The sequence below is a fragment of the Flavobacterium sp. FlaQc-49 genome, assembly GCF_044005985.1.
Taxonomy (GTDB): domain Bacteria; phylum Bacteroidota; class Bacteroidia; order Flavobacteriales; family Flavobacteriaceae; genus Flavobacterium; species Flavobacterium cupriresistens.
This window is the reverse complement of the sequence record NZ_JBIPCS010000003.1, coordinates 57,672-173,014: the sequence shown is the minus strand read 5'-3', so window position 1 is coordinate 173,014 and position 115,343 is coordinate 57,672. Positions and strand designations below refer to the sequence as shown.

Annotated in this window: 83 protein-coding genes, 2 pseudogenes and 1 riboswitch (1 of these 86 only partly in view); of the genes and pseudogenes, 37 read left to right on the top strand and 48 right to left on the bottom strand. The window is 35.7% G+C overall.

From position 1 onward, the window contains the following. The 10 genes and pseudogenes from ahcY to ACHRV3_RS07050 form a co-directional block, all read left to right on the top strand. A protein-coding gene (ahcY, locus tag ACHRV3_RS07095; protein WP_047773007.1) for an adenosylhomocysteinase crosses the window boundary here: on the top strand, positions 1 to 425 show its final stretch. It extends 892 nt beyond the left edge of the window; the window shows 425 of its 1,317 coding nt (coding positions 893-1,317); its start codon lies off the left edge, out of view; it ends in the stop codon at positions 423 to 425. A gap of 311 nt (positions 426 to 736) precedes the next feature. Continuing rightward, a complete protein-coding gene (locus ACHRV3_RS07090; RefSeq protein ID WP_395433790.1) occupies positions 737 to 1,324 on the top strand; it encodes a hypothetical protein in 588 nt (195 codons plus the stop codon). 408 nt (positions 1,325 to 1,732) lie between these two features. Beyond that, positions 1,733 to 4,051: a patatin-like phospholipase family protein gene (locus ACHRV3_RS07085; protein WP_395433789.1), complete on the top strand. Its 2,319-nt coding sequence runs from the start codon at positions 1,733 to 1,735 to the stop codon at positions 4,049 to 4,051. Positions 4,052 to 4,128: 77 nt separating this feature from the next. Next, a complete protein-coding gene (locus ACHRV3_RS07080; RefSeq protein WP_047773003.1) occupies positions 4,129 to 4,461 on the top strand; it encodes a multidrug efflux SMR transporter in 333 nt (110 codons plus the stop codon). A gap of 52 nt (positions 4,462 to 4,513) precedes the next feature. After that, positions 4,514 to 4,978: a GNAT family N-acetyltransferase gene (locus tag ACHRV3_RS07075; RefSeq protein WP_395433788.1), complete on the top strand. Its 465-nt coding sequence runs from the start codon at positions 4,514 to 4,516 to the stop codon at positions 4,976 to 4,978. A gap of 173 nt (positions 4,979 to 5,151) precedes the next feature. Continuing rightward, positions 5,152 to 6,018 (top strand): methylated-DNA--[protein]-cysteine S-methyltransferase, encoded by an 867-nt coding sequence (locus ACHRV3_RS07070; RefSeq protein ID WP_395433787.1) that lies wholly within the window; start codon positions 5,152 to 5,154, stop codon positions 6,016 to 6,018. Positions 6,019 to 6,056: 38 nt separating this feature from the next. Next, a pseudogene (locus ACHRV3_RS07065) lies at positions 6,057 to 6,209 on the top strand (MGMT family protein); the annotation flags it as partial. A 45-nt stretch (positions 6,210 to 6,254) separates the two neighbouring features. Further along, the gene (locus ACHRV3_RS07060; RefSeq protein WP_395433786.1) at positions 6,255 to 6,968 is read left to right on the top strand and encodes a 2OG-Fe(II) oxygenase; all 714 of its coding nucleotides are present in this window, start codon (positions 6,255 to 6,257) and stop codon (positions 6,966 to 6,968) included. 48 nt (positions 6,969 to 7,016) lie between these two features. Further along, a complete protein-coding gene (locus ACHRV3_RS07055) occupies positions 7,017 to 7,262 on the top strand; it encodes an Ada metal-binding domain-containing protein (protein WP_395433785.1) in 246 nt (81 codons plus the stop codon). After that, on the top strand, positions 7,249 to 7,857 hold the full coding sequence (locus tag ACHRV3_RS07050; protein WP_047772995.1) for an alpha-ketoglutarate-dependent dioxygenase AlkB: 609 nt from the start codon (positions 7,249 to 7,251) through the stop codon (positions 7,855 to 7,857). The genes ACHRV3_RS07055 and ACHRV3_RS07050 overlap by 14 nt, the downstream gene beginning before the upstream one ends. A 628-nt stretch (positions 7,858 to 8,485) precedes the next feature. On the opposite strand, the gene ACHRV3_RS07045 is transcribed toward ACHRV3_RS07050, so the two are convergent. After that, positions 8,486 to 8,806 (bottom strand): MmcQ/YjbR family DNA-binding protein, encoded by a 321-nt coding sequence (locus tag ACHRV3_RS07045; protein ID WP_047772993.1) that lies wholly within the window; start codon positions 8,804 to 8,806, stop codon positions 8,486 to 8,488. 31 nt (positions 8,807 to 8,837) lie between these two features. After that, positions 8,838 to 9,593 carry an NrtR DNA-binding winged helix domain-containing protein gene (locus ACHRV3_RS07040; protein WP_395434066.1) on the bottom strand — a complete coding sequence of 252 codons (756 nt, stop codon included), beginning with the start codon at positions 9,591 to 9,593 and terminating at the stop codon, positions 8,838 to 8,840. 311 nt (positions 9,594 to 9,904) lie between these two features. Here ACHRV3_RS07040 and ACHRV3_RS07035 point away from each other — a divergent pair, with 311 nt between their 5' ends. Then, on the top strand, positions 9,905 to 10,162 hold the full coding sequence (locus ACHRV3_RS07035) for a hypothetical protein (protein WP_047773272.1): 258 nt from the start codon (positions 9,905 to 9,907) through the stop codon (positions 10,160 to 10,162). 45 nt (positions 10,163 to 10,207) lie between these two features. On the opposite strand, the gene bglX is transcribed toward ACHRV3_RS07035, so the two are convergent. From bglX to ACHRV3_RS07005, 6 genes are all read right to left on the bottom strand, one after another. Further along, positions 10,208 to 12,436 (bottom strand): beta-glucosidase BglX, encoded by a 2,229-nt coding sequence (bglX, locus tag ACHRV3_RS07030; protein WP_395433783.1) that lies wholly within the window; start codon positions 12,434 to 12,436, stop codon positions 10,208 to 10,210. Between the two features lie 269 nt (positions 12,437 to 12,705). Then, positions 12,706 to 14,463, bottom strand: coding sequence for a cellulase family glycosylhydrolase (locus tag ACHRV3_RS07025; protein WP_395433782.1), 1,758 nt, complete (start codon positions 14,461 to 14,463; stop codon positions 12,706 to 12,708). An 89-nt stretch (positions 14,464 to 14,552) separates the two neighbouring features. Then, a complete protein-coding gene (locus tag ACHRV3_RS07020) occupies positions 14,553 to 16,817 on the bottom strand; it encodes a glycoside hydrolase family 3 N-terminal domain-containing protein (RefSeq protein ID WP_395433781.1) in 2,265 nt (754 codons plus the stop codon). An 83-nt stretch (positions 16,818 to 16,900) separates the two neighbouring features. Continuing rightward, positions 16,901 to 18,361 (bottom strand): glycoside hydrolase family 30 beta sandwich domain-containing protein, encoded by a 1,461-nt coding sequence (locus ACHRV3_RS07015; protein WP_395433780.1) that lies wholly within the window; start codon positions 18,359 to 18,361, stop codon positions 16,901 to 16,903. A 193-nt stretch (positions 18,362 to 18,554) separates the two neighbouring features. Next, positions 18,555 to 20,096, bottom strand: a complete 1,542-nt coding sequence (locus ACHRV3_RS07010; RefSeq protein WP_047772984.1) for a RagB/SusD family nutrient uptake outer membrane protein — start codon at positions 20,094 to 20,096, stop codon at positions 18,555 to 18,557. Between the two features lie 17 nt (positions 20,097 to 20,113). Then, positions 20,114 to 23,281 carry a TonB-dependent receptor gene (locus tag ACHRV3_RS07005; RefSeq protein WP_047772983.1) on the bottom strand — a complete coding sequence of 1,056 codons (3,168 nt, stop codon included), beginning with the start codon at positions 23,279 to 23,281 and terminating at the stop codon, positions 20,114 to 20,116. 344 nt (positions 23,282 to 23,625) lie between these two features. On the opposite strand from ACHRV3_RS07005, the gene ACHRV3_RS07000 reads away from it, so the two are divergent. Next, on the top strand, positions 23,626 to 26,505 hold the full coding sequence (locus tag ACHRV3_RS07000) for a triple tyrosine motif-containing protein (protein WP_395433778.1): 2,880 nt from the start codon (positions 23,626 to 23,628) through the stop codon (positions 26,503 to 26,505). Between the two features lie 243 nt (positions 26,506 to 26,748). Here the strand turns inward: ACHRV3_RS07000 and ACHRV3_RS06995 are convergent, their stop codons facing one another. The 5 genes from ACHRV3_RS06995 to ACHRV3_RS06975 form a co-directional block, all read right to left on the bottom strand. Further along, positions 26,749 to 28,899 carry a peptidase domain-containing ABC transporter gene (locus ACHRV3_RS06995; protein ID WP_395433777.1) on the bottom strand — a complete coding sequence of 717 codons (2,151 nt, stop codon included), beginning with the start codon at positions 28,897 to 28,899 and terminating at the stop codon, positions 26,749 to 26,751. Positions 28,900 to 29,043: 144 nt separating this feature from the next. After that, the gene (locus tag ACHRV3_RS06990; protein WP_082210570.1) at positions 29,044 to 29,562 is read right to left on the bottom strand and encodes a redoxin domain-containing protein; all 519 of its coding nucleotides are present in this window, start codon (positions 29,560 to 29,562) and stop codon (positions 29,044 to 29,046) included. 7 nt (positions 29,563 to 29,569) lie between these two features. Beyond that, on the bottom strand, positions 29,570 to 30,199 hold the full coding sequence (locus ACHRV3_RS06985; RefSeq protein ID WP_395433776.1) for a hypothetical protein: 630 nt from the start codon (positions 30,197 to 30,199) through the stop codon (positions 29,570 to 29,572). Continuing rightward, positions 30,199 to 31,089, bottom strand: coding sequence for a hypothetical protein (locus tag ACHRV3_RS06980; RefSeq protein ID WP_395433775.1), 891 nt, complete (start codon positions 31,087 to 31,089; stop codon positions 30,199 to 30,201). Before ACHRV3_RS06980 ends, ACHRV3_RS06985 begins: the two co-directional genes overlap by 1 nt. Before the next feature lie 102 nt (positions 31,090 to 31,191). Next, positions 31,192 to 31,362 carry a hypothetical protein gene (locus ACHRV3_RS06975; protein ID WP_165579337.1) on the bottom strand — a complete coding sequence of 57 codons (171 nt, stop codon included), beginning with the start codon at positions 31,360 to 31,362 and terminating at the stop codon, positions 31,192 to 31,194. A 492-nt stretch (positions 31,363 to 31,854) separates the two neighbouring features. Here ACHRV3_RS06975 and ACHRV3_RS06970 point away from each other — a divergent pair, with 492 nt between their 5' ends. The 3 genes from ACHRV3_RS06970 to ACHRV3_RS06960 all read left to right on the top strand — a co-directional run bounded on the left by ACHRV3_RS06970 (position 31,855) and on the right by ACHRV3_RS06960 (position 35,545). Continuing rightward, positions 31,855 to 33,558: a helix-turn-helix domain-containing protein gene (locus ACHRV3_RS06970; protein ID WP_047772972.1), complete on the top strand. Its 1,704-nt coding sequence runs from the start codon at positions 31,855 to 31,857 to the stop codon at positions 33,556 to 33,558. A 100-nt stretch (positions 33,559 to 33,658) separates the two neighbouring features. Beyond that, complete coding sequence (locus tag ACHRV3_RS06965) at positions 33,659 to 33,829, top strand: ComC/BlpC family leader-containing pheromone/bacteriocin (protein WP_165579336.1); 171 nt, start codon at positions 33,659 to 33,661, stop codon at positions 33,827 to 33,829. Positions 33,830 to 33,883: 54 nt separating this feature from the next. Beyond that, positions 33,884 to 35,545, top strand: coding sequence for a S8 family serine peptidase (locus ACHRV3_RS06960; protein WP_053004167.1), 1,662 nt, complete (start codon positions 33,884 to 33,886; stop codon positions 35,543 to 35,545). A gap of 164 nt (positions 35,546 to 35,709) precedes the next feature. Here ACHRV3_RS06960 and murF read toward each other — a convergent pair whose 3' ends face one another. Both murF and gldJ read right to left on the bottom strand, forming a co-directional pair. Continuing rightward, positions 35,710 to 36,993 carry a UDP-N-acetylmuramoyl-tripeptide--D-alanyl-D-alanine ligase gene (murF, locus tag ACHRV3_RS06955; protein WP_395433772.1) on the bottom strand — a complete coding sequence of 428 codons (1,284 nt, stop codon included), beginning with the start codon at positions 36,991 to 36,993 and terminating at the stop codon, positions 35,710 to 35,712. Positions 36,994 to 37,108: 115 nt separating this feature from the next. Next, positions 37,109 to 38,794 carry a gliding motility lipoprotein GldJ gene (gene gldJ / locus ACHRV3_RS06950; protein WP_230005143.1) on the bottom strand — a complete coding sequence of 562 codons (1,686 nt, stop codon included), beginning with the start codon at positions 38,792 to 38,794 and terminating at the stop codon, positions 37,109 to 37,111. Positions 38,795 to 39,007: 213 nt separating this feature from the next. On the opposite strand from gldJ, the gene porU reads away from it, so the two are divergent. The 9 genes from porU to ACHRV3_RS06905 all read left to right on the top strand — a co-directional run bounded on the left by porU (position 39,008) and on the right by ACHRV3_RS06905 (position 51,521). Further along, a complete protein-coding gene (porU, locus tag ACHRV3_RS06945; RefSeq protein ID WP_395433771.1) occupies positions 39,008 to 42,844 on the top strand; it encodes a type IX secretion system sortase PorU in 3,837 nt (1,278 codons plus the stop codon). A gap of 42 nt (positions 42,845 to 42,886) precedes the next feature. Beyond that, positions 42,887 to 44,086 (top strand): type IX secretion system outer membrane channel protein PorV, encoded by a 1,200-nt coding sequence (porV, locus tag ACHRV3_RS06940; protein ID WP_047772965.1) that lies wholly within the window; start codon positions 42,887 to 42,889, stop codon positions 44,084 to 44,086. 77 nt (positions 44,087 to 44,163) lie between these two features. Continuing rightward, positions 44,164 to 44,646: a cytidine deaminase gene (gene cdd / locus ACHRV3_RS06935; RefSeq protein ID WP_395433770.1), complete on the top strand. Its 483-nt coding sequence runs from the start codon at positions 44,164 to 44,166 to the stop codon at positions 44,644 to 44,646. Between the two features lie 157 nt (positions 44,647 to 44,803). Then, positions 44,804 to 45,802, top strand: a complete 999-nt coding sequence (pdhA, locus tag ACHRV3_RS06930) for a pyruvate dehydrogenase (acetyl-transferring) E1 component subunit alpha (protein WP_047773266.1) — start codon at positions 44,804 to 44,806, stop codon at positions 45,800 to 45,802. Positions 45,803 to 45,808: 6 nt separating this feature from the next. After that, positions 45,809 to 47,437, top strand: a complete 1,629-nt coding sequence (locus ACHRV3_RS06925; RefSeq protein ID WP_395433769.1) for a 2-oxo acid dehydrogenase subunit E2 — start codon at positions 45,809 to 45,811, stop codon at positions 47,435 to 47,437. A gap of 108 nt (positions 47,438 to 47,545) precedes the next feature. Then, positions 47,546 to 49,405 (top strand): leukotriene A4 hydrolase C-terminal domain-containing protein, encoded by a 1,860-nt coding sequence (locus ACHRV3_RS06920; RefSeq protein WP_395433768.1) that lies wholly within the window; start codon positions 47,546 to 47,548, stop codon positions 49,403 to 49,405. A 191-nt stretch (positions 49,406 to 49,596) separates the two neighbouring features. Further along, positions 49,597 to 50,148: a carboxymuconolactone decarboxylase family protein gene (locus ACHRV3_RS06915; RefSeq protein WP_047772953.1), complete on the top strand. Its 552-nt coding sequence runs from the start codon at positions 49,597 to 49,599 to the stop codon at positions 50,146 to 50,148. A gap of 71 nt (positions 50,149 to 50,219) precedes the next feature. After that, a complete protein-coding gene (locus ACHRV3_RS06910) occupies positions 50,220 to 50,633 on the top strand; it encodes a DUF1348 family protein (protein WP_395433767.1) in 414 nt (137 codons plus the stop codon). A gap of 12 nt (positions 50,634 to 50,645) precedes the next feature. Continuing rightward, positions 50,646 to 51,521 carry a helix-turn-helix domain-containing protein gene (locus ACHRV3_RS06905; RefSeq protein WP_395433766.1) on the top strand — a complete coding sequence of 292 codons (876 nt, stop codon included), beginning with the start codon at positions 50,646 to 50,648 and terminating at the stop codon, positions 51,519 to 51,521. On the opposite strand, the gene ACHRV3_RS06900 is transcribed toward ACHRV3_RS06905, so the two are convergent. Further along, positions 51,518 to 52,762, bottom strand: coding sequence for a glycosyltransferase family 4 protein (locus tag ACHRV3_RS06900; protein ID WP_395433764.1), 1,245 nt, complete (start codon positions 52,760 to 52,762; stop codon positions 51,518 to 51,520). The two genes, ACHRV3_RS06905 and ACHRV3_RS06900, sit on opposite strands and share 4 nt — an antisense overlap. Positions 52,763 to 52,874: 112 nt before the next feature. Between ACHRV3_RS06900 and ACHRV3_RS06895 the strand changes: the two genes are divergently transcribed. Both ACHRV3_RS06895 and ACHRV3_RS06890 read left to right on the top strand, forming a co-directional pair. Beyond that, the gene (locus tag ACHRV3_RS06895) at positions 52,875 to 53,456 is read left to right on the top strand and encodes a tRNA-(ms[2]io[6]A)-hydroxylase (protein ID WP_047772945.1); all 582 of its coding nucleotides are present in this window, start codon (positions 52,875 to 52,877) and stop codon (positions 53,454 to 53,456) included. 64 nt (positions 53,457 to 53,520) lie between these two features. Continuing rightward, positions 53,521 to 56,277, top strand: a complete 2,757-nt coding sequence (locus tag ACHRV3_RS06890; RefSeq protein ID WP_395433762.1) for an AsmA-like C-terminal region-containing protein — start codon at positions 53,521 to 53,523, stop codon at positions 56,275 to 56,277. 827 nt (positions 56,278 to 57,104) lie between these two features. Here ACHRV3_RS06890 and rpmA read toward each other — a convergent pair. Together rpmA and rplU are read right to left on the bottom strand one after the other, a co-directional pair. After that, positions 57,105 to 57,365, bottom strand: a complete 261-nt coding sequence (rpmA, locus tag ACHRV3_RS06885) for a 50S ribosomal protein L27 (protein ID WP_035685981.1) — start codon at positions 57,363 to 57,365, stop codon at positions 57,105 to 57,107. A 24-nt stretch (positions 57,366 to 57,389) separates the two neighbouring features. After that, positions 57,390 to 57,827 carry a 50S ribosomal protein L21 gene (gene rplU, locus ACHRV3_RS06880; protein ID WP_047772939.1) on the bottom strand — a complete coding sequence of 146 codons (438 nt, stop codon included), beginning with the start codon at positions 57,825 to 57,827 and terminating at the stop codon, positions 57,390 to 57,392. Between the two features lie 254 nt (positions 57,828 to 58,081). Between rplU and ACHRV3_RS06875 the strand changes: the two genes are divergently transcribed. Together ACHRV3_RS06875 and ACHRV3_RS06870 are read left to right on the top strand one after the other, a co-directional pair. Then, a complete protein-coding gene (locus tag ACHRV3_RS06875; protein WP_395433761.1) occupies positions 58,082 to 59,404 on the top strand; it encodes a M16 family metallopeptidase in 1,323 nt (440 codons plus the stop codon). Positions 59,405 to 59,414: 10 nt separating this feature from the next. Beyond that, positions 59,415 to 61,463: an insulinase family protein gene (locus ACHRV3_RS06870; RefSeq protein WP_395433759.1), complete on the top strand. Its 2,049-nt coding sequence runs from the start codon at positions 59,415 to 59,417 to the stop codon at positions 61,461 to 61,463. A 214-nt stretch (positions 61,464 to 61,677) separates the two neighbouring features. On the opposite strand, the gene ACHRV3_RS06865 is transcribed toward ACHRV3_RS06870, so the two are convergent. After that, positions 61,678 to 62,544, bottom strand: coding sequence for a DMT family transporter (locus ACHRV3_RS06865; RefSeq protein ID WP_047772936.1), 867 nt, complete (start codon positions 62,542 to 62,544; stop codon positions 61,678 to 61,680). A gap of 104 nt (positions 62,545 to 62,648) precedes the next feature. On the opposite strand from ACHRV3_RS06865, the gene ACHRV3_RS06860 reads away from it, so the two are divergent. Further along, entirely contained in the window at positions 62,649 to 63,029 is a 381-nt protein-coding gene (locus ACHRV3_RS06860; protein WP_047772933.1) for a heavy-metal-associated domain-containing protein, read from the top strand. Between the two features lie 90 nt (positions 63,030 to 63,119). On the opposite strand, the gene gldD is transcribed toward ACHRV3_RS06860, so the two are convergent. From gldD to mutY, 4 genes are read right to left on the bottom strand one after another with little or no spacing between them, the layout of a single operon-like run. Further along, positions 63,120 to 63,680 carry a gliding motility lipoprotein GldD gene (gene gldD / locus ACHRV3_RS06855; protein ID WP_395433757.1) on the bottom strand — a complete coding sequence of 187 codons (561 nt, stop codon included), beginning with the start codon at positions 63,678 to 63,680 and terminating at the stop codon, positions 63,120 to 63,122. 1 nt (position 63,681) lies between these two features. Then, complete coding sequence (locus ACHRV3_RS06850) at positions 63,682 to 64,977, bottom strand: gliding motility-associated protein GldE (RefSeq protein ID WP_047772929.1); 1,296 nt, start codon at positions 64,975 to 64,977, stop codon at positions 63,682 to 63,684. Between the two features lie 23 nt (positions 64,978 to 65,000). After that, positions 65,001 to 65,441 (bottom strand): single-stranded DNA-binding protein, encoded by a 441-nt coding sequence (locus ACHRV3_RS06845; protein WP_047772927.1) that lies wholly within the window; start codon positions 65,439 to 65,441, stop codon positions 65,001 to 65,003. Between the two features lie 37 nt (positions 65,442 to 65,478). Further along, positions 65,479 to 66,525: an A/G-specific adenine glycosylase gene (gene mutY / locus ACHRV3_RS06840; RefSeq protein ID WP_395433755.1), complete on the bottom strand. Its 1,047-nt coding sequence runs from the start codon at positions 66,523 to 66,525 to the stop codon at positions 65,479 to 65,481. A gap of 139 nt (positions 66,526 to 66,664) precedes the next feature. Between mutY and ACHRV3_RS06835 the strand changes: the two genes are divergently transcribed. Both ACHRV3_RS06835 and ACHRV3_RS06830 read left to right on the top strand, forming a co-directional pair. Beyond that, positions 66,665 to 66,955 carry an HU family DNA-binding protein gene (locus ACHRV3_RS06835; RefSeq protein ID WP_007805026.1) on the top strand — a complete coding sequence of 97 codons (291 nt, stop codon included), beginning with the start codon at positions 66,665 to 66,667 and terminating at the stop codon, positions 66,953 to 66,955. Between the two features lie 427 nt (positions 66,956 to 67,382). Then, on the top strand, positions 67,383 to 68,927 hold the full coding sequence (locus ACHRV3_RS06830; protein WP_047772924.1) for a ribonuclease E/G: 1,545 nt from the start codon (positions 67,383 to 67,385) through the stop codon (positions 68,925 to 68,927). A gap of 615 nt (positions 68,928 to 69,542) precedes the next feature. Here ACHRV3_RS06830 and pbpC read toward each other — a convergent pair. The 5 genes from pbpC to ACHRV3_RS06805 all read right to left on the bottom strand — a co-directional run bounded on the left by pbpC (position 69,543) and on the right by ACHRV3_RS06805 (position 79,394). Beyond that, positions 69,543 to 71,918 (bottom strand): penicillin-binding protein 1C, encoded by a 2,376-nt coding sequence (gene pbpC / locus ACHRV3_RS06825; RefSeq protein ID WP_395433753.1) that lies wholly within the window; start codon positions 71,916 to 71,918, stop codon positions 69,543 to 69,545. Between the two features lie 80 nt (positions 71,919 to 71,998). Then, positions 71,999 to 77,683, bottom strand: coding sequence for an alpha-2-macroglobulin family protein (locus tag ACHRV3_RS06820; RefSeq protein WP_395433751.1), 5,685 nt, complete (start codon positions 77,681 to 77,683; stop codon positions 71,999 to 72,001). Between the two features lie 695 nt (positions 77,684 to 78,378). Continuing rightward, positions 78,379 to 78,822 carry a nucleoside deaminase gene (locus tag ACHRV3_RS06815; RefSeq protein ID WP_047772918.1) on the bottom strand — a complete coding sequence of 148 codons (444 nt, stop codon included), beginning with the start codon at positions 78,820 to 78,822 and terminating at the stop codon, positions 78,379 to 78,381. 42 nt (positions 78,823 to 78,864) lie between these two features. Beyond that, positions 78,865 to 79,158, bottom strand: a complete 294-nt coding sequence (locus tag ACHRV3_RS06810; RefSeq protein ID WP_395426597.1) for a type II toxin-antitoxin system RelE/ParE family toxin — start codon at positions 79,156 to 79,158, stop codon at positions 78,865 to 78,867. Then, on the bottom strand, positions 79,155 to 79,394 hold the full coding sequence (locus tag ACHRV3_RS06805; protein ID WP_395433750.1) for a hypothetical protein: 240 nt from the start codon (positions 79,392 to 79,394) through the stop codon (positions 79,155 to 79,157). Before ACHRV3_RS06805 ends, ACHRV3_RS06810 begins: the two co-directional genes overlap by 4 nt. Before the next feature lie 162 nt (positions 79,395 to 79,556). Between ACHRV3_RS06805 and ACHRV3_RS06800 the strand changes: the two genes are divergently transcribed. The 3 genes from ACHRV3_RS06800 to ACHRV3_RS06790 all read left to right on the top strand — a co-directional run bounded on the left by ACHRV3_RS06800 (position 79,557) and on the right by ACHRV3_RS06790 (position 83,347). Continuing rightward, the gene (locus ACHRV3_RS06800) at positions 79,557 to 80,426 is read left to right on the top strand and encodes a hypothetical protein (RefSeq protein WP_395433749.1); all 870 of its coding nucleotides are present in this window, start codon (positions 79,557 to 79,559) and stop codon (positions 80,424 to 80,426) included. Between the two features lie 90 nt (positions 80,427 to 80,516). Beyond that, positions 80,517 to 82,298, top strand: a complete 1,782-nt coding sequence (locus tag ACHRV3_RS06795) for a 1-deoxy-D-xylulose-5-phosphate synthase (RefSeq protein WP_395433747.1) — start codon at positions 80,517 to 80,519, stop codon at positions 82,296 to 82,298. A 44-nt stretch (positions 82,299 to 82,342) separates the two neighbouring features. Next, positions 82,343 to 83,347, top strand: a complete 1,005-nt coding sequence (locus ACHRV3_RS06790) for a DUF3078 domain-containing protein (protein WP_230004451.1) — start codon at positions 82,343 to 82,345, stop codon at positions 83,345 to 83,347. Here the strand turns inward: ACHRV3_RS06790 and ACHRV3_RS06785 are convergent, their stop codons facing one another. The 3 genes and pseudogenes from ACHRV3_RS06785 to ACHRV3_RS06775 form a co-directional block, all read right to left on the bottom strand. After that, positions 83,348 to 84,694: a deoxyguanosinetriphosphate triphosphohydrolase gene (locus ACHRV3_RS06785; protein ID WP_230004450.1), complete on the bottom strand. Its 1,347-nt coding sequence runs from the start codon at positions 84,692 to 84,694 to the stop codon at positions 83,348 to 83,350. Positions 84,695 to 84,781: 87 nt separating this feature from the next. Then, a pseudogene (locus ACHRV3_RS06780) lies at positions 84,782 to 85,244 on the bottom strand (Lrp/AsnC family transcriptional regulator). 132 nt (positions 85,245 to 85,376) lie between these two features. Further along, positions 85,377 to 85,964, bottom strand: a complete 588-nt coding sequence (locus ACHRV3_RS06775; RefSeq protein ID WP_395433745.1) for an outer membrane beta-barrel protein — start codon at positions 85,962 to 85,964, stop codon at positions 85,377 to 85,379. A 148-nt stretch (positions 85,965 to 86,112) separates the two neighbouring features. Between ACHRV3_RS06775 and gldA the strand changes: the two genes are divergently transcribed. Beyond that, the gene (gene gldA / locus ACHRV3_RS06770) at positions 86,113 to 87,009 is read left to right on the top strand and encodes a gliding motility-associated ABC transporter ATP-binding subunit GldA (protein ID WP_395433743.1); all 897 of its coding nucleotides are present in this window, start codon (positions 86,113 to 86,115) and stop codon (positions 87,007 to 87,009) included. 448 nt (positions 87,010 to 87,457) lie between these two features. Next, on the top strand, positions 87,458 to 89,581 hold the full coding sequence (locus tag ACHRV3_RS06765) for a TonB-dependent receptor domain-containing protein (protein WP_395433741.1): 2,124 nt from the start codon (positions 87,458 to 87,460) through the stop codon (positions 89,579 to 89,581). 240 nt (positions 89,582 to 89,821) lie between these two features. Here ACHRV3_RS06765 and ACHRV3_RS06760 read toward each other — a convergent pair whose 3' ends face one another. The 17 genes from ACHRV3_RS06760 to ACHRV3_RS06680 all read right to left on the bottom strand — a co-directional run bounded on the left by ACHRV3_RS06760 (position 89,822) and on the right by ACHRV3_RS06680 (position 114,226). Continuing rightward, positions 89,822 to 90,994, bottom strand: a complete 1,173-nt coding sequence (locus tag ACHRV3_RS06760; RefSeq protein WP_395433739.1) for a PepSY-associated TM helix domain-containing protein — start codon at positions 90,992 to 90,994, stop codon at positions 89,822 to 89,824. A gap of 109 nt (positions 90,995 to 91,103) precedes the next feature. Further along, the gene (locus tag ACHRV3_RS06755) at positions 91,104 to 92,381 is read right to left on the bottom strand and encodes a DUF4374 domain-containing protein (RefSeq protein ID WP_047772897.1); all 1,278 of its coding nucleotides are present in this window, start codon (positions 92,379 to 92,381) and stop codon (positions 91,104 to 91,106) included. Positions 92,382 to 92,466: 85 nt separating this feature from the next. Next, positions 92,467 to 94,830 (bottom strand): TonB-dependent receptor, encoded by a 2,364-nt coding sequence (locus ACHRV3_RS06750; RefSeq protein ID WP_395433737.1) that lies wholly within the window; start codon positions 94,828 to 94,830, stop codon positions 92,467 to 92,469. 301 nt (positions 94,831 to 95,131) lie between these two features. Beyond that, positions 95,132 to 96,535, bottom strand: coding sequence for a pyridoxal phosphate-dependent decarboxylase family protein (locus ACHRV3_RS06745; protein ID WP_395433735.1), 1,404 nt, complete (start codon positions 96,533 to 96,535; stop codon positions 95,132 to 95,134). Between the two features lie 94 nt (positions 96,536 to 96,629). Continuing rightward, a complete protein-coding gene (locus ACHRV3_RS06740) occupies positions 96,630 to 97,853 on the bottom strand; it encodes a dicarboxylate/amino acid:cation symporter (protein WP_047772892.1) in 1,224 nt (407 codons plus the stop codon). A gap of 101 nt (positions 97,854 to 97,954) precedes the next feature. Then, positions 97,955 to 98,608, bottom strand: a complete 654-nt coding sequence (locus tag ACHRV3_RS06735) for a class I SAM-dependent methyltransferase (protein WP_047773260.1) — start codon at positions 98,606 to 98,608, stop codon at positions 97,955 to 97,957. A 167-nt stretch (positions 98,609 to 98,775) separates the two neighbouring features. After that, complete coding sequence (gene metF / locus ACHRV3_RS06730; RefSeq protein WP_047772889.1) at positions 98,776 to 99,732, bottom strand: methylenetetrahydrofolate reductase [NAD(P)H]; 957 nt, start codon at positions 99,730 to 99,732, stop codon at positions 98,776 to 98,778. A 171-nt stretch (positions 99,733 to 99,903) separates the two neighbouring features. Next, positions 99,904 to 102,579, bottom strand: coding sequence for a methionine synthase (gene metH, locus ACHRV3_RS06725; RefSeq protein WP_053004165.1), 2,676 nt, complete (start codon positions 102,577 to 102,579; stop codon positions 99,904 to 99,906). A 577-nt stretch (positions 102,580 to 103,156) separates the two neighbouring features. Continuing rightward, complete coding sequence (locus ACHRV3_RS06720; protein WP_395433732.1) at positions 103,157 to 104,158, bottom strand: homocysteine S-methyltransferase family protein; 1,002 nt, start codon at positions 104,156 to 104,158, stop codon at positions 103,157 to 103,159. A gap of 272 nt (positions 104,159 to 104,430) precedes the next feature. Then, positions 104,431 to 104,547: riboswitch (SAM riboswitch) on the bottom strand. Between the two features lie 793 nt (positions 104,548 to 105,340). Then, complete coding sequence (locus ACHRV3_RS06715) at positions 105,341 to 106,393, bottom strand: NAD(P)/FAD-dependent oxidoreductase (protein ID WP_047773255.1); 1,053 nt, start codon at positions 106,391 to 106,393, stop codon at positions 105,341 to 105,343. A gap of 94 nt (positions 106,394 to 106,487) precedes the next feature. Then, a complete protein-coding gene (locus tag ACHRV3_RS06710) occupies positions 106,488 to 107,069 on the bottom strand; it encodes a bifunctional precorrin-2 dehydrogenase/sirohydrochlorin ferrochelatase (RefSeq protein ID WP_047773254.1) in 582 nt (193 codons plus the stop codon). A gap of 208 nt (positions 107,070 to 107,277) precedes the next feature. Further along, complete coding sequence (gene cobA / locus ACHRV3_RS06705; RefSeq protein ID WP_395433730.1) at positions 107,278 to 108,054, bottom strand: uroporphyrinogen-III C-methyltransferase; 777 nt, start codon at positions 108,052 to 108,054, stop codon at positions 107,278 to 107,280. After that, a complete protein-coding gene (locus ACHRV3_RS06700) occupies positions 108,047 to 110,137 on the bottom strand; it encodes a nitrite reductase (RefSeq protein WP_395433728.1) in 2,091 nt (696 codons plus the stop codon). The genes cobA and ACHRV3_RS06700 overlap by 8 nt, the downstream gene beginning before the upstream one ends. A 93-nt stretch (positions 110,138 to 110,230) precedes the next feature. Further along, the gene (locus ACHRV3_RS06695; RefSeq protein ID WP_395426581.1) at positions 110,231 to 111,475 is read right to left on the bottom strand and encodes a sulfate adenylyltransferase subunit 1; all 1,245 of its coding nucleotides are present in this window, start codon (positions 111,473 to 111,475) and stop codon (positions 110,231 to 110,233) included. A 107-nt stretch (positions 111,476 to 111,582) separates the two neighbouring features. Continuing rightward, a complete protein-coding gene (gene cysD, locus ACHRV3_RS06690) occupies positions 111,583 to 112,482 on the bottom strand; it encodes a sulfate adenylyltransferase subunit CysD (protein WP_047772880.1) in 900 nt (299 codons plus the stop codon). A 105-nt stretch (positions 112,483 to 112,587) separates the two neighbouring features. Then, entirely contained in the window at positions 112,588 to 113,298 is a 711-nt protein-coding gene (locus ACHRV3_RS06685; RefSeq protein ID WP_395433726.1) for a phosphoadenylyl-sulfate reductase, read from the bottom strand. A 25-nt stretch (positions 113,299 to 113,323) separates the two neighbouring features. Further along, positions 113,324 to 114,226 (bottom strand): sulfite exporter TauE/SafE family protein, encoded by a 903-nt coding sequence (locus ACHRV3_RS06680; protein WP_395433725.1) that lies wholly within the window; start codon positions 114,224 to 114,226, stop codon positions 113,324 to 113,326. 289 nt (positions 114,227 to 114,515) lie between these two features. On the opposite strand from ACHRV3_RS06680, the gene ACHRV3_RS06675 reads away from it, so the two are divergent. Then, on the top strand, positions 114,516 to 115,298 hold the full coding sequence (locus tag ACHRV3_RS06675; protein ID WP_047772875.1) for a sulfite exporter TauE/SafE family protein: 783 nt from the start codon (positions 114,516 to 114,518) through the stop codon (positions 115,296 to 115,298). Positions 115,299 to 115,343 lie beyond the last annotated feature (45 nt).

The following is a 115,343-nucleotide window of genomic DNA, read 5'->3' as shown; positions in this document are numbered from 1 at the left end:
ACAAAACTGTTGTTTGTAACATTGGACACTTTGATAACGAAATTGACATGGCTTGGTTGAACAAAAACCACGGTGCTTCTAAAATCGAAATCAAACCACAAGTTGACAAATATACTATCGCAGGAAAAGATATCATCATCCTTGCTGAAGGTCGTTTAGTTAACCTTGGTTGTGCTACAGGTCACCCAAGTTTTGTAATGAGTAACTCATTCACAAACCAAACTTTGGCACAAATCGAATTATGGAAAAACAGCGCTGCTTACAACAATGACGTTTATATGTTACCAAAACATTTAGATGAAAAAGTAGCTGCCTTACACTTAGCTAAATTAGGAGTTGAATTGGAAGTTTTACGTGACGACCAAGCGGCTTACATCGGTGTTGAAGTTCAAGGTCCATTCAAACCGGAATACTACAGATACTAGATAATTTTAGATTTCTGAATTTAGATTTCTTTAAATCCTATTTCAAACCCGACAGATTTTAAAAACCTGTTGGGTTTTGTTTTTCAATCTAAAATAATCTGGGCGTGCCACCATTTAAAAAAAGGCCTAAATAAGATCGCGCTTATTAGGCCTTTTCTTAAATGCTGTCGGGCTATTCGGGCTACTTCGGTAGCTTCCTTCTATCCCTCACGCAGGCGGAAATTAAGAGTCGTAACATTAATCAGATATTTAGTATTATTTTAAATTATAAGTATACTTTTGGGAATCTAAACAAACCAAAAAACTAATCTATGAGAACACGCTTGATTATAATGTTAATCTTGATTTTATCTTTTTCTATGAATGCGCAAAGCAACTCTAATATGCAAGCAATGCAGCAAAATAGACAGATGCACCAACAAATAAACGCACAAAATCAAAAGTGGGCAAATGAACGAGCAACTGCAGATCGACAATGGCAGATGAGAACAATGATGAATCAATCAATGAATCAGGCCAGGAAAACAGAAAAAAAAATTGCGAATGAAGAAAAAAATAAAAAGAAATTGGAAGAAAAAACGGCAAAACTAAATTCTGATTTAAAAAAACAGCAAGACCAATTGGCTGCACTTCAAAATTCCGAAAACAGTTCAAATAATGATACTCGAAAAGAAGTAGAAAAAAAGAAAGAACAAATAACAAAATTGGAAGAAAAACTAAATAAATCAAAAAGTGAACTTGAGGAAAGTTCTAAAAAACTTGAAGATTTAAATAAAGAAAAAGAAATTTCTCTGACAGCAACAATAGATCAAAGAAAAAAGGAGCAGGAAGACAAAGAAAGAAAACAAAAACAGGATGAAATAAACCAAGCACTTTTAAAAAATATAAAATCTAACTGATTTAGAAATTCATCTTATAAAAATAAACGGTAGTGTCTCACTAACTGTGTAAGTTAAAAAATGATGGGGTTTTAAAGATTGCTTTACTTCTTCTATAAGTAATGTCGTAAATCATATCTTTTTCTTCTTTACTAAGTTGTTTTTTTTGGGAAAACATAGAAAGGCTAAGACTCATCAAAATCAATACAATTCTGTTCATGCTTTTTTTGGGAAAGTACAATTTTTTCGCACAAAAACTTTCAGAAACCTTACAACAATCCAAAGTTTTATGGTTTAGCCATAAACACCTAACGATCAATCAATGCCTATTGAACATTTCTTCCAAAAAAATTGTCCTTTAACAAATAACTGCTTACTTTTAAGAATCAAAATAAGTTTCTATTTATCAAAGTATCAAACACTATAACCTTGAAAAAAACATCTTATTTATTTGTCTTCTTATTGTTACTAACGCTTCCGCACGTTATTTTTTCTCAGGAGAAGAAACCTAAAGTCGTATTAGTTTTAAGTGGTGGCGGCGCAAAAGGAATTGCACATATTCCGCTTTTGCAAAAACTCGATTCTTTGCACATTGTTCCCGATCTGATTGTCGGAAATAGTATGGGAAGCATCATCGGAGGTTTATATGCAATGGGATATTCGGGAGATAGTATTGAAAAAATCACCAAAAATATTTATTGGGATAAATTACTTGGCGGAGGTCAGTCCTTAAGAACCGCAAGTGCAGAAGAAAAAAGAGAATTTCAGAGGTATTTAGTTGGAATAGGAATCAAAGAGGGAAAACTAAACAGGGTTGGCTCACTCTTAAACGATCAAAATCTACGAGAATACCTTTCCGAGTTGACCTTTCCTGTTTATAATGTCAAAAATTTCGACAGTTTACCGATTCCCTTTAGAGCCATGGCTACTGATTTGGTCGAGGGAAAAGAAGTCATCTTAAGCAAAGGCAGTTTAGCCTATGCTATGAGAGCCAGTATGTCGTTGCCGGCTATCTTTAAGCCAATGGTTTACGAAAAAACAGTATTAGTTGATGGAGGGGTTTTGAATAATTTTCCAACAGACGTTGCGAAACAAATGGGTGCCGACATCATTATTGGCAGCGATGTAGGGGGAGGAATGCAACCCATTGACAAATTAAATAGTCTTGTGACTATATTGATGCAAACCAGTATGTTTCCAAGTAATATTAAAAATCCGGCAAATAGAGCCCTCTGTACGATCTTAGTTGATCATCCGCCAAACTTACGTTTTTCTACCGCTGATTTTGGAAAAAGTAACGAAATCTACAAAGATGGAAAAATTGCAACCGAACAAAACCTACCTGCTTTAATTGCTCTTGCAGATCAATTAAAAGGATATCCTCAACGCATTCACGAGCTGCCGAAAATGCCCCGGGAATTTATTCTTGATACCATTGTTTATAAAAAAATAAGTGCCGAAAACCTTCCTTTAGTGATGGCCCGAGCAAACCTCAAAACACATGTAAAATATACCACCGAAGATTTAATGGCAGGGGTCAACAGAGCCATGGGTACCAATCTTTTTGACGAAATAACGTATCACTACTTCATAAAAAATAAAGACAAACTGGGAATTACAATAATTGGATTTGAACGTGCCAAGAACCAAATCAACATGTCATTACATTATGACACTTATAGAGGTGTCGGGCTTATTTTTAATTACACCGCCAGAAATGTCATTGCTGAATCCTCTCGTCTTCTTGTAACATTAGATATTGCCGAGCAACCCAAAGCGAGAGTCAATTTTCAGAAAAATTTTGGAAAAAACAAAGACTGGTGGTGGGCAACTGAACTTTATACCTCGTTTTTAAACCAGGAAATTTTTATAGATGGAAAATCCGCAGACAATGTGCTTTTTAATACTTTCGAGTTTAAAAATGAAGCCAATAAAAATTTAAATTCCCTTAAGAGTTACGTCGGTTTTGGTTTAAATTACCAGTACGTACTATTAAAACCAAAATACAATACCGACTATAATCCTAGTATAACGTCTATTGATAATTACAATTTTAATACGATAGAGTTAAACATGCATTATTCTTACAATGACATGGACAAAGTTTTTTTTGCAAACAACGGCACTATAATAAAAGCCAATCTAAGCAGATCGCTACTTTCAGATATCGATGTTTCCTTCAGCGACTCAAACATAACAGCTGTTTCCGGTCCAACAAATGCTTATACCAGATTTGGATTGGGGTTTGAAAAAAGAATATTTTTAACAAAAAGAATAACAGGGATAATAGGGCTTGATGCAAATTTTACATTCCTGGACAAACTTAAAAGCAATCAAGAATCCTTTACTGATTTAGGTTATGCCGTAAAGTATTTTTTAGGAGGTGTCACCCCTTCTTCCGGTAGTAATCGTTTTTGCTTTCCGGGACTCCATGAAGACGAAGTCAATCTTACGCAATTTATAGGAATGAATCTTGGTGCTCAAGTAAACCTAATGGGAAAAATATACCTGACGCCTCACTTTAATGTTGCCACTATTGGTTTTGAAGATTTTAACAATTACATCGATAAAGCCTTGACTCCAAAAGGAAATTGGGCTCTAAATGAGGAACCTAGTCTTGTCCTTTCCGGAGGAGCCACTATCTCCTACCAATCCATTTTAGGCCCTATTCATCTTGATACTTCGTGGATAAATAACATCGACAAAGTGAGGTTGTTTTTTAGTGTTGGCTTGTCACTCAATCCGTAAAATTTACAAATCCAACAATAAATCCGATAGATTCTAAAAGCTGTCGGGTTTTCTTAACTTTGTAAAAAACAGGAATTATGAAAAACTTTTTATTTTTAGGCATTGCTATTATCTTCGAAATCATTGCAACTTCTGCATTAAAAAAATCGGAAGAATTCAGCAAATTAATACCGAGTATCATTACGGTTATGGGGTATTGTGGTGCCTTTTATTTTTTGAGTTTTGCCATTAGAACTATCCCTGTCGGAATTGCTTATGCCATCTGGTCCGGAGTCGGAATTGTTTTAATCACGATTATCGGAGCTGTTTTTTTCAAACAAATACCAGATTTACCTGCGATTATTGGCTTACTGTTGATCCTTATCGGAGTCCTTGTAATTAATGTTTTTTCTAAAACTGTGGCGCATTAATTAAAATTTTTACTGTGAAAAAACCGCAACAAAGTATGCTTAAATACCATCCATGAATTTCAGAAAAGCAACGCTCGCAGACTTAAAAGAAATGCAGGAACTATTTGTTGCTACCATTAAATCTGTCTGTCAAAAAGAATATAACGAACAACAAATCGAGGTCTGGACTTCAGGAGTGAACAACACAGAGCGTTGGATTGAAGTTATTGAAAAGCAATTTGTTTTATTAGCCCTTATCGAAAATAAAATAGTCGGCTACGGAACGCTGAAAGACACCAATTATATAGATTTCTTTTACATCCATAAAGATTTCCAAAGACAAGGAATCGCTAATAACCTCTTAACCCGTTTAGAACTCGAAGCCAAAAAAAGAAGTTCAAAAACCATAACCTCCGATATCAGTATAACCGCAAAACCTTTTTTCGAAAAGAAAGGATTTGTAGTAAAAGCCAAACGAAAAAACATCAGATCAGGAGTTGAACTTATCAACTACAAGATGGAAAAGAGCCTCGAGTAGAGAAAAGTTGTTTCAGGTTTCAAGTTTCAAGTTTCAAGTTACGCAAAACCTGAAACTTGAAACTTGAAACTTGAAACAAAAAGAACAAACCAATAAATCGAGAAAACTTGCGCAAGTTTCGGATTTTATAACCGCAAAACCCGACCGATATTTGTATTATAAAATTGAACAAGATGAACACACAGGAAAACATCAATTATAATCGCATTGCAGAAGCAATAGACTATATCAAAACCAACTTTCGGGAGCAACCGAATCTTGATGTCGTTGCCGAAAAAGTACATTTAAGTCCGTTTCATTTTCAGCGTTTGTTTACCGAATGGGCAGGAACAAGTCCGAAGAAATTTTTACAATATATAAGTCTCGAACACGCCAAGAAAATCCTGAAAGAAGACAATCAGGCCACACTATTTGATACTGCTTACGACACAGGGCTTTCGGGCACCAGTCGTTTGCACGATTTATTTGTAAACATCGAAGGAATGACTCCGGCAGAATACAAAAACGGTGGAAAAAATCTCTTTATAAACTACAGTTTTGCCGAAAGCCCGTTTGGGAATATCATGGTCGCTTCGACTCCAAAAGGGGTTTGTTTTATGGCTTTCGCCGAAAGTGAAACAATGGGTTTTGAAGATTTAAAACACAAATTCCCCAATGCAACATTCTCCCGAAAACTAGATTTAGCACAGCAAAATGCTTTGTTTATTTTTCAAAATGACTGGAGTAAACTATCTGAAATAAAACTGCATTTAAAAGGTACCGATTTCCAGTTAAAAGTTTGGGAAACACTGCTAAAAATTCCAATGGGGCAACTTTCAACGTATGGTTCGATTGCAAAACAAATCGAAAAACCAAATGCCTCACGAGCTGTTGGAACTGCAATTGGTCATAATCCTGTGGCCTTTTTAATTCCTTGTCACCGCGTGATTCAATCTACAGGAACATTTGGTGGTTATATGTGGGGAAATACCCGAAAAACGGCCATTATTGGCTGGGAAGGTGTGCAAACCAATCCGGATCTTAACCAAAACACACCGTAGAGACGCACTGCTGTGCGTCTTTACATATGCGTCTTTACTTTTTAATTCCTTGTCACCGCGTGATTCAATCTACAGGAACATTTGGTGGTTATATGTGGGGGAATACCCGAAAAACGGCCATTATTGGCTGGGAAGGTGTACAATCCAATCCGGATCTTATCAGGACGCACAATAAAAACACACAACCGTAGAGACGCACAGCAGTGCGTCTCTACTACAATATAAAAATCATTTCCATGAAAAATTTACATTCCAAAATTGCATCTCTTAACTGGGACAGCATCACCGAATCTATGCATGAAAGAGGCTTTGCTTTAATTCCAAAGCTTCTTGAAGACGAACAATGCGAAACTTTAAAAACCGCTTATTCCAACCCTGCTTTGTATCGCAAAACAGTTGTGATGGAGCGCTATCGGTTTGGTTTGGGTGAATACAAATATTTCAATTATCCGCTTCCGGAATTAATTCAAACGATTCGAACTTCTGTTTATCCGAAACTGGCCCCAATTGCAAATGCCTGGATGAAAGCACTAAATATCGATACCGTCTTCCCCAAAACACATGAAGAACTTTTAGAACAATGTCATCAAAACGAACAACTAAAAGCTACGGTTCTAATCTTAAAATACGGAAAAGGCGGACACAATACTTTGCATCAGGATTTATATGGCGATGTCTATTTTCCGATTCAGACGGTGCTTTTCCTAAACGAACCCGACGAAGATTTTAAGGGAGGCGAATTTGTTCTCACACAACAAACGCCAAGAGCACAATCTAAAGCAATTGTTCTTCAACCCAGAAAAGGCGACATGCTTGTTTTTACAACCAATTTCCGTCCAATAAAAGGGACAAAAGGATATTATCGGGTAAATATGAAACATGGTGTAAGCGAGATTCATGAAGGGGAGCGACATACCTTGGGGATTATTTTTCATGATGCATTGTCGTAAATTTAAAATTGTGGTTGTAAAAACATAATTAACCCAAAACACACAATCATGACACAACACCATAAAATTTCCGATCGCGATCTGCGGAATAAAATTAAAAATGGCGAAATTTGCTTTGGTGGGAACCAAAAACTAAAAATTTACGGAACGCTGAAATGTTCTTCCGGTAAACGAATGAAACGCGAAAATCGGGTTTTCTTCCTTTCCGAAAAAGAAGCCATACAAAAGGGTTTCAGACCTTGTGGACATTGCATGAAAACCGAATATCAAAAATGGAAAAATGGACTTATTTAATCCCGAAACAGACGAAAAAACCAATTTATTACCTAAAGATGGTACTGTAAATTATTACGGAAGATTGTTTTTAAGAGAAAAAGCCAACTTCTATCGTGACAATCTCCTGGAAACCATCGAATGGAAAAATGATCAGGCCATTATCTTCGGAAAATTGATTTTAACCAAACGAAAGGTAGCCTGGTATGGCGATCAGGAATTTGAATACACCTACTCTAACACGACCAAAAAAGCCAAACCGTGGACCAAAGAATTACTGGAACTCAAAGCAGCAATTGAAGAAAAAACCGGCGAAACCTTTAATTCGTGTCTGTTAAATTTATATCATAACGGCGACGAAGGAATGGCATGGCACAGTGATGCCGAAAAAGATTTGAAAAAAAATGGAGCAATCGCTTCTGTAAGTTTTGGCGCTGAACGCAAATTTGCTTTCAAACATAAAGAAACCAAAGAAGTTGTTTCTTTAATTCTCGAACATGGTAGTTTATTAGTGATGAAAGATACGACCCAAACAAATTGGTTGCATCGTTTACCGCCAACAAAAACAACGTCAAAACCCAGAGTGAATCTTACTTTCAGAACTATTGTTTTGTAAATTATACCAATAGTATATTTAGAAAATCAGCCAATAAAAATTATTTCAAATACCATTTATCACCGCTAAAAATTAGTCTTTTTAATTGAAAATAATCAATCTAGATTTCAATAGCCGTTGGTTTTAACCAACGGTCACGTAGGTTTCAATTAATAGGCTTTAGCCAAAATCTTGCGCTCAAAATTTTGGCTAAAGCCCGCATCGATGCCCTTTTAGATCCGTTGGTTAAAACCAACGGCTATTGAAAAAAACAATATTTACTAAATGTACTTTTACTAAATATACTATGGCTAAATTATCTTTTTTTAGGCGCTACAGTAGCATAGAAAATTGACAACACATCTTGAGACATTTCGGTTGGAACTTTAGCAAGATCTACGATTCCAAATACGATTTATCATCGTTAAAATTAGTCATTTCAATTGAAAATAATTTATCTAGATTTCAATAGCCGTTGGTTTTAATCAACGGTCACATATATTTCAATTAATAGGCTTTAGCCAAAATATTGCGCTCAAGATTTTGGCTAAAGCCCGCATCGATGACTTTTTAGATCCGTTGGTTAAAACCAACGGCTACTAAAAAAAACACTTATTAAATGTCTTTTACTAAATGTACTATGGGTAAATTATCTTTTTTTAGGTGCTACAGTATTATAGGAAATCGACAAAGCATCCTCAAACATTTCGGTTGGAACTCTGGCAAGATCTACAAATGTCCAACCTTGCTTTCCCCATTTGTTGGGAATGGGGTAAAAAATCAGTTCACTTGAGGCACAAAAAACAGATTGGTCTATTTCATTGAATTTAAAAACACCCAGGTTCTTTTTCTCATCAATGGTAGCAAATATTTTTTTCTTTATTCGGAAAGAGATTTTCTCAAAATGAGGCTCTTCTGTTGCTTCGGGAAGTGCCAAAGCTAAAGTCCTAAATGCTTCAATAGTTATCATAATCGTTTATTTTAAAATTAAACTTTTATTCTTACCAACCCTGATTCAATCCGTTTTTAAGGACTTCTTCGTATTTGTCTTTATCAAAAGTATACAAATTTGGGGCTTTGTGCGCTACATTACTTTTCTTTTCGTCGAGTTTCTTGAGGATTCCGATATGGGTTATTTTCCGTAAAAAATTTCTTCTGTCGAGCTTTTTATCCAAAATGGTTTCATACAACTTCTGAAGTTCCGGAATCGTAAATTTTTCGGGCAATAAATTATAGCCAATTGGCATCAAATTCAATTCTATCCGAAGTGTATTCAGCGCTTTATCGAGAATTTCTTTATGATCTAAAATCAGTTCCGGAACTTCTTTGTGGTCAATCCATTCTATAATTTCGTGATTGTTGTCTTTTTGAGGAATAGCTTTTAGAAAATCGACTAATGCATAATATCCGATTGTTACGAACCTTTGTGTAAACCATTGGCCGGCGTCTTTTGGAATTTCAAAATAATCCAGCACTGTACTATCAAAATTAGGATCTTTTCGTTTTATGCTGCCAAAAGTGGCAAATTGTCTTAAAAAAATCCCCTGCATTCCCGTGCGATCATTCAAAACGGTAACGGCAGCAGTATCGATATCTTCCTTAATTGGTACAAATCCACCCGGCAATGACCATTTGTTATCGTAGGATGTTTTAATCAATAAAACTTTAAGCTGATTGTCATGAAACCCAAAAATAACACAGTCGATCGAGAGACCCGGCTGGTAATTTTCGCTATTTAATAGTATCTCTTTCAATATGTGTTTTCTTAAATCAATACGCTCTTCTTCAAACGAACGTGCAATTTAAACCATTTTTACAAAAGAAAATATTTTTTTACAAATCAGCCCCTAATAACCTCTATTTTCTTAGAAAAACGGAACAAACTAAATGACTCATAATTTTTACTTAAAATTAAAATCGAATTAAAAAAAGAAGTACATTGCGTCATAATAACACATTTGATAAATAAATTGTTATTATTTGATGTAAAAAAGAATACAACTACAAATTGTGTTTGTGTTTGTTGCTTTTACAAGAAGATAAAAAATCAAAAATTAACGCAAGAGTTATGATTACCAATCCGTTAAAAAACATAAATAAAACGATCCAAACTAAAATCTGGACTTCTTTTGGTTTTGTCTCTAAAACTTATCTTTTAGAGGCCTCTTTAAAATATAGTGAAGAACAAGAGCGAATTTTCAACCAAATGATTGTTGAAACGGAAACCAAAAACAAAAAAGAGAAACGCGAAGCTTTTGATAAAGCCTTATATGCATCCTATAAAGGAATTGGCGCTATGGATTTTATAAACACGGTTTTGAAATAATTCAAAAAAGTGGATAATAATCCATAACCCCAATTTTAATTGACTTTAATATACTAATTCAAAGCCAAATTTCAATTTAATATCTGCTGATGAAGCTCCGATCATAACCTCGAAATCTCCCGGTTCAGCAATCCATTCTAATTTATCATTGTAAAAAGAAAGCTTCTCTTTGTCAATTGTAAATTCTATATTTTTAGATTCTCCCGCATTTAATTTTACTTTTTGAAAATCTCTTAGTTCTAAAACAGGTCTTACCACAGATCCAAATTTGTCTTTTATATACAGTTGAACCACTTCTTCCCCGTTAACTTTTCCAACATTTGACAGCTGAAAAGAAACTTTAATTGTTTCGTTATTCTTCATTTTTAAAGACGAAAATTTCAAATCCGAATAATTGAATTTTGTATAACTCAATCCATATCCAAAAGGAAACTTTGGTGAATTTTTTAAATCGATATAGGAAGAAACATAACCTGTCGCATTTTCATTCGGAGCCGGTCTTCCGGTGCTAAAGTGATTGTAATAAATTGGAATTTGCCCTACTTCTCTTGGGAAAGTCATTGGCAATTTTCCTGAAGGATTGTAATCGCCAAACAAAACATCGGCAATAGCATTTCCGGCCTCTGTTCCCAGCCACCAGGTATATACAATAGCAGGAACATTGTCTGCTGTCCAGTTAAAAATAAGCGGCCTGCCTGCATTTACCAAAACAACAACCGGTTTCCCCGTAGCCTGAATTGCTTTTACTAAATCTTCCTGAACTCCAGGTAGGTGGAGATCACTTCGACTTTTGGCTTCTCCGCTCATGTCACGTCTTTCACCAATACTCAGAATAACGACATCGGCTTGTTGCGCTGTGGCAACCGCCTCCGCAAAACTGTCTTTATTGTCTCCGTCCACTTCACAACCTTTAGCGTAAAGCAATTTGGTGTTTTTGCCGACTTTATTTTGCAATCCATCCCATTGGGACACTACCCATTTATTGTAATCAACATCCGGTAATTCAACCGACCAGAAACCCATATTGGCTTTGTATTCTTTGACCATTGGGCCAATAAATGCAATTGTTTTCAAGTTTTTAGAAAGCGGTAACGTTTCGTTATCATTCTTTAATAAAACAATACTTTTCTGCGCTACTTCTCTGGCTGCTTTTCTGTTCTCCGGATTATTTAATACTTTTTCGGCTCTTTTTTCATCTGAATATCGGTAGGGGTCTTCAAATAATCCCAGTTCAAATTTCTTGCGCAGGATCCTTTTTACGGCATCATCGATTAAGTCAACAGCTACCTTTCCTTCTTTTACTAACTCCGCTAAATGATAACGGTATGCATTACTTTCCATATCCATATCACTTCCTGCTGTGATGGCAGAAAGCGCAGCGGCTTTAAGATCTTTTGAATAACCGTGGGCTACCATTTCTCCGATAGAACCCCAGTCAGAAACTACAAATCCCTGAAAATTCCATTTTCCTTTTAAAATGTCGCGCTGTAAGTGAACATTTCCTGTAGCCGGAATTCCATTTAAATCATTAAAGGAATTCATAAATGTTGCTGCTCCTGCATCTAGTGCTGCTTTAAAAGGAGGTAAATAAGTTTCAAACAACATTCTTTCGCTCATGTCTACCGAGTTGTAATCTCTTCCACCGGTAGCGGCTCCATAAGCTGCAAAGTGTTTCACACAAGCCATAACAGAATTTAGATCTCCCAATTTGTTGCCCTGAAATCCTTTTACTCTCGCATAAGCAATTTTAGAACCCAGATAAGTATCTTCTCCTGCTCCTTCCATAACTCTTCCCCAGCGTGGGTCACGCCCAATATCAACCATGGGGGCAAATGTCCAATGAATTCCGCTTGCAGCTGCTTCGGTAGCGGCAACTCTGGCGGCTAATTCTATAGCCGCCAAATCCCAACTTGCAGCTTCCGCCAGCGGAATAGGAAAGGTCGTTTTGTATCCGTGAATAACATCCTGACCAAATAACAACGGAATTTTTAAACGGGATTGCATCGCCAATTCCTGATATTGTCGGGTATATTTTGTTCCGACAACATTTAGCATTGAACCTACAATTCCTGCTTTTATTTCGGCTTGTTTGTTTGCGTTGATCGTAATTGGCCCAGTTGCAGCATTATCGCCTGTGTACTGATTAAGCTGGCCAATTTTTTCCTCCAGAGTCATTTTTTTCAATAAATCATTTACTTTCTGATCTATTGACTGTTGTTGCGCTATCGCGAAAAAGGAAACCATCAACAAAGTAATTGTCGTTATTCTCTTCATATTAATTTAATTATCTTCTATTAAAACCGATAAATGATCTGATGCGTATTTTAAGTTTTTGGAATCAATTAGCACTACCTGTTTGTTAATTTTTAAATTCTCTCCACAAAATAAACCGCTGACAAAAAACAGTATTTGTATTGAAACAATAGTGTTTATTTTTTCCCTATTAAAAATCTAATTTCTCAAAACTTGTCTTTGTAAGTGCTTTGAGGAAAAAAAATAATTAAAAAATAAATGTCAATTATAAATTTCACATCCCTTTTTAGTTACTTTTTGAGCGCTTTTTTTCTGCTGGCGGCAAACTCTAAATAATTCAAATTGAAATTTCCTTTGTCAAAAACTACTTTGATTTTATTGGTTCCTTTATTCAAATCCACATCAGACAAAACAATTGTTTTCCAATTGTTGTTTCCTCCCGTTGAAGGAAGTGAAATACTTTCTGTTTTCTTTCCGTTATCCATTTCCAAATGAAGCTTTCCTTCTTCATTTTCAGATGAATAGCGAATCGAAACCTTATAACTGTTTTGTTTTGCAACTTCGACTGTATACTGCAACCATTCGTCGTTTTCTATAAACGAAACCTGATAACCATTTGAACCTGAATCGTTGCAAGGCAGAATGTCAACACCATCATTTCGCATGGTATTTCCTTTGTTCCATTCGTCAAATTTCCCTGTTTCAATTCTGTAATTTACAAAATCTTTATCGTAATATGCAAACCCTGTGGTTCCTAAGTCGTAATGTGTTGCCGCAATCTTGCCCGGAATTGCGTTTTTTTTGTAAGGCTTTGTAGCGTTGGTTTGTACCTGTCTGAACATGGCATCAATTACATCCGGCTTCACCGTTAAGCTCTCCATTTTGTAATTATCTGCTATTTTCATCAACGTTTTTTTCGCAAAATCGGCCGACGGTTTTTCGCCTCCGTCTTTCCAGTATTTTAATAAAACATCGTACTCCGGAATCTTGGTTACTGAAGTTACTCCGGCAATATTTTCGATTTTTTTCATTGGCCAAAAAGCCCATCCAATATTATTTCCTTCCATCAATGTAAGGACATCTTTGAACCATACATTTGAATTTTCACCACTTTCACCCAACCAAATCGGAACATTGTATTGTGTTCGGTAGTTTAGCATTTTCTGAATCGATTCTGTGGTGTTGTAATTCCAATATTTATGAAAGCTCAACGCCATGTTTTCGTCCCATAAAGGAAAAATTCCGTTGTAGTTATTCCCCCAGCAATTTCCTTCAATGAAAATTAAATGGTTTGTATCTACTTCACGAATCGCTTTAGTAACGGCTACCATTAAATCTCTCAATGGTCCGTTTCCGTTTTCATCACAACCGTTTTTATTGGTTCCTGTGAAATTCCAGTTGGGTTCATTGATAATATCATAAGCCCCGATCCATACATTGTCTCTGTAGCGGGCGGCTAACTTTTTCCATAAAGCAATCATTTTTTTCTGATTTGCTTCGCTTTGCCATAAAGATGGTTTGGTAGTGTCATAGTCCGAGATGGCGGCATCATTTCCTTGTCCGCCCGGAGCTGCATGCAAGTCTAAAATAAGGTACATTTTGTTTTCGGCACACCATTTCAGTAAGTTGTCGGTCATGGTAAAACCTTCTTCAATCCAGGTAATTTCACCATTTTTCTCAGCTTCAATTGGTGGTGTATATAAATTATAGTGCATGGGCAAACGAATAGAATTAAATCCCCAGGCTGCTAACGAATCAACGTCTCTTTTTGTAATTCCGTTTGCTTTATAGGCGGCATAAAATTCCTTTGTTCCCTCTTCGCCAATTACATCCTGAATTTTCTGTTTAATAACATATTGCGGACTGGCAAAGGGCTGCGTTTGTAACATATACCCTTCCTGCACCATCCAGCCTCCGGTCCCTAGTCCACGTAATAGTATATTTTTTCCGCTGCCGTCAACAATTTTCTGTCCGTCCCGGTGTAAAAATCCTTGTGCGAATGAAGTGACGGAAAGCAATAATTGTAGTAGTAAAATTATTTTTTTCATATTATATCGTTAAAAAAAACTGCATTTGACTGGTTTTGAAATTAAACCTACAAGGTTTGGGAAACTTTGCAGGTTTAGGTCCTTTTTGGTTATTTAAGTAGAAAATCCTTTTTTAGATTTGAGATTTGAATTGTGAACGTTCCTTTCTCGGAAATCCATTTCAGGTCTTCATTTACAAATTGCAAGTCTTTTTGATTTAAAGTAAACTTTACTGTTTTGGTTTCGTTTGGCTCCAGGCTAATTTTCTCAAATCTTTTTAGTGCTTTGACTTCTGGTGTTATCGAAGCAAAATTATCAGACAGATAGAGCAAAACGGCTTCTTTTCCGGCTCTTTTACCTGTATTCGTTACCTCGGCAGAAACATTTACTTCCTCTGTATTGTTAATTTCTGTTTTGTCAATTTTTAAATTTGAATAGGTAAAAGTGGTATAGGATAATCCGGTTCCAAATTCGAATTGCGGGGAATAGCTTTTCTCGTATTTAGCATCGTTATTTTGCTCTTCGTCGGCTAAGCTCTCGGTGTATTTTCGGTTGTATTTTTCTAATGAATTCGGGTATTTCGGGTAATTGTAAGGTAGTCTTCCACTTGGATTTACCTCTCCGTATAAAATATCGACTAACGCTCTTCCTCCTTCATTTCCGGGTAAATAACATTGTATCACGGCGCTCATTTTATCTTCAAAATCACTGATTAATCGTGGTCGACCTTCATTTAAAACTAAAATAATGGGTTTGTTTACTTTTGCTAATGCCAAGGCTAATTTTATCTGAGACTTACTCATAAAGATATTGCTGATGTCTCCGGGAGTTTCGGTGTAATTTTTCTCTCCAAGACACAAGACAATTTTTGAAGCACTTTTCGCCAACTCTACTGCTTTTTGAATTTCGCCATCGTCTTCTTTTTCAATATCCGCACCAGCGGTGTACAACACATTTTCTTTCCCCAGTTTGGCTTGAAAAGCTTCTAAGATGGTTAATTTTTCGGCTGCGTAGGTATCTGCATTTTCTCCTTGCCAGTTATAAGACCAGCCTCCATTCAGGTTTTTCATGCTGTTGGCAGTTGCTCCTGTTACAAGGATTTTTTCGTTTTTATTTAATGGTAAAACCGCGTTGTTGTTTTTTAATAAAGTAATCGATTCGGCTGCTGTTTTATAGGCTTCCTCAATGTGTTCGGCAGAACCAAATTTTGGATACTCTTTTAGATTTGCTACTGTATTTTGAAACAGATTCAATTCGAATTTCATTCTTAAAATTCTCGTTACCGCATCGTCGATACGAGACATTGGTACCTCTCCTTTTTTAACTAAATCAACCAAATCCGTATAAAAGGTAAATTCTTCGGGTACCATGCTCATATCTATTCCGGCCATAACAGCTATACGAACGGCGTCTCTTTTTGTTTCTGCTACTTTATGTCTTGTATTGAGATAGATAATATCTTTCCAATCTGTCACTACAACACCTTCAAAACCCAGTTCGTTTTTAAGAATATCTGTGATTAAATGTTTGCTTGAATGCACCGGAGTTCCGTTGATTTCTCCGGAACTTACCATCACACTTTTTGCTCCGGCTTTTATAGCAGCCTCATAGATTGTTAGGTCGTATTGTCTTAAAATACGTTCGGGAATAATACTTGGTGTACGGTCTTTTCCGGTTGTGGTACTTCCGTAACCAATGTAGTGTTTCATGCAGGATGCAACACTGTATTTAGAACCTACATTGTTTCTTTCAAAACCATTTACCAAAGCCACAGCCATTTTGGAAGATAAATAGGCATCTTCTCCAAATGACTCCCACATTCTGGACCAGGCCGGATTTCGTGGGAAATCTAAATCGGGAGAAAAAACCCACGGAATTGAAGAGGCTCTGGTTTCGTAAGCCGAAATCTCAGCACCGCGTTGCACTAAATCGGTATTAAAAGTGGCTGCCAAACCAATTTGTTGTGGAAATAAGGTAGCTCCGGCCGTATAACTTGCTCCGTGGATGGCATCAATACCATACAATATTGGAATTTTAAGTCTTGATTTATTGGCTTCATTTGTAATAGCCGTCATCGTTTCCTGCCATCTTTGTAGTGTTGGCGCTCCGGGATTTGGCACATTCAAAATAGAACCGATGTGGTATTCCTGAATTCCTTGCTTTAACTTGGCAGCATCAAAATATCCCGGTTTTTTTACATCTTCAAAAACAGTAACCGTAATTTGAGTCATTTGACCCACTTTTTCTTCCAAGGTCATTTTAGACAATAACTCAGAAACTTTAGCATCTATTTCAGCTCTCGTCTTTTTGACTTCCTGACTCCATGTTGCTCCACAAAAAAGGAAGGCAATTACTAGAAACTTTGTATTTTTCATTTGATCTTATTAAATTAATATCTCATTAAAAAATGGGACTAATAGGGATGATTCAAATTAGCCCCTAACTAACTTACAAAATATTAATACACCAGCGTTTGTATAGCATGTGCAGGAATCTTTACAATTGCTTGTTGGGTTGCAATAATAAAGTTGTAGGTAATCTCATTGTCTGTATTGTTCATTACTACCGTCGCCATTTTACCGTCCGTATTCAAAAAAGAAGTACTTGACAGGTAACTACGACTTACCGAAGTACTCACTCTAACCGCATTTGGACGAATAAATTTAGAAAAATGTCCAATGTAATAGTACGAAGGGGTGTAAATTAATTCTCCTGTAGTGGTGTCTGCATGTATCGGTGCGAAGCAAAAATTGCCTACATGATTGGGTCCTCCAAACTGGTCTAAAAGAATGTTCCAGTCTGTCCAGCCCACGGTACCGTTGTTAAAATCATTAATCATCGACAAACCGTATTTTTCTGCATTTGGCCAGAATTGATATTTTGTCGCGTCAAATTTCTCTACACAACCTTCTGTAAAAATTAATTTTTTATCGGGATAAGCTTCGTGTACTTTCGCTACATTATCAAACATCGGTTTTGCTCCTGTCCAGGTTTCGTACCAGTGAAAACCCATTCCCCAAACATATTTAGAGGCTTCGGGATCAGAGAAAATTACATTTGCTCTTTGTACCATTAAATCACGGTTATGATCCCAGGCGATTAGTTTTACATCCCCTAATCCGTCTTTTTTTAATGTTGGTCCAAGAAAATTCTTCAGGAAATCTCTTTCTTCCTCGGCGGTATACAAACAAGATTCCCATGTTTGGGTTGCCATTGGCTCATTTTGAACCGAAGTTGCCCAAATTGGAATTCCTTCTTTGTTGTATTCCTTTATAAATTTCACATAAAAATTAGCCCATGACTGAAAATATTCGGGTAATAACTTCCCTCCTTTTAATACATTTTTATTACTTTTCATGAAAGCATTTGGCGACCATGGTGCTACATAGGTTATCAATTTTCCTCCAGCCGTTTTGATGGCTTCTTTGATCATGGGTATGCGGTATTTGCGATCATGATCAATCGAAAACGTTTTTAAATCTTTATCTCCTTCTTCGATATAAGAATAACTTCCGCTGCTAAAATCAGAACTTTGAATAGTTGTTCTTAGCAATGAATATCCGATTCCTTTTTGAGTATCGTAGTAAGCGTTTAAAAATTCAGCTTGCTTTTCTTTTGATAATTTGGCAAAAATCTCGGCACTGGCATCTGTAATTGCCCCTCCAATTCCAAGAAAATGCTGAAATTGTTTTGAAGGTTCCACAAAAACAGACAACTCGGTTTCTACGGGTTGTTTTGATGCTGTAAAATCTAAATTAGCTGTAGGAGTTAATCTTAATTCTGTATTTGATGCCGTGGTATAAACTGTAATTTTTTTATTTGTAGTTGTAAATTTCTGTTGCTTTTTTTGATCTTTCTGCTGTGGAAAAACAGTTAAAGAAAAACACAAAAACGCAATAATAAAGCCCATTTTTTTCATTGAGTATGTTTTAATCGGTAAGACTTTTATAAAATTCATTCGCCAAATCAGCTCTCATTTGATTTAAAAATAGCCCATACTCATAACGATTATGGGCCATTTCAACAACCGAACTTAAACTAACTTATAGGAGATTGCTTTGAAAAAACAGCTGTCAGACAGCTGTTTCTACTATCAATTCTCAACAGTACTATTATTGTGGATATCCTGTATTCTGAACTATTTTAGTGTTATTGAATTCACTATAAGGAATTGGGAAAGCTTCATTTTTATTCGCCTGAAATCCTTTGAAAGCCAATTTAGCAGCGGCTTCACCCGTTCTAACTAAATCAAACCAACGATGTCCTTCACCTGCCAGTTCTAATCTTCTTTCTGCTAAAATAGCAGGGATAGAAACGGGTACAGCTGTTAATCCCGCTCTTAATCTAACCGCATCCAAAAGTGCCTGAGCTCTTGCTCCTGTTCCTCCTAAAGCTTCGGCTTCTAATAGATAAGTATCTGCTAAACGAATGATATAAGTATTGATCCCAAAATTCAGGAAAGGATTACCCGGTTTGATATCTGCATTAAAAGCGGCATACTTAATAAAATGATAGCCTGTTTCCTGATAACTGTCTTTGTATGTTATAAGCCCATTTACGTCATCATTATCAACACCTCTTGCAGCAGCGGCATTAAAAATAGTAGAAGCATAACGAGGGTCATCTTTCAAAACAGCAACCAACTGAGGTGTCACTACCATGAAACCCCAACCGTTAATATAATTCGGCAAAAGTGCGTCTATCCCTTTAGGTTTTCTAGAATAATCTCTGATTCCCATTAACTGAGCGGCAACATTTCCTTCATCATCACCTCTTTCAAAATTACCCCAGTCCGCATTCGATTTATCGGTATAGGTAATTTCAAAAATAGATTCTGTATTAAATTTATTGGCGTGGTTCCATAAATCTGCAAAAGCAGGCATTAATTTATATCCGTAGCTGCTTGTTCCGCCCGGAGTACCGTTAACCTTCGCTAATTCAACAGCGGCTTGTGTTTTTTTGTTATCGTATAAATATACTTTCCCTAAAAGTGCCGTTGCTGCTCCCTTAGTAAATCTTCCTAATTCAGCCGGAGGCAATGTCATTGGTAAATCTGGAATTGCTTCGTTCAAATCTTTTTCGATTTGTAGATATACATCTTCCGGTTTGGCTTGCATAACTAACGGAATTTCATCTTTAGTTAGTTGTGTCAATATCAAAGGAATGTTTTTAAACATTCTAACCAGATCAAAATAATAGTAAGCACGTAATGCTTTTACTTCTGCTGCGAATCTTATTTTCTTGGCAGCGTCCATTGGAATACCCGGAAGTTTGATCAACATAATGTTACATCTTGCTACCCCTTTGTAATAATCTGCCCAAATTGCGGGTGGAATATTTGCCGGACTTACAGTGTAGTTAGAAGCAACCTGAAGTCCGGGTTGATCGTCTGAACCACCTCCTCCTGCAAAGAAATCATCAGAGGCAGAATTTAAGAATAAGAGCGGCGCATTTTCCATGGCTCCTGCGAACTTTCCTAATTTATCATAAGCGGCAACCAAACCTGAATAGGCTTCGGTTTCATTTCTGTAAAAATTATCTTCATACACTACACCATCACCTTTCACTTCTAATTTTTCATCGGTATCGCAAGCTCCGAGTGTAAGTAGCACTCCGAAAGCAATAAATGATTGTTTAAAACGTATAAGTTTCATAATATTTTCTTTTTTAATTAAAATTGCAAATTAACTCCCAACATGTACGATTTTGCCTGAGGATAATACCCTCTGTCTACTCCTTGTACATTGTTCATACCGGCTGTAGTAGGGCCTCCGATTTCAGGATCGTAACCCGTGTACTTTGTAATTGTCCATAGATTTTCTCCTGTTACATACAATCTCACCTTTTGCAATGAAATGCTTTCGATCCATTCTTTTGGAAATGAATACCCCAATTGAATTGTTTTGAATCTGAAGAAATCTCCTTTTTCTAAATTGAAGTCAGACGGGTTAGTAAAGTTTTTATTGCTATCAGTTGTAGTGACTCTTGGGTAACTGTTTGTTGATCCCGGTCCTGTCCAACGACCTAAAACGTCTGTTTGGTAATTTGCAGTTGCAATATCAAGTCTTCTTAGTCCCTGATAGATCATATTTCCACCGGCACCCTGACCGAATACTAACAAATCGAATCCTTTGTAATCTAAATTTATCGTTAATCCATAAGTGAATTTAGGTAGTGATGTTCCTAAAAAAGTTCTGTCGTTTGCTCCGATTACACCATCTCCGTCTAAATCCTGCCAACGGAAATCTCCCGGTTTTGCATTAGGTTGAATCACTTTTCCGGCAGCATTTTTATAAGAATCAACTTCTGCCTGAGTTTGGAAAATACCATTTGTTTTAAATCCGTAGAAGGAGTTATAAGCATGACCTACTTGTGTTCTATTGATTTCATAAGAGCTCGATTGTACGGTCTCATCTCCAACAATGAAATTAACTCCTTTATCAATATAGGTAATCTCATTTTTGATGTAAGAGAAGTTTCCATTCACAGAAAGATTTAATGCTCCGAATTTTTTGCGGTATCCTAATTCAATGTCGATACCTCTATTTTCCATATCTGCTAAGTTCGCATAGGTGTTACCTGTTGCTCCAACATATCCGGGAATTGGCACCTTCATTAAGATTCCTTCCGTTTTTTTGTTGAATAAATCTACACTCAAATTGAAATCACGCAAAAGTGTAGTCTCAAAACCAATGTTAAGTTGTTTGGTTTCTTCCCATTTTAAATCAGGATTTGGAATTGCATTTGGACTTTGTCCATTCGCTATTTCCCCGCCAATAGTATAATTTCTTTGAATTCCAACCGTAGAAATGTATAAGAAATCAGGAGATGAATCGTTACCGGTCACCCCGTAACCCCCTCTTATTTTTAACGTATTTACTACATTATTATCTTTCCAGAAACCTTCTTTTGAAGGCACCCATCCTAAAGATACAGAAGGGAAAGTTCCATATTTATGGTTGGGTCCAAAACGTGTAGAACCGTCACGACGAAGAATACCAGTAAAAATATATTTCTCTTTGTAATCATAGTTTAATCTGGAAAACAAGGACTCTACTCGGTGTTCCATCGCTTGTCCATTATAAGCATTGGCTATTTTATCTTTAATTGGAATATCAACATTAAAGGAAGCTTCGGCATGCGTTGTTGCCGGAACACCTCTGTACGTGATGTCATTACCGGATGTAATATTATCTACATAAGTTCCTTTACCCAATAAAATACCGAAGTGGTGATTTCCAATTTTCTTATCATAGTTCAACGTATTCTCCCAATTCCAGCTAAACGATTTTTTGTACGATCGGAACAATTCGTTGACATCTTTTTTGGTAGCTCCATTTAAATAATAAACCGGAGTAAAGTTATCTGAACCGTAATACGCTAATTTTCCACCTGCAGTAGATTTAAATTTTAAACCAGGTAAAATTTCCGCTTCAATAAAAATATTTCCAACAAAATTATCAGCGAAATCATTATTTCCCAGTCTTGTTTGCGTGTACGCTAATGGGTTTGAAGTTTCCTGAGTTACATTTGTAGAAATACCATAGTAATTTCCGTTTGCATCTCTAAGCGCATTTTTATTTTCGTAAGGAGTACCTGCTCCCGTTAAAGGACCCGGCGCAACAAGTACCGGAGTTAACGGATCTAAATTGATCGCAGATGATAAAGGGCCTCCAAATTCATCATTTGTATTACCGATACCTACCGTTTTTTCGTTCGAATATCCTAAAGTCTGACCAATTTTAATATACTTACCCAATTTATGGTTAGAGTTTAAACGAATGTTTTTTCTGGTATAATTTGAAATGTCAGATGTGATAATCCCCTCTTGATCGGTTAAACCAAAAGACATATAAAAGGTAGAAACATCATTACCACCACTAAAACTTAACTCATGAGAATAACGTTGTGCATGATCATTAAAAATAACATCCTGCCAGTTCGTTCCCTTTCCGTAATCAATTGGAGATCCTAATGGATTCCCCGGAGTCGGTGCAGTACGTGTTGGAAATAACGCCGGTTTACCACCATTTATATGCGCTTCATTCATGATCGTTACATATTGACTGGCATCTAATAAATCTAATTTTTTTGCCGCCTGTGAAGTTCCTGAAAAACCCGTATAACTTACCGAAATCCTGCCTGCTTTACCTTTTTTAGTTGTTACAAGAATAACCCCTGCAGCAGCACGAGAACCGTAAATAGCACCCGAAGCACCATCTTTCAATACCTCAATAGATTCGATATCAGATTGGTTTAAATAGCCTATTCCGCCATTATCAACGATTACACCATCAACTACCCATAAAGGATCATTATTGTTTAAAGTAGTAAAACCACGTATACGGATCGTAGAAGCAGATCCCGGTTGCCCTGCATTTGCAGCAATAGAAACTCCCGAAACTCTACCTTGCAAGGCTTGTTCTACCCTTGTTATAGGAAGACTTTCCAAATCTTTTGCTTTGACACTGGAGATAGAACCTGTTACTACACTTTTCTTTTGTGTACCATATCCTACTACTACAACTTCATTTAAGTTTTGAGATTCAGGTTTTAACCTAATTTCAATTTTACTTCGTCCGTTTACAGTTTCCTGTACGGTCATATAACCTACAAAACTAATTGTCAGAATACCATTTGAAGGAACACTAATTTGAAACTTACCGTCAAAATCAGAGGCAGTTGCCTTAGTAGTGCCTTTAAGTAAGATAGTTGCCCCCGGGACGGGTAACCCACTTTCATCGTTTATAACTCCATTTACCGTCACATCCTGTGCCATTGCGATAACTGAAAACAATAAAGATGAAATACAAAAAATAAGTAATTTTGTTAATTTCATTTTTCTAAAAATTTTGGTTAATTAATTAGTAATTTGATGCAATAATAAAGTTAAATTTCTACTATTTGCATTTTATACTCCCTACAAAAACACATCAAAAGATAAATTACCATATTACAAAAACACATCAAATATTTTTTAAAATACTAATATTAAGCATTTTAAAATATTTTTTATATTGTTATAGAATTGTTAACTAACTAAAATAAACACTACATTTACTTTAAATGAATTATTTTCACTTTTATTAAAAAAATATCCAAAAAACGACACTATCACAATTACTATAATCAGAAAAAAAGTAGATTATAAAACATTACTATTAAAAATACCGTTTTTAAATTATGAAATTCATAAACCACTATATTTCAATTTTCATTCTTTTCATCCTGCCTTTTGCCCTTTTTTCCCAAGTAAAAAACATCGGATTACCGGCAATTAAAAATTATAAACGTTCCGAGTATAAAGGAGGTACTCAAAACTGGAATATTGATCAGGATAAAAATGGTAATATCTACTTTGCAAACAATAGTGGGTTGATTCAATTTGACGGTTCTATCTGGAATAAATATGCGCTTCCAAATAATACCGCAATCAGAAGTTTAAAAATCGATCCGTCAGGAAGAATTTATGTTGGAGGAAATAATGAATTTGGTTTTTTTAAAAGTGATCAGAAAGGTAAACTAAAATACTATTCATTAACGCACTTAATTAGTAAAAACGATAGCAAAAATATCAATTTAATCTGGCGCATACACCTCTATAAAGATGAGGTTGTATTTCAGTCTTTCACCAAAGTGTTTTTTTATAAAAACAACAAATTGAAAGTTATAAATGCACCCAAAAAGTTTCAATTTTCTTTTCTTATACATAACCATCTCTATTTTCAAGACAAGGAGTTGGGTATTTTAGAATACCGTAACCATAAATTGATTGCTCTCAAAGGTACTACAGACTTAAACGATAAAGAAATATGGGCCATGTTTCCGCTGCCCAATAACAAAATACTTCTTGCAACACTGGAAAAAGGGCTTTTTGTCTATGACTATAACAGCGTCAAATCCTGGGAGACAGAAGCCAATGCCTTTATCAAAAAAAATACCTCGTTAGGCGGATCTATTATAAAAAACAAATTTATCGTTTTGAACTCCGTTCTCAGCGGTGTTATAATCTGTGATTTGAACGGGAAAATAATCCAGCATTTAAACAGACAAAAAGGATTACAAAACAACACCGTACTAACCTCTTATGTAGACAATAAAAACAATCTGTGGTTGGGTTTGGATAATGGAATCACATTTGTGAATCAAAACTCACCCTTTACCTTTTTCGATTACAGTTATAATATAGGTACCGTTTATGCTTCGGTTATTTTCAACAAAAATCTATACGTAGCAACCAATCAGGGCCTTTTTTATCATTCCTGGTCCGCTCCTTTTAAAGACGAACCCTTTAATCGGGTTGAGGGAACGATTGCTCAAGCCTGGAACATTCAGGTCATTAACAATATTCTGCTGTGCGCCAGTAATAGCGGGGCTTTGGTAATAGATCAAAATCGGGTATCCAAAACTTTAGACAAAAGAGGGTACTTTGGTTTTAAAACAATTCCAAGTCATCCGGGCTATATTATTGGAGAAAGTTACGATGGGTTTTCTATATTTAAGAATACCAATAATGAAATCCATTACGTGAATCAGATCGGTGGATTTTACGAGACAACTAACACTTTCGAAATGGAGTTAGACAACAATTTTTTGTGGCTAAAAAAAGATCCCTACCTCTATCAAATGAAACTGTCTGAAGATTTAAAAAGATTCGATTACATAAAAAAACACTCTAACGTTTCCAATTCCAATAAAGGAATTGGAAGTTTACAATCGATTCACAACAAGGTCTACTTTCAGTCTAAAAATCACTTTTATCGATATAGCAATGAACAGGAAGGTTTTTTTGAAGACAAAAAAATAACGGCATTGTTTCATGGAATCCCAACCATCAACACCTTAATAGAAGATCGCGATCATAATTTATGGTATTCTTATAAGGAGTCTCTGGGCGTTTTAGTAAAAACAGCAAATGGCAAGTACCAACGCAAAGAAGCCTTGTTTTCAAACCTGACAGGCAATTTGGTAAACAATTACCTCTCTATAAACACCATTGACCCAGGCAACATTTTTATTGGCTTAACGGATGGGTTAGCGCATTATGATTCTAAAATTTCAAACAAATTCATAACCAAACCGAAAGTCTTTTTTGAAAGCTTTTCTTCCTCAACCGACACCATCATAACCGGCAATCTCGAAAAACCAATTACAGAACTTAGAATCCCTTACAACTCGAATCATGTAAAATTTACTTTCTCCTCTCCTACTTACGAAAATCAAGAAAATATAACGTATTCGTACAAACTAGATCCCTTTGAAGACAACTGGCGCAGTTGGTCCACCGTTTCAGTCAAAGAATACACCAATCTGAGAGAAGGAAATTATAAAATGCAGATCAAAGCAAAGAACAGCTACGGGATCGAATCTGACGTATCGCAGATTGATTTTAGAATAGCACCGCCTTGGTACAGGCACTTTTTAGCCTATCTAACCTACTTCTTTTTAATTCTTGCCGGAGTTTATATCATTTCGAACAGAATCAAACTTAAGATTAGAAGAAACAAGTATTATGAAACCATAGAACAAAGAAGATTGTATCTCGAAAAAGAATCCAAAATCAGACACGATCAACACGAGTTAGAGAAAGAAATCGAAAGATTAAAAAGCGATAAACTTCAAATAAAAATCCTTGCCAAAGACAAGGAATTGGTCAGCAATTCGCTTCAGGTCGTGAAGAAAAATAAAGTTCTAAATGGTATTATCCAAAAAATAAAAGACATCGACACCAATACTTTAGACGATTCAACAAAATTTGAATTCAACAAATTACACAAAAGCATTGTCAAAGAAGTAAATACCGACAAAAGCTGGAAAGATCTGGAGAAGCACATTAAAAATGTACACTTTGAGTTTTTGAAAAGACTAAAAGAAAAGTACCCCACCATTTCACCACGAGAACTGGATTTATCTACCTATTTATTAATGAATATGTCCACCAAAGAGATCGCCGAAATCATGAACATCTCAACGGGAGGAGTAGAACTCGCCCGATACCGTTTAAGAAAAAAATTGGAACTGAATAAAAAAGAAAATCTGATTGGCTTTTTAATGAGTGTGTAAACCTGAGCTCGCTTAATATAAAGACTACTAGTTGGTTCATTTTAATAATTTCACATTTTAGGAAGGCAAACATAGAGCTGTTCTTAATGGCTGTATGAAATAAGAATGAAATTAACGGAGAGGTACTTATTATATTTTTAGAGAATTTACAAAATCTTATTACAGAAAAACCGATGTAGAATTAAAGATCACGACCCAAGCCACAATTTTCAGTGTTCATTAAATTTAAATGTATGACCTTTTTTATTCCCGCCAATAGTCACTATAAAAATTAGCAGTTTCAATTAATTCTTTATGACTTCCTTTAACTAAAACCGTTTTGTTTTCAAGTACATAAATTTCATCAGCTATTTTTTTCAATGTGTTCAAACGATGCGATATAAAGAAAATAGCACAAGTGGGTTTTATTTTTGCTAATAAATTCATCGAGAAATTTTCTGTATTTCTATCCATTGCTGAAGTAGCTTCATCAAGAATTAAAAACTGCGGTTTCTTATACAATACTCTGGCTAAAGCTATAATCTGCTTTTGCCCTCCTGATAAATTAATACCTTCTTCGCCTACAATAGTTGACAATCCTTGTGGTAATTGATTAAAATAAGCTTCAAAACCATACTCTGCTAGAAAAGAAACTATATTTTCCGGGGTTTCAGTTGTTCCCAGTAAAATATTATCGATAACATTTCCATTAAAAATACTAATTTCTTGCGGTACTACTCCTATCAGGCTTCGATAGTTTTGCAAGTTAATATCTGACAAATGGTATTGATTGTTAATGATAATATCTCCTTTTTCAAAATTATAAAAACGTTGCAGTATTTGACCGATTGTACTTTTACCACCCCCACTTTCTCCCACAATGGCAGTTAGCTTCCCTTTTTCTAAAACTATATTTACATTCGAAAATAATTCACTCCGTCCCGCAAAACGAAAAGAAAGATTGTTAAGGGAAATTGTTTGAATTTCATCGATTGAGACACCTTCTTCTTTTTCCTTTTCCATAGAAGCAAATTCAAACATTCGGTTGAACGCAATTTTTGCTTCGTTTATTGGTATTGCTATCAATGCCAAATTTGTAATTGACGGCAATAAAGAACTTACAATTCCTAATATGGCCATTAATTCTCCCAGTTTAATTTCTTTGTTAAAAACCTGAATCGAAGTGTAAATTAATACTCCTGTCAAAAAGAAAACACTGGCTAAACCAGATTGCCACGAAAGACTAATATTGATTTTCCCCAAGTTGAATAATTTATCTTGGAGGTTTCCGAAAACTAATTCATTGGCTTTACTAAAGACGGCTTGCTTGTTGTCATTTTTTATGGTTGAAATACCTTGAATTGTGTTAATATAATTACTTTCATTTATGGCATAACTTTGCATTACTCCTTTTTGGGATTCAATAATAACTTTGTTGATCCTGTAAATAATACAAAAGTAAATAGGTAGTATTAAAAGAGAAATTAAACCTAGTTCCCAGGAATATCCAAATAAGAAAACTAATGAAATTAGAACAACTAAAACATCAATAACTAAGCTGCTGGCCAGCATTTTGATTACTCTTTGTACCCTTTGTGCATCATTTAGTCGGGCTACCAATTCTCCTATTTTTCGAGTATCAAAAAAGGATTTAGGAAGACTGAGTAAAGAAGAATAAAACTGATTATTAATGCGGTTGTTGAAGTCTTTAGATTGTTGCAATAAAAAAAATTCCCGTAAAACTGAAAGTCCAACCCTAGCCAAAAGTAATATAGTCAATAAAACAATTGCGGAGATTAGTTTGTTGATATTATGTGAAGGTAAAATATTATCAATTAATTTTTGAGAAAACAATGACATTACCATTCCTAAGCCCGCCACAAAAACACCAAGTATAACACTGATAAATAGCGCTTTATAATCCGACTCCAGTAAGTTCACAAACCACTTTTGCCTGGCATTTTTAAGTTGGGCTTCTTTGATGAAATTTTCATTGGGTTTCAAGGTTAGACAACTTTTAGAAACCCAAATTTTATCTAATGCAGCAACAGATAAATAGTAAATCCCTCGACCTGGATCACCAATCAGAAAGCCTTTTTGAATATCATACTGATAGCAAACCACATAATGTTGTTGTTTCTCTTCCATTAAAACATGAAGAATAACTGGCTCTTTGTGGTCAATTAGTGCTTGTACATCAGCTTGACAACCTTCGGCGTCGAAACCTAATTGGTTCGCTCCTTGATATAAACCAAGCAGTGTAGTACCTTGTTTGTTGGTACCGCTCAACTCACGGAGTTTATCTATAGATTGTAAACCGCCATATAATTTTATAACAGATAGTAAACAAGCTACACCACAATCAGACTGATCCAGCTGTAGCGTGTGGGTTTTCTTAATGTGTTTTTGATTCATAATCCTCTCCCTCGAGGCCTCTCAAACGAAGAAGGTCTCAATACAGGGGTATTTTAAGTTAATATCTTTTATTGTAATTAAAATTGGTTCATTTCAATTGCCTATATTTCTTTCCTTTCCAAGTTTGCGTTATTCCTGTTTAGGCTAAGGGGTCAATTTCTTTAGTATTGTCGCTACTTGAGTTTGTCCTTTTATCTTCTCAATAAGTTGTTGGTTTTTATTATATAAAACTAAGCAGGGCAAAGATTTTACGTCAAAGCTAGTAGCGAAAGTAACATTAGTGTCAGATACAAAATGAATGTTGTCATGGTTTAAAAGACTGTGTTTTTGAGCAAAAGATTTTATTTGTTTTACTTGTTCGAATGAGACAAAAACAACTTGAATTAAACTCAACTTTTCAATGTTTTCTTGAATCATTTGAGCCTCTTCGTTGCAAAATTCGCAGTCGCTGTTAAAATAAACAAAGAGTACAGCAATATCTGTTTTTAAATTTTTATTAGTAAATGCAACACCGTTTAAATCTTGATAATTAAAAGCCGGAATGGTTTTAATATGTTCTGCTAATTCCTTTTTGTGGTTGATTTTGGAAATTATATTATAAACCATAAATGAAAGAAAACTTACAAGTAAAAGAAGGAGTATAATTTTCGAATATTTTCTCATAATGTTTTTATGAATAATTTAAAGTAAGAAACATCGTTACAGTTACCCAGAGTAGCAATGCACTACCATAGCTAGACGCTACAATTAGTAATCCTCGTTTACTATTAGTTTCAGTGATTTTACCAATATAACAGGCAAGAACCAACCAGTAGATCAATTCAAACAGATTAAGTGTCTGCAAGGGATAGAAAAACCAATTCTCTACATTTTTATAACCAATTGCATTTAAAACTGATAGTGAAGAAAAGTTTTGAATGTCTGAATAAGTATGATTAGTTTGAATGAACTTAAAATAAATAATTTCATATAAAACCGGCAACAGAAATATAAATTCTGCTTTGATACAAAAAGTTAATATCTGCTTAAATTTAACTTTTAAATCAACCAAAAAACAGCCAAAAAACAAGAACAAAGCAATTATAGTAACTTTTGTAATGATATTGATTGGAACGAAAATATAATTTAAATACTCTTTTGACTGAGAAGAAGTAATAAATTTGTCTATCTGTTTTTGAGATATAGATTTTGAAAGTGATTGAATTTCCAAAGCCTTTAAGTCAAGGATATTTTGATGAAATGTTGTAAACAGGATAGCAGCTATGCATAAAACAACAAAAAGTATAATTGGATTTCTCATTAATCATTAAATACTTCGATCCCGAAGGACGCGTTTGGATAGTTTTTAAATTTGTCAAAGCTCTCAAAATCCTTTTTTAAATTTTCTGTATTACTCCAGGTGTTTTTTTTCAGTCGGCTTTTTATAAAAGTTAAAGGCTCGTTTATTGCATCGTTGTATTCTATACTTGTGTCACTCCAATTTTCTTTGTTTTCAATAAATTCTCCGGTTTTTTCATCAAGAATACCCAACCACTCGACTCCTACAAAAGCGCCCTCTGCAGGCAATTCTATCCCATACATTGAAATGTCGACTTCAACAATTCCTTTGGTCTTTCCATTGAGATACTTTATAATGTTTTCTGTAAGTATTTCTTCTCCGGGATATATTTTATCCGTTGCCTTTTTATAAAAATGAATTCTTATTGCTGTTTTATATTTTTCACTTCGTTTAATTTTAAACAAAAATGATTTTATAAATTTTTCTTTCTCGCTGGGATTTTCAACAAAGGCGCACACTTGCATTCCCTTTGCTCCAGAAATGCCGATTTTCTTTTTGAATTTTGAATATCCATATAATAGAACATCCTTTTTCTTAGGTATCACAACTTCGTCAAGACTAATTATCTTTTTTGTTAAATAAATGGTGTCTTTTATTGATTCCATACTTATTGATTTATTTTCATAACCAATACACGATACTTCAATACGATCGAATGAATTAGTATCTTTTATATCAATAAGTCCACTTTCATTTGAATAATTAGAATTAATAATATTGTCAGCTTTAAAATAATTTATATTGGCAAAAGAGATAGGTTTACTACTGTCTCTGTCAAAAATATAAACTCTTTGAGCATGTACATTATGTAGACTGAAATAGAGCAAGAAATAAAAAATGTATTTTTTCATTTAAGGGATTGTATTAAAACTAAAAAAAATGCAAAAGTTGATATTTAAGAATGTAAGAAAGGATGCCAATTGATTTTTGGCACCCCTATTGAAACTTTTATCTTAACACGCAACTATATTGTATTCAACTTCAACAACCATCCAAAATATGTAATGTGAATTAGATATTGTTTGGAATCCTTCACTACAACCTCCTACACTGTGCCATCCTCCTTCACCCCAAAATTTTCCGCCCTCTAAAGTTTCCATTTGATTTAACTGTAATTTTTTCATAATCGTAATTTTAATAATTAATAATGATTTTATCTTGCTTTTTTTGGTTGGTTGGTTCTAAACATGGCTACTTAACCAACACTTCAAAAAAGTAACCTGTTTTTTGCTTGCAAGCGATTTATTTAAAAAATTGTTCCTTCGCAATTGGCCTTTTTAACAAAGTACTAAAGTATTAAATACTAATTTTAATTGATTTTATTCTCGGTTCGAAAAGAGACATTCGAAATAAAAGAGAAGTTGTATTACTTCTTGTTTATTTTGTTGTAGCAAATGTAGAATGTGGTTTTGAGTTGCACAAATTTTGTATATATCAATTCAGGAATTGGTAGTTTCAATTTAGGAATTGACCTATCTCACCTATACAAATACACTGATTTACAGAAGATTAATTATTTTTATTACATTAAAAAGAAACACTTTATAGTTCTAAATATTATAAATGAGACGATTATTTAAATAAGTACATTTACGATTCAAAAAAAATGTAGTTATATGTGCAACAAAAAATTGTTCCTGGTTATTCATTTACTTTTATACAATATTATTATAGCTCAAAATTTAACACAGATACCTGATTCCTTAAAAAAAACCAGTTACGATACTTTTAGAGAAAAAATTTATACCGATCCTAATAGCCGTTTTACCCGTAATTATATTTATGCTAAATCATATTTATTAAAAGCAAAAAGCGAAAAAAATACAAGAGAGACTATTTATGGTTATGATTTACTTGCAGAAATTTTTGAAGATTTCGATCAATCAATTAAGTATTCTGACACTTCCATAGCTTTAGCTAACAAAAAATATCCCAAAGCACTTCCCTATCTTTATTCAACAAGAGGCTACATTTTCTATAATAAGAAAAGATTAAAAGAATCTTTAAATTGCTTTTTAATTGCTATAAAGGATACTGCTAATCTTTCTCCGAAGCTAGTTAATGATATGAATTATTCAATCGGTCTTATAAAGAAAACACAGGGTCATTATAGCGAAGCAATTCCTATATATCAAAAATGTGTGGAGAAGGCCTATCAGAATAAAGAGGATAATTATTTAAGATATGTTTTAGGACTTGCAGAACTATATAATAGAATAGGCAAAACTGATGAGTCTGAAAATCTCACAAAAAAAGGTATTAATGCTTGTCGGGATTATGATTTTGGAAATTTTTATTTGCCTTATTTTATTTCAAATAGGGGGAAAAATTATTTGCAACGAAAAAAATACAATACTGCCATACTAGATTTAAAAATTGCTTTAAGAACTTTTGAAAAAAATAATGATTTTTCTAATTATGCTGAAAATTGTTTTTATATAGGAGAGTCTTACACAAAACTGAATCAAAGTAATGATGCCGTACTATTTTATAAAAAAGTAGATTCAATATTTAAAGTAAAAAATGACATTTCATTACTTACTATTCCTGCATATAAAGAAATTATTGCATACTACAAGGGTAAAAACAATTATAAGAAAGTTATTTATTATTCCGATCAATTTATAAAAGCAGATAAACTGTTGGATGATGATTATAAATATATTACTTCCACAATTGCAAAGAAATATGATATTATTGAAGTAATATCTCTTAAGCAAAAGATGATTTCGTCTTTAAATAAAGAAAAGTTTTCCTTACAAACTATAATATTATTCTTGTTTTCAGGAATTATGATGCTTTTTATTCTCTTATATCTAAATAATAAAAAAAGGAAAAAAGAAGTTGAAAAACAAAAGCAATTGTTTGAATCCTATAGAAGAGATAGGGAACAACAAATGATTATTAACAAAGAGTCCTTACTACCTGTTACTAAAAAAGCATCAATAACAAATATGGATGAAAGTATGATCGCTTATATATTAGATTGTCTTCAAAAATTTGAATTAGAACTAAAATATATAGAAAAAGAATACACAATTGAAATACTTGCATCTGAGTTCAAAACAAATTCTAAATATTTATCTCAAGTTATTAATTCAATAAAAGAGATTCCTTTTACGAGGTATATTAACAATTTAAGAATAGAGTACATCCTTGATAAATTAGAAAATGACAAAAAAACTTTAGAGTACACAATACAGGCTCTATCTGAAATATGCGGTTATAACAGTGTTCAAACTTTCACAAGAGCTTTTACAACCTATACAAAAATGAAGCCTTCCAACTTTATTAAACAGCTCAAAATCAACAACAATTAAAGAAAACATTCTATCAATTCCTGAATTGATAAAACAAGTTTTTTGATTAATTGTTTTGAACTTATAGATTTGCTTAAATTTAATAATAATAATAATAATAATGAGAAAAGTAACAAACAATTTATCTTCGTTTGAAGAGTTCAAACTAGAAAATCTAAAATCTATTATTGGAGGTAATTCAGAAAACAATGAGGGTGGAGGTGGACCAATTGATCCAATAAAAAGACCAACAAATGGAGGAGGTGGCCGTGATGACCGTCCAGAATCTTAAACAATGGTTCTCCTAAGGAGAACCTATTTTTCAAACGCAATTATAAAGCTATTTATGAATAATTATCTTTTTATCTTTTATTTTTTATTAATATCTTCTAATGTTTTTTCACAACAAGAAAGCAGGTTTATAATAGCTCCTAGTGTTATTTATAAAAACGCCTTACCTATTAAGGTTAGAGATTGCTGGCATAATCTCGACATAGAAAAAGATACGTTAGCAGGGACAAGTCTTATTAGAACCTATGAGGAGCTAATCAAGGGTAGAACAGGAAAAGAAGTTATCGTAGCAGTAATAGATACGGATATAGATATCAATCATGAAGATTTGAAATCTGCTATTTGGATTAATAAAAATGAGATTCCAAATAATGGAATTGATGATGACAAAAATGGATATATAGATGATGTTAACGGCTGGAATTTTTTAGGCAATAAAAATGGGAAAAGTATTTCATATGCTAATACAGAACCAACAAGAGTATTGAAGATGCTAAAAAAGAGATATGGTTCGTTTAATAATTTTAAAAGAAACAAAAAAGATTCACTACTCTATATAAAAGCAACAAATTTTTACAAGGAAGATTTGGCACAAATTGATACTTTGAAAAAATATGCTTCCCTAAATTTAATAGAATTTAGAGAAAGCTCAAAAAAGTTAACAGAATTCTTTGGCAAGAGTACATTCACCTATCCTCAAGTTGATAGTATATATAAAACAAACAGAAAAGAGAACCCGCAACTGGTACCAAGTTTGTTGTCTATGAGAAATTTTCTTCGTTTAGGATTATCCTATGAAGTTCTAAAAAGCGATAGTTTAAAAGTGGTTGAGAAATACAGAACCACTTATAACCCTCAGTATTATGACAGGGCTATAATTGGAGACAATGAGTTAGATTTAAACGACAATAGTTATGGTAATAATAATGTTTCAAAAAATGCAAAATTAACCTATCATGGGACTATTGTAAGTGGAATTTTAGGAGCAACCAGATCAAATAATATCGGAATAGGGGGCTTTAGCGATCAAATCAAAATCATGCCCATATTAGCGGTACCAACAGGAGGATATGAAAATGATAAGGATATTGCACTAGCCATAAAATATGCTGTTGACAATGGCGCTAAAATTATTAATATGAGTTTTGGCAAAACATTTAGTGCAAATCCTAAGTGGATTAAAAATGCTTTTTTATACGCCCAAAAAAATGATGTATTACTAATTGCCGGTTCAGGAAATGACGCCAGTGATAATGATCTAAAACCTTTTTATCCTATTGATTACGATGAAAATACAGGAAAAGAATTTTGCCAAAATTTCATTAAAGTTGGAGGTATTACTTTTAACGGTGATAAAAAATTCGTGGCAAGTTTTTCAAATTATGGAAAAAAAACAGTAGATCTTTTTGCTCCCGGTTTTTTTCTAAAAACGACCGATGCTAATACTGGCTATTCCTATCGAGACGGAACCTCAATGGCAAGTCCCATTACAAGCGGGGTAGCAGCTTTAGTTCGCTCTTATTATCCTAAATTAACTGCCATTCAAGTCAAACAGATTTTATTGGATTCTGCCGTACAGTACGATTTAAAAGTATTGGTGCCAGGCGAAAATGAAGAAACGCTAAGATCTTTTAATGAACTTTCAAAGTCGGGTGGAGTTGTAAATGCTTATAATGCCATACAGCTTGCTGACAAAATGAGCAAAAAAACTAAATAAAAAATATCGAATTACTACCAAGCGAAAGGTGGATTAACAATAAAGAAACAAGCTTGTAAACTATTAATTTTGCTCTTTGTTCAATATTTTATACCAAATTACTAATCGGGTTAAGTAATAAAAGAGAATGCCATCATTAACTGATGGCATTCTCTTTTATTTATTTAAATATAATCCAAAGTACGCTCCAATGCCATTCCTCTGGAGCCTTTGATCAAAATAGTGTGATCTTCCAGTTTAACCGATTTTAAAAAGTCTGCAAAAGCATCAAAGGTTTCAAAAAAACGAACCTTCTCATTTGAAATTTTATGCAGATAAAAAGCTTTTCCGATCAAATAACAGACAGATTGATCTTGACCGACCACAGCATCCACAATAATTTTATGTTCTTGCTCACTTTCGTTTCCAAGCTCAAACATATCTCCCAAAATCATTATTTTGTTCTGATTGTCCAGTTGTATGAAATTGGCAATTGCAACGGCCATACTACTTGGATTCGCATTGTAAGCATCTAATATAATCTGATTGGATCCTTTTTTTAATAGTTGCGATCTGTTATTGTCAGGTGTATAGGCTTCGATAGCCGATTTTATATCACTATCAGCCACTTTAAAATAAATACCGATCGCCACTGCAGCATTGATATTATTAGCATTATACAGTCCAATCAAATTCGATTGGACAGCAAATCCGTCATAACGAATCGCTACAAAAGGATTCGCCTCTACACTCCTGATTTTAATGTCAGCCTGTTCTTTGTTAAGACCAAAAGTAAACGATTGAATGGCTTTAGACTTATCGACCTGAATAGGGTCTTCCAGATTTATAAAAGCTGTTTTTTTATTCTTAACGAGATATTCATACATCTCACTTTTACCTTGTATCACGCCTTCAACTCCACCGAAACCTTCTAAATGCGCTTTCCCAAAATTGGTTATGTAGCCATAATCCGGTTGTGCGATTTCACACAAAAAGGCAATTTCCTTTTTATGATTAGCTCCCATTTCGACAATCCCGAGTTCTGTTTCCTTTGTAAAGGACAAAATCGTTAACGGAACCCCAATATGATTATTCAGATTTCCGATTGTCGCTTTTGTTTTGAATTTTTTAGACAAAACTACATTTATAAGCTCTTTTGTGGTCGTTTTACCATTACTACCTGTTAAAGCAATAACAGGCAAACCCAAATAAGTACGGTGAAATTTCGCTAATTCCTGCAAGGTTTCCAAGCTATTCTCAACCAGTATTGTTCTTTCATCAATAAAATAAGAAGCATTGTCAATAACAACAAACAAAGCCCCTAAATCAAGAGCCTGTTGCGTAAACGTATTGGCATCAAAATTCTCTCCTTTGATGGCAAAAAACATAGAATTTGCTTCAATTTTTCTTGTATCAATTGAAACAGATTTACATTGTAAAAACAAATTATGAATGTCCTGAATATTCATATATAAAATTTTAAGGGTCATAAAAATAGAAAAAAAACATAAAAAAATTCCAAATTCCATACTGAAATATTCAGCATTTGGAATTTGGAACTTTTTATATTGAAATTTCTAAAACTTAGTTTCTAGGCGATTTTCTTTTTTCGGCTTTTGAACCTACTCTAGACATTGCACATCTAAATCCGATGTAATCAGTTGCCATATCCTGAGGGAAATATCTTCTTTGAGCAGGATCTAACCAATACGCTCTATCTCTCCAAGAACCACCTTTGTAAACTCTCACTTTATCATCGATTAAAGTAGTACGTTTACTGGTGTTGTCATATTTTCTAATCATTTTACCTAAACTATCAGTAGTGATATTATGTTTTGGTGAATTGTACATTGCTTGATCTGCTTTTGCACCAGATTCAGAATCTCCAAAGTCAAAATATTTAGATGATTGTTTATCACCATCTCTGTAGTTGATATTGTCGCTTGTACTGAAATTAGTTCTCAAATACGTTTCGTTTTCATCAACTGGTACTTGAGCAATTTCACCAGGAAGGTTTCTTGCTACAACTTTACCATTACTTAAAGTATCGTATTTGATATTCTCTTTCGTAATAATTTCAAGTTTACCGTCTTTACCAATTTTGTTTTTAGCATATTGATTTCCTCTATAGTAGTTAAAATCATTCGCCTCATTATCAATAATAGGTCTGTAAACGTCAGCTACCCATTCTGCAACGTTACCTGCCATGTCGTACAATCCGAAATCATTTGCAGCATAACTTTTTACAGAATTTGTAATATCTGCACCATCATCTGACCAACCAGCAATTCCACCGTAATCACCGTTTCCTTGTTTAAAGTTAGCCAATTGATCTCCTTTATTTTTACGTTTAGAAGAACGTGTATAATCTCCGGACCAAGGATATTTCTTTTGTCCTTTATATATATTGTATTCTCTTTGTCCAACATCAGCTGCAGCAGCGTATTCCCACTCTGCTTCTGTAGGAAGTCTGTACTCCGGTAAAATAACACCTGAAGAACGTTGTGCGTATACATTTTTAGCATCCGGAACTACACCGTCTTTCCCTGCTTTTAATTTTCTACCGCTTGGATTTTTCTTCAACACCAATTCTTCATTACCACCGTAAGTAGTAGATGGTGATGCAAGGTAAGCTTCTGTATTAAACAAACTCTCAGCACTTACATCCTGAGTTTTAGCTCCTTTTTTAAGATATCCGTCTTTTTCTAAAACAGCTTCGTTTACACGGTCTGTTCTCCATTTACTAAATTCAACAGCCTGAATCCAGTTCACACCAACTACTGGGTAGTTTGCATAAGATGGGTGTCTTAAATAGTTATTCGTCATCGTTTCGTTGTATCCTAAACGATTTCTCCATACTAAAGTATCAGGAGATGCTCCTTCGTAAATGTTTTTGTAATTTTCTTCTGTTGGTGGGAAAACTTTCTTAAGCCATTCCAGGTACTCTAAATACATACCGTTGGTAACTTCTGTTTCATCCATATAGAATGACTGAACGTGTTGTTGAGTTGGTGTGTTATTCCAATCGTGCATAACATCATCCTGTACTTTACCCATAGTAAATGTACCTCCTTCAACAAAAACCAAACCAGGACCTGCCTGTTGTTTTTTGCCTGCGTTTCTGGCTGCAGTTCCATTCTGACTATCTACATCCCAACCAGTAGCTCTGGAAGCGTGACTGGAACTCGATTTTTTGCTACAACTAGCCGTGCCTAACATCAATACCATTGACATCATTAATTGCAAGGCTACAATTTTGTTTACTTTCATACTCATTCTTAGGTGATAAATTTAGGTGCTGCAATATAATAATTAACATTTAATTAGCAACATCTGTTCTAATAATTTTATTTAGCTGTTTTTTACCAGAAAATAACCTATAGTTACGAACGCAAAAATATACTTTTTATTATTTACTATAACATGAAATACTATATTTTTACTTACTAAAATATTTTAAAAATAATCACGTTTTTTCAGTCTATGAAACAAGTCTTATTTCTATACCTGCTACTCCTATCATTTGCCTCATTTTCCCAGACAAACGGGAGCTTTACACTAGATTGGAAAAGCAAAAAAGAGACGGGCATTGGCGACAATAAAATTGTTATTCCTTTCTTTTCGGGAGCGGCATTCCGGTTTGATACTACTAAAAAAAACATAACATTACTTCTTAGTTTAGGAGAATCCAACTACTCAAACACCAATTCGCTTCAGGTTACGAATGTGGTATACGAACCAATTTCGATTTCGGAACTGGGAGATTTAACACTCGAAAACATCCCTGCCAAGCTAAACGAAACGCTGGAAATCGCTTCGGCACGTGATAAAAAGCAAGCTTTCATCGCACTTTATCCAATTATAAAAGAAGGAAACAGCTTCAAACGTGTCCGCTCTTTTTCGTATTCAATAAACAACACTACATCCAGAAATAGTAACCCTTCCTCTTTTCAAAAATCAAGCGGAATACAAAATTCGGTTTTAGCTACAGGGGACTGGTATCGCTTTTATATCGAAAAATCAGGCATTTACAGCATATCCAAATCGTTTTTACAAAGCTTAGGTTTTGATGCCGGAAAAGTCGACCCGAGGCGAATCAAAATCTACGGAAACGGGGGCAGAATGCTTCCTCTTGCCAACAACATTTACTATCCTGATGATTTAACCGAAAATGCAATTCTGGTTATTGGAGAAAATGATGGTACTTTCGACAATGATGATCACATTCTTTTTTATGGTGAAGGAGTAGACAACTGGAACACGGAAAGCCAAACAAATTCGAATGTCTTTGACACAAAATCGTACTATTATATTACCATCAGCGGTGGAGACGGGAAGCGAATTCCAACTGCCAATCAACCAACAAATAACAGCACCTTAGAATTAAGCACCTATGACGACTATCAATACCATGAAATTGACAAAATAAACATTGCCCACACCGGTCGTCAATGGTACGGAGAAGCATTCGACATCGACACCGAGCAGGAATTCAATTTTAACTTCCCCAATCTTGAAACGGCAACTCCTATAAAAATACAGCTAAACGCAGCTTCAGCAGCCTATACAGCCACTTCATTTAAAATTTCTGCAAATGAACAAAACATCGGCACTCTTAACTTTAACAGCTTAGGATCGGATCCTGATTTAAAATTTTTCAGCGCTCAACTTCCGCAAAACAGCTCCTTTTTAGGCAGTGAAAATGTAAAAATAAAACTAACGTACATCAATAATGGTGTGCCCGGATCAAAAGGATACCTGGATTACATCAACTTAGTAGCCAAAAGAAAACTACTGGGAACCGGAAAACAATTTAGATTTCAATATGACTTAGCCGGTTCAACAGCAGGAATCGTAAATTACACTATTGGCAATGCCGCAGGAATCGCACAAATTTGGGATATTACAGACCTATATAATGTATCGAAAATTGAAAACCCAAATCTGACCAATTTTAGTTTCAAAGCTTCACTGGGAGAAATACGAAAATACATCACACTTGTCCCTGCCGATTATTACAGTCCATCAAAAGAAAACCAATCAAAAATCGGCAATCAAAATTTAAAAGGAACTCTTTTAAAGAACAATCAAAATGTTTTCCAGGACATCGATTATGTCATCGTTACGCCGAGGTTTTTACTTTCACAAGCTGAAAATCTGGCCAACTTTCACCGCAACAATTCCAATCTAAGTGTAAAAGTAATCGCATTAGAAAACATCTATCAGGAATTCTCTTCCGGAAAACAGGACATTGCAGCGATCAGAAACTGCATTAAATACATTTACGATAATGCTTCTTCACCTGAAAAAAAGATAAAATACCTGAATTTATTTGGAGACGCTTCTTTTGATTATAAAAACCGCACCCGAAACAACAACAATATTGTACCTATATATCAATCTTTAATAAGCAACACAACCGGAGAAGCCTCCTTTGCATCTGATGATTTTTTTGGACTAATGGATTCCAACGAAGGAAACCTGACTTCTTTTGCTAAAGGGATCGATATAGCCGTTGGACGAATGTTGGTTTCCGACAATGGTCAGGCGCAGGAAATGGTTAACAAAGTTCTCGACTATCACAACATTAAATCTTTTGGAAACTGGAGAAATAACTTTGTACTAATCAGCGATGATGCAGACAAAAGTTCAGATGCCTCTTTACAATCCAGGCAAAACAGTCTAGCAGATGTTATTGCAACTGAAAAACCATTTTTTAACATTGACAAAATCTTCCTTGACTCCTATACACAGGAAGCTTCTTCGGGTGGATCGAGATATCCCAAAGCAAGAACAGATTTTTTTAATGCTTTCGAAAAAGGAGCTTTGGTATTTAATTATCTGGGGCATGGTGGAGAAGATGGTCTGGCAAGTGAACGCATTTGGGAAAAAGCAGACGGACAAAACCTAAACAATCAATACAAATACCCCTTATTTATCACCATCACCTGTGACTTCTCCCGATTTGACGACCCTACCAAACCAACGGCAGGAGAATACGTTTTCTGGAATCCCAGAGGAGGTGCCATTTCGATGCTTACCACTATTCGCGCCATTGGTCAATTTAATGCTGAAAACTTCAATGACAATCTGAGCAGAAACTTACTTGCTTACGGATCCAATCAATATACAACCATTGCCGAAACACTGCGAATTTCTAAAAACGACACCCCTAGTTCCTCCAGTAACGTAATTTTGTACTTAGGCGACCCAGCTTTGATGTTAGCTATTCCAAAACCTAAAATTAATTTAACAAAAGTAAACGATATTGTTATCTCACAACCGATTCCTGATTTAAAGTCCCTTTCAAAAATCAAACTTACGGGTGAAATAACCGATGAAAACAACAATCTGTTAAGCAATTATAACGGAGAATTATCTACCGCTATTTTTGACAAACTAATCACAACAACCACCTTAAACAACGATGGCTTCAGCCCTCCCATGTCGTTTAAAATCCTTGGCGAAACGATTTTCAGAGGAAATGCCTCTGTTAAAAACGGACAATTCGAATTTAGCTTTATCGTACCCCGAGACATCAGAATCCCTGTTGACAATGGCCGAATTAGCTTTTATTCCAAAAAAGAAGGCCTTCCGGAAAACCAAACCGGCTTTAACAATACCATTAAAATTGGCGGTGTAAATGAAAATGCACCACAGGACAATATAAGTCCAAAAGTTAAGTTATATATGAACGATGAAACATTTGTTTCGGGTGGAATTACAAATAGTTCTCCTTTTCTATTGGCGTTTCTGGAGGACGAAAATGGTATAAATACCGCGAGCGGAATTGGTCATGACATTATAGCCATTTTAGATGGTGATGTTAGCAATCCGTTCGTATTAAATGATTACTATCAAACCAAATTAGACGATTATACAAATGGAAACCTGCGTTTCCCTTTACGAAATTTAGCTGCCGGAATGCACACTATAAGCTTTACGGCATGGGACGTTTACAACAATCCCATAACAAGCGAAATACAATTTATAGTAGTTGGAGACGAATCTCTGACACTGTCACACGTTCTTAATTACCCCAATCCATTTTCGACCTACACTCAATTTTGGTTTTCACACAACAGACCTTACGAGCCTTTAGAAGCTCAGGTTCAGGTAATGACTATTACCGGAAAAGTTGTTTGGACAAAAAATCAAATCATCACCACTGAAGGATTTTTATCAAGAGAAATAACCTGGGACGGAAAAGATGATTTTGGCGACAAAATCGGAAAAGGTGTTTACATTTACAAACTGACCGTAAAATCTACCTTAACAAATAAAAAGGCAGAAAAATATGAAAAGCTTGTCATTTTGTAAAAATTTCTATATTTGTATCGTAATCATATTTTAGTTCAATAAATGAAAAAAATAGCGCTCTTCTTAATTTGTTTTTTAGTTCTTTCACAGGTAAAAGCTCAGGAAATTGTTCCAATTACAACTGGAGTTCCATTTTTATTAGTTGCAGCAGATGCCAGAGCAGCCGGTCTGGCAGATCAGGGTGTTGCTACATCAGCTGATGTTTTCTCACAACAATGGAATCCTGCCAAGTATGCCTTTTCAGAAGACAAACAAGGCTTCTCTATCAGTTACACTCCTTATTTAACAGATTTAGCCAACGATATTTCCCTTGGGCAAGTAACGTACTACAACAAAATTAACGAACGAAGTGCTTTTGCCGGTAGTTTGCGTTATTTTGGTTTTGGAGATATTGAGCTAAGAGCTAATCCAAACGATGATCCAAATATTGTATCCCCAAATGAATTTGCTTTAGACGGGTCTTATTCCTTAAAACTAAGCGATGAATTTTCAATGGCGGTTGCAGCAAGATACATACGCTCTAACTTAAAAATTGCTTCAGAAAATATCGATGCATCAGCAGCAGGTTCATTCGCTGTAGACGTTGCCGGATTTTATCAGTCAGAGGAAATTGCTTACAACACTTTTAACGGAAGATGGAGAGGTGGTTTTAACATGCAAAACATAGGTCCAAAAATAAGCTACGACCATGACAACATAAGCTCTAACTTTTTACCTGCCAACCTGCGTCTGGGTGGTGGTTTCGATTTTATCCTTGACGATTACAATAAAATTGGCGTTAGTGTCGAATTTACAAAACTTTTAGTTCCAACTCCTCCGGGACCCGGAACTCCATTTGACGCTAATGGTGACGGAGACTTTACCGATCCTGGAGACATTGACCAAGCTGAAGCAAACGCTATAAACTATAAAAACTACAACGACATTGGTTGGGTTTCGGGAATCTTTAAATCTTTTGGAGATGCACCGGGTGGCTTTAGCGAAGAATTAAAAGAAATCACCTATAGTATAGCTGGAGAATACCTGTATCAGGATTCGTTCGCCATACGAACAGGTTACTTTCACGAAAGCCCTGAAAAAGGAGGCCGTCAGTTCTTCTCTTTGGGAGCAGGTTTTAAGTATAGCGCCGTAAAAGTTGACGTCTCTTACTTATTTTCAGCTTCAAAAGTTAAAAATCCGTTAGAAAATACACTTCGTTTCTCTTTAACCTTTAACTTTGGTGACAAATACGAAGTATACTAAACGAAAATAAATTAAAAGAATAACAACAATCCAAATTTCTACTTTTAGGAATTTGGATTTTTTTTCCCATAAAAAGAATGAAAGAAATAAACTTTACCTCCTCATTTTTATCTTATGATTCATTTGAAGAACTTCCAACAGACATTCAGGAATTAATGAATCAGGCAGTCGAAATTCGCAAAAATGCGTATGCCCCTTACTCTCAATTTAAAGTTGGAGCCGCCTTATTACTGGATAATGGAAAAATAGTTCTGGGATCTAACCAGGAAAACGCCGCATATCCGTCAGGATTATGTGCAGAACGTGTGGCTATATTTCATGCGGGGAGTGTTTATCCTGAAGCCAAAATTTTGAAGATAGCAATCTCAGCTGCGTCCGATACGAATCAGACAAAAGCGCCAATTCCTCCTTGTGGGTCTTGCAGGCAATCAATTGCCGAATATGAAATCAAACAAGACACTCCAATCGAGATTTATTTCATGGGTGAAATTGGAGCGATTTACAGATCGGCATCCCTAAAAAACTTACTCCCTTTTATGTTCGATAAAAAGTTCTTGTAAAAAAAGCCCAAAAAGTGCCTTTTAAATTTTAGTTCTTAAACGGAATGTCTTATTTTTGCATCCCGACCTTTTCGGGCGCAAATTTGTGGGAGGAAACTATTTTGCGTTACAGGCACAATCGATAACACAAACAACTTTAGCAAAAGAGAGAATTCAAATGAAAGAAGTTACAAAAGAGGTATATTTAAAGTGGTACGAAGACATGCTGCTTTGGAGAAAGTTTGAGGACAAACTTGCAGCATTATACATTCAACAAAAAGTTAGAGGTTTTCTACACCTATATAATGGTCAGGAAGCTGTATTAGCAGGTGCTTTACACGCTATGGACCTAACCAAAGACAAAATGATCACGGCTTACAGAAACCACGTTCAACCAATTGGTATGGGAGTGGATCCAAGACGTGTAATGGCTGAACTTTTAGGAAAAGCAACAGGAACTTCTAAAGGTATGGGAGGTTCTATGCACATTTTCTCTAAAGAACACCGTTTTTACGGAGGTCACGGAATCGTTGGTGGACAAATTCCTGTTGGAGCAGGTTTAGCTTTCGCAGACAAATATTTTGAAACCGGAGGAGTAACTATGACTTACTTTGGTGACGGAGCTGCAAGACAAGGTTCTTTACACGAAGCATTCAATATGGCTATGTTATGGAAACTACCGGTTGTATTTATCGTTGAAAACAACGGTTATGCAATGGGAACTTCTGTAGAAAGAACTGCCAACCATACGGATATCTGGAAACTTGGTTTAGGGTACGAAATGCCTTGCGGACCAGTTGACGGAATGAACCCGGTAAAAGTGGCTGAAGCAATGACAGAAGCTATTGACAGAGCTCGTCGTGGTGACGGACCAACTTTCCTTGAAATGAAAACGTACCGTTACAGAGGACACTCAATGTCTGATGCACAATTGTACCGTTCAAAAGAAGAAGTTGAAGAGTACAAAAAAATTGACCCTATTACACAAGTTTTAGATGTAATTATGGATCAAAAATATGCTACAGAAGAAGAAATTGAAACAATTGACCAAAGAGTTAAAGATTTGGTTGAAGAGTGTGTGAAATTCGCTGAAGAGTCTCCATATCCTGAATTACAACAATTGTACGATGTAGTTTACGCACAAGAAGACTATCCATTTACACCTCATAAACTATAAAATATTATGGCGATAAAAGTAACAATGCCTCGTTTGAGCGATACTATGACGGAAGGAACGGTAGCAACTTGGCTAAAAAAAGTAGGTGACAAAATTAGCGAAGGAGACATCTTAGCTGAAATTGAAACAGACAAAGCAACAATGGAGTTCGAATCTTTTAACGAAGGAACTCTTTTACATATTGGAATCCCTGCCGGAGAAACTGCTCCAGTAGACTCTTTATTAGCGATCATTGGAAATGAAGGAGAAGATATTTCTGTTCTTTTAGCCGGTGGTGACGCCCCTGCTGCTGAAGCTCCAAAAGCGGAAGCTGCTACTGAAACAAAAACAGAAGCTGCTCCAGCAAAAGCTGCAACTGAATTACCAAAAGGCGTTATCGTTGTAACTATGCCTCGTTTGAGTGATACTATGACAGAAGGAACTGTAGCTACCTGGTTGAAAAAAGTAGGTGATGCGGTTGCTGAAGGAGATATTTTGGCAGAAATTGAAACAGACAAAGCTACTATGGAGTTTGAGTCTTTCAATGCCGGAACATTATTATACATCGGAATTCAAGAAGGAAACACAGCTCCTGTTGACAGCTTACTAGCGATTATCGGGCCTGCGGGAACTGATATTTCAGGAATTTCTGAAAATTATACTGCCGGAGGTACTGCAAGTGCTCCAGCAACTGAAGAAACAAAAACAGCTCCTGCTGCTGAAAAAGCACCGGAAGCAGTTGTTGAAACTTCAAACGGAAGAATCTTAGCTTCACCATTAGCAAAGAAAATTGCTTCTGACAAAGGAATTCAATTAAACCAGGTTAAAGGTTCAGGAGAAAACGGACGTATCGTAAAAAGCGATATCGAAAACTTTACTCCAGCTGCTCAACAAGCTACTACTTCAGCACCAGCCGCTAAAGCACAGGAAACTGCTGCACCAGCTGCACCGAAAGTATTTGTTCCTGCCGGAGAAGTTTTCACAGAAGAGATCAAAAACTCTCAGATGCGTAAAATTATCGCAAAACGTTTGGCAGAATCTTTATTTACAGCACCTCACTACAACTTAGTGATCGAAGTAAGCATGGACGACGCTATGCAAGCAAGAGCAACAATCAATTCGGTACCGGATACAAAAGTATCTTTCAACGATATGGTAATTAAAGCTTGTGCTTTAGCCTTGAAAAAACACCCAAAAATCAACTCTCAGTGGAAAGAAGATGCCATTATCATCAACCACCACGTAAATATTGGAGTTGCTGTTGCGGTTGAAGACGGATTGGTAGTTCCTGTATTGAAATTTACAGATGCTATGAGTTTATCTCAAATCGGAGGTAGCGTAAGAGATCTTGCCGGAAGAGCTAAAAACAAAAAGCTTGGACCACAAGAAATGGAAGGAAGCACTTTTACAGTTTCTAACCTTGGAATGTTTGGTATTACTGAATTCAATTCAATTATCAACCAACCTAACTCTGCGATCCTTTCAGTAGGTGCAATTGTAGAAAAACCGGTTGTTAAAAACGGTCAGATTGTAGTAGGAAACACCATGATGTTATCATTGGCTTGTGACCATAGAACAATTGACGGTGCTACCGGAGCTCAATTTTTACAAACATTAAAACAATACATCGAAAGTCCGGTAACTATGTTGGCCTAATTTTGTCAGCCTGAACCGAGTCTAAGGTTATTTATATTAAAATCCCGTTTTGAACTTTCAAAACGGGATTTTTTATTTAATTTAGTTTCCTAATTTAATCATCAAACTATGAAAAAAATACTCCTCCTCACTTTATTTTTGACTGCTATTGCGTGTCAAAAAAAAGAAACCACCAAAGAAACGGATAAAGAATCCACCACCATAAAAGACGAACATACTTTTTCCAAACCGGATCTGGCAGTTGTAAAACATTTAGATCTTGATATTAAAGTTGACTTTGACACACAGACCATTTCAGGAAAAGCCTCTTGGCAAATTGCCAATATCAGCAAAGGAACCGAAATTATTTTCGACGAAAACACATTAGACATTACCAAAGTAACTTTAGGTGATGACGAAAAAGAAACCAAATTCGAACTTGGGAAAGAAGTAGAATTTCACGGAAAACCACTTCATGTTACTATTGAACCTAACACTACCAAAGTTACGATTTACTATACCACAAGTAAGGAAGCTATTGCATTACAGTGGCTAACCCCGCAACAAACAGCGGATAAAAAGAAACCATTCCTTTTTTCTCAGGGAGAAAGCATCTGGTCGCGTACTTGGATTCCCTGTCAGGATTCTCCGGGCGTTCGTTTTACTTACAACGCAAAAGTTACTGTTCCTAAAGATTTATTAGCGGTAATGAGTGCTGTAAATCCACAGCAAAAAAATGACACCGGAGTTTATACTTTTAAACAAGACAAGGCAATACCGTCTTATTTAATGGCAATTGCCGTTGGAGATCTTCAATTTCAGTCTATAGACAACAGAACCGGTGTTTATGCAGAACCTTCTGTTCTTAAAAAAGCAGCTTGGGAATTTGCCGAACTAGGAAAAATGGTTGTTGCCGCCGAAAAATTATACGGCCCATATCGTTGGGGACGTTATGACGTATTGGTTTTACCACCAAGCTTTCCTTACGGGGGAATGGAAAATCCAAACCTGACTTTCTTAACTCCGGGTGTTATCGCAGGAGATCGTTCCCTAACAAGCTTATTAGCACATGAACTAGGACACAGCTGGAGCGGAAACTTAGTAACCAATGCTACCTGGGATGATATTTGGTTGAACGAAGGTTTCACCACCTATGTAGAGCACCGCATTGGCGAAGCCATTTTTGGTAAAAAAGAATTCGAGATGCAAAATGTTATCACTCGTAAAGAATTAACAGATAACGTAGCAGAATATGGCGATACAAATCCGGACACCAGACTTAAAGTTAGTTTAACGGGAAGAAATCCTGATGATGGAATTAACCAAATTCCATATGTAAAAGGATATGCTTTTTTAAGAGTAATCGAAAATGCGGTTGGACGCGAAAAATTCGATGTCTTTATTAAAAATTATTTCGACGCACACGCTTTTAAATCCATTACAACAGAAGATTTTGTAAAATATTTAAATGAAAATTTAATCAAAGGCGATAAAGCTTTGGCCGATAAAATACAACTGGAAGACTGGATTTATAAGCCTGGAATCCCTGCTAATATTACACCGGTAAGCTCTCCTGAATTTGATGCAATTGATCAAATCCAAAAAACCTGGAGACAAACAGGAGTAAAAGGATTAAGTCAAAAAATCACAAGTACGCCAGAAAAACAACATTTTATAGACAACCTTCCAACTGATATCACTCCAAAAGAAATGCAGGAGCTTGACACTGAATTTAACTTCACAAAAGGAGGTAATTTCATCATCAAGCGTCAATGGTTCGTTCCTTCTATTCGCTATAAATACACTGCAGCTTATCCTGCAATTGAGCAATTTTTACTAACAAGCAGCAGAACAGGATCTGTAATGATGCTTTACAAAGAAATGGCAAAAACTCCGGAAGGAAAAAAATGGGCACAACAGATTTTCGATAAAGCAAAATCCGGTTATCACGCCACGACTATTCAAAGTGTTGAAGACTTACTGAAATAAAGTTTACAGTAACAGTATACAGTTTACATCTTACAAATCCCCGATTACTTCTTGTAATTCGGGGATTTTTTTATTCAAAAACACCAAAAGAAAAATTGTCCATCACATAGCGTAAATTCTCCATGTTCTAAAATCTGCCGCCAACGCATCTTTGTAATGTCAAAAGACAACAACTCATAAAACAAATTAAAATGGCACGATTAACTGCATTAAACCCGGAAGAAGCAACAGGAAAAACAAAAGATTTATTCAATGCTGTACAAGCTAAATTAGGGGTCATTCCTAATATGATGCGAACAATGGGAAATTCTCCCGCCCTATTAGAAGGTTACTTAAACTTCAGTGGTGCTTTGGGTCAAGGGAAATTGAGTTCAAAAACCGGCGGACTTATCGCTATGGCTGTTTCTGAAAAGAACGCTTGTAATTATTGTTTAGCCGCTCATACTTTTATTGGAGAAAACCTGGCAAAAACAGATCCGGAACTTTTACATGCTGCCAGATCAGGAAATTCAGCTGATCCCAAAACGGCTGCTATTTTGCAATTTGCCACTACTTTAACGAACAAAAGAGGCTCAATAAATGATGAAGATGTAAATCTGGCAAAAAACGCAGGTGTTTCTGAAGCAGAATTAGCTGAAATTATAGGACATGTAGCCTTAAATATCTTAACCAACTATTTCAACAATGCTGTCAACACAGAAATTGACTTCCCTGCAGTACAACCTTTAGAACTGCAAAACTAATTGCTAAAAAAAGAATCTCTAACGATAGTCATGATGGCTTTCATGACTATCTTAGTATAAAAAAAATCATTATGGAACCACAAAGACATTCTTTACCCCCATTCACAATGGAAACCGCCTTGCAAAAAGTGCAAATAGCAGAAGATGCCTGGAACACAAAAGATCCTGAAAAAGTTTCTCTGGCGTATACTATTGATACCGAATGGAGAAATCGAACTGATTTTATCAACGGTCGTGAGGAAGCAAAAGAATTTTTAACCAAAAAATGGCAAAAGGAATTAAACTACAAACTCAAAAAAGAATTGTGGGGATTTAAAGACAACAGAATGGCCGTAAGATTTGAATACGAATGGCACGATCATGCCGGACAATGGTTTCGCAGCTACGGAAATGAACTTTGGGAATTTGATGAAAATGGCTATATGCAAAAACGATTCGCCAGTATCAATGATTTGGCTATTGATGAAGCTGATCGCAAACTTTAACGCTTCCAAATAATGTCCAACCAAAGTGTTTCTACCTTAATAAATCCACAAAATGGCAATCTGGCCTTCAAACTACTTTCGTTTGAAGACAACAGCCATTTTGACCACATTCAACGCAATAATTATTTTTCTTTAATTTGGATTACAAAAGGAAAAGGCACCATAAAGGCTGATTTTGCAGAACATCATTTCAACGCGGATTCGCTGCTCGCTTTTTCACCCTATCAACCTTTCATGATTGGCACAAAAGACGACATTCAAGGAATTGCGATTCATTTTCATCCGGACTTTTACTGTATACTTAAACATCAGAAAGAAGTTTCGTGCAATGGCGTTTTGTTCAATAATGTATATCAACCTCCTTTTACTGCCGTTACCGATCAGGCAAAAGCCACTTTTCAAATGGTCATTGACCAAATAAAAACAGAGCTTCAAAATACCGCAATCGCACAATACGAATTGCTTATTTCTTATTTGAAAATTTTCCTGATTACTGCTACCCGATTAAAAACAGATCAATCAGAAGAACCAAAGCCACTACCCGATTCTAAAGAACCTTTTATACTTCAAAATCTTAAAGACGCAATCGAAGATAATTTCAAAACCAAACATTCCGCCGGACATTATGCCGAGTTACTGAATATTTCCCCTAAGGCTTTGGCTAAATTATCCAAAAACTATTTCAACAAAACACTTACAGACCTCATTGCCGAAAGAATAATCATTGAAGCAAAAAGAGAATTGTATATGACCAACAAAACGGTAAAAGAAATTGCCTACGAATTGGGTTATGATGACGAACATTATTTCAGTCGCTTTTTCAAAACCAATGCGGATGTCTCACCCCAACTGTATCGCGAAACGATAGGATTTGGAAGGATGGTTTAATTTTTATTCTTAGCCTCAATCCACTTTGACATGTATTTGGTGCTTTTTAAGGTATGATGTTGCAACAGACTTCCCATAAAATTATGCAGACGATGGTTTTCTGAATCCACCAGTAAGGCGCTAATTATGTCCACTAATGCCGAAGAAAAGGCCCTTTTTTGGTAACAGTGGTTTATAATTGTAACTCCGTTTTTTTGAGATTGCTTCCACAAATTTTCATCCTGATATAAGGCAATGGCTTGTTTTGCAAAAATTTCCATATCATTTGTAATAGATCCGTTCCAAGGTAAATCAGCATGCATGGCCTCTGCCCCGATTTCTGATGTTACACTCGGTGTTCCGCATTGCATGGCTTCCAACAACTTTCCTTTTAAACCTGCTCCAAAACGAATTGGAGCCAAAACTACTTTGGCTTTTTTGACAATTTCAGTTGCATCGGCAGCTCTTCCCATAATAAGAAAACCATCTCTTGACTGATGTAATTGCAATGCTTTCTGTGACGGATAAGCACCGTAAACCTTCAAAATTGCTTCAGGAAATTGTTTTCTGATTAAAGGCCAGATGGCTTCCTTTAAATATTGAACAGTATTCCAATTGGGCTCATGAAGAAAATTTCCAATAAAAACAAAATTTTCACGGTCTTCAAATAAAGGCAGCTCCAAAAGGTCCTCTTCTTTCATTTCATCAACCAAAAAAGGCAAGTAAAACAAGAGTCTCGAGTCAATTTTAAAGATATCATTGAGGATCTTCATTTCAAATTGTGAAATAATGAATGACAAATCACATCTCAAAATACTGGCGATTTCGCGCTTTGCCACTTCCTCAGAAAACAAATCAAACGGTCCGAAAGTTCTGTTTTCTCTAAAGGCTTTTTGCCTGGCCGTTCTCAAACTATGTAAATCTTCGGTATCTAATATTCGAATCGCTTTGGGGCAATTTTCAGAAACGCGCCATCCAAACTGCTCTTCGATCATAAAACGATCAAACAAAACGACATCAGGATTTAATTCCTTTATAAAAACATCAAAACTCGGATTATTCAATTCAATGGCTTTTTTCTCAACTCCAAAAGCGGTCAGATCGACCATGAAATCACTGTCTAAAGCAGGGCTTGCAAAGGTAATTTCAAATCCATTTTCTTTAAAAATAGAAATCAATTGCATCATTCTGCCACCTGCTGCTGAGGAATTTGGTTCGGGCCATACGAAACCAATAATTAAAAGTTTTTTTATTTTATTCATTTTAGTTCTTTGAAGCTACAAAATAATGCTTTTTTGAGCGTAATTACGCAATAATTACTCATTTTCGGTTATAAAAAGACTAATTTTGCAGGAAACAATTCTCTTGTAAATTATGTTGGGATTAAAATTAGCCACGGACCCTCGCTGGGTAAATATAGTCGAATCAAATATCGAAGAAATTCTGACGGATCATGCCTGGTGCGAGCAGAAAGCGGCTTCAAATGCCATTAGCTTAGTTACTTATAACTCTGAATTAGAGGAATTAGTAACCGAAATGCTGGTGATTGCCAGAGAAGAGCTGGAGCATTTGCAAATGGTTCATGACTTAATCAAAAAAAGAGGTTTGACTTTGGGACGCGAAAGAAAAGATCATTATGTGAATGAACTTTTTAAATTTATGAAGAAAGACGGAAGCCGAAAAGACGCACTTTGTGACCGCCTGCTGTTTTCTGCCATGATTGAGGCCAGAAGCTGTGAACGATTTAAAGTTTTATCAGAAAATATTCAAGATCCGGAATTAGCCAAATTCTATCGCGATCTGATGATTTCTGAAGCCGGACATTATACTACTTTTTTAGGTTTTGCCAGAAAATATACTGATAATATAGATATCGATAAACGCTGGAAAGAATGGATTGAATTCGAAGGTTCTATCATTACAAATTATGGAAAAAAAGAAACTGTACACGGATAGTCTACAGTTTCTTTTTCTTTAAATAGTCGCCATTTATAATACCACACCGTCTAACTCTTTTGTTATGTCAAAAAGCAAATTAAAATCCGTCTTACTAAAAATCGCAAAATACACCGGAATAACTTTTGTAGTTATTTTAGGGTTGTTATTTTTAACTCCTATTGTTTTTGCAGATCAGATTAAAGATCAAATCAAGAAAACCGCTAATGAAAAATTAAGTGCAGAGCTTAATTATTCGGATGTTTCGATTTCGTTTTTTCATCATTTTCCATCGTTAACCTTAACTTTAAATGATTTAAAGCTTAACGGTTCGGCACCTTACAAAAACGAAAAATTCATCACGGCAAAAGAGGTTTCTTTTGGAATCAATGTCGCAAGTTTGATTTTTAGCAAATCGGTAAAAATTGACCAGATCTATTTGTCCGACTCTTTTATTAACGTGAAAGTAAATGAGAAAGGGGAAGCCAACTACAACATCTACAAATCGTCACCGAAGGCCTCAAACCCAAAGGACAGTTCTGAAACAGCCTTAAAATTAGAACATATTGAAATTCAAAACAGTAAGATTGTTTATGATGATAAATCCACTAAAATTCATTTTGACGCTCTGGGCTTTGATTATCTTGGAAAAGGAGATTTGAATAAAGCGGTATTTGATTTGTATTCTAAAGCAAAAATTGAAAAGCTGAATATTGTTTATGAAAATGAACCGTATTTAATGAATAAAAAGATAAATGCTGATCTGATTACCAAGGTAAATGTGAACTCTTTGTCTTTCTATTTCCAACAAAATGATTTAAAAATCAATGATCTTTTGGTTGATTTTAAAGGGAAATTTGATTTCCTGAAAGACGGTTACAACATGGATTTCGTTATTAAATCAAACAATAGCGATCTGCACGATGTATTTACTGCCTTCCCTCCAAAATACATTACCTGGCTTTCTAAAACAGACATAAAAGGAAACACCAATTTACTTTTAACGCTAAAAGGAGATTATATTGCCTCACAACACGTCGCTCCTGATTTAAATTTAGATTTAAAAATAGACAGCGGTTTGGTGAATTATAACAAAAGTGCTTTCCCGGTTTCCAACTTAAACTTGCAATTAAAAACAACCGTTCCTTCTTTAAATCCGGATCTTCTGATTGTTGATGCGCAAAATTTATCTTTAAACATCAATCAGGATTATCTGAAGTCAAAATTTTATATAAAAGGCATCAATACGCCGGATATAAAAGGTGACTTTAAAGCCAAAATCGACCTTGAAAAACTAACTAAAGCGCTCGGAATACCTGATTTAACACTAAAAGGAACTTTAGCAGGTGACGTGAAAGCAAACGGTAAATTTGATCAGAAAAACAGAATTTTCCCTGTAACTAGTGGTTTTATCAATCTGGATAACGGGTATTTGAAAACCAAATATTACCCCAATCCGATCACTAATATTATTGTCAAATCGAAAATAGAAAACAACAAAGGAACCTTTGATGACTTAAAAGTAAGCCTAAAACCAACGCAGTTTACCTTTGAAGGAAAACCTGTTTTTGTCGAGGCCGAACTAAGTAATTTTGATGATTTAACATATGACATCAAAGCGAAAGGAGAACTTGATATCAGCAAAATATACAATGTTTTTTCTCAGAAAGGACTTGATTTAGACGGTTCTGTAAAAGCAGATTTAGCCCTAAAAGGAAAACAAAGCGATGCCGAAAAAGGAAATTACAGCAGACTGCACAACAAAGGAACTCTTGAACTTAGAAATATTGCGATTACGTCTGAGTATCTTCCGCAGCGCTTCATTATTAAAGAAGGTATTTTTAAAATCAATCAGGATAAAATGTCCTTTAATAACTTTCTGGCTGCATACGGCCAATCTGATTTTAGGATGAATGGGTATTTACAAAACGTTTTTAACTACGCAACGACCACTACAGGAATTTTAAAAGGATCGTTTAAAGTTACTTCCCGATACATTAATGTGGATGAATTCATGTCGAGTACGGCTGCAAATTCAACAGCAACACCAACGGAAGACCCAAATAAAGCACCTCAAACACAAGCTGCACAAACAGGAGTAATTATTATACCTACTAATTTGAATCTGCAATTACTGGCAAATGCACAAAAAGTATATTTTGACAAATTAAATCTGCTGAATGCAACAGGTAATCTAAAAATGAACAAGGGCAAACTGAGCATGCAAAACACCGGTTTCAACTTAATCGGCTGTAATGTTACCATGAATGCAAATTATCAGGCGATTACACCGAAAAAAGCAAATTTTGATTACGCTATCAAAGCAACTGATTTTGATATTAAAAGAGCTTATAACGAAATTGATGTTTTCAGAAAAATGGCCAGTGCGGCAGAGAAAGCGCAAGGAATTGTTTCTTTAGACTATCAATTAAAAGGAAGATTAAACAGCAGCATGAGCCCTGTCTACCCTTCTCTTGTTGGTGGCGGAACACTTTCTGTAAAAGATGTAAAAATAAGAGGCTTAAAAATGTTTACTGCCGTAAGTAAAGAAACAAGTTCTGAAGCTATCAAAAATCCCGATGTTTCCAAAGTTGACATTAAAACCACCATCAAGAATAATATTATGACGGTGGAACGTTTTAAATTTAAATTTGCAGGCTTCAGACCCCGAATTGAAGGAACAACAAGCTTGGACGGAAAACTAAACTTAAAAATGCGTTTAGGCCTTCCTCCGCTAGGCATCTTCGGAATTCCACTGACCGTAACCGGAACTCAGGATAATCCAAAAATAAAACTGGGAAGAAAATCTGACGATCTGGAAGAAACTAAAGATTCTGAATAACATGAAGTAAAATTCCAAATTTTTGAAATTCCAAATTCCAATACTGGAATGAAAGTATTTGAAAACCTGTTCTTAAATGAGCAGGTTTTTTTGTTTAAATTGTGATGTATAAATTTCGAATAACAAATTATACGGAGACTTTTTATTATCATGCATTTGTAACTAATATGGAAGGAGACGCACAGCAGTGCGTCTCTACGGAAGTTTCTTGTTGACTTTTATTTTCCTTTTCACGCCATTTGTGTCATTTCGAGGCACGAGAAATCGCACCCAATATTCGACAACAGCGCGGTCCTTAACTTGTATAATTCTCGTACCTATAAATGACAACTTCGCTCTTTTCAGAACGGGTTTTGTAATATGGAAGGAGACGCACTGCTGTGCGTCTCTACGGAAGATTCTTGTTCACTTTTATTTTCCTTTTCACGCCATTTGTGTCATTTCGAGGAACGAGAAATCGCACCCAATATTCGACAACAGCGCGTCCTTAACTTGTATAATTCTCGTACCTATAAATGACAACTTCGCTCTTTTCAGAACGGGTTTTGTAATATGGAAGGAGACGCACTGCTGTGCGTCTCTACGGAAGTTTCTTGTCGACTTTTATTTTCCTTTTCACGCCATTTGTGTCATTTCGAGGCACGAGAAATCGCACCCAATATTCCATACAGTGTGTACTCAGCGTGTGTGATTTCTCGTTCCTCGAAATGACACAAATTCGCATCAAAACCTGAAACCTGAAACCTGAAACTTGAAACTCGAAACCCTCCCAAAAACAAAAAACCCGCTCTTTTCAGAACGGGTTTTGTAATAAGTAGTCTAATGAATTATGCTTCGAATGGAAGGATAGATACATAAGATTTGTTATCTCTTTTCTTTTGGAACTTTACAACTCCAGCTACTCTTGCGTGTAGGGTGTGATCTTTACTGATGTAAACGTTTTCACCTGGATTATGTTTTGAACCTCTTTGTCTAACGATGATGTTCCCAGCAATAGCAGCTTGTCCACCAAAAATCTTAACGCCTAGACGTTTTGATTCTGATTCTCTACCATTCTTCGAACTACCGACACCTTTCTTGTGAGCCATGACGTATGAGTTTAAATATTGTTATTATTCTTTAGTAGCTTCTTTTTTTGCTTTTGGAGCTGCTTTTTTCGCTTTTGGAGCTTCTACTTCTTCAGTAGCTGCATCTTCTGCTACAACCGCTTTTTTAGCTGCTGCTTTTTTAGTTCCTCCAGCTGCAGTAATACCTTCAATTACAATTTGAGTAAGATATTGTCTGTGACCATTTCTCTTTTTGTATCCTTTTCTTCTTTTCTTTTTGAAAACGATAACTTTGTCTCCTTTTAAGTGTTGTAACACTTTAGCTTCTACTGAAGCACCTTCTATAGCTGGGGCGCCTAAAGTTACGTTTCCATTATCGTCTAATAAAAGAACTTTGTCAAAAGAAACTTTTGAACCTTCTTCATTAGTCAAACGGTGAACATAAACCTTTAAGTCTTTGCTTACTTTGAATTGTTGCCCTGCTATCTCTACGATTGCATACATACCAAATTGATTTATTGATTTTTAAGGTTGCAAATATACAATTAATAATTTAGTATGCAATCCCTTATTTCAAAAATATTTTCAATGATAGAAGAGCTGTCTTTCAGGGGTTTTTATTCTAATAAATATCATTTTATAAGTTAATTATTACTAAAATCATAATTATTGCAATCTGGTAATTAAAAAAAAGTTATTTTTGATGTAACTAAATCTTAGCTGCCTACACTATTAGGTATATAAAATTATTAATCTTTATGAAAAATGCAATAATGATGTTAAGCGCGGCACTAATGCTTGGCGGAGTAGCTCATGCTCAAAAAGTAGCTTTTGAAGAATACAACTTAGACAACGGCATGCATGTCATTCTGCATAACGATCCTTCGGCTCCTGTTGTCATTACTTCTGTAATGTACCATGTCGGCTCTAAGGACGAGCGTCCGGATCGAACGGGTTTTGCCCATTTCTTTGAACATTTATTATTTGAAGGAACTCAAAATATAAAACGTGGTGAATGGATGAAAATCGTCACGGCCAATGGCGGTGTAAACAACGCCAACACTTCTGATGACCGAACGTATTACTACGAGGTTTTCCCATCAAACAACTTAGAACTTGGTTTATGGCTGGAATCGGAGCGATTAATGCATCCTATTATTAATAAAATAGGAGTTGACACGCAAAACGAGGTAGTCAAAGAGGAAAAAAGAACGCGTTACGACAATCAGCCTTACGGAAATATCCTTCCTGAGGTAAAGAAAAACATATTCAAAAACCACCCGTATCGCTGGACTACTATTGGTTCTATGAAAGATCTTGATGCTGCTACTTTAGAAGAATTTCAAGCTTTCAATAAAAAATTCTACACCCCAAACAATGCTGTTCTGGTTGTTGCCGGAGATTTCGACAAAGCAAAAACCAAAGAGTGGATTCAGAAATATTTTGGACCAATTCCAAAAGGAGAAGACGTAAAAAAACAAACTTTTACCGAGGCTCCTATTACTGAGACTATAAAAGCCACTTACGAAGATCCCAACATTCAGATTCCGATGGTGGTGGCAGCTTACAGAACCCCTTCAATGAAAACAAGAGATGCCAGAGTTCTGGATCTAATCTCTTCTTATCTGAGCGACGGAAAAAGTTCCAAATTGTATAAAAAAATTGTTGACGATAAAAAAATGGCGCTTCAAATTGGCGCTGTAGGATTCAGCCAGGAAGATTACGGAACCTATATTTTGTACGGCTTACCAATGGGAATCTACAAAACGACAGATCTTTTAAAAGAAATCGATGAAGAAATCGTAAAAATCCAAACCGATTTGATCTCTGAAAAAGATTATGAAAAATTACAAAACAAATTCGATAACAATTTTGTCAACGCAAATGCAAGCGTTGAAGGAATTGCAGAAAATTTGGCTTCTTACTATTTACTTTATGGAGATGTCAATCTGATCAATACCGAAATCGACCTCTATCACTCTATCACCAGAGAAGAAATCAGAGAGGTTGCTAAAAAGTATTTAAACCCTAACCAGCGTTTAATTTTAGATTATGTTCCTTCAACAAAAGTTCAAAACTAAGAATCGAATCATGAAAAAAATACATACCGTTTTAATCCTTTTATTCCTCACCGGAATTATGCAAGCACAAGATCGTCCACAACCGAAACCAGGAAACTCTCCTGTCGTCAATATCAAAAAACCACAAACCTTTGTTTTGGCAAACGGAATGAAAGTTTTGGTAGTTGAAAACCATAAGCTACCCCGAGTAAGCTTCAACCTAAGCCTGGACAACGCTCCTTTCATTGAAGGAAACAAAAAAGGCGTAGATGAACTTACCAGCAGCCTGATTGGAAACGGAACTAAAAAAACAGCTAAAGAAGCTTTTAATGAAGAGATCGACTTTTACGGAGCACAGATCAATTTCAACTCACAAGGAGCCTATGCCAGTTCACTTTCAAAATATTCCGGACGTATTTTAGAGCTTTTAGCTGAAGGTGCGTTACAACCCAATTTCACACAAACCGAATTCGACAAGGAAAAAGCAAAATTATCTGAAGGACTTAAAGCCGACGAAAAAAGCGTTCCCGCAATTGCAAATCGTGTTGTTGATGTTTTGGCTTTTGGAAAAAACCACCCTGCGGGAGAGTACATTTCTGAAGAAACCTTAAAAAACGTAACTCTTCCTGATGTGCAGGCAAACTACGCTACCTATTTTGTTCCCGAAAATGCCTATTTAATTATAATTGGCGATGTAAAATTCAAAGAAACAAAAGCGGCAGTTGAAAAACTTTTTGGTGGATGGAAAAAGCAAACTGCTCCAAAAAACACGTATCCGGATCCGGAAAATGTTTCTAAACTCCAAATTGATTTTGTAGATGTGCCAAATGCGGTTCAATCTGAAATTTCATTAGTTAATACGCTGAATTTAAAAATGAGCGACCCTGATTTCTTCTCTGCTGTAATAGCAAATCAGATTCTGGGCGGCGATTTCAACAGTTACCTGAACATGAACTTACGCGAGCAACACGCCTGGACCTATGGAGCAAGCTCAAACATTGGAAGCGGAAAATACATTACCAAATTCAGAGCTTCATCTGCTGTACGAAATGCCGTTACCGATAGTGCAGTTGTTGAATTTGTAAAAGAAATAAAAAGAATCCGAACTGAAAAAGTGGCTGATGATGTTTTAAAAAATGTAAAAGCGGGTTATATCGGAAGATTTGTAATGCAGGTTGAAAAACCACAAACAGTCGCACGTTATGCCCTAAACATTGAAACAGAAAAACTTCCTGCAGATTTCTACGAAAAATACATTCAAACGATTAACAATGTTACTCCTGATGATATTTATCGTGTAGCCAACAAATATTTCTTACTGGATCATATGCGTATTGTAATTGCCGGAAAAGGCTCTGAAGTGCTTGCTGGTCTTGAAAAACTTCAGATCCCTATTTACTATTTTGACAAGTACGGAAATCCAATTGACAAACCTGTTTCTAAAAAAGAAGCTCCAGCCGGAGTTACTGCACAAACGGTTTTTCAAAATTACATTAAAGCAATTGGTGGCGAAAAAGCGGTTTCTACAGCTAAAACACTTTTCATGACCGGGACTACTACAATTCCACAAGCCCCATCTCCTTTGAGTTTTACTTCGAAATTAGATTCACAAGGCAAAATGATGGTTTCGCTAAACCTTGGTAGCATGCCTTTAATGAAACAAGTTGTAAATGCAAATGGCGCTTACGTAGAACAACAAGGGCAACGCAAAAACTTAGAAGGCCATGATTTAGCCGAAATGAAAGCAAGCGCTACTCCATTTGAAGAATTACGCCTAAGCAAAAGAACCGATCTAAAAGTGGATGGAATTGAATCTATAAACGGACAGGAGTCTTACGCTATAAAAGACGGCAAAACTGTTTACTACTATGATGTAAAATCGGGTTTAAAAGTAGCTAAACTTAAAGTAAAAGAACAAAGTGGCCAATCGACCACACAAACCACTTACTTTAATGACTATAAAGAAGTAAAGGGTATAAAAGTTCCTTTCAATATCATTCAAAATGCAGGTTTTGAACTGGATATTAAAATGTCTGATATTAAAATCAATGAAGGCGTTTCTGAAGCGGATTTCAAATAACTCTCAAAAAAAAAGAAAGACTGTCAATATTGATAGTCTTTCTTTTTTTAGTTTCAAAGGTTCTGAGGTTCTGAGGTTCTGAGATTCTGAGATTCTGAGATTTTTTTAGCAATTGAAATCTTCGATTTTTATTGCTCTACGTTTCACATCTTACATTCCTTATTCTGCATTTCACATTTTACACTTCACAAAAAAAACCTTTTCACTTGCGAAATTATTTTTTTGCCGAGAGATAGACTCCAATCAATATGATAAACGCTCCAAAAAACTGGATTGGTGTCAGCATTTCATTATCTAATAATCCCCAGAAGAAAGCTACTATCGGAATCAGATAAGTTACTGAAGTTGCAAATACAGGTGATGACATTTGGATCAGTTTAAAGAAAACAACATTTGCAATTCCCGTTCCCAAAACTCCTAAAATCAACACAAATAAAATAGAGTGTTGTGATACTTCAAGACTTACTCTTTGTGTAAAATCGGTTGTACTTAGAATGATTAATGCCGGCACAAGCAAAACAGCAAAATTCCCCGTTGTAATACTTAACGAATTCAAATCAGACAAATATCTCTTGATTAAATTTACATTTATAGCGTAACAAATCGTTGCAATGACTACCAAAACCACATAATAGTAATCTTGCCCGGAATGTGTCATAGCATCGCTTAAAACCAGCAGCAAACAACCCACAAAGCCTACAAAAACTCCCAGAATTTGCCTTTTTTGAAATTGGATTCCAAACGCAATCGCACCAAGAATTAAGGTATTTAATGGCGTAAGCGAATTCATAATAGCAACAATCGAACTGTCAACACGGGTTTCTGCAATCGCAAAAAAGAAAGCCGGAATAAAAGTCCCAAAAACAGATGTCAGTGCAATAAATTTCCATTGACGACGCGAAATTTTCTTTAAACTGGAAAATCCGATAATCAGCAAAAATACAGCTGCAAAAATAATTCGGAGGGAACCTACCTGAATTGCCGTCAAACCAATTAAGCCAATTTTGATTAAAATAAAAGAACTTCCCCAGATAAGAGAAAGTAACAGCAAATAAAACCACTTCAATCGTTTTGCATCCATAAATCTTGTTTTTATTACAAATTTGTACTATTTTTATGAATTGACCTTCGCTTTTTTATTAATTTTGCAAAGAATATCAATAATAAACTTAAAACATATATAGGATGAAATTTACACAAATCATAGCCACTTTAGCACTAACAGGTTTAGTATTCGTTGGATGCAAAAAAACAGAAACCGAAACTTTAACAACAGCAACAACTGAGACAAAAGAAGCACCTAAAAAACAAGTTGCCATTGCCGCTGAGAATGTACAAACAGCAAGTTTCACTATCGACGGAATGACTTGCGCTGTAGGTTGTGCAAAAACCATCGAAGAAGAATTGTCGAACCTGGAAGGCGTTGAGAAAGCGGCTGTAGATTTTGACAAAAAAACAGCTACCGTAACCTTTGACAAAACAATCCAAAACCCTGAAAACCTAACCAAAGTAGTTCAGGCAACCGGAGACGGAAAAACCTACAAGGTTTCAAACGTAAAATCATAATCACAAAGATTTCAAATAAAAAAAGCATCCTTTGGATGCTTTTTTTATAAAATCTAAAATCTAAAATCTAAAATCTAAAATCTAAAATCTTTATTTCCAATTCAATGTTTCCATCAATTCGCGCATGTCATTTTTAATATAACTGGCCGCTGGCATTATAGAATCAAAATTAGGTTTTGCGTAAAAATAAACCGATCCTGTAATAAAATGCTTCGTGCTGTCTGTCACATAAAACTGTGAGTTTGTGGCCGCATTTCCATCCACCTGATAAAACATACCGTACACCTTTTTTTCGGGATTCAAATAAGGTTGTTCTAAAATATCATCAGCCTTAATTACGTGCTCATAAGTAAGCTTTTGCGCATCTTTTAGCAATTTATCGATATTGTTATTTACCGGTTTATACGTCAGATAGATTGTCGCTTTCATCTTAGGATACGTAATGGCAAACCCGCAATTTTTCTCTCCTTTAATAATTGCACCTTCATTCATTTCAAAAGTAAATGGGCAATTATTTTCAAATTTCACATATTTCGCTTCCGGGTAATCTAAACGTAAATAACTTGACGGCTTAGGTAATGTTTCATTTTTACAACTTACCATTGTAAAAACCAGCAAAATTATAGTTACTGAAAATATCTTTTTAAGCATTTTAATCTAATGTTACTTTTATTTGTTTTACACGTTTTTTATCTACTGTTTCGATAGTAAAGACACAGTTTTCAAACGCAATTTTCTGATCCTTTTTAGGGAAATTACCCAGAATTTCCAAAATAAAACCGGCCAGCGTTTCTGCTTCTCCTTTACGAGATTCAAAAGCATCTTCGTTTACTTCTACAATTCTGTAAAAATCTTTCATATTAATCTTTCCTTCAAAGAGAAAATTCTTTTCGTCAATTTGCGAAAAATTCAAATTCTCGTCATCGAATTCATCACTAATATCACCCACAATTTCTTCGATAACATCTTCTAAAGAAACCAATCCGGAGGTTCCTCCATATTCATCGACCACAATTGCCAAATGGCTTTTAAGGCTTTGGAAATCTTTTAGCAAGTTGTCCAGCTTTTTATTTTCAGGAACAAAAAAGGGTTCTCTAATTAAAGACACCCAATCAAATTCTTTTTTATCAAGGTGAGGCAATAAATCCTTAACAAACAAAACACCTTCGATCTGATCAATATTATCTCTGTAAACCGGAATTCTCGAAAATCCTTTTTCTACTATTCTCGAATAAATAGCTTCAAATGATTCTGAAATTTCTAAAGCAAAAATATCAATTCTCGGACTCATTACCTGCTTGGTATCCGTGTTACCAAAAGAGACAATTCCTTCTAATATTTTTTGCTCCTCACTTGATGTTCCTTCAGAATCTGTAAGTTCTAAAGCTTGTGACAATTGATTTACCGAGAAATTGTTTTTCTGCTTCCCTAATTTATTTTGCAAATATAGGGTAACACTGCGCATGGGCAAACTTATTGGGGAAAGTAATTTATCTAAAACGACTACGGGATAGGCTACCCATTTCGCAAATTTTATATTGTTCCGACTGGCATACACTTTTGGCAAAACTTCACCAAACAATAAAATAAAGAAAGTAACCAGAATAACCTCCAGAATAAATTTTAAGACTGGTGAATCTACATCGGCAAAAATGTTCTTCCCTACAAAGGAGAACAGAATTACAACTCCAATATTTAAAAAGTTATTGGCTACCAGTAATGTTGCTAAAAGCTTTTTGGGGCGGTCTAAAAGAGTGGAAATAATTTTTCCTTTTGGTGAATTTTCCTGTAATGCCTCGTCAATATCCTTTTGCGACAATGAAAAAAGTGCGACTTCTGCACCTGAAACAATTGCCGACAAAAACAGCAAAATAAATATTCCGACAAATCCAATTATTAAATTGACGTCTAAATTTGCATTAAAAAGTAAACTGGGCTCCGGGTCCAAACTGAAAAAAATTAGTTAAACAATCAAAAAGGCAGGTCATTTACAGGCAAGCCTTCGTTAGTCGCGTCAAAGTTAGCATTTTTTGCGGATTCTGACTCGGAATTCGGTTTATGTCCTGTAGTTTCTTTTTTGGTTGTCAGGAAAGTAAACTCCGTCACCTGAATTTCGGTCGTATACTTTGTTGTACCGTCTTCCGCTTGCCACTGGCGTGACTTGATGCGTCCTTCGATATATATTTTATCTCCTTTAGAAAGGTATTTTTCGCAAATCTCAGCTGCCTTATTGCGCACAACCAAATTGTGCCATTCTGTCGAAGTTATTTTTTCGTTCGTAGTTTTATTAATGTAAACTTCGTTTGTTGCCAACTGAAAACGTCCGATGCAGTTTCCTCCATCAAAATAATGCATCTTTACATCATCGCCCAAATGGCCAATGAGCATCACTTTATTTAATGTTCCGTTCATGGTTTAATTGTGGTATTTATCCCAAAGATACATTATTTTAGCAATTTATTTCCTGCTTTTCGATAAAATTATAAATGGCAATTGGGAAAGGAAACGTTTTCAAATTGTTAGCTTCTATACCGTTTTCAATTCTGTCTTTTATTTTAATTTTCCAGAACTGAATATGCAAATGCTGGTGCGAAAGTTTATGAATAACGGTCGCATCACTACACTCCTCTATACCTATAATAGTATAGGCAGGAAAAATATCATTCGCAGCTGCTTTTGAGACAAAATCAAAACCAACAATCTCCTGCGTTTCTAAAAGCGGAAATTCATACAGATTGTGCCAGATTCCTTTTAAAGTCCTTTTTTGAATTAAAGTATTCCCTAAATCATCCTCCAGAATCAAGTAATTAAAAAACCGATTCGTCACTTTTATCTTTTTGGATTTAACGGGCAGAACATCGACTTTCTTTTTTTGCAGCGCCGCACAACTATCAGTAAAGACACAAACAGGGCAATTGGGACTTTTAGGAACACATTGCAAGGCTCCAAATTCCATAATAGCCTGATTAAAGATAGCCGGATTGTCTTTCGGCATTAATTCATGTGCCAGTGCTGTAAATTCTTTCTTAGTCGCAGGCAATGCAATATCGGATTCAACATCGAAGTAACGAGAAAGCACCCGAAATACATTTCCATCTACAACAGGCACTACTTCATTATAAGAAAAAGAGGCTATTGCAGCGGCTGTATATTCTCCAACTCCTTTTAATTTTAGTAAGTCTTTATAGGAAGGAGGAAAAACACCATTCAACTCATTGGCGACGTACTGAGCCGTTTTATGCAGATTTCGGGCACGAGAATAGTACCCTAACCCCTGCCAAAGTTTCAAAACCTGCTCTTCATCGGCATTTGCTAAATCAAAAACAGTAGGAAATTCCTTTGTAAAAGAAAAAAAATAGGGCATTCCTTGCGCAACTCTGGTCTGTTGCAACATAATTTCTGAGAGCCAAATTAGGTATGGATTGGTCGTTTTTCGCCATGGCAGATCACGTTTGTTCTGTAAATACCAATTTATCAATATGTTATAAAAATTCATTGCAAAATACTTAGATTACAAAAGTAAATGTTTATGTAATTAAAATTTAACGATTTAGCTTGATTAATTATTTTTTTAATTCCTATATTTGCAAACTCAAAAAATAGTACACCATTTATAAAATAAAATAGGAAAGAAAATGACGAAAGCAGATATCGTAGCGAAAATTTCAGAGAAACTTGGTCTTGAAAAAGGAGATGTTCAAGCAACAGTAGAAACTTTTATGGAAGAAGTTAAAACTTCACTAGAGACTGGAGATAATGTTTACCTAAGAGGTTTCGGTAGTTTTATTGTAAAAACTAGAGCTGAAAAAACTGGTAGAAACATTTCTAAAAACACCACTATCAAAATTCCAGCACACAACATTCCTGCTTTTAAACCTGCAAAAGTATTTGTAGAAGGGGTTAAAACAAACAACGAAGCTAAATAACATTATTAATTAATCATAAAATCGATACGATATGCCAAGTGGTAAAAAAAGAAAGAGACATAAGGTAGCTACTCACAAAAGAAAAAAAAGAGCGAGAGCTAACCGTCACAAGAAGAAAAAGTAGTTTTAAACTACTTTTTTCTTTTTAAACGTTCATTGAAATTTGGGAAATTTCAAAAATTCCAAAAAATAAAATCCAAAATCCAAAAAAAGAGGAATCTCTATAGATTTCAATTGGAATTTGGAGATTTAAAACTTGAGATTTAACTTTTCCCTCCCGGGTTCAATACCTGTTAAAAAAATATTGTTTAATCCATCTGTAAATAAGATTTTAGACCTGAGATTTTAGACTTTAGATTTCTTTAAAAAAATCCATTTTCTTTTCTCTTTCTTCTATTTTCTGAAAAAACAGATAAAAATTTACAGTGTGAATAAAGAATTAATCATTAGATCTAGTTCTGAAGCCGTAGATTTTGCCTTATTAAAAGATGGAAAACTAATTGAATTACACAAAGAAGAAGAGAAAAGCAATTTTCAGGTTGGTGATATATTTATTGCCAAAATACGAAAACCAGTTGCTGGACTTAATGCTGCTTTTGTAAATGTAGGCTTCGAAAAAGATGCCTTTTTACATTATCATGATTTAGGACCTAACTTAGCTTCCCAACTGAAATTCATAAAACTTGTAAGCGCAGGTAAAATAAAAGATTTCTCCCTAAAAACCTTTCAGTTTGAAAAAGAGATTGACAAAGATGGCATCATTACTGATATTTTAAGTGCCAATCAATCTGTTTTAGTACAAGTTGTAAAAGAACCTATATCTACCAAAGGTCCAAGAATAAGCGCTGAGCTTTCCTTGGCAGGAAGATTTATTGTTCTCGTTCCGTTTTCTGACCGTGTTTCTATTTCACAAAAAATAGAAGACAAAAAGGAAAAGGATCGTCTAAAAAAACTTGTATTATCGATCAAACCTAAAGGATTTGGTGTTATTGTTCGCACAGTAGCCGAAGGCAAAAACGTAGCCGAATTAGAAAAAGATTTGCAGAACCTGCTTAGCAGATGGACTGCAATGTGTAAAAAATTACCAACTGCTCATCATCCATCAAAAGTATTAGGAGAGCTTAACAGAGCTTCTTCAATATTAAGAGATGTATTCAATGATACCTTCAGCGGTATTCAGATAGATGATGAAGAGTTGTACCATCAAACAAAGGAATACTTGCAAGAAATTGCACCTTCCAAACAATCGATTGTTAAGTTTTATCAATCAAATGACACTCCAATTTTTGAGAAATACAATATAGAAAGACAAATCAAAACTTCATTTGGAAGAACGGTCTCAATGAGCAAAGGCGCTTATCTGATAATCGAACATACGGAAGCTCTACACGTCATTGACGTAAACAGTGGAAATCGTTCGAATAAAGCAACTAATCAGGAAGACACTGCCATGGAAGTGAATATGATTGCTGCCGCCGAAATTGCCAGACAACTTCGTTTGCGTGATATGGGTGGAATAATCGTAGTTGATTTTATTGATATGTCTAATCCTGAAAACAGGAAGGTCCTGTTCGACTTCTTGCGAGAAGAAATGAGCGACGATAAAGCAAAGCATAAAATCTTACCACCGAGTAAATTTGGGCTAGTCCAGATTACAAGACAACGCGTAAGACCAGAAGTTAACATTAAAACTAGAGAAGAAGATCCAAACAATGAGCATGGTGAAATTGAAGCACCAATTTTAATCATTGATAAAATCACCTCTGATTTAGAAAGAATTTTAAAAACCCACAATAAAGTTGTGCTTAATACACATCCGTTTGTGGCTGCATACCTCAGTAAAGGTTTTCCATCATTACGTTCAAAATGGTTTTTTGAACATAAGAAATGGGTGAAAATCATACCTCGTGACGCTTACACGTACTTAGAATACCATTTCTATGATAAAAAAGGAAATGTTATTTCAGAATAAACAAAAACCGCTTTTCGAAAGATTAGCGGTTTTTTTGTGTCTTTTTTTGATTGTTTTGCCACGAATTTCGCGAATTGGCACGAATTATTTTTGAAGTGCTTTGTTGAAAAATAGTGCCACAGATTAAACGGATTAGAAAGATTCGCACAGATTATTTTTATTGCTTTTGTGAAAATCTGCTACCCGAGCGATAGCGAACTGGCGAAGCAAATCTGCGTGCTATTTTATTTTGACCCTCTTTATCATTTTGCCACGAATTTCACGAATTGGCACGAATTATTTTTCTGAAGTGCTTTGTTAAAAATATTGCCACAGATTAAACGGATTAGAAAGATTTGCACAGATTATTTTAATTGCTTTTGCGAAAATCTGCTACTCGAGCGATAGCGAACTGGCGAAGCAAATCCGAGTGCTATTTTATTTTGACCAACTTTATTATTTTGCCACGAATTTCACGAATTGGCACGAATTATTTTTGAAGTGCTTTGTTGAAAAATAGTGCCACAGATTAAACGGATTAGAAAGATTTACACAGATTATTTAATCTTTTTAATCCTTTAATCTGTGGCTTTTTCTTTGCTCATAGGTTAAGCAACTTTTAGTCTTGATCTGATACTATTCTCTTATTACCTCAACTCTTCTGTTAATTTCATTTCCGGATTCGTCAACTACAGTGATGTAATGAAACCCTGCGCTCATTATAATTGGTTTTTCGTGAAAAACTTTAGTGACGCCTTTATAAACGTGGTCGACGTACCAAAACAATTGTTTTTCTCTTTGAGAATAGGCCACTTTAAAAATCACGGGCTGTACTTCACTATTAAAATCCTTCGTTAAATAAATTTTACTGTTCGCTTTGGGATAAATAAAGTCCATCGAACCCGTTTGTGTACCGATACAATTTTCTTTAAAAGGAGGGAGTGGGACATACTCAATATGCTTGCTTTTGTAATACCAGGCCATAACGGGAGGCAATACAAACCAGTTCTTAGTAATCATTTTATCGACACTTTCGCAACTGCTGTTGACCTGAAATTGTTCGGTTTGGTCTAAATGAATTGTTTTATGATAGGAACAAACTGTTGTTGTCTTTCCCTTTTTTGTAACTAATTGTTTTATTTTCGGACAACCTTCTTTAGCCAAATGCCCGCTTAAACGACAAACTTCTACTTCATTTAAATCCTCATAAGGGATTTCAAACCATCGCTGCCTCGATAGCAAATTAAATACATCAAATAAGATTGGTGCAGCACTTGTAACTCCGGTCAAAGTTGGTCTTCCCTCTCCTGTTGCATTTCCGACCCATACTCCCACAACGTATCTGGAATTGGTTCCGATTGCCCAGGCATCACGATTACCGAAACTAGTTCCTGTTTTCCACGCAATTTTAAGTGAGCTGTCATAAAATTTCCACGCCTCATCTCCTTCCGGTCGATTTACTTCTTCCATGGCATTATACGTCAACCAAATTGATCCCGCGCCTAATATGTTCTTCTGTTCACTTTCTGATCCAAAATCGGGCTTAAAATCGGTGTCGTAATTCAATTCTGCGAATTCTTGGGTTCTATATTTACCGTGGCTTTTATTAAAATAATTTACTGTTGAAGACAAATTGGAATAGGTTCGGCACAAATCCCATAAATTACTTTCGGCGCCTCCCAGAATAAGAGACAAACCATAATGATCCGGCGATTTATTAATGTCTTTTAACTTAAACTTTTGCAGCTCCTCATAAAATTTATTGACTCCAAAATCCTGCAACATCAATACCGACGGAATATTTAAAGAACGCGACAAAGCCCGATGTGCCGGAACAGCTCCGTCAAATGTCAGATTAAAATTCTGAGGTGTGTAACCTGCAATCTGGGTAGGAACATCGGCAACCAACGTGTTCGGTAACAGCTCTCCATCGTCGAGCATTGCGGCGTACAACAAAGGTTTAAGTATACTTCCTGTACTTCTTGGTGCTCCAATAATATCAACGTCTTTTTGGTGGTCACGATCTGTTGGCGAATTCCCAACGTAACTTATGATACTGCGGTCCTGAACATCAATTACCATAATTGCCAGGTTGTTGACTTCATTTTGCTTGTATTGATTATAATAATATTTCGCAATCTGATTGACCCTGTTTTGCAGTGCAACATCTACAGTTGTCTTAACCCGCGTACCTTCTCCGTTCTTTGCCACTCGCTGTAATAAATGTGGGGCAATCTGCGGCAAATCATATGGTTTTTGAGGCAAGGGTTCTTCAATAGAAAGTTCGTAGGTCTGCTTGTCAATACTCCCTTCTTTGTGAAGTTTTAGCAATAACCGATTGCGCTTTTCTAATAGTTTTATCTGATTTTTTCCCGGGTAAATCAAACTCGGAGCATTGGGTAAAACCGCCAAAGTAGCGTTTTCTGCCCATGACAATTGATTGGACTGCACTCCGAAATAACGCCACGAGGCCATTTCGAGCCCCACAACATTTCCTCCAAACGGGGCATGTGCGGCATATAATTCGAGGATTTCGTTTTTTGAATACCCTAATTCCAATCGGGTTGCCAGAATGATTTCTATTGCTTTTTCAAAATAAGTTCTCTTTTTTCCTTTTCTGGACAATCGGATCACTTGTTGTGTAAGTGTACTTCCTCCACGGACTACTTTTCCCGCTTTTCTATTCTGCTTAATGGCATTTACCATTGCAACCGGATTAAAACCAGGATGTTTGTAGAAATACTCGTCTTCAAAATAAACGATGCACTTTTTAAACTTATCCGGAACACTGTCCTGTGCCGGAAAACGCCATTGTCCGTCACGAGCAATTTTAGCTCCTAATAATTCCCCTTCTTTACTTTCTATAATAGTAGAGTAAGGCTCTTTAAATAAAGTCCCGGGTAACGAAAAATAATAAATCACTAACAGCAAAAACGCAATTAGTGATTTAATTTTATTTCTTTTTATCCAATTGACACAGCGCTGAAAAAGCGCTTTAAATTTATTTTTCAATTTTATACTTTTAATATTCTAATCCATTTTTTCAAACCTGACAGGTTTGAAAAACCTGTCAGGTTTGAAAAAATAATCAATTATTTTACAACTGCTACCCAGAATCCTTTTGTTCTAGCTAGGAACGTGTGATCGTACATCGCTTCACATTGTAATCCCGGTAAATAATAACTTCCCAAATAAGAGGCATTAAGTAAAATTTTGAATGTTTTGGTTTCTCCGGCTTTTAAACCAAAATAGAAATTCGTTCTGTCGTCACGAATGTCAATATAATCAGCCGTATTACTTGTTGCTTCACCGTAATCTGTAAAACGCGTGTTTACAATCTCAAATCCGGATGGCAAAATCTGTGACAAGGCTACATTCTGCACATATTCATTTTTCTGGTTTTTAATTGTTACCTCAGCTACAAACTCCGTTCCCTGTGTAATTCTGGAAACATTAATGACACCGCCTTTTCTGTTTTTAAAAACTATTCCGGCAGAAAGATTACTTTGAATCACATTTTCCTGACCGATTGGTAAAATTCCCGTATTTAACACCCGAACATAAATCGTATTCTTTTTGTTGTTTTTTAAAGTAATACTATTGCTTCCGGATTTCACTACCAAACTTCTATCAGCAACTGTTTTAGTAGTTTTTATTTGCTGCGCTTTTCCATCCTTGCTAAACTGAATATCAATTCCTTTCGGACCATTATTCAATGAAAATTTAGACATGGCATACAAACAATAGGCCGTCGTTTGTGTACTCATCCACTGGTCACTTGCCATACTTTTTGCCAATTTTGTTGCCATTAAGAAAGCATTCTCTTTTTGGTTTAACAACAATAAAGTCTCCAGTGCCATTGCTCTGTTTCGATCACCTGATCCATAATAGTAATAGCTGTACTCCCCTGAATTATCGTCAATTTTACTGTGCAACAACAACGTTAATCCTGCACTTTTCTGACCTGCTAAAACATAAGCCGCAGCCAATCGCAATTTACTTTCGTTAGATATTCCGGTTGTTTCACGCAGCCTGTTCATAGAAGACAAATCAGGAGAACCGGCCAAGGCTAAGGTATACAAACGGTACGCTTGTGCCATATCATTTCCGTAACGTTGTTCAAAACGCCATTTTTTGGCTTCTTTTTGTTGGTAGGAAATCCATTTTGATTTAAAGTTAATCGGTAAAACATACCCTTTTTTCTCTGCTTCAATTATAAAATGTCCGGCATAAGAAGTTCCCCAATCATCTGCAATTGTATTTCCTTGCCAGTACGAAAGTCCTCCGTTTGGCAATTGAAAACTTCCTAATCTTGTAATCCCCGCTGCTACATTCTTCTGAATAAGCTGTTGACGGGTTGCATCAATATCCGCAACATCAGTCAAAAACAATTGTGGGAAAACAGATGAAGTCGTTTGCTCTACACAACCGTGTGGATACTGAATCAGATATTGCAATCTTCCATTTAGATTAATCGTTGGCATGGAAGAAACCTCCAGTTTGGCTTTATTACTTCCCGAAACTCCGAAGGTTTTCCAGGCGATAACCTTAGAACTGTTCGGAGGCAAAATCACATCGGTATAGGTATTGGTCACCGGATTCGGGTTTGTCATATCAATCTCTACCTCATAGGATGATTTTTCTCTGCCCGAAGTAGCTATAATCTGCACTTTTGCAATTCCGGTCTGACTGCCTACTGCCAGATTAAAATACGCCATTTTTTCATCCGGCTGTGCAAAGGCTACATTTTGAACGGTACTTCCGATCACCTGCAAGCCATTGCTGGTTTTAATCTGAACTCTTACATTCTTAATAATTTTTTCTGTTGCAAAAACCGTAACCGGAATCGTTACTTTTTCTGACGGAGAAATTTTTCTCGGCAACGAAGCCAACACCATCAACGGACTGCGAACTGGAGTTGCTTTCTCTGCACTTCCGTAGGCACTTGTTGTTGCATCTCCCGCCACAACCATCGTTCGTACAGAACCAATATATTTTGGTAATGTAACCTGATGTGTTTTTGTTTGTCCTTTCTCTAATTTGAATGGTCCCAGATAAATTACAACCGGTTTAAAACGATTGGCTTTTTTAGCTTTTCCTCCACCTAAATCCTGATCTCCACCAATACTGAAAATCTGATTTACTTTTCCGCCGTAAGCACCAATCACATCGTCATATACGTCCCAGGTTTTTACACCCAAAGCTTCCCGTACATAGAAACTATCCCAGGCATTTGGGGTTTTGAATCGGGTTAAATCCAATAAACCTTCGTCTACAATAGCAATGGTATAGGTCATTTCTTTACCTGATTTCTCACTGACTTTTACAGGAAAGGATTGTTCCGGTCTTAAAACATCGGGCATGGTAAGTGTCGGCTCTAATTTGGTATTTTTATCAACAACCCCAATCGGAACAATTCCGTACATGCGAATCGGAGAATCGTTTTTGGTCGATGCGTGAGGTTGTAAAAGCGTGATATTAAAATAGACATTGGGAGCCATTGCCGCCGTAATGGGCACCTCAACTTTAGTTTCTCCTTTTTGCGTTTTTACCCAAAGTGTCTGTACTACTCTTGAACCATTTTCGATAGAAACCAAAGCACGTCCACCCTCACTTGAAGGGAAAGAAATCTGCGCTTTTTCTCCTACTGCATACTCTTTTTTATCGGTCGAAAAGACAAGCATATTGGCTGTTGAAGCATCCGTATTTCTGGTTTTTCCGGACCAAATTGGCCAATCTATATTTACGGTTAAGGCTGTTGCATGTCCACCCGTTTCATCTGAAACCCGAATCATATAACGTCCCCATTCTTCGTCTTCCAAAGCAAATTGTATGCTTGCTTTTCCGCTTGCATTTGTACTTACTTTGAATGTCTTGTAGGAAGTGGTTGCTTCTGAAGAATTGTAATTGGATAAATTATCGCTTGAAGCATCCCACCACCAGCGCCATTCTACTTTATACACTTTTACTTCCAGATCCCTAACCGCTTTTGGTCTTCCGTTTTCATCAACGGTTACAATATCAAAACGATTGTTGGTTCTCGTTTCGAGCATTCCATATCGATTTACTTCCGGTGCTTTTACACCCACATAGGTTTTGTATGGCGAATAGGTTGTCGCCATTGCATCCATACTGAAATCCCCGCCTTCTTCGTATACTTTGGTAATAAAGGAAGCTCGCAACATTCCCGGAGCCTGACCTTGTAATTTCGGGTTGATACTTACCGACGCTCTTCCGTTAGCATCTAATTTTCCTGAAAATATATTAACCTCTTCTGTACTGAATTTACGTACTAAGTCATCAAAAGTATATTTATCGTAGCCTTTAAAAGTAGTTTTTTGCTCTGAGAATTTGGCTTGCATTTCTACATTCAAATTCTTTGCGATTGCACCATGAAGCCAGGCCACCTCCAGATTACTTGAGTTAGGGTAAGATGACGATAATATGGTTCTTTGAAAGCTGTTTTTAATCTTTAAACGATTTGGTTTTATCGTTTCAATTTTAATGCTTTTATAATATTTAGCTCCTCCAACACTTACCATTGCCTCCCAACTTCCTGTTGGCGCGTCGGGATCTGTTGGCACAATAAAAGCATAATGATTCAATTCATTTGATTTCTGAACGGTTTGGTAGGTTACCTTTCCATTTGGATCTGTTAATCTGAATTTTATCGGATGTGCTTTTGGCAGTTTATTGGCAGCATCATTCAAAATAAAAGACAAATACAGATTATCTCCGGGACGCCAAACACCACGCTCCCCATAAATAAATCCTTTCAGTCCTTTTTGAAGCGTTTCTCCAGCAACATCAAAATTACTTACGGATAACGAGTTTCCGTCATCAAGCTTTACATAAGTCGACTGATCTCCCAACGTAACGATTGCAAAATAAGCAAATCGATCGATTTGGAAGGATGCTATTCCCTCACTACTCGTGGCCGTTGTAGCGATTTTTTGCTGTTGAAAGTTGTACAAATCTACTCTCGCATTCGAAACCGGATCTGTTGTAAGGATATTGTTTACGACAAACAAATACGATTTATTCTCTCCTCTTTTGGCTATTACTCCTAAATCTGAAGCCAGAATATTGGTCGCAATTCTTGCATTGTAATAATACGATCCTGTACATGGATCTTGACTTTCTCTCCATTCGTAATCATCATAGTAATAATCATCGTAGGAGTTTCCACTATAATTCACATCCTTTTCATCAACTTCTTCCTCTTCATTTTCTTCTGCATCACTCTCGGTCGTTTCGCATTTGTATAAAGAATATTTCTTTTTATACGAGAATTCTACTCTGTAAATAGCACCCGGTTCTGGTTTAATAATCTTCGATAAATCTAAGGCAAAAGTGTTCCATTTGCTTAAATTAACCAACGTGTTTTCTTTAAGGTTTATCGTCGTTTTGGCGACGGGCTGAGAAACACGTTTTAAATTTTGCACTCCGTTTAATTCATTATTTTGAAGAAATTGCAGTATGTTATTTTTATAGATTTTATAAACTTTTACATCTACTGCACTCAGGTTTGCCGTTTCAAAATTGAGTTTTAGATTATTGGAACTTGGTAAAATCGTTCCGTTTTTCACAAAACGTACATTTGGTTTTATCTGGTCAAAAGAGATTTTCTGAGAATAACTTTGTTCCATTTTTTTACCGTACTGACTTTCTATTCCCTGAAAAACTTCCAGCAATAGCTCTCCGGTTATATTTTGGTCTGATTCGGGCTCTTCTCCTACCACTTCCGGTTCTGCCTCAACAGTTACTTCCGACACGGCTACAGCTGCACTATCTACAACAACACTTGCAGAATCTACGGCAACGGCTGCCGCAATTGTATCTGCTACTACAGCTTCATGAACTACTTTTGGCGCTGCTTTTTCATTACTGAAATATACTTTTAGTACATTCCCTTGTGTTGCAAATTTTAAATTATTCGTATTTTGAATGGCTACCAAACCTGCAAAATCCTGCCCTTTTTCAAGAGGTTCAGAAAAATTGATAGAAACCGACTGATTGTTTTCATCCGGAATTTCAACCTTTATCACTTTGAATTCATTTATTCCTGTAATCGGAAAGTCTATTTTTCCTTTCTGATCTATATCGAAATCATTTCCGTCGTAAGCGATTTCAAGTTCACTTGGCTCAGAAAAGCGCTGAATGCTGTCAATGATAAATTTGAATTCTTTGCCTGATTTTACTGAATTATCGAACTTAATCTTTAATTTATTTCCTTTTTGATTGGCTTCAACCAGCTTTTGAGCGGTTTCCAGATCAATATCATCTGCGGTTTTCAATACACAATTCAGATATTGGTATTCTTTACTGTGCGATTGAATGTCCAGCGTATTTATCGTAAAATCCTGTTTAATGGTTTTAACGGTAAAATTGAATTTAGAAAGTTCCTTTTCTTCTTCCTTAGGCAATGTAATTAGTTTATCTAAGTTTAAAGTAACTTGATATTCTGTTCCAGGTTTTAGTTTTTTCTCAGGGATAAAAGCAATCGTATTACTCGAAAGCGCTACAACTTTACCATGTACATTTGGCGAGATATCAAATAAATCATCATCCAATTCCTCATTTACCTTCCATTCTTTTTTCTCGAAAGCCAAAACCACGCGTATGTCCGACTGCGACGGGACAATTCCTCCCGTAAAACTAGTGATGTACGCTCTGAATAATGAAAAATCAGAATTGAAATCTGCAGCTGATTTTCTGCCACACGCCTGAAGAATAAAAAACACAAGAAATACGTAAACTAATCTTTTTGCCTTCACTTGAAATAGAATTAATGGTTAGAAATTTAAGATTCGATATAAGGTCGTAACACTTCACACAACTTAAAGTATAACTGAAGAAATGTTAATTATATTATAGTAAAAGTAGCGTATTTTTATTTTACAATTAAGCAGAAAATTCATTAGAAATAACAATTATCTGAAATTAATGTGAAGATGAAATGGATTTGCTAATGCAAGGACACAGATAGAAAACTCCCTTTTTAATCCTGTTACGGATACAGACGCAGATGAAAGGGATTCGCTGGTGCGAAGACGCGGATAGAAACGGATTTTTTTTTATAGGCTCTGCTTAAAATTACTTTACAACACTGTTACGGATACGGACGCAGATGAAACGAATTCGCTGGCGCGAAGATGCAGATAGAAACGGATTTTTTTTATAAATTCAGCTTAAAATTACTTTATAACACTGTTGCGAATCTGGACGCAGATGAAACGGATTCGCTGACGCGAAGACACGGATAGAAACGGATTTTTTTATAGGGCATGCTTAAAGTTGCTTTGTCTTTATCATTTTGATAGACATTGATAAGATTGTTTTACAAAAGTTAAAATAAGTACTAAAGACACTCTTTCCGTAAAATATAGAAAAAAATAAAATCTGCGTTTATCCGCGTCTTCGCGCCAGCGAATCCGCATAATCCGTGTCCAATCACACTAAATGACTTGTATTATTTTCTCCTTAAAGCAAAAAAACGTTTCATTAAATCGGCTGCTTCATTGGCCATAATTCCTGAAACTACAGTGGTTTTTGGATGTAATTTTGTACCCATTGTCATAAAACCGCGTTGTTCGTCACGGGCTCCAAAAACAATTTTTGTAATCTGACTCCAATACAAAGCCCCGGCACACATCTGGCAAGGCTCCAGTGTTACGTACAAGGTGCAATCTTTTAAATATTTTCCACCCAGAAAATTTGCCGCCGCGGTAATGGCCTGCATTTCGGCATGGGCGGTAACATCATTAAGCAATTCAGTCAGGTTATGACTTCTTGCTATAACTTTATCGGCTACAACAATTATAGCTCCAACAGGGATTTCACCTTTATCAAAAGCCATTTCTGCCTCTTGTAAAGCTTTTTTCATGAAGTATTCGTCGGTAAAAGGGTTTATCATAAAATTTTTATGCTATAAGTAATTTACAAATTAGTTTCAAAACTATAATCTGTAATTTTTAGGGTTTTGAGATACAGAAAAAATATCCAGAATATAAATTCTGCTTTTTTCAATTCTGTAGACTATTTTAAAATTCCATTTAGGAAAAAATCGGATGTCTTTTGAATTGAACAACGGTTCTATTGGATTTTTCTCCGGAAACAAATTGAGTTTTTCACCCAAATCAAATAAAGTTTCTACTACCAAATCCGCATTTTTCGGACTTTGAGAATAAATATAATCATAACTGTTCTGAATCGATTGTATCGCATTTACAGACCAGACAACCGGCTTCATTTCTTTATGATCTTTTTTCTTGCTTCTTCGGTGCTATAGCCCTGTTCGCCAGCATCGGAAAGGTTCATAATTTCATTCAAATGATTTTCATACTCTTTTACTGTTAATGGTTTTCCATTGGTTGAATGGGTATAAATAGCATTATTTAGTAAATCTTCAATCTGATTCAATAATTGCACATTATCAGTATCCAGGATTCTGTGTACAATGTTCCTACGTTGCGCTTCTACATTCATATCATTCAGGATTTACTTCAAAGTTATACAATTTTTCTAACTATAAAATTCAATCGTTCTTACCCTTTTCATCAGAACTCGTCGGTAAAAGGGTTTATCATAGCGCAAAAATACATCTTTACTCCTTATTTTTATTATATTTAGTCCTTTGTAATTTAAATAATGGAAACAAAATATAAAATCTCTATTCCAGAACCCTGTACAGAAAACTGGGACAAAATGACACCAAAAGACAACGGCAGATTCTGTTTGAGTTGTACTAAAACTGTGGTTGATTTCACTACCATGTTACCCGAAGAGGTTCAGCATTATTTTATTTCAAATCAGAATAAAAGCATTTGCGGCAGGTTTAAAAACACGCAATTGGACGAAATCATTATTCAGATTCCGAATCGCGTATTGTACTCGCAAACTCAATATCACAAAATGTTCTTATTGGCACTATTTATTGCTATGGGGACTACTTTGTTTAGCTGTTCGGATAGAAATGGGAACAAAAAGAAAATAGATAAGGTAGAGGTCACAAAAAATGAATCAATGCAAGAGCATAATACTCTTGGAATGCCTGCTCGGCCCGCAAAAGATTCTTTAGAATACGAACTTCCACCGCCACCGCCACCAAAAGTACATTATCAAAAATTCATAAAACCTATCGTAAGGCAAGCTGACATAAAACCCAATGGCAATAGCGAAATGACTGAAATAATACAGGAAGAAGACACAGCAATCTATAGCGGAATGGTTGCTCTTGAAACGCGGCCGGAATATCCGGGAGGAATGGAAAATTTTCATCAATTTCTCCTCTCAGAATTAAATTTACCAACTGAAGCTGAACCTCAAAAGACCGGTATAAAAATTTCTTTTACTATAGAAAAAGACGGGTCTCTATCTTCATTTGAATTTCCCAAAAATACAAACCCTAAAATAACCGAAGAAATTACAAGAGTTTTAAAGTTATCTCCCAAATGGAAGCCTGCAGAATCTAATGGAAAAAAAATAAGATTCAAATATGGCTTTCCTTTACAATTTTAAAAAAAGAACCGCATTCATACTAATAAGTGAAGTAATTACGAACAGGAGAAAAATTAAATTTAAAAACGTAAATTTGTTTTTTATAGAAAAATGAAAAGCAATCTACTCTCCAACATAAACAATCCGGCCGATTTACGTTTACTCGACGAAACTCAATTACCCCAATTGGCTAAGGAATTACGTGATTTTATTATTGATATTGTTTCGGTAAAAGAGGGGCACTTAGGCGCCAGTTTAGGCGTTATTGAGCTTACAATTGCTTTGCATTATGTTTTTAATACACCTGAGGATTTACTGGTTTGGGATGTTGGACATCAGGCTTACGGACACAAAATCCTTACCGAAAGAAAAGAGAACTTCGATACCAACAGACAACTTGGCGGCATTTCCGGATTTCCTAAAAGAAGCGAAAGCATTTACGATACTTTTGGCGTAGGACATTCCTCTACTTCCATTTCGGCAGCACTCGGAATGGCCATTGCTTCTCACTTAAAAGGAGAAACCGACAAACAACATATTGCTGTAATTGGTGATGCTTCTATCGCATCGGGAATGGCTTTTGAAGGGTTAAATCACGCCGGAGTAACAGACGCTAATCTATTGGTCATTCTAAATGATAATGCGATCGGAATTGATCCCAGTGTTGGTGCTTTAAAAAAATACCTCACTGCCGTAAAAGAGGGAAAGAATCCGAAGAAGAATAACATGATTAAATCACTGAATTTTGACTATTCAGGACCCATCGACGGTCACGATTTAATTGGATTGATAAAAGAATTAAATCGTTTAAAGAAAATAAAAGGACCCAAATTTCTTCACATTGTTACAACAAAAGGCAAAGGCCTGCAACAAGCCGAAGAGAATCAGGTAAAATACCATGCACCCGGAAAATTTGATGCTTCAACAGGAGAAATTCTTTTAAAATCGGAAGAAAACCAGCCTCCAAAATACCAGGATGTTTTTGGTCTAACCCTTTTAGATTTAGCCAAAAAGAATCCGAAGATTATCGGAATCACACCGGCAATGCCATCGGGAAGTTCGCTAAAATTTATGATGGATGAAATTCCGGAACGTGCTTTTGATGTTGGAATTGCAGAACAACATGCCGTAACCCTTGCTGCCGGAATGGCTACACAAGGGATGATCGTGTATTGTAATATTTACTCCACGTTTCTACAACGTGCTTACGACCAGGTGATTCACGACGTAGCTTTACAGAATTTACCTGTAATCTTTTGTTTAGACCGGGCAGGTTTGGTTGGCGAAGATGGGGCAACACATCACGGTGTTTTTGATATTGCCTATCTGCGATCCATTCCGAACCTGATTATTTATGCTCCAATTAATGAAATTGCGTTGCAAGACATTCTTTACACCGCACAATTGGGACTGGATCACCCCATTGCAATCCGATATCCACGAGGAAAAGGGGTTTTACCCAATTGGAAAGTAGAAAATTTCGGACACTACAAAAATATTGTAATCGGCGCAGCAAATTGCCTTAAAAAAGGAACCAAAAAAGCTGTTTTATCTACCGGAACTATTGGTAATAATGTAATCGCAGCATTAAATGAATGTTCTAATGCCAGTGAAATAGCTCATTTTGACTTTTCATTCATTAAACCACTAGACTACAATACCTTACAAGAAATATTCAATACTTACGAGACTATTTTCACAATTGAAGACGGTACTATAAACGGCGGTTTCGGAAGTGCCATTTTAGAGTTTGCTGCTGCAAATAATTTCACCAATTCAGTGAAAATTTTAGGTATTCCTGACACATTTATAGAACATGGAACTGTTCTTGAATTACAACAGTTGTGTAAAATTGACGTTAAAAATTTGACAAAACTTTTTTCAAATCATTGAAAAGAATTATTTTGCAAGGCCAATACAACCAAAAGTTACGCCTGATGAAATTATTTCGATTCTCCTTATTGTTTTTACTTTTCACTTTCACCACTACAATTTCTGCTCAAAGTATTATCAAAACGACCTTAGAGCCCAATCAAATTCCGGAGGCTCCTTCCAACTGGACTAAAAAAAATCAGCTTGGTTTTGACATTTCCGAAATTGCTTTCGTGAACTGGAGTGCGGGGGGAACGAGTTCTATTTCAGGATTATTTAAAGGTGAATTTGCCAGAACTTATGCAAAAGGAAACCACAAATGGTTTAACGAGTTAATTGTTAAGTACGGTTTAAACAAACAAGACGGTACGGAACTTAGAAAAACAGACGATGCTCTTTTGCTTAACTCAACTTACGGTTTTAGACAAGACACCTTATCAAATTGGTATTATTCGGCTAAGTTTAATTTTAATACTCAATTTACCAACGGTTACAATTATCCGAACAAAGACATTACTATTTCCAAACCTTTTGCACCGGCCTATGTATTCTTAGGAGCTGGAGCGGAAAATTCAAATAAAGCAAAAAACAGAACCTTCTATTTCTCACCAATCACGTTAAAGACAACGTTGGTATTGGATCAATATTTAGCCGATCAAGGATCTTTTGGTGTTAAAAAAGCCGTCTATGCTCCTGACCCTCTTGATCCAAACAGTAAGATTTTAGTTGAAAGAGGTCAAAAAGTAAAAGCCGAATTTGGTATTTTACTTACCGGATACATGAAAAATGAAATCTTCAAAAACATTTTTTACGAGAACAGACTCAGTTTATATACAGACTATCTGAACCGATTTGGGAATGTCGATGTCGATTACGATACCCGTTTAGATCTTGTTGTAAATGCTTATGTAAAAGCGAATATTGGTATTCACTTAGTTTATGACGATGATATTAAAACCAAAAAAGACTTTGTAGACCCAACAACCGGCACAACAAGTCAGGTTAACGATGGCCCTAGAGCGCAGCTGAGACAAGTTTTAGGTGTGGGTCTGGTATATGCCTTTCAGTAGTTAATTCGGTTTTCTTCCGTTAATCATTTCAAATAATTCTAACGCATTTCCGTCTGTTAAAAGAGAAACATAATGGCAAATGTGAAGCAAACGATCGTATAAGCTGGTTTTCTCTAAACGGTGTTTTTCAGGAAGCATTTTCAGCAATAATTTATCGTAATTGGATGCTTTTCCTTCATAGTCGTTATTGAAAGCCGTAATAAACTTATCAAGTAAGGTCTGGATAATCTGATATCCCACAATTTCTTTCTCGATAACTTCTCTGCTCTGATAGATTTTTTCAACACTTAAGTTGATAATGTCCGTCATTTGAGCTTTGTATTTACTTTTATCCGTTAAAGCAAAAGGAAATTTTCCGGCCAGAATTGCTTCTTCATTTTCAATAAAAACATTTACGGCATCGTTAATTAAAGTACCGATGGCCAATGCTCTCAAATAACTGATTCTGTCTTCTTTTGTGGTTAAAGTTTTGTATTTGGCAACTCCAATATTATCCTTTACCAATTTGATTAAATATTCTAAAGCATAATCTTCCGAAACCAAACCAAGATTTATTCCGTCTTCAAAATCTATAATGGTGTAGCAAATATCATCTGCCGCTTCTACCAAATAGGCCAATGGATGTCTTTCGAAACCAACATCCTCACCGGTTTTATTGGCGATCATTCCCATATCCTCCGCTACTTCTTCAAAAAATGCTTTATCGGACTGGAAGAAACCGTATTTTTTATCGGCAATGTTTTGAGTTGGTTTTTTAGGCAAACTTTCTTTTGGGTATTTCATAAAAGCGCCTAAAGTGGCATACGAAATTCTCAAACCACCTTCGATCCCCGGACGACTTGCTGTCAATACCGAAAATCCGTTGGCATTTCCTTCGAAATCAATTAAATCCTGCCATTCTTTAGCAGTCAATTGCTCCTTATATTGTTTTCCGTTTCCGATAGAAAAGTATTCCCCAATTGCTTTTTCTCCCGAATGTCCAAAGGGAGGATTCCCAATGTCATGCGCCAGAGAAGCTGCGGCCACAATAGCCCCAAAATCGTTCATATGATACCCATGAACTTCTTTCAGATACGGATATTTTTCTATGATTTTTTTTCCAACCAAACGCCCTAATGAACGTCCGACAACGGAAACCTCTAAGCTGTGTGTTAATCTGGTGTGGACAAAATCGGTTTTAGAAAGCGGAATGACCTGCGTTTTATCCTGCAACGATCTAAAGGCTGCCGAAAAGATAATTCGGTCATAATCCACCTCAAAACCTAAGCGGGTATCATCTTGTTCTATACGTAATCTTTTACTTGTGTCGCCTTGTTTCTTAAGAGATAAAAGTTGTTCCCAGTTCATTATAATTATAGATTGGTGATTTTAGATTTTAGATTGAATGCCAAAAATACGCTAATTTTAGGACTTTCTTGGAGTGGTTAACAGCTATTAAAACTTCAATGCCGTACTGTGTTTTATTTCACCCATTACAAAAATACTGTTGGTGTTCCCGATATTCTCGATAGTCGACAGTTTGTTCATTACAAAATCCTGATAACTAGTCATATCCTGAACTAAAATTTTCAACATAAAATCATAGTCGCCGGCAATGTTGTAACACTCGATAATTTCAGGAAGCGCCACAATATCTTTCACAAAATTACTTCCCACGTTTCTGGCGTGTTCTTTTAGACGGACATTACAAAAAAAGGGTCATCCCACAATTAATTTTTTTCCGGTCTAACAGTGCTACATATTTTGTAATATATCCGTCACGTTCCAATCTTTTTATACGTTCATAAACGGGTTTAACTGTAAGAAATAACTTCGCAGCGAGGTCTTTTGTATTGATATTCGAGTCTTCCTGAAGGTGTCTGAGGATCTGTAAATCGGTTTTATCTAAGTTTTCCATAGTAATTTTTACGGCTAAAGGTTCGCTTCAAACAATTCATCAGTAATAAAATCTTTTAGCCATACCAAACAAGTTGAAACAAAAAAAGCACTCCGATTGGAGTGCTTTTTAAGATTGAAAACTAATTTAATATTAGAAATTCTTAGAAATTCCAATACTAGCTGTTTTACCAAAGTTGAAGTTAAATGAACTAACATCTGCTCCGTTGTTATCGTAGCTTAATGTTTCGTATCCTAAACCACCAATACTGAAGTTTAAACCGAAACCTTTTTTCATATTGATAAAAAGAGCTGGAGTTACACCAACATACACACCATCCGCTTTAGTTTTAGTATAAACTCCATTAGAAGTATATCCTTTTTCAGTTTGATTTTGAAAACCTGCTCCTAAATCAGCAAAAACAGAAAAAGTTTGATTCAATGGCACAGAATAACGTACAAATGCTCCAAATCTAGAACCACTTGTTTTCCCCTCTTCGAACCTTGCATTTGAATCATTTTTTGATGAAGATATAGTAAATTCACCTCCAACAGTCCAGTTGTCATTAAATTGGTATCCTACTCTAGGAGAAAAACTAAATTTATTGCTTTTAAATTCGTCTGTTCTGTAATCTACAGTTGTTGAAGAATAATCAATGTTTCCACCTACTAATACAGTTCCTTTTTGCGCGCTTACAAAACTAGTCATCGCCAAAGCAGCGATAATTAAAAATTTTTTCATAATTTGGGTTTTAATTTAAATTGTATTGTCCCTTAAGCAAGAACGATGCCGTCATTGCTGGGTTTTATATTTATTTTAAGAATTCTTTGAATGCTAATTTTTAGCAATCAAAGTTATTTCTGTTTACTTTTGTAGCAAATAAAAAGTTATGTCGATAGAAGTAAACAGTATATCAAAAAGTTACGGAACGCAAAAAGCGCTTAATGAAGTTTCATTTAAGATTGAAAAGGGTGAAATCGTTGGATTTCTTGGTCCAAACGGAGCCGGAAAATCTACTCTGATGAAAATTTTGACTACTTATTTACTTGCCGATAGTGGCTCAGCCCTTGTAAATGGTCATGATGTCATGACAAACACTAAGGCGGTACAACTTTCTATTGGCTACTTACCGGAACACAATCCCTTATATTTGGATTTGTATGTTCGTGAGTATTTGGCTTTTAACGCTGATGTTTATCAGGTAGAAAAAGCAAGAATCGAAGAAGTAATACAACTGACAGGACTGTCAGTCGAAAGTCATAAAAAAATAGGACAGTTGTCAAAAGGATACCGCCAGCGTGTGGGACTTGCCAATGCTTTACTACACAATCCTGATGTTTTGATTTTGGACGAACCAACTACCGGTCTGGATCCTAACCAGTTAATGGAAATCCGAAATGTAATTAAAAATGTAGGGAAAAATAAAACCGTTTTTCTATCAACGCACATCATGCAAGAGGTCGAAGCCATCTGTGATCGTGTCATAATTATTGACAAAGGACAAATTGTAGCGGATAAAAAATTAGACAAATTAATTTCTGAAGACAAACAACAGGTAATCGAAGTAGAATTTGATTATCAGGTAGAGCCACAATTACTAGCCAAACTCGAAAATATCAGCTCTTACGTTAATACGCATGATATGATCTGGGAACTTACTTTTATTACTGAAAAAGACATGCGCCCTGCCCTTTTTGACTTCGCCAATGAAAATGGGTTAAAAACGTTACAACTAAATCAGAAAAACAAAAACCTGGAGGCTGTGTTTAGAGAGATTACTAAATAAGTTTTCAGTCTCGGTTTTCAGTCTCAGGTTGCACCTTATATATCTTGCTTTGCAAGTTCACAAAATCGCTCTATTGTACTATAGGGCGATTTTTTTGTTTTGAAATCTATTCTTTCCTTTTTAAAAACAACTAACCTTCAGCACTTTGTTATTTTAACAGTCACTTTTACTTTGTTTTTATTTAGACTTGATACAAATAGTGTTATATTTGAAGATTGAAACTCCAAAAAAACATCCAATGCCTCCTTCCTTTAGCTTTATCAAAAATTTACTTCAGCAGTTACTAGAACAAACTTCTCGTTTTCAGCAAAAAATAACGAATCAACTGGAAGAAATTATCCTGCAGTAAAACATCCCTTTTACTTTTCATCGGTATTCGATTGTCTCCGTTTTCGAGCTCCCTGAGTTTACGAAACTATTTATTATGCTCTAATTTAAAATAAATAATATGAAAAATATTATAACCTCCCTTATGCTTGTCTTTTCGGTGTACAGTTATTCGCAAACCGAAAAAGAAACCGATAGTGTTGTCGAAACCACTATTAATGCTTTAGAAGAAATTGTAATCACCAAAAAGAAGGTTTTATATACTCAAAAATCAGATCGACTTGTATTTAATGTCGAAAACAGTATTATTTCTGAAGGAGGAACTGCCTTAGACGTTTTGTCTCGTGCTCCGGGCGTTGTTGTCTCTCAGGATGGCGATTTATCGATAAGAGGACAACAGGGGGTTGCTGTGATGATAAATGGTAAACTGACGCAGCTTTCTCAAAAAGAGCTTGCCAATTATTTAAAATCTACGGCCTCCTCTAATATCAAACAAATTGAAGTTATTACGAATCCTTCTTCAAAATACGACGCTACAGGAAAGGCCGGAATCATCAATATTGTCTTAAAAAAACCAAATTCATCCGGTCTTAAGGGAACAGCTTTTACCAGTTATGCCAGAGGGAGAAAAAACCGAACCAATTCCGGATTTAATTTAAACTACAACAAAGATAAGTGGGGTGTTTATGGTAATTACAGTTACACTTTCAGGGGAGAAGAGGAACGCAAAAAATTCAATCAGCTGCAATATACTGATGAAACCCGACAAACGGTTTCTTCCAAAAACTATCAAACTTCTGTGACTGACGAACCGCTTACGTCAAACAATTTCAAAATTGGAACGCAATACGAAATCTCTCCGAAAACAAATTTAGAGGTCTACGTTGATGCTAAAATCGGTCGCTATCAAAATATAGCTGACGGTAGAAATACGTTGTTTAATGCAATGAATCAATTACAATTTGATGCTGCCACTTACAATGACAGCAAAGAAAAATGGAACGATTACACCTATGCATTTTCGGGAGTTCATAAATTCGATACGGAAGGCAAAACAATGTCGTTTGATTTTGAATATGAAACGTCGAAATTCAGATCCAATCAGTTTCAGAGTGCCAAAAATATAGACCCTGCCAGTATGGTTGAAATCGATGACCGCAGGGGTTTTATTCCTTCTCAGTTGCGAGTCTTTACAGGAAAAGTTGATTTTGTCAATCCTTTAAAAGAAAAACAAAGCATAGAATGGGGTTTTAAAGGGAGTGTAAAAAACAACGACAACCCTTCGATTTATGAATATTCACAGAATAATGAGTGGATAACCGATCTTAAATCCACCAATCACTTTGAATATAAAGAGCAAATTTACGCCGCATACGTTAACTATAAATATCAATTAGAAAAACTAAATATCCAAGGAGGTATCAGAACCGAATATACGGCTATAAATATTCTGCAAAAAACCATGAATGAGGAACATAAAGACGATTATTTGAAATGGTTTCCAAGTCTTTCATTAAAATATGAATTCACCGAAAACCATGCGATGCACGCTTCTTACAGCAAAAGAATCAACAGACCAAGCCAGTTTGATCTGAATCCATTCCGATTTTATGATGATTCGTTCAATTATTCACAAGGAAATCCAAATTTAATTCCTGAAATAACGCATGCAGCAGAAATAGGTTATGCCTGGAAAAGCGCTTTTATGGCTACTGTATATTTCAACAAAACCAAAGACGTTTTTACAGAAGTTTACGTCTATAATCCGGCAGATAATACTACCGTGACTTCGCAGATTAACGTTGACAAATCGTATAATTATGGAGTAAATATCACCAATACGGCCGAAATCTACAAATGGTGGTCCGTGAATACGCTTCTTAATGTTTTCGAAAATAAGTTTATGGGGAAAGTCGTAAACACAGAAAAAATTGACCCTATAGTAACGCTAAACATGAACGTTCAGAATTCATTCACCATTACAGAAACCTGGAAAGCGGAAGCAAATGCACAATATCAATCGAAATCAAATCTTGGTATTTACGAGCGCGACAATTTCTTTGACTTCAGTATCGGAATTTCTAAACAGGTTTTAGCCAATAAAGGAAGCATCAAACTTAATGTTACCGATATTTTCAACACCAATAACTTTTATATCAATTCGGTTATCAGACAAACAAGTATCGATAAAAGATACGATCTTGATAATCGCATTGCAACACTAGCATTCACCTACAGAATCTAAAATTGCCTTTTTTGCCCCCGTAAGAACCCCCATAAAATACTAATTTTATGGGGGTTCTTTATTTTGCATCGATCAGAAATCTGCTTTTACAACTATCACCTCAACTTCAATTGAGTACATAATATCAAATTACTTTTCACATACCACTTATTACTTTTCACTAAAAAAAGCCTTTCGAAAAGAGTTTTACTTCTTTCAAAAGACTTTTTACAACTAACACAAAACAGATCAAAAAATGATTTAAGGCTTACTGGCCACAGGCTTTTTTTTCTTTCTTCCCCACCAGATATAAAATCCGGTAATTGGTAAACTGGCACAAATTAAACTGCCAATAAAATAGATAATTTTGGTTGACAATCCTCCGATCGCCCCTATGTGAAGACTGTAATTGGAACGCATTAACCAATCTGAGAAACGTTCGTTACTAATATATTTTTCTGATTTTGGAAGCAGCTCTAAGGTTTTTGAATCAAAATATAAATCTCTCCAAATTCCCTTATGCATATCGGTACAGGCATAAAAATCTTCTTTTGGATCATCGGGAAAATGAATAATCACGGCTTCTTTATTCTCTTTGGCGATTTCGGTACGTACTTTTTTCCAAATAAAATCGGCAGCAGCCAGTTTTGTCATTTGTTGCCCGGATAATGTATCTTTTTTTATTGGTACAGGTTGTTCTTTCTTATCTTTTACATCGGCCCAGCCACCACTGATCCAATACGTACTTTCTCTGAGCCAGTGAAAACTCATCAGCATGCCCGTAAAAGAGATAAGGACAGCTAAAACAATCACATAAAACCCCATTACATTATGAAGATCATAATTTAAACGTTTGAGCTTTGCATCCCATTTTATCTTAAAACTATTGTTTACAGTGGTTTTATTCCATTTTTTTGGCAACCAAAGGATAAGTCCGCTGATTAACAAAAAGAAAAAAATAAAGGTTGCCCAAGCTGTGATCTGTGCTCCAATTTCACGCTCTAACCAGAGATTACGATGTCCTTCGTCTACGAAATGGAAAAAGTCTTCATGATGTACAATTCCGGTAATTTTACCATTGTATGGATTTACATAAAGCAATGAATCCGATTCGATATCGACTTTTATTGATTTATCCAAACCATTGTACCATAAACCATGTATTTCTTTTTCCGGTACCGCTTTCTGAACTATACTGTAAACCTTAGAAGGAGGTAATAATTGCTCTGATTCTTGAGCTTCAACATACAACCACGGTGAAGTAAATTGCCTGATTTCTTCTTCAAAAACCAATATGCAACCCGTAATTCCCATTATAAAAACAATAATTCCGGAAGCAAGTCCCAACCATAAATGCAACCAGGCATTGACTTTACTGAAACGGGATTTTCCTTTTTTTTGTGGTTTAGAAGTTTGTTGTTTGATAATACTCATTATAGAATTGTCTATCTGTCAGTAATTTTAATTATTTTAAAAAACCATATAATCAATTCTTGTAAAAAAATTGATTATATGGTTAAAAATCAAAGCAAAAAAGTCTAATTTATTTAGTCCCTTTTGTTGTATGTGTTAATTTAGTAATAGCAGAGATATCAGTTCCTCCTCCGGTTACTTTTGCACCTGCAGTAGCTAAACCTGTTTCCGTATTAATTTTGTAAACACGAACCTCTGTATTAGTTACAAAAGCCTTATAAGCATTTCCATTTTCATAATACAAGCTTCCAACACCAAAGTAACTATCACCCGCATGTCCAGGCAATCCTGTTACCGGAGTTATTTTTTTAGATGGTAAATCTACAATTGCCGATTTAAATTTATAAGAAGAATGATTAAGGAATCCCCAAAGTACTGTGTCATCTGCTGTAGGTATGTAAACGATATAGGCTTTTTCTCCTCCAAGTGGATACGCTGCTAACACTTTACCGTTAATTGAGCTTGCCTCAAGATCAAAGAAATAAGAAGCGTCAAATTCTGTTTGACCTTTGTTGATGCGAAGAATTCCGGAACCAATTGTTGTAGAAGGTGCCTTGTAACCTCCAGCCTTAGCATTTGAAGAAAAAGTATATACGTTACCAGACTCCGTACGTACAATACCTGTGTTTGTATAGTACATACCAGCTGCTGTAGTACGAGGATCTTCAATTCTTTTCACAAATGTTAAAGAAGGATAATCATAAACTCTGATGTATGCTTTTGTTTGATCAATATTCCAATCTTCACTTGCATCTCTGTTGAAAACAGAAACAAATACTTTATCTCCAACAACTGTTACTCCAGTAGGAAAATCAAAGCGTCCGGTAGTTGTTGCAAAATTATCAAACTTACGACCTGTAATATATTGTTTTGTAGGATCATAAACAATCAATTCATTATTTGAAGATGCACCTTCCCATGAAGCACCAATAATTAATAATTTATTGTCGTCTGTAACACCATATGCAAAAGGCGATTCTATAAAAACACGACTTCCGGCAATTAACTGACCCGCAGCGTTTAAAGCATAAGGAGCAGCACCTTCCGCTTCACTATCCAATGCAAACATCGTATTCGCAAGAGGAATATAAGAACCTCCTTGTTCAATTCCTTTTCCAGTCATATCAATTGTTCCGGTCATTAATTCATCTAATGAATTAAAGCTCCACATGTAATTTTCATTCCATGTTCCGGTTTGGTAACCTATTGCATATTTACTTATTACAACTGGTTCCGGTGTAACAACTACAGGTTCTTCATTTGTTGGAGAATCGTCACTGCTACAAGAAAATATAGTAACTGACATTAGCATAAGAGCTAATAGATTTTTAATTTTAATTGTTTTCATAATTATTGAATTTTTAATTAATTGGATCCTGTAATTAAAATACAGGCTTGGAGAATAAGAATTTATTATTGTTTTGAATTGTGGACTACATGAAGAAATATCGAAGTTTTATCGTAAAGGATCTTCCTGGTTTCTGCACATTAAAATAATCGTACAAATTAACATCAGTAATATCATAACATTCCAACGCAATATTATAACGGCCATTTTTAAGTGAATAGGCTACAGATGCTGAATAAAAAAGTTGTTCAGGAATCTCTTTTTTACCAGTCTCTCCTAATTTAGGATTCCTCAAGTAATAACTATCGGAATAACTGGCTAATAAGTTTACAGAAAAAAGATCATCTGCATATTTAATATGTTTGAAAGAGAATCCTAAATTCGCATTTCCGTATAAAATTGGAATATTAGGCATTTGTTTATTGTACAAGTAATTAATTTGATCAGAGCCAACTGAGACGCTGTTATCCTTATTTAAAGTTTTTTGATAAGTAGCATTCAAATCCAAACTAAGCCATTGTTTATAACCATAATGTACAATTCCATCAAATCCTGTTACCTGAACATTTTTAGTGTTTTGATATTGACTCTTATTCTGATAAGGAACAGAATTTATAAAGTTTTTTGCCTCTCGATAAAGAAAGTTTCCTTCTATGGCAAATGAATGTTTCTCAAAAGTTTTTTTATAAGACAATCCAATATTCATATTATCACTAGACTCCGGCATAAGATAAGGATTAGGGATAATATTAATTCCTCCATCTCCTAACAGTTCTACCGCAGCCGGAAGTCTATATGCATGTTCAAAAGAAGCTTTAACCTGCAATTGTTCCGGAATTAAAAAATAGGCTGCCGCTGTACCATAACCCGTAAAATTATAAGATGGCTTTATTACTTTCTCATTTACAGTTTTTGGGTTCTCTACTATTTTGCCTTGCAAATCCAGCATTTTGACAAATGCGGTATAAGACAATCTTTTTTGAAGCGCAGATAAACTATACGAAAAACCAATTATATTTTTATTGACTACCGGTTCCTTTGGTACATCCTTGGTTGTATACTCATTATCTTCTTTACGTCGATAACCCAAATGAGTATAGTTTAAGAGTAGACTATTATTTTCATTTATATTGTATTTAAAATTTGTATTACTTTGAAAAGACTTTACTTTAAATACATTTAATACTTTTTCCGAATTAAGCTCCCCACTACTACTATATCCGGGTACATCAGTTCGAGGGCCTCTCCATGTAAATCTTCTTGATGAAGTATCTACCGTTCTTTCTTCTGCAATATTGTAAGATGCCGCCAAAGTTGCCGTTAAATCTTTAGTAAATAAATTTGTTTTTTTATACTTTAAAGAGGGTACAAAATTCTGGCTATCTTCAAAAGCATCACCAACTACCCTAAACATTGTTCTTCCCTGTTGTGTTTCTTTTTTGTTAGCGCTTACTGCGATCCCAACCAATAAATAATCTGCATATTTTTTATCTTTCACCCCTACTTCGGCGATAATTGCACCTTGTTTGTATCCGTCATGAAAATGTTTTAATTCTTCTTTTGGACCAAAAAGTCCTGTAAAAGGATCTGGAACCTCAGCCTCAACTTTATAGCTGTTATCAGAATAATTAAGAAAGGCATTAAAATTAGTCACCAAACCATTCTTACTTGTAAAACGTGTATTTAATGCTGCTTTATGAGTATTAAAAGACCCAAAACTATAAGATGCATCAATATATCTCTTAACACTTTTATTGGTCACAATATTTACTGCTCCACCTAAAGCGTCTCCACCTAATTCAATCGGTACAACTCCTTTATATACATCAATTCGTTCCGCCATATTGGTTGGAATATTATTCAATGTAAACGAAGGTCCATAATTATCCAAAGGAATTCCGTCCATAAAAAACTTAACCTGATCGCCTGAAAACCCATTTAAGGAGAAATTAAATTGCGATCCCATCCCTCCGGTTTCGCGAACACGCACACCAGTCGTTCTATTCAAAACCTGATTCAAATCAGCTGAAGTATTGTACAATTGTTTTAAATCTACTGCTGTAATATTAAAAGCTTCTTCTTTAACGCGCTGCACCTTCGTTTTACCTACTACCTGAACTTCATCCAAAGCAGCGGTATCTTCTTCTATTGTTATACTTGGAGCCTCTTTATTGGATTCTTCCAAGCTTATTTTTGTTAGTTTAGGTTTATATCCAACAAAATTTATTGATAATGTATAATTCCCCGGTTCGGCAGCAATTTCATATTCCCCTTTTTCATTGGTTAAAGTAGCATAACGCGTTCCCTTTAATGCAACTGAAACACCTTCTGCCGGCTGACCACTTTGTGTTAGAACAATACCCGTTAAGTTTACTTTGTTTTTTTGTGAGAAACCTTGTATTGAAGTCAGGAAAACCAATATCAAGATTACTATTCTATTTATTTGCATCAGTTAAAATTTGTGGTGAATGTTAAAATTTGGCACAAAATTAACTTCAGAAAATGCTATTTCCAAATTATTTTTAATTATTCTAAATAAGGATAGTATTTAACGTTTAAAATGAGAAATTCTTAAAAATTAATCCAATCTTAAGGCAACATTAATCTAAAATTAGAATATTCTTAAAAATAAATATCAAAAACCGTTAAATTCAAACAAGCTGTTTTATTAAAAAACTTACAAAAAACCAATAAAAAATCCCGTTTACATAACTAAACGGGATTTTTAAAAAGTTAAAAAAATAATACTCTTATATTTCTGACAGCGTAACTCTCATTTCTTCAATTACAATCTTAATATCATTTTCAGTTGTTCTCCAATTGACAAAGGAAGCACGAATTCCTTTTCGGTTTTGGTATACGGTTGGGGTCATAAATACTTTTCCTCCATCATTTAGCAGTGTCAAAAACGACGCTACTTTTTCCTGATTGTGATCTCCTTTCAAAGTAAAACAAACATTATTAAGTCGGATTGGTGCCAAAAGTTCAAAACTATCATCTTCGATAAGCGCATTTCCAAAGTGCAGGGCCAATGACGCGCTACTTTCCACAATATCACAGAAACCTTCCTTTCCATAGGCCAATAAAGAAAACCAAACCGGAAGCGCTCTTAAACGTCGTGAATTTTCAGGCAACACATTCAAATAATTAAAATTCTCCAACGGATTTCCCAAATAAGGCGCATTAGAATTCTGAAAAGTTTCAATTTGTAAATTCACATGGTCTTTCTTAATCAAATAAAAAGCACTTTCATAAGGTACATTTAGCCATTTATGACAGTCTATGGTAATACTATCCGCATTTTCCCAACCGTCAACTAAAGGTTTAAACTTATCTGAAACAGCTGCAAAAGCACCAAAGGCAGCATCAATATGCCACCAAAAGTTGTATTTTTCTTTCAGTTCAGCAATAGCCACAAAATCATCAAAATCAGCTGTATTGACTGTTCCTGCACTTGAAATTAAGATAAACGGTTTTCCGTTTAAGGCTTTAATTTTATCTTCCAGATCAGCAACATCAATGGCTTCACGGTTGTCTTCCAGCGTTTTTACAACACTATAATTCTGGCTTCCGATTCCGAGCATTGCTAATGACTTCACAGCAGAAGAATGTGGCGTTGCAGTAAAGATATTTATAGTTTCTGTAATTCCGTTTTTAGCAAAATCTTTCCCAAATTGAGCTCCAAACCATTGTCTTGCCACTCCTAAAGAGGTAAAATTAGACATGGTTGCTCCTGTTACAAATCCGCCCATAAAGGATTTTGGCAATCCCAATAACTGCAATAACAAATTTATAGTTTCAAACTCTATTAAAGCTGAAGCGCCTCCTTGTGCTTTTATCGATTGTGCATTTTGATCGTAAACCGAAGCCAGCCAATCGCCAACAATAGAAGCCGGAGTAGATCCTCCCGTCACAAATCCCCAATATCTGGGTCCCGGCGAAGCAACCATTAGTGGAGCCATTCGCTCATTGAATTCTTTTAATGCTTCTAAAGAACCTAAACCTAATTCGTTTAAGGTACGATCCGGTTCAATTGTCGCTTTAGTAGATGTCGGGATATTTTCAAGATTATTCAAAAAACCAATCCCGTGTTGTTTTGCTTTTTCAAGTATATTTTCAAAATTGTTTAGATCATGCTGAAGTACTGAATTCATGCTATTGTTATTTATGTCCTCATCTGAAAAAACAGCGCGCAGCATTTACAGATGGAGCGAATTAATAAAAGATTTTAAACTAAAAATAAGTAGGTTACCATTTGGTTTTTTCGGAAAAACGGGAAATCATCATCGAACAGATTAAATCACCGTTGACATTGAGCAGCGTCGCAATCGGGTCCACAAGTGTCCCTAAAATCATCGCTACCGGTAAGGCCTGCTCCATTGGAAGTCCATAAACGGTTATGGCTAAAACCTCGCCTATATAACCTCCGTTTGGGATTCCGCCTTCAACAATCGAAACGATTACTGTAATTCCCAATGCTAAAAGAATAGTAGAAGGTTCTGTGAAGTCTTTTCCAAACATGGCAAAAAGAACCGTGATCTTAAGTATAGAAGACATACTCGATCCGTCTTTGTGCAAGGGCGCACCAAGCGGAATGACCAGGTTCCGGACATGATTTGGGATGTTCATTTTTTCTGCCGCTTCCAGATTTGCGGGAATCGTCGCAATACTGCTGCAAGTTCCCACTGCTGTCAAAGCCGGCGTTATATTATTACTCCAAAATACCACAAATGCTCTTTTTCCTCCGGCAATAAAGGCGTATAAGCTAAAGAATGTAAAGAAATAAAAAATACATGCTCCGTAATAAATCCCCAAAGGTTTTGCATAAACACCAAATAGCTGCGGACCAAAAACACCAACCTGATAGGCAAAATATGCCCCCAAACCAATTGGAGCCAGTTTCATAATCAGATTCAATAACTGTTTCATCACTTCGTTACCTGAATCTAAAAAGCTTCTGAAACTACTTCCCTTCTCACCGGACTGCAAACTTGCAAAACCTATTAAAAAAGAGAAAATTATTAGCGCCAGCATGCTTTTTCGGGACAATAATTCGAAGAAATCATTTACCGTAACCAATTGCGCTATTTGCTCGCCAATACTACCGGATTTTATGTTTTCTAATGGAACTTTGGAAATAATTATATCTTGATGAATCGGAAAAATATATACGGCTACAATCATTACAATAGCCGAAATCAAAAGGGTTCCGAGGAAAACAAGGACCATAATAACAAATAGTCTCCCTAGTTTTTCTGTTTTTTCTAAATTGGCAATTGAAGAAGCGATCGTAAAGAAAATAAGCGGAATAATTGCCGTGAAAAGCAAATTAAGAAAAATGTCTCCCAGTGGTTTGATTACCTCAACATCCTTACCAAACAACAACCCTAAAATACTTCCTGCAATGATACCTCCTAAAAGCAATAGAATACTACTGTAGCTTTTTAGGAAATTGATTTTTTTAACCTCCATAATTTTAAAAAAGTATTAGGATTCAGAAATAGAAACTCAAAATAGAAAAGCAATTAAAGTACTCAAAAAAAGAGCGCCAAAAGCAATCGCCTTCTTTTTTGTTATTTTTCTAACACAATAGTGGTAAAAGCTCTGTCGACTAATTCGCCTGTTTTGCTTTTTATTTTTTCGGTCAGCGTTTCTTTGTAGACCATTTTAAAAGCTGTTTTTTCGATTAACTCCTGCGCTTTTTCAGTGCTGTACAGTGTAAATTCATACTCTGTAAACGGAAGTTGTTTCATGAAACTTTCTTCTGCAAAGGTTAAACAGAATGTTCCGTTTGGTTTTAGAACTCTGTAAATTTCTAAAAGTAATTCTTCCGGTTTTTGCCAGAAATAAATCGTATTTACAGTGAAGATTTTATCAAAAAAGGAGTCTGTAGCCGGGATTACACCTCCATCGTAAAGCAAAAAGAAGGCTTGTTTTTGAGAAACATAATTCCTGTTGATTTGTCTGGCTTCCTGAAACATTAACTCAGACATTTCGAGTCCATAATACACCAGGCTCTCCGCTTGATCCATTAGAAATTCTAAGTGTCCCGCATTTCCGTGACCCAATTCCAGAATTTTATTTTCTTTAGAAACATTCAGATTTTGAATAGAATGGTACGTCATGTTGATGTTGGTTTCATGCATCATGTTGGCCATTTCAATTCCTTTTTCTCCTGTTGGATGTTTTAACTGAGCGGCTATCGCCTGTAATTCTTCTTGTTTCATAATGTTTAAAATTAAATTCCAAAAATTAAAAATTCCAAATTCCAAACTGGGTTGTTATTTTAACGAAGGAGACTCAAGTTCCATAGCATCCGATTTACTTCTTCTATTCGCTGTCGCTCGGGTTTCCTTCGTTCAAATTGAAAAGAATATAACAAAATATACTTTTTCTAAAAAATATGACTCGCTATTTGGCGAATATTTTCTGATTTTCCCATTGAATAATAATGCAATACAGGTACTCCAGCCGCTTTTAACTCTAAGGATTGTTGGATCGCCCACTCTACTCCTACTTGTTTGATTTCGGCATTGTTTTTACATTGATCTACGGCATGAATTAAATCTTCCGGAAGATCAATACGAAAAATCTGTGGCAAAATCTGCAAATGCTTTTGTACGGCAATTGGTTTTATCCCCGGAATAATAGGAACTGTAATTCCCATTTCTCTGGCTTTTGCTACAAATTCGAAGTATTTTGCATTGTCAAAAAACATCTGCGTTACCACGTAATCTGCTCCTGCATCTACTTTTTCTTTTAATCTTCTTAAATCAGATTGTAAGGAAGGAGATTCTAAATGTTTCTCCGGATACCCAGCAACACCAATACAAAAATCAGCTTTGTTGTCAATATCCATTACTTCATGCAGGTATTTCCCTTGATTTAACTCATTGATTTGTTTTACTAAATCTATAGCAAAACTATTCCCTCCTGCTTTTGGTACAAAGGATTGTTCGTCCTTCATCGCATCACCACGAAGCGCCATTAAATTATTGATTCCTAAATAATGACAATCTACCAGCATGTATTCTGTTTCTTCCTGTGTAAATCCGCCACAAAGCAAGTGCGGTACAGTATCAACATTATATTTATGTTTTATAGAAGCGCAAATTCCAAGTGTACCCGGACGCATACGAGTCAGTTTTTTGTCTAAAAGCCCATTCCCTTTATCGATATAAATGTACTCTTCGCGTGAAGTAGTCACATCAATAAACGGCGGATTAAACTCCATCAACGGATCGATATTATCATACAAATCCTGAATACTTTTTCCTTTTTGAGGCGGAATAATTTCAAATGAAAATAATGTTTTTCCCTTAGCGTTTTCTATATGTTCTGTTACTTTCATTTTAAAAATTATGAGTTATGAATTATGAATTTTGAGTAAAATCTAAATCAAAAAACGTAAATCAATTGGCTGCGTTGGTTCTAGGTTTCGTTTGTTTCAGGTTTCAAGTTTCAGGTTTCAAGTTATAGGCGAACCTGAAACTTGAAACCTGAAACAAAAAATAACTCCCCCCTAATCTGCTATGTTTGGATTAAGCCACTTCATGGCATAATCGGTTGGTACACTTCTTCTTTTGGCGTAATCAATAACCTGATCTTCTTTTATTTTTCCTAGTCCAAAATATTTACTTTTTGGGTTTCCGAAATAATATCCTGATACAGACGAAGCCGGCCACATCGCCATACTTTCTGTTAAGGTTACTCCAATTTCTTCGGCTACATTTAGAAGTTTCCAAATTGTTGGTTTCTCTAAGTGATCCGGACATGCTGGATATCCCGGAGCCGGACGAATTCCTTTATAGTTTTCTTCGATCAAATCTTCTTTTGATAAGGTTTCACCGGGATCATAACCCCAATAAGCCATACGAACCTGCTCGTGTAAATATTCGGCGAAAGCTTCAGCAAAACGATCGGCCAATGCTTTTACCATAATCGAGTTGTAATCGTCTAAATCTCTCTCGAATTCGGCAGCCCACTCGTCTACTCCAAAACCTGTTGTCACACAGAAAGCGCCCATATAATCGGTAACTCCTGAATCTTTTGGTAAAATAAAATCCGACAAAGCAATGTTTGGTGCTCCTTTTGTTTTTTGCGACTGCTGACGAAGTGTTAAGAATTTCTCCAACACTTTTCCGTTTTCATCACGCAATTCAATATCATCATCATCTACCTGGTTACATGGAAAAATTCCGTAAATCCCTTTTGCAGATAATTTTTTCTCTTCTAAAATTACTTTCAACATCGCCTGAGCATCTGCAAAAACAGATGTTGCTTCTTTTCCAACTACCTCATCGGTTAAAATCGCCGGATATTTTCCGAACAATTCCCAAGTTCTAAAAAACGGTGTCCAGTCAATGTAGGGTACCAAAACGTCCAGTTCTACCTCGACAATTTGTTTACCAATTACTTTTGGCGTTACGGGTTTGTATTCTTCCCAATCCAATTGTAATTTATTTTTACGGGCTTGCTCAATCGTTAAGAAATTTTTGTCTCTTGAACGGTTTAAGAACGTTTCTCTAAAAGAATCGTATTCTGCACGAATATCGCTCGCGTATATTTTTCGGTTATGATCTAACAGATTTCCGGCAACAGTTACGGCTCTTGAAGCATCGTTTACGTGAATTACGGTTTCTCTGTATTGTGGCGCAATTTTCACCGCGGTATGCGCACGTGAAGTCGTTGCTCCCCCGATCATAATCGGAATTTTAATACCTTGTTTGTCTAATTCCTTTGCCAGATAAACCATCTCGTCAAGCGAAGGCGTAATCAGTCCGCTCAATCCGATAATATCTACATTGTGTTCGATTGCTGCGGCAATGATTTTTTCCGGAGGCACCATTACTCCTAAATCAACAATTTCGTAATTGTTACAAGCTAATACGACCGATACAATGTTTTTACCTATATCGTGAACGTCTCCTTTTACGGTCGCCATTAGGATTTTTCCGTTTCCTGATTTGTCCCCGGCTTGTTTACTGGCTTCAATATAAGGCAATAAATAAGCAACGGCTTTTTTCATTACACGTGCCGATTTCACTACCTGTGGCAGGAACATTTTTCCGCTTCCGAATAAATCTCCTACGACGTTCATTCCTGTCATCAAATTGATTTCGATAACTTCAATTGGTTTTACGGCTGCTAAACGGGCTTCTTCTACATCTTCTTCAATAAAAGCATCAACTCCTTTTACCAACGAATGTGTAATACGTTCCTGAACGGTTCCTAAACGCCATTCCTGAATTGCTTTTTCGTCGCTTTTTACTTCTCCTTTTACATTTTCCGCAAAATCTAAAAGTCTTTCAGTAGCATCATCTCGTCTGTCTAAAATTACATCTTCTACGTGTTCTAGCAGGTCTTTTGGAATATCATCGTAAATCGAAAGCATTTCAGGATTTACGATTCCCATTGTCATTCCGTTTTTAATGGCATGATATAAAAACACCGAGTGCATGGCTTCTCGAACATGATCGTTCCCTCTAAAAGAGAATGAAACGTTACTAACTCCACCACTGATATGTGCGTGAGGCAAATTATCACGAACCCATTTTGTTCCTCTGAAAAAGTCCAAAGCATTTAAGCGATGTTCTTCCATTCCGGTTGCAACGGGGAAAATATTTAAATCGAAAATGATATCTTGCGGAGGGAAATTGACTTTATTAACTAAAATATCGTACGAACGCTGACAAATTTCGACTCTACGATCAAAATTATCGGCCTGACCCACTTCGTCAAAAGCCATGATGATTGCCGCCGCTCCGTAACGTTTGATTAATTTAGCATGGTGAATAAACGCTTCTTCTCCTTCTTTTAATGAAATGGAGTTGACCACACTTTTTCCTTGTACTACTTTAAGACCCGCCTCAATGATTTCCCATTTCGAACTGTCGATCATAATTGGAACTCTCGAAATGTCCGGTTCTGATGCTATTAAATTCAGGAATTTTGTCATTGCCTGAACACCATCAAGCATTCCTTCATCCATATTAATATCGATGATTTGTGCTCCACCTTCTACTTGTTGTCTTGCAATATCAAGTGCCTCGTCATATTTCTCTTCCTTGATCAGACGAAGGAATTTTCTTGAACCGGTTACATTCGTACGTTCTCCAATGTTTACAAAAACACTTTGAGGTGTAATAATCAACGGTTCTAATCCTGCTAATACAAGGTCTCTTCTATTTTCTGCCATTTTCTTTTTAAGTTACTGAGGTCCTAAGGTTCTTAGGTCCTGAGTTTTTATTCTTTATTTGTGTTCTGCAAGGTTTCCAAAACCTTGTAGGTATCTGTGTTCTAATTATTTTATTTTGGGCGTGTTTCGCCGCGGCGAACCGGGCTATCCGTTCCAAGTCCTCGCTCTTCCTTCGTCAGGCTGTGGGCTATCCACTTCTATCCCTCACGCAATCTCGGTTTTATAAGAACTTTATGTTTCCACGATTTCAATTATCGTTTTTCAAATCTTTGAACCTAATTATATATTTTGTTCCTCCTGAACTTATTATACCTTTTTATATTCAATCTGCCAGTTCAGGCTACCTTTTTATCTCTTTTCATTTAACGTTCCAATTGTCATTATAAGAAACGAAGTAATCTCGTCCAACATTTCATACGATCGACTCCTCATTTTTGTCATTCCGACGAAGGAGGAATCTTCGTTAGTTGCTCACATTGCGGAGATTCCTCCTTCGTCGGAATGACAGCCCGCGTTTTATGTCTTTTCTGGCACAAACAATACGCTTATGTTGGCAAGAAAAATTTATGCTTGTTAATTACGCAATAACCGGTGCCACTCTCGGCTTATACCCCTTCGCAACCTCAGCAATTAATCGAATATGATCCGGAGTTGTTCCGCAACAACCTCCTATTATATTGATCAAATTATCGTCTAAATATTCTTTGATTAGTGCTTGCGTCTGTTCCGGTGTTTCGTCGTATTCTCCAAATGCGTTTGGCAAGCCAGCATTTGGATGTGCTGAAACATTAAACTGTGTATGTTGTGATAATGTTTTTAAATACGGTTTCAACAAATCGGCTCCTAAGGCGCAATTGAATCCTACACTTAATAACGGTATATGTGATACTGAAATCAAAAAGGCTTCTACAGTTTGTCCCGAAAGTGTTCTTCCTGAAGCATCTGTAATCGTTCCCGAAACCATGATCGGAATATCAAGATTGCGTTCGTCTTTTACTTCTTCAATAGCAAAAAGTGCTGCTTTTGCGTTTAGTGTATCGAAAATCGTTTCTACTAAAAGCAAATCGCATCCGCCATCCATTAAGGCTTCTACTTGTTGTTTGTAAGCTATTCTCAGATCATCAAAAGTTACGGCTCTGTATCCCGGGTCATTTACATCGGGTGACATACTTGCCGTTCTGTTTGTCGGCCCGATTGAACCGGCTACAAAACGAGGCTTGTCCGGATTTTTAGCGGTAAATTCATCCGCTACTTCTTTGGCAATTTTTGCTGATTCGTAGTTTAATTCGTAAACCAAATCTTCCAGAAAATAATCGGCCATACCAATTGTGGTTCCCGAGAAAGTGTTTGTCTCGACGATGTCCGCGCCTGCTTCATAATAAGCGGCGTGAACATCTCGAATTGCTTGTGGTTGTGTTATGGATAGTAAATCGTTGTTTCCTTTTAAGGGATGTGGAAAATCCTTGAAACGCTCTCCGCGAAAATCTTCTTCCGAGAAATTATAGCGTTGTAACATGGTTCCCATTGCTCCATCAAGGATTAGGATATTTTTTTTTATTGCTTCTTGTATTGTTGACATATCGTATTTTATTTAAACCTGACGGGTTTTTAAAACCTTTCAGGCTTAGCTTCTTATTAATAATTCCAAAAGTTCACTATTGTGACTCTTTAGCCCCGATTGAAGTGGAAATCCTTTCGTTTTTTTCTTTAAAAACAAAAGATTGCAACAGAAAGCGGGAATTCATGACGGCAAAAAAGACGTCAATGATTCGCTCATGATACCAAAATGAATTCGGTAAAATAATATTATAAGGTTGTCAGGAAAAGTTTTGAGAAATACTTTATGTATTTGTGTTATCTATCTTAAATACCGTGTTTGTTGGTATTAAGTAGAATGTAGCACCTTCTTTATGATAAAGGGTTGCTAAGGTTTCATTGGGTCTTTCCCTCCGCCTTTCGTGATAACTGTCAATAAAATTATGAACAGTGCAAAGTAAAGACATAACCTTAATACTTGCAAGTATTAACGCTATTTTTTTATTTAAGTTTCTAAGGGTCTGAGGAACTAAGATTCTAAGGCTCTTCGGGGCTAAAACACTACGCTGGAAATTTATTTTTAGTCTTTAGGGTTCTGTTTTGTTCCTCTAAAATTAATAATTTCAATACGATTAAATTCTTTACTTATTTTGTAAACTAAGTGCCTAATTAAATTTCATTAGAAAGAATTTTAAATCCGTTTTATCCGTGTCTTCGTGATAACGAATCTGTTCAATCCGCGTGTGAAATTAAGTTGCAATCACCATATGCAAAGATTATGTAGAATTGGACGCGGATTATACGGATTTGAAATAGTAAAAATGCTGACAAAAACGGATTCCTTATGTTGAAATATTGATCGATTAAGATGAAGTACTTTTAATTTTACATGTAAAAATTCAGTGTACTTCTTTCTTCTTTTGCATAATTTAAAAGAGTTTAAAATTTATTCAAAAAAAGATGTTGCTTATTATGTAATGTGTTGCTTTTTATCTCCTGTAAGGTCTTTTTTGACCTTGTAGGTGTAAAATTTAAATCGTGATACCTACAAGGTCAAAAAAGACCTTATAGGAAAACGAAAATATATAAAAATCAGTAACTTAATAATCAAAATCAAGTTACAAACAAAAAAAGCTCAAACTATAATTACAAGTTTGAGCTTTACAAATTAAAATCTAAAAATCTCTATCCCACAGCTATCGGGAGAGAAAATCAGTATCATAAACTACACGATTGCCTTAACAACTGCTTTCGGGGCCTCTTTACGAGTTCCGTCAAAGCCGTCAACACCGGAAACGGTAGTGTATTTTAAAACGTATTTTTTACCTGGATTAATGATTGCATAAGCCGCTTGACACATTAAAGTCGCTTCGTGGAATCCGCAAAGAATTAATTTTAATTTCCCCGGGTACGTATTAACGTCTCCGATAGCGAAAATTCCGGGAATATTGGTTTGGTAATCTAATGCATTATTTACTTTAATCGCATTTTTTTCAATTTCTAATCCCCAGTCTGCGATTGGTCCCAATTTTGGAGTCAATCCGAAAAGTGGAATAAAATAATCTGTTTCAATTTTACGGTGTGCTCCGTTTTCTTCGATGTCCAAAGATTCAACATGCTCCGCACCATTGATTCCGATTACTTCTGCCGGAGTAATTAATTTAATTTTTCCTGCTGTTTTTAATTCCTGTACTTTTTCTACAGAATCTAAAGCTCCTCGAAATTCATTTCTACGGTGAATTAAAGTTACTTCTGAAGCTACATTGGCCAAGAAAATACTCCAGTCTAATGCTGAATCTCCTCCTCCTGCAATGACAACTTTTTTATCTCTGAATTTTTCCGGATTTTTAATGAAGTATTTTACTCCTTTATCTTCATAAAACTCGATATCTTCTATAAGTGGTTTACGAGGCTCGAAACTTCCTAATCCTCCTGCGATGGCAATTACCGGCGCATGAAATCTGGTTCCTTTGTTTGAAGTAACGATAAAACTTCCGTCTTCTTGTTTTTCGATGGTCTCAGCACGCTCTCCTAAAGTATAACCTGGCTCAAACTGCTTAATTTGCTCCTGTAGGTTATCAATTAAATCCCCTGCTAATACTTCCGGGAATCCTGGAATGTCATAAATAGGTTTTTTTGGATACAATTCTGAAAGTTGTCCTCCTGCCTGTGGCAGTGCATCTAAAATGTGGCATTTTAATTTTAGTAATCCTGCCTCAAAAACGGCAAATAAACCTGTTGGTCCTGCTCCAATAATTAGTATATCTGTTTTAATCATTACACTGTTGTTTATAATCATTCTTAATAATGCAAAGAAACGAATAATTTATTCTATTTTCAATGATTTATATCATTCATTTCTTCTGTTTTTTTTACTCTTTATTTTTTAATGAAGCGGTAATTTCGTTCATTTTTTTAACTTTATCTTCAAAGTTGCCTTTCAGCGTTTTCCTGTATTCATTTAGGTTTTCAACCATCTTATTGATATCGTCCGGAATCACTTCTTCAAAAAACTCCCTTAGCCTTTTGGCTGTGGTAGGAGATTTTCCGTTGGTCGAAATGGCAATTTTTACATTTCCTTTGGTTACGATTCCACCTAAATAATAATCACACAAATCCGGAGTATCGGCAATATTGCAAATCAAATAGCGCTTTCTGGATAAATCATATACTCTTTTATTGACTTTTAAATCATCGGTACAGGCGATCACCATATTGCGTTTTTTGAGCATCTTTTTTTTGAACTTCGCTTGGGTCAATTTAAGCGAAGGATGATTTTCTGCCAAAACTTTAATCTCAAGATGAAAGTGTTTTGCCACCACCTCAACATTGGCATTTGGACTCGATTTCAATAAAAAAGAAAGCTTTTCCAGTCCAACATTTCCACCGCCCACAATAAGAACATTCAGATTGTGTAATTTTAAAAATATTGGATATAATTCGTTTTGTTCCATTTTAATTCCTTTACATCGCATGAAAGTACGATGTTTTCTCTTTATTGTGCAATTTCTTTTGGCTTATTGCTCATTTTTGTCGGGTTGAAATCCGACGGTATAAATTTATTTCTTTTTTATTTATTGCCTTTCATACGTAGGGTTGAAACCCTACGTTACAAATTAATTCTTTTAATCTTTTTATTTTTTGTCGGGTTGAAACCCTACGCTACATAATGATTTCTTTTGATAGAAATTCTTCGTAGCATCCTTTTAGTTTATTGCTTTCGCGAACGACTTCTCCGAGAACGATAATGGCAGGCGAACTTAATCCTTTTTCTTTTACAATATTCAAAATAGAATCTACCGTTCCTACGCCTACTTTTTCATCGGCAGTGGTTCCGTTTTGAATAATCGCAACCGGCAAATTTCCTTTATCTTCTTTTTGAAACAAATGAATAATCTGAGACAATTTGTGCATTCCCATCAAAATCACTACGGTTGCAGAAGATTGCGCCGCCAATGCTACATCTGAAGATAATTTCCTGTCTGATGTTGTTCCTGTAATGGCCCAAAAACTTTCGGAAACACCTCTTTTAGTAATCGAAATTCCCTGACTGGCAGGCACCGCAACTACCGATGAGATTCCCGGAACAACAAAAGTTGGGATTCCAAAACTTTCTACAAATTCAATTTCCTCACTTCCGCGTCCGAAAACAAAGGGATCTCCACCTTTTAGACGTACTACATTTCCATACGTTAAAGCATTATCTACAATCAACTGATTGATTTGATCTTGCGTATAGGCATGGTTCCCCATTTTTTTTCCGACAAAAATCGTAATCGCGTCTTTTGAAGCGTGAGAAAGAATTTCCTCGTTTGCCAATGCATCATACAAAACCACATTCGCTTCAGCAAGTGCTTTAACGGCTTTTAGCGTAAGCAGATCCGGATCTCCTGGACCGGCGCCTACTAAAGTTACTTTGGGTTTGACTGTATTAAGCATTTTCTAATTCTTGAGCTCTATATTTTTCTATGGTATCAAAAAAAGCAATTCCTTCCTGAATGTATTGTTTTGCAAAAGCTTCTGAAGGCTCTGTCTGATTGATTTGATATACTAATTCTTTGAATGTTGTTGCCAATTCGATTTTAGCCGTTACAACAAATACATTGTCAAACAAATCAACAATTCCTGCGTGATTGTTTGTTTTTTCATTTTCGGAAAGTAATAAGGCTTTTGCCCCATTTACGAATCCTGCATAAGCATGATAAATAGCATCAGACCATTTTCCTTCGTCGAATGATTCTTGTGCGAACGTTAATTTGTCTTTTGCTTCTAATAACAAAGTAGCAACCAAATCTATCACAACACCGGCACATTCTCCAACTCCAACTGCTTTTACATAATTATCTGCATTACCCCAATCTACAAAATCACCTTCTGTTAAATTGGTTACATCTGCTAAAGGTTTTAATATTTCGTAGAAGTATTTTTCTCCTTTTTCATCGTAATAATTTAGAAATTTCTGTCCGTTTGCATGGGCATCAAAATCGTTTAAAATAGTACGCAAGGCATCTGGTCCTCTACGACTTGGAATTTTGATTACTTTATCAGCAAAACGTCCTTCTCCATTTCCTAATCTTCCGCCGCCCAATAAAACCTGTAAGGCCGGCGCTACCAATTTACCGGAGTTAATCGACATTCCCTGAAAACCAATAGCTGACATATTATGTTGTCCACAAGCATTCATACAACCACTGATTTTTATTTCAATTTCGCGGTTGTTTCTGTATTGTGGATATTCTGCATTAATCACTCTTTCTAATTCTTCTGCTATCCCGGTACTGCTCGCAATCCCCAAATTACAAGTGTCAGTACCTGGACACGCAGTAATATCCGCCGTAGAATTATAGCCTAAATGAACAAAGTCCAATTTGGCTAATTCCTGATAAAAGAAAGGTAAATTCTCTTCTTTTATATGGCGAAGTACTATATTTTGGCGTAATGAAAATCGCAATTCATTTGCTGCATAATTTTTAATTAAATCGGCTAGTAATCTTGCTTTATCTGTGTAAAAATCACCTAATAAAACTTTGATTCCAATCGAATAATATCCTTTTTGTTTTTGTGCAATTACATTTGATTCTTTCCACAATTCATAACCAGCCGTATCAGCAATAGTAACTTGCGGAACTTCTAACAAAGGTTCTGGAATTGGACCATCAAAAGCTGTAGTATCAATTTCATAGGTTTGAAAAGCAAGTGCTTTTTTCTCTTTTTCGACTAAATCCAAAAAGACATCTCTACCCATTTCTTTGATCAAAAACTTCATACGTGCTTTCATTCTTTTGGCACGTTCACCGTATCGGTCAAAAATACGAATGATCCCTTCTGCTGTTGGAATGATTTGGTTTGCCGGTACAAAATCTGAAAGCAATTCAGCGTGAGCCGGTTGTGAACCTAATCCACCACCAAAAACGATTTTAAAACCGCGTTGTCCGTCAACGATTTTTGGAATAAACCCTAAATCATGCAGGTAACTCAAAGCCGTATCTTCATCAGAAGAAGAGAACGAAATTTTAAATTTACGTCCCATTTCCTGACCAATAGGATTTCTTAAAAGGTATTGAAATAAGGCATGTGCGTAAGGCGAAACATCAAATGGTTCGTTTACATCTACACCTGCTAATTCGCTTCCTGTAATATTTCTAACGGTATTACCACAAGCTTCACGCAACGTAATATCATCTTTAGCCAGATTTGCCCAAAGTTCCGGAGTTCGGTCCAGACTTACATAGTGAATCTGAATGTCCTGACGCGTTGTAATATGCAAACGCCCTGTAGAATATTCATCTGAAACTTTAGTAATACGTACCAACTGTTCGCTCGTTACTTTACCGTAAGGCAATTTAATACGAATCATTTGAACACCTTCCTGACGTTGTCCGTAAATTCCTCGTGCTAAACGAAGACTACGAAAACGCTCATCATCAATTTTTCCTCCACGGAATAAGTGAATCTTTTTTTCAAGATCGATAATTTCTTTCTGAACTATCGGATTTTCTATTTCTGTTCTAAAACTTTCCATTTTCTTTTTTGCTTTAGGCTTTAGGCTATGCGCTTTGAGCTTTTTTAACTTTGTTTTTTTCGCTTAAGGCTTATTGCTTAAAGCCTAACGCATTTATCGAATAAATCCTACTCCTGCAGTTGTGTTGGTTGCGGTATCAATTAAGATAAAAGCACCGTTTGATTTATTATCATTATAGGCATCAAAATATAAAGGCTTGCTTAATTTAATGCTTACTTCTCCAATTTCATTTATCGCTAACTGTGTCGCCGGAGTGGTTCCTGAATAATCGGTTGCGATTGTATTTTTGATACTTTCTACCTTTGCCAGAACTCGGTTTGTGTTGTGTTGCACAATGTATTTTGTTCCCGCAACCAGTTTTTTACTGTCCATCCAACAAACGGTTGTGTTGATGTCTTTTTCAATTTTTGGAAGTTCTGATGATTTTACAATCATATCCCCTCTTGTCACATTGATATCATTTTCTAATTCGATTGTAACCGAAGAACCTGCAACGGCTTCGTCAAATTGTTTATCGAAAAAGTGAATTTTACTCACTTTTGATTCTGTTAGTGAAGGCAAAACAGTTACTGCATCCCCAACTTTAATTGAGTTTCCGTATAATTTTCCGGCATAACCTCTAAAATCGTGGTACTCTTCTGTTTTAGGACGAATCACAGTCTGAACCGGAAAACGTGCTTTTCCAGCTTCGTAAACATCATGAGAATGCAATCCTTCTAAATGCTCCAAAACCGTTTGTCCGTCGTACCAAGTCATATTCTCTGATTTATCCACTACGTTTCCGCCATTGATTGCACTTAATGGAATATAACTTACATTTTGTTCTTTGAAAGTACTTTTAGCATTTAAGGCTTGAAAATCGGTTTTGATTTTATTGAAAACTTCTTCCGAATAATCCACTAAATCCATTTTGTTGATGGCTACGATTACCTCTTTTACACGCAATAAATTATTGATAAAAAAGTGACGGTATGTTTGCTCGATAACCCCTTTTCTTGCATCAATCAAAATGATAGAAACTTGTGAAGTTGAAGCTCCCGTAACCATGTTTCTGGTATATTCTACGTGCCCCGGAGTATCGGCAATAATGTAACTTTTCTTAGCAGTCGAAAAATAAATATGCGCTACATCAATCGTGATTCCTTGCTCTCTTTCTGCCACCAAACCATCTGTTGCTAACGAAAAATCAAGATAATCGTATCCTTTTTGTTTGCTGCTTTTTTCGATTGCTTCGATTTTATCTGTTGTCAATGATTTTGTATCGTACAATAACCTTCCGATCAAAGTACTTTTTCCGTCATCTACACTTCCTGCTGTTGCTATTTTTAAAACGTCCATTCTGTATTGTTTTGTTTCAGGTTTCAAGTTTCAGGTTCTTCTGAAAACTTATAAATCTGTCTGTTTTTTTGAATTTTACTTTTCTCTACTTTTAATTTTTAATTGAATTAAAAGTATCCCTGTTGTTTTCTTTTCTCCATTGCCGCTTCAGAACGTTTGTCATCGATTCTGGCACCTCTTTCAGAAATAGTAGAAGTTCTGATTTCTCCCACTACTTGTTCAATGGTCTCTGCATAAGATTCAACAGCAGCAGTACAACTCATATCTCCAACGGTTCTAAAACGAACAATTCGTTCTTCGATTTGTTCGTCTTCTTCCTGGTACACAAAAGGAGAATGTGACCAGATCAAACCGTCTCTCAAAAAAACCTTTCTTTTATGTGAGAAATAGATTGATGGGATCTCGATGTGTTCTTTCTCGATATAACTCCAAACATCTAATTCCGTCCAGTTTGAAATTGGGAAAACGCGAACGTTTTGACCATTTTCTATTTTTCCATTCAAAATATCAAATAATTCAGGACGTTGATTCTTCTCGTCCCATTGACCGAAATCATCACGTACCGAAAAAATACGTTCTTTTGCTCTTGCTTTTTCCTCATCACGACGTGCTCCACCAATACAAGCATCAAACTTAAATTCTTCGATTGCATCTAAAAGTGTCGTAGTCTGTAAGCTGTTTCTACTGGAATATTTTCCGGTTTCTTCTACTACTTTTCCTTCGTCAATAGCATCCTGAACATTACGAACAATTAATTCTAATCCTAATTCTTCAACCAATTTATCTCTGAAAGCAATTGTTTCAGGAAAATTATGTCCTGTATCAACATGCAAAAGAGGAAACGGAATTTTAGCAGGGAAAAATGCCTTTTGCGCTAAACGTACTAAGGTTATAGAATCTTTTCCTCCAGAAAAAAGCAAAACCGGTTTATCAAACTGTGAAATTACTTCTCTGAAAATGTATATTGCTTCGCTCTCTAAAGCGTTTGTTTTTAATACTGAACTCATTGTATTTTGTTTAATGTTTCAAGTTTCAGGTCTCTTATTCCTCCTAAAATCTAGTAAACTATTACTATCTATTCTCTTTATTCTTTATTCTTTGCTCTATTCTCTTTACTCTTTCTTAGCCCCATGCAAACCACATTCTTTATGGCTTGATTCCCACCACCATCTTCCGGCTCTGATATCCTCTCCGGGGAAAATGGCTCTTGTACAAGGCGCGCATCCAATACTTACGAAACCTTCTTTGTGCAGGGCATTTTGTGGGACATTAAATTCTTTCAGATGATTCTCTACTTCTTCTAAAGTCCATTTTAACAGGGGATTGAATTTTATAATTTCGAAACCTCCATCGTATTCAAACAGATTTAAGTCGTGTCTGTTTTCTGACTGCTCAGCTCTTAAACCTGTAATCCAAACTGAATTTCCTGCTAAAGCTTTTCGCAACGGAACCACTTTTCTAATAAAACAGCATTCTTTTCTATTTTCAACCGAATCATAAAAACTGTTTGGTCCTTTTGTCTGAAGTAAATTTTCTACTGCTCCTGCTTCCGGAAAATAAACTTCGATCTGTTTTTTGTATTTTTTTAATGTCCTGTGAAAAACATCGTACGTTTCCTGAAACAATCTTCCGGTATCTAAAGTAAACACCTTGATTGCCACATCATTTTTGAAGATAAAATCAGTTATTACTTGATCCTCCTGTCCAAATGAAGTTGAAAAAATAACTTTCTCCGGATATTCCTCAGCCAGAAAAGCTAATGTTTCATCCAGTGAAAAATCTTTTGTTTTTGCTTCTAATGACGCTATAATTGCTGTGCTCATATTCTCTTTCCCTTTCTAAAATATTTTACAATAATTTAGACAATGTTTTTAAACTCAATAAAATGATTAGTATTCCCACTGCGATCATCATTGGTTTTCTTTTAATTTTATTGACCAAATAAGCCGCTAATGGAGCAGAAATTACCCCACCTAAAATTAGTCCTATAATAACCTGCCATCCGTGGATTCCTCCAAAAAGCATAAAAGTAATACCACTTGCAAATGAAACCGCAAATTCGGCAGCATTTACAGATCCAATCGTGTATCTCGGGTTTCTACCTCTTCCTAATAAGGTAGAAGTTACAATTGGTCCCCAGCCTCCGCCACCTACTGCATCCATGAATCCTCCAAAAGTGGCCAAAAAACCTAATTTTTTAGTTTTCTTTTTAATGATGTTTTTCAACAATGCTTTTCTAATAATAATTATTGCCAAAACAATCATGTAAACGGCAATAAATGGTTTTATAACTTCTCCGTCAATTACATCTGACAATAAATACGCTCCTATAGCTGAACCCAAAACACCCGGGATTAATAAATTCTTTACCAGTTTTTTATTAATGTTCCCAAAACGGTGATGCGAAATGGCTGATGCTCCTGTTGTAAACATTTCAGCGACATGAACTCCTGTACTACTAATTACCGGCGGTACTCCGTAGGCCAATAGAAAAGAAGTCGAGGTCGCTCCGTATCCCATTCCTAAAGTTCCGTCTACCAACTGGGCAAAAACACCAATTAGAAAAAAAACTAAAAGCTCCTGATTAAGACCATCTACAAATCCATTCCAGGAAAACTCAGCATAGTGATTGTAACCAAGTGTTAGCAGCAGACCTACTAACAATACAACCGGTACAAGCACCCATAATCTTTCTTTTAAAGACACTTCGGCTTTTAATGCAACTGTACGTACTTCTATTCCTTTTTCCATATTTCTTTTAAAAAATCCATTACCCTATCGGCTTACTAGATTAGTATGCAAAATTAGTATTTATTTGTAAATAACAAAACAATATTTTGATTTTTTACTTTAATTAACAACCGCATCCCAAACAATTAAAACAAAACTTACTTATTTTGACAAAATAAAGGTAAATTTAAAAACTGTAAAACACGCAAACAATTACAAAACAAAGATTTAACAAGCACTTCTAAAATAGTCTACCACATCGATAGGATTATTATAAATTACTTCTTATTTTTGGCAAAATTTTTTATTTATGGATTTTCAGATAGGTCTTGTAGTGGCAGGTTTATTCGTTGGTTTTGTGGTAGGAATGACTGGTGTCGGCGGCGGTTCGCTTATGACTCCTATTTTATTATGGTTTGGCATTCCACCAACAACCGCTGTAGGTACCGATTTATTGTATGCCGCTTTTACCAAAATGGGAGGGGTATATGTTCACAATAAAAAGAAAAACATCAACTGGAAAATCACAGGTTGGCTTTCTTTAGGTAGTGTACCGGCGGCTTTATTAACCTTATGGATATTAGAAAGCATCAAAACCGATGTTACCGCTTTAAATGCCTTAATCAAATATAGCTTGGGCTGGGCTTTGCTTTTTACTTCGATAGCGATTTTGTTTAAAAAGAAGATCATGCAATTTTCTCAAAAACATGCCGGAGATAAATTTCACTATGAAAGCACTACTCAGAATATTTTAACGGTTGCTATTGGTGTATTATTAGGTGCCACTGTTACGCTTACATCGATTGGTGCCGGCGCTCTGGGAACTGTAACTTTATTTTTTCTATACCCGCTTTTACCAACTCCAAAATTGGTCGGAACTGAAATCGCCCACGCCGTTCCCTTAACTCTTGTTGCCGGAATCGGACATGCCTCAATGGGGAATTTAGATCTGGGACTACTGGGTCAATTGCTACTAGGATCCCTTCCCGGAATTTACATGGGAAGCATGTTAAGCGGAAAAGTACCTGATTTATTCCTTAGAAACGCCATTGCCATAATGCTGTTTATGGTAGGCTACAAATTAGTTTTTTAAGTCTTTTACTATTTCATTTTCCTAAAAACAATAGAAAAAAGTTCT

What these genes read in the sequence shown, in the direction of transcription:
- ACHRV3_RS07090 (WP_395433790.1), top strand. Translation starts at nt 737, where the DNA reads ATGAGAACACGCTTGATTATAATGTTAATCTTGATTTTATCTTTTTCT.
- ACHRV3_RS07080 (WP_047773003.1), top strand. Translation starts at nt 4,129, where the DNA reads ATGAAAAACTTTTTATTTTTAGGCATTGCTATTATCTTCGAAATCATT.
- ACHRV3_RS07075 (WP_395433788.1), top strand. Translation starts at nt 4,514, where the DNA reads ATGAATTTCAGAAAAGCAACGCTCGCAGACTTAAAAGAAATGCAGGAA.
- ACHRV3_RS07070 (WP_395433787.1), top strand. Translation starts at nt 5,152, where the DNA reads ATGAACACACAGGAAAACATCAATTATAATCGCATTGCAGAAGCAATA.
- ACHRV3_RS07060 (WP_395433786.1), top strand. Translation starts at nt 6,255, where the DNA reads ATGAAAAATTTACATTCCAAAATTGCATCTCTTAACTGGGACAGCATC.
- ACHRV3_RS07055 (WP_395433785.1), top strand. Translation starts at nt 7,017, where the DNA reads ATGACACAACACCATAAAATTTCCGATCGCGATCTGCGGAATAAAATT.
- ACHRV3_RS07050 (WP_047772995.1), top strand. Translation starts at nt 7,249, where the DNA reads ATGGACTTATTTAATCCCGAAACAGACGAAAAAACCAATTTATTACCT.
- ACHRV3_RS07045 (WP_047772993.1), bottom strand. Translation starts at nt 8,806, where the DNA reads ATGATAACTATTGAAGCATTTAGGACTTTAGCTTTGGCACTTCCCGAA.
- ACHRV3_RS07035 (WP_047773272.1), top strand. Translation starts at nt 9,905, where the DNA reads ATGATTACCAATCCGTTAAAAAACATAAATAAAACGATCCAAACTAAA.
- bglX (WP_395433783.1), bottom strand. Translation starts at nt 12,436, where the DNA reads ATGAAGAGAATAACGACAATTACTTTGTTGATGGTTTCCTTTTTCGCG.
- ACHRV3_RS07025 (WP_395433782.1), bottom strand. Translation starts at nt 14,463, where the DNA reads ATGAAAAAAATAATTTTACTACTACAATTATTGCTTTCCGTCACTTCA.
- ACHRV3_RS07020 (WP_395433781.1), bottom strand. Translation starts at nt 16,817, where the DNA reads ATGAAAAATACAAAGTTTCTAGTAATTGCCTTCCTTTTTTGTGGAGCA.
- ACHRV3_RS07015 (WP_395433780.1), bottom strand. Translation starts at nt 18,361, where the DNA reads ATGAAAAAAATGGGCTTTATTATTGCGTTTTTGTGTTTTTCTTTAACT.
- ACHRV3_RS07010 (WP_047772984.1), bottom strand. Translation starts at nt 20,096, where the DNA reads ATGAAACTTATACGTTTTAAACAATCATTTATTGCTTTCGGAGTGCTA.
- ACHRV3_RS07005 (WP_047772983.1), bottom strand. Translation starts at nt 23,281, where the DNA reads ATGAAATTAACAAAATTACTTATTTTTTGTATTTCATCTTTATTGTTT.
- ACHRV3_RS07000 (WP_395433778.1), top strand. Translation starts at nt 23,626, where the DNA reads ATGAAATTCATAAACCACTATATTTCAATTTTCATTCTTTTCATCCTG.
- ACHRV3_RS06995 (WP_395433777.1), bottom strand. Translation starts at nt 28,899, where the DNA reads ATGAATCAAAAACACATTAAGAAAACCCACACGCTACAGCTGGATCAG.
- ACHRV3_RS06990 (WP_082210570.1), bottom strand. Translation starts at nt 29,562, where the DNA reads ATGAGAAAATATTCGAAAATTATACTCCTTCTTTTACTTGTAAGTTTT.
- ACHRV3_RS06985 (WP_395433776.1), bottom strand. Translation starts at nt 30,199, where the DNA reads ATGAGAAATCCAATTATACTTTTTGTTGTTTTATGCATAGCTGCTATC.
- ACHRV3_RS06980 (WP_395433775.1), bottom strand. Translation starts at nt 31,089, where the DNA reads ATGAAAAAATACATTTTTTATTTCTTGCTCTATTTCAGTCTACATAAT.
- ACHRV3_RS06975 (WP_165579337.1), bottom strand. Translation starts at nt 31,362, where the DNA reads ATGAAAAAATTACAGTTAAATCAAATGGAAACTTTAGAGGGCGGAAAA.
- ACHRV3_RS06970 (WP_047772972.1), top strand. Translation starts at nt 31,855, where the DNA reads ATGTGCAACAAAAAATTGTTCCTGGTTATTCATTTACTTTTATACAAT.
- ACHRV3_RS06965 (WP_165579336.1), top strand. Translation starts at nt 33,659, where the DNA reads ATGAGAAAAGTAACAAACAATTTATCTTCGTTTGAAGAGTTCAAACTA.
- ACHRV3_RS06960 (WP_053004167.1), top strand. Translation starts at nt 33,884, where the DNA reads ATGAATAATTATCTTTTTATCTTTTATTTTTTATTAATATCTTCTAAT.
- murF (WP_395433772.1), bottom strand. Translation starts at nt 36,993, where the DNA reads ATGAATATTCAGGACATTCATAATTTGTTTTTACAATGTAAATCTGTT.
- gldJ (WP_230005143.1), bottom strand. Translation starts at nt 38,794, where the DNA reads ATGAAAGTAAACAAAATTGTAGCCTTGCAATTAATGATGTCAATGGTA.
- porU (WP_395433771.1), top strand. Translation starts at nt 39,008, where the DNA reads ATGAAACAAGTCTTATTTCTATACCTGCTACTCCTATCATTTGCCTCA.
- porV (WP_047772965.1), top strand. Translation starts at nt 42,887, where the DNA reads ATGAAAAAAATAGCGCTCTTCTTAATTTGTTTTTTAGTTCTTTCACAG.
- cdd (WP_395433770.1), top strand. Translation starts at nt 44,164, where the DNA reads ATGAAAGAAATAAACTTTACCTCCTCATTTTTATCTTATGATTCATTT.
- pdhA (WP_047773266.1), top strand. Translation starts at nt 44,804, where the DNA reads ATGAAAGAAGTTACAAAAGAGGTATATTTAAAGTGGTACGAAGACATG.
- ACHRV3_RS06925 (WP_395433769.1), top strand. Translation starts at nt 45,809, where the DNA reads ATGGCGATAAAAGTAACAATGCCTCGTTTGAGCGATACTATGACGGAA.
- ACHRV3_RS06920 (WP_395433768.1), top strand. Translation starts at nt 47,546, where the DNA reads ATGAAAAAAATACTCCTCCTCACTTTATTTTTGACTGCTATTGCGTGT.
- ACHRV3_RS06915 (WP_047772953.1), top strand. Translation starts at nt 49,597, where the DNA reads ATGGCACGATTAACTGCATTAAACCCGGAAGAAGCAACAGGAAAAACA.
- ACHRV3_RS06910 (WP_395433767.1), top strand. Translation starts at nt 50,220, where the DNA reads ATGGAACCACAAAGACATTCTTTACCCCCATTCACAATGGAAACCGCC.
- ACHRV3_RS06905 (WP_395433766.1), top strand. Translation starts at nt 50,646, where the DNA reads ATGTCCAACCAAAGTGTTTCTACCTTAATAAATCCACAAAATGGCAAT.
- ACHRV3_RS06900 (WP_395433764.1), bottom strand. Translation starts at nt 52,762, where the DNA reads ATGAATAAAATAAAAAAACTTTTAATTATTGGTTTCGTATGGCCCGAA.
- ACHRV3_RS06895 (WP_047772945.1), top strand. Translation starts at nt 52,875, where the DNA reads ATGTTGGGATTAAAATTAGCCACGGACCCTCGCTGGGTAAATATAGTC.
- ACHRV3_RS06890 (WP_395433762.1), top strand. Translation starts at nt 53,521, where the DNA reads ATGTCAAAAAGCAAATTAAAATCCGTCTTACTAAAAATCGCAAAATAC.
- rpmA (WP_035685981.1), bottom strand. Translation starts at nt 57,365, where the DNA reads ATGGCTCACAAGAAAGGTGTCGGTAGTTCGAAGAATGGTAGAGAATCA.
- rplU (WP_047772939.1), bottom strand. Translation starts at nt 57,827, where the DNA reads ATGTATGCAATCGTAGAGATAGCAGGGCAACAATTCAAAGTAAGCAAA.
- ACHRV3_RS06875 (WP_395433761.1), top strand. Translation starts at nt 58,082, where the DNA reads ATGAAAAATGCAATAATGATGTTAAGCGCGGCACTAATGCTTGGCGGA.
- ACHRV3_RS06870 (WP_395433759.1), top strand. Translation starts at nt 59,415, where the DNA reads ATGAAAAAAATACATACCGTTTTAATCCTTTTATTCCTCACCGGAATT.
- ACHRV3_RS06865 (WP_047772936.1), bottom strand. Translation starts at nt 62,544, where the DNA reads ATGGATGCAAAACGATTGAAGTGGTTTTATTTGCTGTTACTTTCTCTT.
- ACHRV3_RS06860 (WP_047772933.1), top strand. Translation starts at nt 62,649, where the DNA reads ATGAAATTTACACAAATCATAGCCACTTTAGCACTAACAGGTTTAGTA.
- gldD (WP_395433757.1), bottom strand. Translation starts at nt 63,680, where the DNA reads ATGCTTAAAAAGATATTTTCAGTAACTATAATTTTGCTGGTTTTTACA.
- ACHRV3_RS06845 (WP_047772927.1), bottom strand. Translation starts at nt 65,441, where the DNA reads ATGAACGGAACATTAAATAAAGTGATGCTCATTGGCCATTTGGGCGAT.
- mutY (WP_395433755.1), bottom strand. Translation starts at nt 66,525, where the DNA reads ATGAATTTTTATAACATATTGATAAATTGGTATTTACAGAACAAACGT.
- ACHRV3_RS06835 (WP_007805026.1), top strand. Translation starts at nt 66,665, where the DNA reads ATGACGAAAGCAGATATCGTAGCGAAAATTTCAGAGAAACTTGGTCTT.
- ACHRV3_RS06815 (WP_047772918.1), bottom strand. Translation starts at nt 78,822, where the DNA reads ATGATAAACCCTTTTACCGACGAATACTTCATGAAAAAAGCTTTACAA.
- ACHRV3_RS06810 (WP_395426597.1), bottom strand. Translation starts at nt 79,158, where the DNA reads ATGAAGCCGGTTGTCTGGTCTGTAAATGCGATACAATCGATTCAGAAC.
- ACHRV3_RS06805 (WP_395433750.1), bottom strand. Translation starts at nt 79,394, where the DNA reads ATGAATGTAGAAGCGCAACGTAGGAACATTGTACACAGAATCCTGGAT.
- ACHRV3_RS06800 (WP_395433749.1), top strand. Translation starts at nt 79,557, where the DNA reads ATGGAAACAAAATATAAAATCTCTATTCCAGAACCCTGTACAGAAAAC.
- ACHRV3_RS06795 (WP_395433747.1), top strand. Translation starts at nt 80,517, where the DNA reads ATGAAAAGCAATCTACTCTCCAACATAAACAATCCGGCCGATTTACGT.
- ACHRV3_RS06790 (WP_230004451.1), top strand. Translation starts at nt 82,343, where the DNA reads ATGAAATTATTTCGATTCTCCTTATTGTTTTTACTTTTCACTTTCACC.
- ACHRV3_RS06785 (WP_230004450.1), bottom strand. Translation starts at nt 84,694, where the DNA reads ATGAACTGGGAACAACTTTTATCTCTTAAGAAACAAGGCGACACAAGT.
- ACHRV3_RS06775 (WP_395433745.1), bottom strand. Translation starts at nt 85,964, where the DNA reads ATGAAAAAATTTTTAATTATCGCTGCTTTGGCGATGACTAGTTTTGTA.
- gldA (WP_395433743.1), top strand. Translation starts at nt 86,113, where the DNA reads ATGTCGATAGAAGTAAACAGTATATCAAAAAGTTACGGAACGCAAAAA.
- ACHRV3_RS06765 (WP_395433741.1), top strand. Translation starts at nt 87,458, where the DNA reads ATGAAAAATATTATAACCTCCCTTATGCTTGTCTTTTCGGTGTACAGT.
- ACHRV3_RS06760 (WP_395433739.1), bottom strand. Translation starts at nt 90,994, where the DNA reads ATGAGTATTATCAAACAACAAACTTCTAAACCACAAAAAAAAGGAAAA.
- ACHRV3_RS06755 (WP_047772897.1), bottom strand. Translation starts at nt 92,381, where the DNA reads ATGAAAACAATTAAAATTAAAAATCTATTAGCTCTTATGCTAATGTCA.
- ACHRV3_RS06750 (WP_395433737.1), bottom strand. Translation starts at nt 94,830, where the DNA reads ATGCAAATAAATAGAATAGTAATCTTGATATTGGTTTTCCTGACTTCA.
- ACHRV3_RS06745 (WP_395433735.1), bottom strand. Translation starts at nt 96,535, where the DNA reads ATGAATTCAGTACTTCAGCATGATCTAAACAATTTTGAAAATATACTT.
- ACHRV3_RS06740 (WP_047772892.1), bottom strand. Translation starts at nt 97,853, where the DNA reads ATGGAGGTTAAAAAAATCAATTTCCTAAAAAGCTACAGTAGTATTCTA.
- ACHRV3_RS06735 (WP_047773260.1), bottom strand. Translation starts at nt 98,608, where the DNA reads ATGAAACAAGAAGAATTACAGGCGATAGCCGCTCAGTTAAAACATCCA.
- metF (WP_047772889.1), bottom strand. Translation starts at nt 99,732, where the DNA reads ATGAAAGTAACAGAACATATAGAAAACGCTAAGGGAAAAACATTATTT.
- metH (WP_053004165.1), bottom strand. Translation starts at nt 102,579, where the DNA reads ATGGCAGAAAATAGAAGAGACCTTGTATTAGCAGGATTAGAACCGTTG.
- ACHRV3_RS06720 (WP_395433732.1), bottom strand. Translation starts at nt 104,158, where the DNA reads ATGTCAACAATACAAGAAGCAATAAAAAAAAATATCCTAATCCTTGAT.
- ACHRV3_RS06715 (WP_047773255.1), bottom strand. Translation starts at nt 106,393, where the DNA reads ATGATTAAAACAGATATACTAATTATTGGAGCAGGACCAACAGGTTTA.
- ACHRV3_RS06710 (WP_047773254.1), bottom strand. Translation starts at nt 107,069, where the DNA reads ATGGAACAAAACGAATTATATCCAATATTTTTAAAATTACACAATCTG.
- cobA (WP_395433730.1), bottom strand. Translation starts at nt 108,054, where the DNA reads ATGCTTAATACAGTCAAACCCAAAGTAACTTTAGTAGGCGCCGGTCCA.
- ACHRV3_RS06700 (WP_395433728.1), bottom strand. Translation starts at nt 110,137, where the DNA reads ATGGAAAGTTTTAGAACAGAAATAGAAAATCCGATAGTTCAGAAAGAA.
- ACHRV3_RS06695 (WP_395426581.1), bottom strand. Translation starts at nt 111,475, where the DNA reads ATGGACGTTTTAAAAATAGCAACAGCAGGAAGTGTAGATGACGGAAAA.
- cysD (WP_047772880.1), bottom strand. Translation starts at nt 112,482, where the DNA reads ATGAGTTCAGTATTAAAAACAAACGCTTTAGAGAGCGAAGCAATATAC.
- ACHRV3_RS06685 (WP_395433726.1), bottom strand. Translation starts at nt 113,298, where the DNA reads ATGAGCACAGCAATTATAGCGTCATTAGAAGCAAAAACAAAAGATTTT.
- ACHRV3_RS06680 (WP_395433725.1), bottom strand. Translation starts at nt 114,226, where the DNA reads ATGGAAAAAGGAATAGAAGTACGTACAGTTGCATTAAAAGCCGAAGTG.
- ACHRV3_RS06675 (WP_047772875.1), top strand. Translation starts at nt 114,516, where the DNA reads ATGGATTTTCAGATAGGTCTTGTAGTGGCAGGTTTATTCGTTGGTTTT.